The sequence below is a fragment of the Sphingobium sp. UBA5915 genome (assembly GCF_002431195.1).
In the GTDB taxonomy this organism is placed as follows: Bacteria; Pseudomonadota; Alphaproteobacteria; order Sphingomonadales; family Sphingomonadaceae; genus Sphingobium; species Sphingobium soli.
In genome coordinates, this window is record NZ_DJDV01000122.1 from 1 (window position 1) to 112,896 (window position 112,896).

Sequence of the window (112,896 nt, forward strand, 5' to 3'; positions counted from 1 at the left end):
AGGGCATCGACCTGGCCAGCGTCAAGGGCAGCGGCACCAACGGCCGTATCATCAAGGCGGACATCGACGCGGCCAAGCCGGGCGATACGCCTGCGCCCGCCGCATCGGCCGCTTCGTCCGCCACGGCTGCGCCGGCTACCGCGGCCGCCGCGCCGGCCGCTGCGCCCGCTGCGCAGGACTTCGGCATCCCGCATGAGGTCATCAAGCTCAGCGGCATGCGCAAGACGATCGCGCGCCGCCTGACCGAATCCAAGCAGCAGGTGCCGCACATCTACCTGACGGTGGACATCCAGCTCGACAAGCTGCTCAAGCTGCGCGCGGAGCTGAATGCGGGTCTGGAAAGCCGCAAGGTGAAACTGTCGGTCAACGACCTGCTGATCAAGGCCTTGGGCGTCGCGCTGATGCAGGTTCCAGAATGCAATGTGCAGTTTGCCGGCGACCAGATGCTGCAATTCAAGCGCGCCGACATCTCGGTTGCGGTGTCGATCCCCGGCGGCCTGATCACGCCCATCATCACGCAAGCGGACGGCAAGGGCGTCGCCGCCATTTCGACCGCGATGAAGGATTTGGCGGCACGCGCCAAGGACGGGAAGCTGAAGCCAGAGGAATATCAGGGCGGCACGGCTTCGCTGTCCAACATGGGCATGTTCGGCATCAAGCAGTTCGAAGCGGTCATCAACCCGCCGCAGGCCATGATCATGGCGATCGGCGCGGGTGAAAAGCGGCCCTATATCGTCGATGACGCCGTTCAGATCGCGACGGTGATGTCGGCCACAGGCAGCTTCGATCACCGCGCCATCGACGGCGCCGATGGCGCGCGCCTGATGCAGGTGTTCAAGGAACTGATCGAAAATCCGATGGGCCTGCTTGCCTGATGGGGCATCCCGACGAACAGCCGCCCGAGGCAAGTCCGGCTGTGCGGATCATCGCCATGCCCGCCGATACCAATCCCTATGGGGATATTTTCGGTGGTTGGCTGATGAGCCTGATGGACTCGGCCGCCGGGTCGGTCGCGGCGCGCCATAGTCATGGACGCGCCGTCACCATCGCGGTGGAAGGGATGACATTCCTGCGGCCGGTGGTCGTGGGTGATGAGGTTTCGGTCTTCGCAACCCTGAAATCCGTTGGGCGTACGTCCATGAAGATTGACGTGGAAGCATGGCGCCGAACCCGCCATGACGACCGCAGTTACCGCGTGACCCGCGCGACCTTCACCTTCGTGGCGATCGGCGAAGATCGCCAGCCCCGTTCCGTGCCGCCCCTTCCGGCAGAATAGAGAGAAGACATCATGGCTGAGAATTACGATCTCATCGTTCTGGGCTCCGGCCCCGGCGGCTATGTCGCCGCGATCCGCGCTGCACAGCTGGGCTTGAAAGTCGCGATCGTGGAGCGCGAAAATCTGGGCGGCATCTGCCTCAACTGGGGGTGCATCCCAACCAAGGCGTTGCTGCGGTCGGCGGAAATCTTCCACTATATGCAGCATGCCGGCGACTATGGTCTGGCGGCGGAAAAGATCAGCGCCGACATCGCGGCGGTCGTCAAGCGTTCGCGCGGGGTGGCCAAACAGCTTAATCAGGGCGTGACGCACCTGATGAAGAAGAACAAGATCGCCGTGCACATGGGCGATGGCAAGCTGACGGGTAAGGGCAAGCTTTCCGTAACCAAGGACGGCAAGACCGAGGAACTGACGGCCAAGAACATCATCCTGGCGACTGGCGCGCGCGCGCGCGACCTGCCGGGCACGCCGGCCGACGGCAAGCGGGTTTGGACCTACCGCCATGCGATGACCCCGCCCGAAATGCCGACCAAGCTGCTGGTCATCGGATCGGGCGCGATCGGCATCGAGTTTGCCAGCTTCTACAATGACATGGGCGCGGACGTCACCGTGGTCGAGATGATGGACCGCATCGTCCCGGTCGAGGATGCCGACGTTTCGGCATTCCTGGAAAAGGCGCTTAAAAAGCAGGGCATGACTATCATGACCGGCGCAGGCGTCAGTGACATAAAGGTGACGGACAAGGGCGTGTCGGCCAAGCTGAAGGACAAGGCGGGGAAGGAAAGCGCCGCCGAGTTCAGCCACATGATTGTCGCCATCGGCATCGTTCCCAACACCGCCGACATCGGCCTTAAGGAACTCGGCGTCGATGTGGACGATCGCGGTTTCCTCAAGACCGACGAGATGTGCCGCACCAATATCGAGGGGCTGTGGGCGATCGGCGATATCACCGCGCCGCCGTGGCTGGCGCACAAGGCGAGCCATGAGGGCGTGATTGCCGCCGAAGCCATTGCGGGCAAGCACCCCCATGCCATGGACGCGCGTAATATTCCTGGCTGCACCTATTGCCATCCGCAAATCGCCAGCGTCGGCCTGACCGAAGCCAAGGCGAAGGAAGCGGGTTATGAAGTGAAGGTCGGCATGTTCCCCTTCATCGGCAATGGCAAGGCGATCGCGCTGGGCGAAGCGGAAGGCTTCACCAAGACGGTGTTCGACGCCAAGACCGGCGAATTGCTGGGCGCCCACATGATCGGCGCGGAAGTGACCGAGATGATCCAGGGCTACACCATCGGCAAGACGCTGGAAACGACCGAGGCGGAACTGATGCACACGGTGTTCCCGCATCCGACCATTTCGGAATCGATGCATGAAAGCGTGCTCGCGGCCTATGGGCGCGCGCTTCATATCTGACCGGCGATCAGTGACAAAAGGCGCGGGAGCTTTGGCTCTCGCGCTTTTTTGCGTGTTGCTGATCGCGTTCGCGCAGCGTTTCGGATGGCTGGACGAAATCAATGTCGGGCTGATGACGCTGGCGGGCGAAGGGCGGGACACCGGGCCGGGCGGCACGGTGACGATGGTGATGCGGCTGGCGTCTGCCATCGGTGGCACGCTGGGGCGCATCACGCTGCTGGCGGTGGTGCTGGCGCCGCTCATCTGGGCTGGCCATCGGCGATCCGCGATGTGGCTGGCGGGCATGATGGCGGTCGGGACGCTGCTCAACCTGGCGTTGAAACAGGCCTTTGCCGCGCCGCGCCCGGACTTGCTGCCGCATCTCGATCTCGTCCACACATATAGCTTTCCAAGCGGCCATTCGGCGGGGAACATGATGTTTTTCGGCGCGCTGGCGATGCTCGCCGGGCGGCGTGGCGCCTATTGGGGCGCGGCGGTCGTAATCCTGCTGATCGGGGTCAGCCGCGTCTGGCTGGGGGTCCATTGGCCCAGCGACGTATTGGCTGGCTGGGTCGAGGGGCTGGGCTGGCTAGCCTTTTGCGCGATCTGGCTACCAGCGCGGGGAGGGAAGCAGCAGTGCGCGCGCGATGCTGCCGTGCGGAGGCATTCCGTCGCTGGTAACGAAGCCGTGGACCCGGAAACTGTCGAAGGCGCTGGTCGCGGCGATCAGCGATAAGGGGATCGCCGTCCAGATGAGCAGCCTTTGCGCGCCGATGACAGCGCGTGCCGGTGACAGCGCAATCAGCACCAGCGGCAGCACCGGCAGGAAGTAGCGCCCCTGCGTACCCTGGATATAATCCGCGCCGAGCGGCGTGCCAGTCAGATACATGGCGGTTTCTACGAGCAGCGCGACACCGAGGGCGACAGCAAGCCACCAGATACGCTGCCCCAGGCCAAAGCGCGCGGCCGAGCCCGTCGCCACCCCGGCAGCCAGCATCAGCGCCGCGAGCGGATAGGCGAGCAGGGGCAGGAGGATCGCGTTCCAGCCGAACCGCCCGACGATCTGAAGCGCATAGACCGGCGCGCGTTCAATGACGCTGGTGACGAGGATATGGACATAACCAAGTGGCGAGGCGAGGATCATGGCAAGCTGATCGCGCAGTGGCGCGGTCATCATCGTCTCGCCGGTTTTGCGTGACTGAATATGGTAAAGCGCCTGGCTGCCACCGGAATAGTGCATCCAGCCCAGGAAGGCGATCGCGCCCAGCGCCATCGCGCCGAGGATCAGCCACTGGCGGGGATCGCGTCGCGTCGGCCAGCGAAGGCCTGCGGCCATGAGCGGCAGATAGACGCCCTTGCACAGGGCCAGCAACGGTCCGGTGAGGAGCAGTCCGACCGGGCGAGCCGGCGCCGAGCCCATGAACCCGATCCGCAGGGCAAGCGCCAGGCCCACAAAGCCAAGGCCGTTGATGACGGCATCGGGAGAAAGCGAGCCCGTCTGGTAGGCGAAGGTCGGCAGCAAGGCGGTGACGAGCAGCGCATTACGGCCGAAAGGTAGCAGTTGCAGCGCGGCGATCAGCAGGGCGAGGCCGGTCAGCGCGTTGACGAGGCGTCCGACATAGAAGGTGCCAAGCGACGACAGACCCAGCCCCTTGCCCGCCGCCAGACCCACGGCGCCTGGCACATAGAGTGTGGGCGCATAGCTGGCGACATTGGGGAAATCGGCAAAGTCAGTTCCGGTGCGACCCGCGTCGGCGGCGGCGCTCCGTCGCAATTGATCCGCGTCGAACACCCGCACCGTGGCGGGCACGTCGGTGGGAAAGTCGATGCGATGGATGTCCAGCGCGGCACGTGGCAATGTCGTGCCGATCGCAGGACCACGCTGCTGCGTCAGCACATCCCCCTGCCTGACCGCCAACGCCTTCATATAATGTTGATTTTCGTCCGGCGCCTGGAAGGGGGGCGTCACGAGGCAGAAGAAGAGTGTGAGCAGGCACAGGAGGGCAAGCAACAGCTTTTCCGACCCGCTCCATGGCACGGCGAACAACATGTCCGCGCGTTCCAGGCCAGAAAATCGCTGTCGTTCGTTCCGCATCGGCAAAATTTAGCCGCGACGGCTTAATATTTCGCGACTGTCTCGCAATGTGGCCAGATTTTCAACGGCGCGTTACATAGGGCGGCGTCGTCATTCCGCTTCCGGCTCCAGCGCCACGGGGGGATGCAGACGCAGGCGCGTCACGCGCCGGCTGTCGCTGGCGATGATTTCCAGTTTCCAGCCGCTTTCGGGATGGTCCAAAATCTCGCCCATCTCGGGCACGCGGCCGGCGAGCACGAAGGCCAGACCGCCCAGCGTATCGACATCTTCCTCCACATCGCCAAGGCGGGCATCAATTTCTTCGGCGACATCATCGAGTTCAGCGCGGGCATCAGCTTCCCACAGGCCATCGTCCAGCGGCACCAGCATCGCTTCGGGCGCATCGTCATGCTCGTCCTCGACGTCGCCAACGATTTCCTCGACCAGATCCTCGAACGTCAGCAGCCCTTCGGTGCCGGAATATTCGTCAAGCACGATGGCAAGATGGGTCCGCTTGGCGCGCATTTCCGCAAGCAGGTCCAGTGCGCCCATGCTTTCAGGCACATAGAGCGGCTGACGGATCAGGGGTGCAAGCGTGTCGGGCGCCGGCGCTTTGCCGGCCAGGATGGCAAAGGCGTCGCGAATGTGGATCATGCCCACGATCGTGTCGAGATTTTCCCGGTATACAGGGATGCGGCTGTGGCCAGCTTCGGCAAAGAGCGCCGCGAGGTCTGCGAAGCTTGCCGTCTCCTCGATCGCCACGATGTCGGCGCGGGGCACGGCGACATCATCGACCGTATGTTCGGAAAAGTGCAGCAGGTTGCGCAGCATCTGCCGTTCGATGGCGGACAGGTCGCCCTTTACCGGCGGATGATCTTCTTCATCTTCCTCATCATATTCGTCGAGCGCCTCTTCCAGTTCCTTGCGCAGGCTGGTTTCTGCATTCTCGCCGAACAGCAGCGACTTGATGCCGCTCCATAAGCCGCCCTCGTTACTACTGTCCGCTTCCTTGGAAGCGTTGCCATCCTTGGGGCTGCCTTCAGCCATCGGTCGTTCTAGTCCCCTGTTCGAAGCGTTTCGCGATCGGCCTTAGCGACCTTGCAGGAAAAACGCCTCATCAAATATCGTTGCGGTCCCCATAGGGGTCAGCCAGGCCCAGCGACGCCAGCGCGGCGATTTCCAGCGCTTCCATCGCTTCGGCTTCTGCGTCGTCCATATGGTCATATCCCAGCAAATGAAAAGTGCCGTGGACGATAAGATGCGTGGCATGATCCAAGATGCTGATGCCCTTGTCGGCGGCTTCCTGGACGCAGACGCCTTCGGCCAGGACGATGTCGCCCAGCAGCACCTCGCCATCGTCGGTGTTGGCCGTCGCCTGAAGCAGATCGTCCTGCACCATCGGAAAGGACAGGACGTTGGTCGGCTTGTCCTTGTCGCGATAGGCGCGATTGAGGCCATGCACTTCCTCGTCGGAGGTCAGCTTCACCGCGATTTCATAATGTGTGGGTGCTGCTGCGAAGCCGGCATAGGGGCTGTGCGCGATCGCGGCGGTGACGGCGCGGTCGGCGAGGGATTGCCAGTCCGCGTCGGGCCAGCCGGTTTCGTGGAGGAGGGCGACGTCGATCATGAGTTATATGTCCGTTCGTCCTGAGTAGCCGCTGAGCTTGCCGAAGCGGCGTATCGAAGGATGTAGTGCGCGCCTGCCCTTCGATACACAGCTGTCGACACGCTCAGTCTCTCAATCCGGGCGACCGGTGTAGGGATCAGATCAAGCATCCGGCCCCTCATATGCCTGGACGATGCGGCCGACGACCGGGTGCCGCACCACGTCGCCGATGCCGAATGGCACCATGGCGATGCTTTCCACGCCATGCAGGCGGGCCACCGCGTCGGCGAGGCCAGAGATGCCGGGTTGCGGCAAGTCGACCTGCTTGGGATCGCCGCAGATGACCATGCGGCTGCCCTCGCCAAAGCGGGTCAGGAACATCTTCATCTGGGCGATGGTGGTGTTCTGCGCCTCGTCGAGCACGATGAACGCGTTGGCCAAGGTGCGCCCGCGCATGAAGGCGAGCGGCGCGATCTCGATCTCGCCGCTCGCGATGCGCCGTTCGACCTGTTCGGCCGGCAGCGTGTCATAGAGCGCGTCGTAGATGGGGCGCAGATAGGGATCGACCTTGTCCTTCATGTCGCCGGGCAGGAAGCCCAGCCGCTCGCCCGCTTCCACCGCCGGGCGGGAGAGGATGAGGCGATCCACGCTGCCGGTGATGAGCTGGCTGACTGCCTGCGCGACCGCGAGATAGGTCTTGCCGGTGCCTGCCGGGCCGAGGGCGAAGATGATGTCGTTGCGGGTCAGCGCCTCCATATAGGTGACCTGCGTCGCTGATCGTGGCACGATCGTCTTCTTGCGGGTGCGGATCATCACCTTGGGCGGTTCGGCGACGTCATGGCGGATGATGCCGTCGAGCGTCGGTTCGGCGGACATGGCGATCACCGCCTCCACTGCGCCGGAATCGATTTCCTGCCCGGCGACAATCCGGTTGTAGAGGCCGGTCATGACGTCGCGGGCGCGGGCGGCGGCTTCGGCCTCACCCTCGATCTGGAGCTTGTTGCCGCGCGCGGCGATATAGACACCCAGGCGGTTTTCGATGGCGACCAAATTCTGGTCATATTGCCCGAACAGCGCGCCCAGCAGATGCGGTTTATCGAAAGTGACTTCCAGACGGGCGCGCTCGGCGATGTCGGGGCGCGGACTGTGATGTGGCTTTTTCGACATAGGTCAACCTCTCCCTTGCACGGTCACACCCGCAAAGACGGGCATCCATCTTCCAAACCAAGCGTCTAGCGGAACGGCCCGGAGATGGGTCCCCGTCCTTGCGGGAACGACGGTGCGATGGATCAAGCGGCCTTCCTCCTCACGGTTTCGCCAGCCAAGCTATTGGGTCCGGCGCTGATGATATCGACGTTGACCAGATCGCCGATCGACAGCTCCGGCGCGGTCACGACGACCGACTGGAGCCAGGGCGATTTGCCAATGAGCTGGCCGGGGTGCCGACCCTTGCGCTCCAGCAGGATCTGCGTGGTCCGCCCTACGGTCGCGGCGTTGAATTCGGCCTGCTGGCGGTTGAGCGAGGCCTGAAGCCGCGAAAGCCGTTCGTCCATGACCGCTGCCGGTATCTGGTGATCCATGTCGGCGGCTGGCGTTCCGGGGCGGGGGCTATATTTGAAGCTGTAGCATTGGGCGTAGCGCACCTGTTCGACGATGCGCAGCGTATCTTCAAATTCGGCATCCGTTTCGCCGGGGAAGCCGACGATGAAGTCGCCGGAAATGGCGATGTCGGGGCGCGCCTGCCGCACCCGTTCGATGATGCGCAGATAGCTGTCGGCGCTGTGGCTGCGGTTCATCGCTTTTAGGATGCGGTCATTGCCCGCCTGCACCGGGAGATGCAGGAACGGCATGAGCTTGTCGATGTCGCCATGCGCCGCGATCAGGCCATCGCTCATGTCATTGGGATGGCTGGTCGTATAGCGGATGCGGCGCAGGTCAGGGATTTTCGCCAGTTCACGGACCAGTCCGTCCATGCCCTGCGCCCGGCCCTTGTCATCCTCCCCGGTCCAGGCGTTCACATTCTGGCCAAGAAGGGTGATTTCCCGCGCGCCGCCATCGACCAGCGCCTTGGCTTCATCGACGATCGCGCTCCAACTGCGGCTGATCTCGGCGCCGCGTGTGTAGGGGACCACGCAATAGGTGCAGAATTTGTCGCACCCTTCCATGATGGTAAGGAAGGCGGTGGGGCGCGCCTGCTTGGTGCGCGCCGGGAGCGCGCCGAATTTGGAGGCCGCCGGCATGTCGGTATCGACCGCCGCTTCGCCCCGACCGACCTTGTCGATCAGATCGGGCAGGCGATGATAGGCCTGTGGCCCCACCACGATGTCGACATTGCGCGCGCGGCGCTGGATCTCGCTGCCTTCGGCCTGTGCGACGCAGCCGGCGACGGCGATCATCGGACGGCTGCCATCGTCGCGGGTCAGGCGGCCGATGTCGGAATACACCTTGTCCACCGCCTTTTCACGAATGTGGCAGGTGTTGAGGATGACGAGGTCGGCGTCCGTGCCCTCGGCAGCGGGGGTCATGCCCTGCGTGCCCAGCATTTCGGCCATGCGCTCGCCATCATAGACGTTCATCTGGCAACCGAAGGATTTGACGTGAAATGTCGTGGGCGCGGTCGTCGCAGGATTTCGGGGGGCGTCGTTACGATTCATGCGGTCCAGCTATACAGGCGGCAAGGGGGGAGCGGAAGAGTGGTGATGCGCGGCGATGCTGGCGGCGATCCGGTCTCGCGCCAGCGCGGCGATCGCCTTGCGATCCGCGCATTTGGCCGGATCGAAGGGCGCGAGAAAGCGAATCGTCATCGGCAATCGGCCCTTGCGTCGCAGAATTCGCAGGACGTTGTCGACCGCGGGTTCGTCACCGATCCAGGCGATGTCCGAGGCGGCTGCACCATAGTCGATGTACACCGGCTGGATCATCACAGGGCGCGGCGGCGGTAGCAATACGGCCAACAGGGTGGGCTTGAACGGCAGGAGCGTGGTGCCGTCGCCGGTCGTGCCTTCGGGAAAGAGCGTGACCGGCTGATGCCCCATCAAGGCCGATCGGAGCGCGTCCATCTGCCCTGACAGGCCGCCGCGGCGTTCGCGCGAAACGAAGACCGTGTTGTTCTGCGCCGCCAGCCAGCCGACGACGGGCCATCGTGCTACGCCATCTTTCGACACGAAGGCCGTGCCGGTGGCCCCGCCCAGCGCAAGAATGTCGATCCAGCTGACATGGTTGGCGAGCAGGAAAATGTCGCCGCCGGCCGGTTGACCGTCGAGAGATATCCGCGCGCCGATCGCGCGCGCCGCGAGCCCCAGAAACCGGGAGGGCCAAGGCGAGCGCCGGCCGGCCAGGCGCCAGCCGAGATGAGGGATGAGGCATAGCAGCAGGGCACTGGCCAGCAGGAAAAGGCGGCCAGCGCAGCGCAGGGGCGCGATCCTGTCAGTTCTTGCGGTCGAGCGCGACGCCGTACAACTCCATACGGTGATCGACCAGCCGGAAACCCAGCTTTTCGGCGATCTGCTTTTGCAACTGTTCCAGTTCCGGGTCGACAAATTCGATGACATTGCCGGTTTCGACGTCGATCAAATGGTCATGATGCGATTCCGGCGCAGCTTCGTAGCGGGCGCGACCGTCGCCGAAATCATGGCGTTCCAGGATGCCGGCTTCTTCGAACAGGCGCACAGTGCGATACACGGTGGCGATGGAAATGCCCGGATCGATAGTGGCGGAGCGTTTGTGCAATTCCTCGACATCGGGATGATCGGACGCGTCACTGAGCACCTGGGCAATCACCCGGCGCTGCTCTGTGATGCGCAGCCCCTTTTCATGACATAGGGCTTCGACGTCAATTTTGCGGTTCATGCAGGCTCGCTTACTGGATTCAGGCGAAAAGTCGGGCATAGCCTAGCGCCTTTTACTCATGCGGGAAAGGGGCGCATCGGCCGATGCACCCCTTTCCGGGAAAGTCGCGCTGGCGCGGTGTGATTACTTGCCGCGGGTGCGGCGACGCTTGGTGCCAAGGCCGATCTTCTTTGCCAGATTGCGGCGCTGTTCGGCGTAGTTGGGCGCGACCATCGGATAGTCGGCGGGCAGGTTCCACTTGGCGCGGTAATCTTCCGGCGTCATCTGATAATGGGTCATCAGGTGACGCTTGAGCATCTTGAGCTTCTTCCCGTCTTCAAGGCAGACGATATAGTCGGGCTTGATCGACGCGCGGATGGACACGGCGGGTTCGGGGCGGACCTCGGGCGCTTCGACCGGCTGGTTGAGCGCGGACAGGGCGGCGTGAACATTCTGGATCAGCGACGACACATCCGAAACCGCAACGCTATTGTTGGAGACGTGCGCGGCAACGATGTCAGAGGTCAATGTGATAAGCAGTTCGTTCTGCGCGGATTCGGTTTCCATGGTCCTGTTTCCTGCCAATTTATACAGTGATGCGACCCGCCCGACGGAATGTTTTCAGGAGCGGTATTGCGTCGCCTAATCTTCACATGGGGTTTACGCAACCATCAATTGCTTCAAATGCCCATATCGATGCGAAAACTTAAGGCGTCATATAATTGACCATCACTGCCGCGATAATAACCCGGGCGGCGATGCACATATTCGAACCCAATTTTCTCATAGAGTTGAATGGCGTTATTCGTCGCGCGTACTTCAAGATTCATCGATGTGATGCCTCGCCGACGCGCCGTGCGTAAACTGTCCCGTAGCAATGTTTCCCCGATACCGCGCCCGCGCCAGAGCGGGGCGACCGCCAGCAACAGCAATTCGCATTCATCCAAAACGGACCGCACCAGGGCGAAGCCGAGCGGCGAGGCGTCGAGCCGCGCAACCGTAAGCCAAGTGCCAGGCATGATCATCACCCCCGCCAATTGCGGCAAGGTCCAGGCTTCGCCAAAAACGGGGTCGAAGGCCGCAGTCATCACGTCCATGGTGTCGGCCATCGCGTTGCGATCCGCGCCTTCGTGCAGGTCAAGGGAGAGGCCGGGCATCATGGCAGGGCGCGCTCCGCAATCGTCTTCGCGTCTGCGCCACGGCCATAAATGGGGGAGGGCGGCAGGCCTGGCAGCGCCGCGATCAGCGGCCATGCGCTGGCGTCGGGATAGAGGGTGACCGCTGTGCCGGCACCGCGTTCCGTGACCAGCGTCTCAGCGCCGGTGCCGTAGATAAAGGGCGTTTCAATCTGTCGCGCCAGGTCCGAAATTAGGGTCGAACGGATGGGGCCATGCTGGGTGCGGCCATCGGCATCGAAGCATTGCCAGAATAGTTCGCCGTGCCCGCCGGTGATGGTGACCACAATGGGGCCGCCCTGATGATCGCTGAGCGCCGCCTGCGCCGCAATGATCGAGGGCGCGCTGAAACCGTGAAGCGGAACGGCCCAGGCCAGAGCCAGGGCACGGGCGGCGGCGATACCAATCCGCACGCCGGTAAAGCTGCCCGGCCCTACATCGACGGCGATCGCATCGGCGCGTCCTCCGTCGGGCAAGGCAGCGATAGCCGGCAGAAGCGCCTCGGCATGGCCGCGACCGACAATCTCGTGAAATCGCCCGACAGGCGTACCGTCCTCCAGCAGCGCCACGGACAGGGCCTGTGTCGCAGTGTCGATCACCAGCAGGCGCAAGGAATACTCCCGTTCAGCATCCGCCAGATGCGGACTCGCCTAGCGGTTAGTCGATCCGGGGCGATTTGCCAAATGGCCTTGCGGCATCAGACCGCGCGCACTTCCGTCACTTCGGGAACATAATGTTTGAGCAGTTGCTCGATGCCGTTCTTGAGCGTCGCCGACGACGATGGGCAACCAGCGCAGGCGCCCTGCATCTTGAGGTAAACCGTGCCCTTGTCGAACCCGCGATAGATGATGTCGCCACCATCATTGGCGACGGCAGGGCGGACGCGGGTGTCGATCAGTTCGCGGATCTGATCCACGATCTCGGCATCTTCGGGGTTTTCGGCAAAGGCGTCGTCATCGGCCGGAACATGGATTTCGCCTGCCGATCCGGCCACGAACAAAGGCATGTTCGCGGAGAAATGTTCGAGCAGGATGGAGAGCACTTCGGGCTTCACGTCGCGCCAGTCAGACCCTTCGCCGATGGTCACGGAAATGAAGTCGCCGCCAAAGAAAACGCCGGTAACGTCTCCCAAGGTGAAGAGCGCACTGGCAAGCGGCGATGCCTCGGCCTCTTCAGGGGATGCGAAATCGCGGGTGCCAGCGCCCATGACCACGCGGCCGGGGATGAATTTGACGGTCGCCGGATTGGGCGTCGGTTCGGTCTCGATCAGCATGGTGCGCATGTGGCGATTTGCTGCGGCAAGATCAACCCGTTGGAACTTCGCCCGCGACCGTTGATTGAGTGTAGCAAATATGAAGGAGATGCGACGATGAGCACCGAGACCGAAATCCGCGAACGTTTCTGGAAGCAACTGTCGGAAAGCCCGTTTCTGATGGTCGGCCTGCAGGGTTCGCGGGACCATAATCTGCCGATGACCGCGCAGTTGGACCCGGAAGCCAATCATTCCTTCTGGTTCTATACGTCCAAGGACAATCGGCTGGCACCAGGCGGCCCGGCCATGGCGCAATATGCGTCGAAGGATCATGACCTGTTCGCATGCGTCGATGGCACGCTGACCCCGGAAACAGACCCGGCGGTGATCGCTCGTTACTGGTCCAAGCAGGTCGAGGCCTGGTATCCGCAGGGCCGGAATGATCCCAGTCTTCTGATGCTGCGGTTCGACCTTAACACCGCTGAGATCTGGGAAGCGGAAATGTCCCTGAAGGGCGTGTTCAAGATGATGTTCGGCGGCGACGTGCGTTCAGAGATGAAGGGCAAGCACGCCGAAGTCTCTCTTTGAACACCTGAACTTGTGGTAAGCGGCTGCCTGGTTGGTGGCCGCTTGCTTTTTGCGCGCGTTGCAGGCATATGCGCTGCGGCGCAGCAACCGGCTTTCACAGGCCCATAGCGATTGGCAGCGTGATCGTCCCCGACGCTTATCGAGCGGGAAGGGACCGGCCAATGACCAGCCTGCGCCAAGCTTGAGGCTTCCCTTTTCACGCGGGTCGTTTCGTAACCCGCCTCGCGCCCTCTCTGTGACAGTCACGGACGGTCGGCGCTGGCCGACATGTGAGACTATCATGGAATTTACCGATCTGGGCTTGTCAGAGCCGATTCTGAAGGCGCTTTCCGCCAAGAAATACACCGCGCCCACCCCCATCCAGCAAAAGGCGATCCCGGTGCTGCTGCAAGGCCACGACCTGTGCGGCATCGCACAGACCGGCACCGGAAAGACGGCGGCCTTCGCGCTGCCCAGCCTCGATTATTTCGCGCGCAACCCCAAGCCGACGCCGCTGCGCGGTTGCCGGATGCTGGTGCTGTCGCCGACCCGTGAACTTGCCGCGCAGATTGCGCAGAGCTTTCGCGACTATGGCCGGTTCCTCAAGCTGAGCGTCGAAACGGTGTTCGGCGGCGTGCCGATCAACCGGCAGATCAAGGCGCTGAGTCAGGGCGTGGATATCGTCGTGGCGACGCCGGGCCGCCTGCTCGACCTGATCGACCAGCGGTGCTTCACCATCAAGGACACGGAAATCTTTGTCCTCGATGAAGCGGACCAGATGATGGACATGGGCTTCATCCACCCGTTGAAACGCGTCGCCAAGCTGCTGCCGACCGATCGGCAGAACCTGTTTTTCTCGGCCACCATGCCCAAGGAGATCGAGGCGCTGGCCGGTCAGTTCTTGAACGATCCGGTCAAGGTCAGCGTCGCGCCGCAATCGACGACGGCAGAGCGCGTGCGTCAGCAGGCGACATTCGTCAATCAGGCGGAAAAGCAGGCGTTGCTGCACATCGTGCTCGAAACCGAAGACATTGATCGCGCGCTCATTTTTACGCGGACCAAGCATGGCGCAGACCGCGTGGTTCGCTTTTTGGAAGGGGCAGGCATCGACGCCTTCGCCATCCATGGCAATAAGAGCCAGGGCCAGCGCACCACCGCTCTGCAGGCGTTCCGCCAGGGCAAGGTCAAGCTGCTGGTGGCGACCGATATTGCCGCACGCGGCATCGACGTGTCGGGCGTCAGCCATGTCATCAATTTCGAAATCCCCAACGTGCCCGAACAATATGTTCACCGGATCGGCCGTACGGCGCGCGCGGGCGCGGAAGGCGTGGCGATCAGCTTTGTGGCCGATGATGAGCGGCCCTATCTCAAGGCGATCGAGCGGGCGACACGCGTGAAGCTGGACGTCGCACCGCTGCCGGAAAATTTCCTGGAAGCCGTCCGTAACCTGCCCAAGCCCGCGCCGCAGCGCAAAGGTCCAAGCCAGAGCCCATCGCAACAGGCCAAGCGCGCCGAAGGGCAGCGCCGCTATCAGGACCAGCAGAAGGCGCAGCGCGGCACCCCCGACAAGGCGCATCGTGGCGATGGCGACGGCACGGGGGCCAAGAAGCCTTTCCGTCGGCGCCGGCGTGGCGCGGTGGGCGCGCACAAGGGCGCGGTGCAGCGGACTGGCGCGCGCTAAACAGCAATGAAAGAAAGGGAGGCGGTGCTCAGTCGCCCCCCTTTCCTTATTTTGTCAGTGGTGGTTCAGGAAAAAGACGCTAGGCTTTATCGCCTATGCGTTTTTCCCCCCGCCGTTCGGCCGCTTCGCTCCTCATCCTGTCCCTGTTGCTGGCCGGCGCGCCGCAGACGCTGGCCCAGCCGCAGCAGACCGCAACACCGGTCGATCAGGGGGCGAGCAAGGCGCAGGTCCGCCCCTGGCTCTATGAAAATAGCGACGTGCCGATCGATGCTGCATGGCGGTTCGGCACGCTTTCCAACGGGCTGCGCTACGCGGTGCGGCGCAATGGCGTTCCGCCGGGACAGGTTTCGATCCGCCTGCGGATGGACGTCGGATCGCTCATGGAGCGCGCGGATGAGCAGGGATATGCTCATTATATGGAGCATCTCACCATGCGTGGGTCGCGCCATGTGCCGGATGGCGAATCCAAGCGTATCTGGCAACGTCTGGGCGTCACCTTCGGCAGCGACAGCAACGCCCAGACAACGCCCACCGGCACGACCTATGCGCTCGACCTGCCCCAGGCGACGCAGGCCAGCTTGACCGAAAGCATGAAGATATTGGCCGGGATGATGGCCGAACCCAATATCAACGCCGGTTCGGTCGATGCCGAACGGGCGGTCGTGCTGGCGGAAAAGCGAGAGAGCGACGGCCCACAAAGCCGCATCTCGGATGCCAATCGATTGCATTTCTTCGCCGGACAGCCACTCGCCGAACATGCGCCGATCGGCACGGTCGACACGCTGAAAGCCGCGACCGCGGCGAAGATGGAGGCGTTCCACCAGCGTTGGTATCGCCCTGAAAACACGGTGATCGCAATTTCCGGGGACATTGATCCGGCCATTGCCGAACAGTTGATCAAGGATAATTTCGGTAATTGGACTGCGCCTGGAAAGGGGGCGGCGATCCCTGATTTCGGCGCACCCGACCCGAAGGCGCCGGCGACGCGCGTCTTCGTGGAACCGGGCGTGCCGGTCAGCCTGACCATGGCGTGGCTGCGACCCTGGACCCCGCATGCCGACACGATCGTCTATAATCAGGACAAGCTGACCGACATGCTGGCGTTGCAGATCGTCAGCCGGCGGCTGGAACAGGCGGCGCGGAGCGGGGGGAGTTTCCTTCAGGCGAGCGTCGAGCAGCAGGACGTCAGCCGATCCGCCGACGGCACCTTCGTGTCGATCATACCCAGCAATGACGACTGGCAAAAGGCGCTGCGCGACGTGCGGGCCATCATTGAGGACGCAAAGGCAGCGCCGCCCAGCCAGGCGGAAATCGATCGCGAATATGCGCAGATGGATACCGCGCTCGCCATACAGGTCGAAAATGCGCCGACTGAAGCCGGGGCCAAGCAGGCGACCGACCTGGTGAGCGCGGTCGATATTCGTGAGACGACGGTCAGCCCGCAGGCCGCTGTCGAGATATTCCGCGCGGGCAAGCCCGCCATGACCCCGCAAAAGATTCTCGATTCAACGCAGCGGCTGTTTTCCGCCGGGGTGTTCCGGGCAATGCTGGTGACAAGCAAGGTGGAGCCGGGGCAGGACGAACGACTGGCGGCCGCGCTTGTCGCCCCGGTCAAGGCCGCGACCAATGCGCGGCTGTCGGACAAGCCGGTAACGATGGATGACCTGCCCAATCTCGGCGCGCCGGGCACGGTGGTCTCGCGCAGCCAGGTGGGCTTGCCCGGCATGGAGACGATCACTTTCTCCAATGGCGTCAAGCTGGTCCTGTTCGCCAATGACGCCGAACCGGAAAAGGTGCGGATCAATGTCCGTTTCGGTCATGGTCAGCAGGCCTTCTCGCCGGTGAAGCCCGTGCCGAGCTGGGCCGGCGGCTATGCGCTGATGGCAAGCGGCATTGGCAAGCTCGGCCAGCGCGAACTGGACGAGCTGATGATCGGCCGACGCATGGGGATGAATTTCGAAACTGACGACGACGCCTTCGAAATGCAGGCCGTGACGCGGCCGGCCGACTATAAGGATCAGTTGCGGCTGTTTGCTGCCAAGCTTGGGGAACCCGGTTGGGACCCCGCGCCGATCGCACGGGTCAAGACGGGGGCCATGGTTGCCTATGACGCTATGTCCCGTGCGCCCGATTCGGTGCTTGGACGCGATCTCAATTGGTTGCTGCATGACAAGGATGTGCGGTTCCGCACGCCGTCCCGCGCCGAAATCGAAGCGCTGACGCCCGAAGCGTTCCGCGCAACATGGGCGCCGATCCTTGCTTCGGGCCCGATCGAGGTTCAGCTGTTCGGTCATGTCGATGCCGAAGACGCCATCAAGGCGGTTGCCGCTACCTTCGGCGCCTTGCCATCGCGCGGCGATACGCCGATTCCGGCCGCTAACAAGGCGATGCGCTTTCCCGCCCATGTCGAAAAGCCGGTGGTCCTGCGCCATGAAGGCGACAAGGATCAGGCTGCCGCCGTCATGGCGTGGCCAACGGCGGGCGGCTTCGATTTGCAACAGCAGGGCCGCCAGCTGGAGATATTGACCCAGATTTTCAACGACCGCCTTTTCGACAAGCTACGGTCGACCGAGGGTGCGGCCTATTCGCCCAGCGTCCAGAATAACTGGCCATTTTCCTATGAAAGCGGCGGATATATCCTGGTCACGAGCCAGGTGCGGCCGGACCGTATCAGCTATTTCTACGACGCGGTGAAGGCGACGGCGGCCGATCTGGCGGCCAATCCCGTCAGCGCCGATGAACTCCAGCGCGCGGTCGCGCCGATGCAGCAATTGCTGATGCGCGCAAGCACCGGTAACGCTTTCTGGATGAACCAGATGGAAGGGGCGACGCATGATCCCCGTTATGTTCAGGCAATGCAGAATATGGGCAAGGATATGCTGAGCGTCACGCCAGCGCAGTTGCAGGCGCTGGCCGTCAAATATCTGGTGCCTGCCAAAAGCTGGTCGGTGATCGTGCTGCCCGAAGGCGTATCCGCCAAATAGACGGCGGTGAGGGGCTTTTCCGCTTGCTCCAGCCGGTGTTGGACGACTAGGCGACGGCTCCGGAAGCGAAGGGCAGGGCAATGAAGGGCGGACGGGGTTGAGCGTGCGGGTCATCCTGTCGGTAGAGGCGCTGGAACCGCGGCTTTCCGGCATCGGTCGATATAGCTGGGAACTGGCCCAGCGCTTGCCGTTGATCGAGGATGTCGAGAGCGTCCGCTTTTATCGCAACGGCCAGTGGATCACTGATCCCGGCCTGTTGCTGACGGATGGCCGGCAACCCTTGTGGGGCAACAAGCCGTTGCGATGGCTGCGCAAGCGCAACCAATGGGCCGTGCGCCTGAAACAGGCCGCAACCATGCGCAGTCATCTGTTCCACGGGCCCAATTATTTTCTGCCACCGGCCGGGGAGGGCGGGGTCATTACCGTGCATGACCTGTCGGTGTTCCGCTACGCCGAAACGCATCCGGCCGAGCGTCTGGCCCAGTTCGAACGTTACTTTCGCCTGTCGGTGGATCGTGCGGCGCATATCATCACCGATAGTGAGACGACGCGTCAGGAAGTGGCTGATTTCCTGGGGTTCGATCTGGCGCGGATCACGGCCGTCCCGTTGGCGGCGAGCCCGGTGTTTCAGCCGCGCGGCGCCGATGCGACCGCTGCTGCGCTGGCGCGCTACGATCTGACGCCGCAGGGTTATGCGCTGTGTGTTTCGACCGTCGAGCCGCGTAAGCGCATCACGCAATTGCTGCATGCCTGGCGAAACCTGCCAGCCGCCGTCCGTAGCCGCTGGCCACTGATGGTGACGGGCGGATCGGGCTGGCTGAGCGATGCCGTTCGCGACTTGATGGAAAAAGGGGCGCGCGAGGGGTGGGTGCGTTATCTGGGCTTCGTGCCGGAGGAAGATTTGCCGCTGCTCTATGCCGGCGCGTCGCTGTTCGTTTATCCATCCGTCTATGAAGGGTTCGGCCTTCCGCCAGTCGAGGCCATGGCCAGCGGCGTGCCAGTCGTCGTATCGAACGCGTCATGCCTGCCTGAAGTCACTGGCGGCGCGGCGATGCTGGTCGAGCCGGAGGATATTGCGGGATTTTCGCGGGCCTTGGAGCGGGCGCTTGAGGATGAAAGCTGGCGACGGCACGCTATCGCCAAGGGACTGGAGGTCGCCGGTCGCTATAGCTGGAACAGGTGCGCGCGGGAAACCGTAGAGGTTTACCGTCGTTTGCGTTGAGCGGCGTTAGTGTATCGCCTTCAATCCCGCGACGATCATCTGCGCCGCCCGACGCGCCGCACTTGCCGCTGGCAGCTTGGGACGCGACAGGGTGCGATGGCCAAGGCCAAACATGCATGCCAGCAACAACTCTTCAGCTGCATCGAGCGCTTCACCTGTCAGGTCGGGGTTTGCCACGCAGGCAAAGTCGCGCAGAACGACGCGAAATCCGACGCACAACTGTCCGATCATCTTGCCCACAGCCTCGTTACGAAACGCCTCAGCCATGATTTCGAACGAAAGCGCTTCTTCCTTTTCATCGGTACTATGGAGCAGCATGGCCTCGAACGCTTGTTCGGCAGAGAGTTCATGCGCATCCAGCCGGGATCGCAATATGGTCATCTGCGCAGTCCATGCGTCGGAGTCGATCCGCACCAGCGCTTCGATCACTTCTTCCTTGCCCTTGAACAGGCGATAGATTTGACCGACTGATACCTGAGCGGCGCTGGCCAATTGCGCCATGGACGTCTGATGAAACCCGTTGGCGGAAAAAAGCGTGCGCGCTGCCGTCAGAATCCGCGCCCTTCCGTCTGCTTCATGCTGCACTGCAACCATTTCTACCCCCAAATGGCTTTTTGAGCCTTGAACTTTCTGTGGCATGATCCTACCTGCGCAGCAAGCGGAATGAACGTTCATTCCGCACTCAGGTATCAAACAAAACGGATTCGGGCTATGCAAAAGGGGATTTTCACCGGGTTGCTGGCGTGTGCGTCGGCTTTGGCGTTGAGCGGTTGCGGTGAAAGCCAACCGCCCGCGCCCCCGCCGCCCGCGGTCGGCGTGACGACGGTAAGCACGCAATCTGTCCCCTTGGTCAATGAACTGCCGGGCCGTGTGGCGGCGCTGGAAACAGCCGAAGTTCGCCCGCAGGTCAATGGCGTCATCCGCCGCAGCCTTTTCTCGCAAGGCGGCTATGTACGCGCCGGCCAGGTTTTGTTCGAGATCGAAGATTCGCCCTATCGCGCGGCATTGGCACAGGCACAGGGTGCTTTGGCGCGCGCGCAGGCGGCCATCGGATCGACCAGTCTGCAAGCGCAACGCTATAAGGACTTGGTCGGCATCAATGCTGTCAGCCGGCAGGAATATGACAATGCGGTGGCCACCGCGCAGCAGGCGCGGGCCGATGTTGCGGCGCAGCGCGGCGCGGTGCAGGCGGCACAGGTCAACCTGGATTTTACGCGCATCCGCGCGCCCATCTCGGGCCGTATCGGGCGCTCGCTCTTTACCGCGGGTGCGCTGGTGCAGACCGGGCAGTCTGACCCGCTGGCCACGATCCAGCGGCTGGACACGGTCTATGTGGATGTGACCCAGTCTGCGGCCGAGATCATCGACCTGAAGCAAGCCATGAAGAAAGGTGGCGTGAGCGAGGCTGATGGCGCGCGCATCCAGCTGATCTTGCCGAACGGCAGCACATACCCGATAGAGGGCCGTCTCCAGTTTTCGGAAGTGACCGTGGACCCGGACACCGGAGCGGTCACGTTGCGGTCGACCTTTCCCAATCCCGATGGACTGCTGCTTCCTGGCATGTATGTCCGCGCCCGGCTGGTCGAAGGACGGCGCAATTCAGCGATCCTGGCGCCGCAGCAGGGCATCAGCCGCGATGCGCGCGGACGCGCTACGGCGATGGTCGTGGGCAAGGGCAACAAGGTCGAAATGCGTCAGGTAGAGGTCGATCGTGCGGTCGGAGACAAGTGGATCGTCACCAGTGGGCTTAAGCCCGGCGACAAGCTGATCGTGGAAGGCCTGGTCAATCTCAAGCCCGGAACGGTGGTTCGCCCTGGTGCGCCGCAGCAAATAACGGCGCAGCAGCAGGGCGCGAAGCCCGGTTCCGGCCAGGCGGCCGGCCAGCCGGCTCAGGGCGAGGCCAACTAAATCATGGCGCGTTATTTCATCGACAGGCCCATCTTTGCATGGGTCATCGCCATCGTCATCATGCTCGCGGGCCTGCTGGCGATCCGTTCCCTGCCGGTTGCGCAGTTCCCGGAGATCGCGCCACCTGCGGTCACGATCCAGACCAGCTACCCTGGGGCGAATGCCCAGACGCTGGAAAGCACGACCACGCAGATCATCGAGCAGCAGCTTAAGGGCATCGACAATCTGCGCTACTTCTCTTCCACCAGCGACGGGTCGGGCAATCTCAACATCACTCTGACGTTCGAACAGGGAACCGACCCTGACATTGCGCAGGTGCAGGTGCAGAATAAATTGTCGCAGGCGACCCCGTTGCTGCCGCAAGAGGTCCAGCAGCAAGGGTTGCGCGTCGGCAAGTCGACATCGAGCTTCCTTTTGATCGCCGCAGTCTACACGGACGATGGTATTCACGATCAGGAAGACGCGGCCGACTTCATCGCGTCCACCTTGCAGGATCCGCTCAGCCGCGTCACCGGCGTGGGCGATACGCAGCTGTTCGGCTCGCAATATGCGATGCGCATCTGGCTCGATCCCTACAAGATGGCCAATTTGCGCATCACCACAGGGGACGTGAAGTCCGCGATCCAGGCGCAAAATGCCCAGGTTTCGGCCGGCCAGATCGGCGGCGCGCCAGCGCCCCAGGGACAAGCGCTCAATGCGACTGTCACCGCCCAGTCGCGTTTGCGGACGGCGGAGGAATTCGAGAAAATTCGGCTTCGCAGCAACAGCGATGGATCGGTCGTCCTGTTGTCCGATGTCGCCCGCGTCGAGCTTGGGGCTGAGAATTACGGCTTTGGCGTCAAGTTCAACGGCCATCCCGCTTCCGGTTTTGGCATCAAGCTTGCGCCTGGCGCGAATGCGCTCGATACAGTGGAAGCGGTGAAAGACCGCGTCAACGAATTGTCCAAGAATTTTCCGACCTGGGTCAAATATGATTTTCCGGTCGACAATTCCAAATTCGTGACATTGTCGGTTGAGCAGGTGATCCACACGCTGTTCGAAGCAATTCTGCTCGTCTTCTTCGTCATGTTCATCTTTCTGCAGAACTGGCGCGCGACGCTTATCCCAACGATTGCTGTGCCGGTTGTCCTGCTTGGCGCATTAGCGGTGCTCTACGCGGCCGGCTTCACCATCAATACGCTGACGCTGTTCGGTATGGTGCTGGCCATCGGCCTGCTGGTCGATGACGCGATCGTCGTGGTCGAAAATGTCGAGCGTCTGATACAGGATGAAGGGCTGACGCCGAAGGAAGCCGCGCGGCGATCCATGGACGAAATCAGCGGCGCGCTGATCGGTATTGGCCTCGTCCTGTCCGCAGTGTTCCTGCCGATGGCCTTCTTCGGCGGCTCGACCGGCGTCATTTTCCGCCAGTTCTCCATTACCATCGTGTCATCGATGATCCTGTCGGTCCTGGTGGCGCTGATTCTGACGCCAGCTTTGTGCGCCACAATTTTGAAGCCCGCATCGCATGGCCATGATCAATGGTCGGGGCGTTTCGGGTCGATCTTTGGACGCTTTTTCGGTTGGTTCAATCGTACCTTTGACAAGGGCGTCACGCGTTATGGCCAGGGCGTCGAGAAGGTCGAGCGCCGCTGGGTGCGCACGATGCTGCTTTACCTGCTGATCGTCATCGGCATGGCGTTCATCTTTCTGCGGTTGCCATCAGGCTTCCTGCCGGAGGAGGATCAGGGCATCATCATCGCGCAATTGTCACTGCCGGCGGGATCCACGCTGGAAGAAACCGAACGGTCGCTGACGCGAATGCGGCGCCATTATCTGGTGGATGAGAAGAGTAATGTGGAGGCTGTCTTTACCATCGCGGGCTTCGGCTTTGTGGGGCAGGGGCAGAATGTGGGCATCGCCTTTGCCCGGATGAAGGATTGGGCGGATCGCAAGGGCGCGGAAAATGCCGTCCCTGCGATCGCGCAGCGCGCCAATATGGCGTTCCAGAAGATTTCCGCTGGCATGGCCATCGCCTTCGTGCCGCCGGCCGTCCAGGAACTGGGCAATGCGTCCGGTTTCGATTTCCAGCTGCTCGATCAGGGCAATCTGGGCCATGATAAGCTGCTGGCGGCTCGCAACCAGCTGCTTGGCATGGCAATGGGCGACGAGCGGCTGGCGCAGGTGCGTCCCAACGGCCTGGAGGATACGCCCCAGCTCAAGCTGAACGTCGATCAGGCGGCTGCCGGCGCGCTCGGGATCGCCCAGGCGGATGTCAATGACACGATCAGCACCAATCTTGGCGGCGCCTATGTCAATGATTTCATTGATCGTGATCGGGTGAAGCGCGTCTACGTCCAGGCTGACGCGCCCTATCGCACATCGGCCGATGCCATAGGCGCTTATCATGTCCGGGGTAGTTCCGGCCAAATGGCGCCCCTTTCCGCTTTCTCGACGACGGAATGGGTGCAGGGGCCGGCGCGACTGGAGCGCTTCAACGGTGTACCTTCGATGAACATCCAGGGTGGCGCCGCGCCCGGCGTGTCCAGCGGCACTGCCATGCAGGCGATGGAGGAACATGCCGCCAAGCTGCCCGCAGGGATCGGCTTCAGCTGGAACGGCATTTCTTATGAAGAACAGACATCGGGGGGGCAGGCGCCTTATGTCTATGCCCTGTCCATGCTGATCGTCTTCCTGTGCCTTGCTGCCCTGTATGAAAGCTGGTCGGTGCCGATCGCGGTCATGCTGGTGGTTCCGCTCGGCGTGCTGGGTGCGGTGATCGCGGCCACGCTCGCAGGCCTCAATAACGACATTTACCTACAGGTCGGCCTCATCACGACCATTGGCGTTTCGGCCAAGAACGCGATTTTGATCGTGGAGTTCGCGGAAGAAAAGATGCGTGAGGGCCTGTCGCCCGCGCGGGCAGCGCTGGAAGCGGGCAAGTTGCGCTTGCGGCCGATCCTGATGACCAGCTTCGCGTTCATCTTCGGCGTCTTGCCGTTGGCCTTGTCGACTGGCGCGGGCGCGGGTGGTCAAAATGCCATTGGCTGGGCTGTGGTAGGCGGCATGTTGTCGGCGACCGTGCTGGCCATCTTCTTCGTGCCGGTCTTCTTCACCGTGGTGAAACGTCTGTTCCGGGAACATCATGATAATCAAGCGGCGGACAATGCCGATGCGCCCACTTCGTCGCAGGAGGCCTGAGATCATGCGCAGCATCAAGGCGCTGAGCGCCGTCACCCTGTCGCTTGCCCTGGCGGCGTGCGACATGGCGCCGAAATATGTGCGGCCCGATCTACCGGTGCCGGTCGAAAGTCCGCAGGGACCTGCCTATGCTGAAACAGGCGAGGGCGCGGCGGCGATTCCGGCAGAGACGGCCTGGCGGGATTTCTTCACGGACCCCCGGATGGTCCGGGTGATCGAGACGGCTTTGACCAATAATCGCGACCTGCGCATTGCTGTCGCCAATGTAGCGCAGGCGCGCGCGCAATATCGCGTGCAAAGGGCCGACCTTTTTCCAAGCGTGAATGCGAGTGGCACGGCCACTTATTCCGAACAGCCGCTCGTTCAGTTCGGCCAAACTCAGCGGCTGAACAATGATGTCTATCAGGCGCAGGTCGGCATTTCGGCGTGGGAAATCGACCTCTTCGGCCGCGTGCGCAATCTCAGCAAGGCGGCGCTCGAGCAATTTTTCGCAACAGACGAAAATCGCAAGGCGGCGCAGACCAGTCTCGTGGCGGAAACCGCCAATGCGTGGCTGGTGATGGCGGCCGATCAGGAACGATTGCGCATCGCCCGGGAACTGGAGGGGGCGTTCGGCAAGACGCTGACCCTGACCAAGGCGCGGTTTGAGCGGGGGATCGCATCGGAGCTGGAAGTGCGCCAGGCGCAGACCAGCTACGATCAGGCGCGATCGGATATTGCCGAAGCGACGACGCTGGTCGCGCAGGATCAAAATGCGCTCAACCTGCTGGCCGGTACGACCGTGCCCGCCAGCGACCTTCCCGACAGCCTGACGCCGGAAGGGGCCACCCTTGAGAATTTGCCGGCGAACATCACATCCGATGTCTTGCTGCAACGGCCCGATATCGCGTCGGCCGAGCACCAGTTGCGCGCCGCGAACGCCAATATCGGCGCGGCGCGGGCGGCCTTCTTCCCTAATATCTCACTGACGGCGGCTTTCGGATCTATCAGCCAGGGCCTCTCCAACCTGTTCGGATCGGGATCGGATTTCTGGTCGGTGGCGCCTTCGGCCAACCTGCCGATTTTCGATTTCGGCCGTAATCAGGGCAATTTGCGTTATGCCCGGGCCACCTATGACGCGATGGTCGCAACATACGAAAAAAGCGTCCAGACCGGTTTTCGCGAAGTTGCCGATGCGTTAGCTCGCCGCGGGACGATGGAGCGCCAGCTGGAGGCCCAGACCTCGCTGCGGGATTCCGCGCGGGTCGCCTATACGCTTTCCGAAGCGCGCTTTCGCGCGGGCGTCGACAGCTTCCTAACGACGCTGGATTCGCAGCGTTCGCTCTATACCGCCGAACAGTCGCTGGTGGCGACGCGGTTGACGCGCGAGGCCAATATGGTCGAACTCTACCGGGCCATGGGTGGCGGTCTCAAATAGGCTTTGGCCGCAAAATGCGGGAAGCGGAACGATGGCGGCGTTGTCATGACCTCGCCACTTTTTCTGAAGGACCGTCGCGTGACTTTCGCCTGCATCCGTTTAGCCTCGCCCGTCGGCCTTCTGACCATCGTGGCGAGCGCCGGTCAATTGGTCGCAGTGCTCTGGCCGCAGGACCGACCCTCGCGCGTGCCCTTGCCTGCCCTTGGCGAGGCCAAGGATGATCCGTTGCTCAAGGAGGCATCGGCGCAACTGGCTGCCTATTTCGACGGCGAACTGAGGCGCTTCGACCTGCCGTGCGCGCTGGCTGGAACGCCGTTCCAGCGGGATGTCTGGCGCGCTCTAGACACCATTCCTTATGGTCAGACGCGCAGCTATGGCGCTATCGCGACCGACATCGGTCGGCCGACAGCGGTACGGGCGGTCGGGGCCGCCAATGGGCGCAATCCGCTGTCGATTATCACGCCTTGCCATCGTGTGGTGGGCAGGAACGGCGATTTGACCGGCTTTGCAGGCGGCCTGCATGCCAAACAGTGGCTGCTGGCCCATGAGGCGCGTGTCCTCGCTCGCTGAGCATCTTCTTTCCCGCGCGGCTTGTCGTTAGGGTGCCGCTCTGCGCATATCAGGGGCGACATGACGGAAGATCTGACGGATATAGTGGCGGACATCGTCGCCAGCATGCGGAGCGCGCCGGATCGGGGTCGCGTTGCCCACTATATTCCCGAGCTCGCCAAGGTTGAGGCCCGCCATTTCGGCATCGCTATCGCGACGGCCGACGGGCAGATGGTGACAGGCGGCGACGCCGACATGGGCTTTTCCATCCAGTCCATATCCAAGGTGTTCGCGCTGACCCTGGCGGTTGGCAAGGTTGGTGATCAGCTTTGGGACCGTGTGGGGCGTGAGCCATCTGGCACCGCCTTCAACTCGATCGTGCAGCTGGAGCATGAGCAGGGCATTCCGCGCAATCCCTTCATCAACGCCGGGGCGATCGTGGTTGCCGACGTCAATCTGGGCGGGCACCAGCCGCGCGTCGCCATTGGCGAGATGCTCCGCTTCCTGCGCTATCTTGCCGGGGATGACGATATCGCCATCAATGAAGCGGTTGCCGCATCCGAAACCGCCTCGGGCTTTCGCAACATGGCGCTCGCCAATTACATGCGGGCCTTCGACAATGTGCGCCATCCGGTCGAATTGGTGCTCGGCGCCTATTTCCATCAGTGCGCGATCGAGATGAGCTGCCGGCAATTGGCACTTGCTGGCCGCTATCTGATGCTCGACGGACGGCATCCCGATGGTGGCCGGGTTGTGTCGCCGCGCCGGGCGCGACGCATCAACGCCTTGATGCTGACCTGCGGCCATTATGATGCATCGGGCGACTTCGCCTTTCGCGTGGGGATGCCCGGCAAGTCTGGGGTAGGGGGCGGCATATTGGCTATCGTACCCGGCCGCGCGTCGATCGCGGTATGGTCGCCGGGATTGAACGCCAGCGGCAACAGCCAGCTGGGCACGCTGGCGCTGGAGGAACTATCCAGCCGCACCGGATGGTCGATTTTCAGCCCGCCCGTCGCCGGGTAACGTCAGTTTGTCTCGTCCGCACGCAGCCGCCGCAATTTGGGCGTCTTTTGCATCTGAGCCGCATCCTTGATGCCCATGCGCAAATCCTCGCGCGTTTGATGGATGGAGGCGATGACCGGCCCCATGGCAACGCCAAGATCCACGAGCGCGGTTTCCGCCAGTTGCAGAGAGCTTTCCAGCGTTTCGGGCACCGCATCGCTGGCCCCCGCGCGATAAAGCTGCGCGGCATGATCGGCATCGCGCGCGCGCGCGATGATGGGCAGGTCCGGCACCCAGCCGCGCACACGCTGCGTGACGCGGACCGACAACACCGGATCATCCATCGTGAGGATCAGCGCGCGCGCATGACCCAGGCGCAACCTGTCGAGCATTTCCACACGGGCGACGTCGCCAAATAATATGGGATAGCCCGCCCGGCGGGCTTCCGCCACGACGTCAGGGTCGGATTCCACGACGATGAAGCGCTGACTATGCGTGCGCAACAGGTCGCAGACCATGCGGCCGACCCGGCCAAAGCCGATGACCACCGCGGCGGCCTGCGTCTGGACGTCGTCGGTTTCCACGCGTTCTTCGCCAAGCGCCATTTCCAGGCGACGGGCGATATCATGGCCGAAGCGGGCCAGCAGCGGCGTGATGGTGAGGCCGATCGCGGTGACGATCTGCCAGAAAGCCGCGGTCGAAGGCAGGATCAGTTGCGCCGCGGCCGCAGCGGACAGCACGATCAAGGTCGTTTCCGACGGGCTGGACATCAGCACGCCGACCTCCAGCGCCGTCCCTTTGCGCGTGCCCGAAAAATAGAGCAGCGCCGCCGTGACCAGCGTCTTGCATAGAACCACGCCGAATACGGCCAGCATCAGGCTGGGCCAGTTGGCCAGGATGACGCGCAGGTCCAGGCTCATGCCCACGGTGATCAGAAAGACGCCGAGCGCCAGGCCCTTGAACGGGGCCGTGATGACCTCGACCTCGCCGTGATAGTCGGTTTCCGCGATCAGCAGGCCCGCGACCAGCGCGCCGACGATCGGCGACAGGCCGGCGATCGACGTCGCCATGCTGGAGATGATGACGACCAGCAGACTGGCGGCCAGAAAGACTTCGGGGCTTTTGGTGCGCGCCGCCTGACTGAAAATATGGGGCAGGGTGATGCGGCCGAGGATCAGCATGACCCCGACAGTCACGCCACCCCTGACCAATGTGCTGGCCAACGCGCTCCAGGCGCCGTCGGGGCTGCTGGCGACAGAGGGGGCGAGCGCACCCAGCATGAAGATGATCGGCACCAGCGCGAGATCTTCGAACAGCAGCATCGAAAAGGCGGCGCGGCCGACCGCACTTTGGGTGCCGACCATGGGCAGCACGACGGCGGTCGAGGACAGGGCGAGCGCAAGACCGAGGCCGATCGCCCCGGCGGTCGGTTGCCCCAGAAGATACAGCCCCGCCGCGATCAGCAGGCCGCTTCCGAATAATTCGGCCGCACCGACGCCGAAAACCTGCGCGCGCATCGACCAGAGCCGTTTGAAGCTCAATTCCAGCCCGATGGAAAAAAGCAGCAGAATGATGCCAAGTTCGGCAAATGGCTCGATGGCCTCCCCATCCGAAATGGTGATATGGTAAAGCCAGGGATAGCGCTCGACCAATGCCCCCAGGCCAGCCGGCCCGACCGCCAGCCCGACCAGGATGAAGCCGATGACCGGGCTGATCCGGAAGCGGGCAAAGCCGGGTATCACCAGCCCCGCTGCGCCAAGGATTACGAGAGAGTCACTGAAACTGTTGGGATCAATTGCGCCGGCCATGACCCATCATTGCCGCTGGGCATGCGAAAGACCAGCATGGAAGTAGAAAAAAGCTTCGAATGGCGTCGTTCAGGTTTGAAATCTCGGCGGCGAAGGCTGCGATAAGCCCGTTGCCGGAAGGGGCATGGCAGGGGCAGGCGCTCCAAGGATGCATCGGATCGCTAGTGCTGGGGGGCCATGGCCGATCGACGCGTCTGTTGCCGCCTGATGGCGAATGCCAAGGGCAGCATTGCACGCTGGTGCGGACGGCGGGACTTGAACCCGCATTCCCAGGGGGAGGCGGATTTTAAGTCCGCTGCGTCTACCGATTTCGCCACGTCCGCGTAAGCCATGGCCATAGCCGGCGCGGCGATCAGGTCAAGTCGCAGAAATCAGGCTTCGCTGCCGCTGTTCAAGCGTTCGCGCATTTCCTTGCCCGGCTTGAAATAGGGAACGCGCTTGGCGCAGACCGGCACTTGTTCGCCGGTGCGGGGATTGCGCCCTGTTCGGGCATCGCGAGCGCGGGTCGTGAATGCGCCGAAACCGCGCAGTTCAACCCGGCCGCCCGAGGCAAGCCGATCCACAATCTCACGAAAAAAGAGATCGACGATCCGTTCGACCTCCGGCACCGTCAGTCCCGGATTTTCTTCGGCCAGTTTCTGAATCAATTCCGAACGGATCATTGGTGTCCAGCTCCCCTCTGCTGTTCCCCCTGTCGTTTCATACTGCTTTTGTAAGGCGTTGACAATCGTCCGCCGCATTATCGTTGCGCTTGTGTCATAACGGGAAAGGCCCGCCGAACACGGGGTTCGACGGGCCTTTCGCCTTGCCATGTCGGAAGGGATCAGCCTTCGTTCTTGGCCTTGAGCGCTTCGCCCAGAATGTCGCCCAGCGAGGCGCCGCTGTCGGACGAGCCATACTGCGCAACCGCCTGCTTCTCTTCGGCGATCTGCATGGCCTTGACCGAGAAGGTCGGCTTCTTGGCGCGGTCGAAACCGGTCACCATCGCGTCGAACTTCTGGCCGACCTGGAAGCGTTCCGGACGCTGTTCGTCACGGTCGCGGCCAAGGTCGCTGCGCTTGATGAAGCCGGCGGCGCCGTCTTCACCGGCCTGGACTTCCAGGCCACCATCACGCACTTCCAGAACCGTCACGGTGACGATCGCGTTCTTGTTGAGGCCGGCAGCCGCAGCAGCGGTGCCGCCAGCGGCCGGGCCGCCACGCTCAAGCTGCTTCATGCCAAGGCTGATGCGCTCCTTCTCGACGTCGATGTCGAGAACGACTGCCTGAACCGTCTCGCCCTTGCGGTGCAGGGCCAGCGCATCTTCGCCCGAAATGCCCCAGGCGATGTCGGACATGTGGACCATGCCGTCGACGTCGCCGTCCAGGCCGATGAACAGGCCGAACTCGGTCGCATTCTTGACTTCGCCCTCGACCGTCGAACCAACGGGATGACGCTCGGCAAAGCTGTCCCAGGGGTTGGACTGCGCCTGCTTGAGGCCCAGGCTGATGCGGCGCTTTTCGGGATCGACTTCCAGAACGAGGACTTCGACTTCCTGGCTGGTGGACACGATCTTGCCGGGATGGACGTTCTTCTTCGTCCAAGACATTTCCGAAACGTGGACCAGGCCTTCGATGCCCGGCTCCAACTCGACGAACGCGCCATATTCGGTGATGTTCGTGACGCGGCCCGTCAGCTTCGCGCCGACCGGATATTTGGCGCTCGCGCCTTCCCACGGATCGCTTTCCAGCTGCTTCATGCCCAGCGAGATGCGCTGGGTGTCGCGGTTGATGCGAATGATCTGCACCTTCACCGTGTCGCCGATGTTGATCATCTCATTGGGATGATTGATGCGCTTGTAGCTCAGGTCGGTAACGTGCAGCAGGCCGTCGATGCCGCCCAGGTCGACGAACGCACCATAATCGGTGATGTTCTTGACGACGCCTTCGATGATCTGACCTTCGGCCAGTGTCTGGATGAGGCCGCTGCGCTGTTCGGCGCGGGTTTCTTCCAGAATGGCGCGGCGCGACACGACGATGTTGCCGCGGCGGCGATCCATCTTGAGGATCTGGAAGGGCTGCGGAATGTCCATCAGCGGCGTGACGTCGCGCACGGGGCGGATATCGACCTGGCTGCCGGGAAGGAACGCGACGGCGCCGTCGAGGTCGACGGTGAAGCCACCCTTGACGCGGCCGAAGATGACGCCTTCGACGCGGGCGCTTTCGGTGAATTCGGCTTCCAGCTTGTCCCAGGCGGCTTCGCGGCGGGCGCGGTCGCGCGACAGCATCGCTTCGCCATGGGCGTTTTCGACGCGGTCGACATAGACTTCGACTTCGTCGCCGACCTTGAGGTCAGCCTTCTGGCCGGGCATCGCGAATTCGCGCAGCGGCACGCGGCCTTCGGACTTCAGGCCAACGTCGATGACGGCCAGGTCGTTTTCGATGCCGGTAACGGTGCCCTTGACGACGCGGCCTTCGAAACCGCCATCTTCGCCACCGAGAGAATCATTGAGCAGCGCGGCGAAATCGTCGCGCGAGGGAAATGCCGTAGAGGCCATTAAGTCGTTCCTTCACTCGTCATTGCTGGCCAACCGGTTGTATCCGGTGGTCTTTGGCCAAACTACGCGCCAGGCCGAATACCCGTCGCGTATCCAATGGGTTGAGAGCCAAGGGACGCGCCGTCGAGAAAAGCGAAAAGGGCGCCCGGAAAATCCGCGCGCCTTATCGGGTCACTTGTGCGGAGCGACCTTCCAGCTGGGCGTCCACAAGCGCGATCGCCCGCTGGACGGCCGCGTCTATAGTCAATTCCGACGTGTCGAGCAAGTCCGCGCCATCGGCGACCCGCAGCGGAGCGTGGTCCCGGCTCATGTCGCGGGTGTCGCGCGCCTGAATGTCCGCGACCAGCGAATCCATGTCCGGGTGCCCGCCATGCGCCAGCGCATCCTTGTATCGGCGTTCCGCGCGCACATGCACGCTGGCGGTAACGAAAATCTTGGCGTCGGCATCGGGCGCGATCACCGTCCCGATGTCGCGTCCGTCCAGGATCGCACCGCCGGGCTGGGTCGCGAAATCGCGTTGCCGCTGAACCAGCGCATCCCGCACGATCTGATGCACGGATACGCGACTGGCGAGGCTGCCGACCGCTTCACTGCGCAGCGCCGGGTCAGCGAGCAATGCGTCACCGAAATTGCAGGCGGCCAGGGCATCTTCTTCCCGATCGGGATCGCCGCCGGCCTTTAGTACCGACAGGCCCACCGCACGGTAAAGCAGGCCCGTGTCCAGCACAGGCAACCGATAATGGCGGCCCAATGCCTTGGCGATCGTACCCTTGCCGGATGCTGCGGGACCATCGACGGCTATAATCATTGTCTTTTCCTGCGGAGCGCGTTGCCAAGCCCGAGCAGCGCGATTGCGGCCCAGACGATTTCCAGCGCCATCGACGCCATGTTGAAATGGACCGTCAGCGACCAGATGAGAAGCAGCGACCCGACGAGGTTGAGAAGGTTGAAAATGAGGAAGTTCAGCTGTCGGGCCATGTTGCTGTAGGCATAGGCGAAGACCATGAGTGCGCTGCCAGCAAGGCCAACCAGATTGGCGAGGTCAAGGTTCATGCGACAGCCCCTAATTCGCGCAACAGCGGGATAAAGGTCGGGAAGCTGGTGGCGACCGGGCGCATGTCGTCGATCGTGACCCCTTCACGCGACGCCAGGCCCGCGATGGCAAAGCTCATCGCGATGCGATGATCCAGCTTCGTCGCGATCGGGCCGCCGCCGGGCAGCAACTGGCCGCCCGTGCCTTCGATGATGAGGCCGTCCTCCATTTCCTCCACTCGCGCGCCGATCGCACGCAACCCCTCTGCCATGGTCGCGATCCGGTCGGACTCCTTGACCCTCAGTTCCTCCAGCCCGCGAAAGACGCTGCGCCCCTGCGCAAGGGCCGCTGCGACGAAGGCCACGGGATATTCGTCGATCATGCTGGGGGCACGGGCAGGATCGGGCTCAACGCCGGTCAGCACCGATGCCGTGACGACCAGGTCGCCAACCGGCTCCCCGCCGACATCGCGCGCGTTCACCACCTCGATGGACCCGCCCATTTCACGCAGCAGGTCGATCAGCCCGGCCCGCGTTGCGTTCAGGCCGACATTGGCGATCGTCACCTTTGATCCCGGCACGACCAGCGCTGCGACCATCGGGAAGGCGGCCGAGGACGGATCGCCCGGCACCATGATTTGCTGCGGCTTGAGTTCGGCCTCGCCGATCAGCGTGATGACACGGGCGCCATCGGCCTGCTGCTCCACGCGCAGATCCGCGCCGAATCCCTGGAGCATGCGTTCGCTATGGTCGCGCGTCGGGATCGGCTCGACGACACGCGTGATCCCGGGCGTGTTGAGACCGGCCAGGAGAATGGCCGACTTCACCTGCGCCGATGCGACGGGCAGCACATAGTCCATCGGCACCGCCGGGCATGCGCCCCTCATCGTGAGCGGCAGGCGGTCGCCAGGACTGGTCGTGAAGCTGGCGCCCATCTGGGCAAGCGGCTCCGTCACGCGTGCCATCGGCCGCTTGCTCAAGGATGCGTCGCCGATGAAGGTCGCGGTAAGATCATGGCTGGCCAGCAAGCCCATGAGCAGCCGCGTGGACGTGCCGCTATTGCCCATGTCGAGCGCGGTGTCCGGCTGCAACAGGCCGCCGACGCCCACGCCGTGGATATGCCATACGCCATCGTGATCGCGCTCTATCCGGGCGCCCATGGCGCGCATCGCCGCAGCGGTGGCAAGCACATCCTCGCCTTCCAGCAGGCCTTCGACGCGGCTTTCCCCGACCGCCAGAGCCGACAGCATCAGCGATCGATGCGATATGCTCTTGTCGCCCGGCACGGTGACGCTGCCCGAAAGAGGCGGCGTCGCGCGGAAGGTCATGGGCATGGGCTGGTCTTCGGTCTGGGTCACAACTGTCCCTTGTCATGGAACGGAAAAAATCTCCGCGGCTTTTGACAGCGGGGTTTGCCTATGGCAAGGCGCGCCTCGTTTCGCGGGCGACCAGACTGTCGCGCCGCGTGATTTCTGTTTGAGCATCGAAGAAGGAACAGGCCGGACATGGTGAAGGCTGAATGGGGCACGAAGCGGACCTGCCCAAAATGCGCGACTCGCTTCTACGATCTGGGCAAGGACGATCCGGTGGTGTGCATCAACTGCAACACCGCTTGGGAACCCGAGCCCGTGCTGAAATCGAAGCAGCCCTTGCCCTATGAGGAAGCGCCCAAGAAGGTGGTGGAAACCGCCGATGGCGAGCGGGAAACGGCTGATGACGATCTGGACCTGGATATCGACGTCGATGATGACGACGATTCCCCGGACAATGACGTCGATCTGGGCGGTGACGACGACCTGGGCGTCGAAGCTGGCAATGACGACGACAATGACGACAATTAACTGAAAATTCCGCTTGCCAATGGGGTCTGACGATCCTAGAGGCAGCGACCTCCGAAGCGCCGGCCCAAGCGGCGCTTCGGGTTGGTGACGGGGCCTTAGCTCAGCTGGGAGAGCGCCTGCATGGCATGCAGGAGGTCAGCGGTTCGATCCCGCTAGGCTCCACCAGTTTTGCCGATCAGGGAAATGTCCAGGGGCATTTGCCGGCAAAACTCCCGAAGCGTCAGCGCAGGGCGGACCTCAGTCCGGGGCTACACCATTATTTGGCCAACGGTTTTCCGGACATGGCCTGACCTGATTGGCGCGGCGTTGCTGCGCAGGATGGGGCCTTAGCTCAGCTGGGAGAGCGCCTGCATGGCATGCAGGAGGTCAGCGGTTCGATCCCGCTAGGCTCCACCAAAAATCAAATGGAGTCTGGATATCGTAATGCGCGTTGGATCTGTCGCGTCCTGACGTCGCGGCGCATGGTCGTTGCGGGCGCGCATTTGTCGCCATGGTGATCATGCTTGCGGAGCCGAACCACATGTTCGAGGGTTAAGCAGCCGCAACAAAAGAATGGCGTGGCAATGAAATTCTCTCTTTTCCTGGCTGCCGCCGGCGCGATGGCGGCAACCGGCTGTGCTTCGGACGCGCGCCCCAATGATCTGTGCGAGGTGCCGCCGCCTCGCCAGGCTGGTGGAGCGCTGCCGATCGGCCAGGCTTGGAGCGGCACGATCGTGCCCTTCGGATCAGCGGTGAGCAGCGACGGACGATTGGTGGCAGCCTATTACGATGCGGAGCGATATCTGACGCTCGCCACCTATGACCCGGAGGCGGAGCGTCTTTGCCGTAAGCGACTGGCGTCCCGTTTCGCAGGATGGGACGCGCATAACGCGTTGACAGTGGCGATCGACGACGCCGGCACAGTGCATATTGCCGGCAACATGCATGTCAGTCCGCTTGTGTATGCGCGAGGGCCGCTGGATGACCTGGACGCAGTCCGGTTGCAGCCAATGCTCGGACGCAATGAAGTCTCGGCCACCTATCCGCAGTTCATGCATGACGACGATGGCAACCTGCTGTTTCTCTATCGCGATGGCATGTCGGGAAACGGTAGCTGGCTGCTCAACGCATGGAATGGCGGTAAGTGGCAACGCATCGGCGAGCTATTCGCCGATCGCGACACCAAAGGCCCCGTCAACGCCTATCCTACCGCCTTTGTAAAGGACGGATCGGGACGGTTCCATGTTGCTGTGGTGTGGCGGCGGACGCCCGACGTCGCAACCAATTTCTCGCTGACCTATGCGTCGACGCGCGACTTTCGCCAATGGGATGTCGGGGGCCGGCGTGTCAACGGTCCGCTGTCGCCGGAAACCATGGAAATGGTCGATGCGCCCGGCGTGCAGCATGGGCTGGTCAACAATGCCTTGCTGCAGATCAGCCGGTCGGGGAAGCCGGTTTTGCTCTACACCAAGTTCGTCGATGGCCAAAAAAGCGGCGTTGTCGCGGCGAACAGAATGAACGGTGCCTGGCGCGAACAGACGATTGTGGTTGGCAAGACGGCGGTGCAGGTCTCCGGTGGCGGAAGCATGCCCGGCTTGCCGGTGTTCCGCTTTGGTGAAACGCGCGACAACGGCGATATGCATGTCAGCGCGGTCATCGCTGGTGACCAGACAGAATTGCTCCTCAATCCCGATACATTGAAAGCCAAGCCGTGGCGGTCGGATGTCGGCCCGAACGGCAATAGCGCTCCCGTGAAACCGGTGACTAAAGTCTCGCTTGAAATCCCGCAGGGCATGGACAACGCGACCATTCGCAAGGTTCAGGTTCGTCAGAACGGCATGGACGGCCCAATTGAAGGCGAATTGCGGTGGTTTGCACAGGGCGTCAATCAGGACAGGCCCCACGCCTGCACAAAACAGGCCCCTGTGGCCTGCAAGCCGCCTGCGTCGCCGCTCCTGTGGGTTCCTGCCGCCGAGTAGGTGGTGCGCGACGGTCACGCGATGGAAATGAAGCTGTCCATCACGCGCTTGCGGCCGGCGGTTTCGAAGTCGATCTCCAGCTTGTTGCCCTCAATCTCCGCGACGGTGCCATAGCCGAATTTCTGGTGAAAGACGCGCAGGCCGATGCTCATGTCGCTGCGGCCCTTATTGCCCAGCGAGACAGCGGAGGACCGCGCTTCCACGATGCGCACCGGCTCTGCGCTAAACTGGCCCGATGATTGCGCGCGCTGCCAGCCCGGTCCCCGGCCAGTGCCGCGGGCGACATTGGCGAAGGGGTCTTCCCGTTCCGACCAATTGGCGCGCCATAGCGACGCGCCGCCGCTCATGCTGCTTTCCTCCTCGACATGCTCGGGGGGAAGCTCCCCGACAAAGCGCGACGGGATCGAACTGGTCCATTGGCCATAGATGCGGCGGTTGGCGGCATGCAGGATGGTGCAGCGCCGCCGCGCGCGCGTGATCGCAACATAGGCCAGCCGGCGCTCTTCCTCCAGGCTGTTGAGGCCCCCTTCATCGAGCGCGCGCTGCGAAGGAAACAGGCCTTCCTCCCACCCCGCAAGGAACACATGCTCGAACTCCAGGCCCTTGGCGGCGTGAATGGTCATGATCGTGACCTTGCGCTCTTCCGCCTGCGCCTCATTGTCCATCACCAGACTGACATGCTCCAGGAAGGCGCCCAGCGTGTCATATTCCTCCATCGCGCGGGTCAATTCGGTGAGATTTTCGAGCCGCCCGGCGCTTTCGGTTGTGCGATCGGCCTGTAGCATCGCGGTATAGCCGCTCTCGTCCAATATCTGGCGCGCCAGTTCGGCATGAGGCAATTGCCCCGCGCGATCACGCCACCGCGCCAGATCGCCGATGAAGGCGCCCAGCGACCGGCGCGCCTGTGGCGTCAATTCGTCCGTGTCCAGGATCCGCGCGGCGGCGAGGGTAAGCGGAATCCCCTGCGCGCGGGCAAGGCGATGCAGTTTTTCGACAGCCTTGTCCCCCAGGCCACGTTTGGGCACATTGACGATCCGTTCGAAGGCCAGATCGTCGGCAGGTTGATTGACAAGACGCAGATAGGCGAGCGCATCGCGGATTTCGGCGCGCTCATAGAAGCGAAAGCCGCCGATGATGCGATAGGGGAGGCCGATCTGGATGAAGCGATCCTCAAACTCGCGCGTCTGATGCTGCGCGCGCACTAGGATCGCCACATCGTCCAGCGACCCGCCGCTCCGTTCGATCGCCTCGATATCCTCGCTGATGCGCCGCGCTTCTTCCGGCCCGTCCCAGACGCCGATGACCTTGACCTTTTCGCCCACATCAATGTCGGTCCACAACGTCTTGCCCAGGCGATTGCCATTTTCGGCGATTACGCCCGACGCTGCGCCTAATATGTGCGGGGTCGACCGGTAATTCTGTTCCAGCCGGATGATCGTTGCGCCGGGAAAATCCTTTTCGAACCGCAGGATATTGGCAACCTCTGCGCCGCGCCAGGAATAGATTGACTGATCGTCATCGCCCACGCAGCAGATATTCTTCCGCTCCTGCGCCAACAGCCGCAGCCACAGATACTGGCTCGAATTGGTGTCCTGATATTCGTCCACCATGATATAGCGGAATTTTTGCTGATACTGCTCCAGCACGTCGCGATGCGTCTTCAGGATCGTCAGAACATGCAGCAACAAGTCCCCGAAATCGCACGCGTTCACGTCACGCAGGCGCGCCTGATAGGCGGCATAGAGTTTCTGCCCCTTGCCATGGGCATAGCCCTCCGCCTCGCCCGCGCTGACTTCGTCGGGCGTCAGCCCCTTATTCTTCCACTGATCGATCAAGCCGCCTAATTGGCGGGCGGGCCACCGCTTTTCGTCAATGCCCTCCGCCTGGATCAATTGCTTCATCAACCGCAACTGGTCATCGGTGTCCAGGATGGTGAAATTGGATTGCAAGCCGACCAGTTCGGCATGACGCCGAAGCATCCGCGCGGCGATGGCGTGGAAAGTGCCGAGCCAGGGCATCCCTTCGACCGCGTCGCCGATCATCGCACCGACGCGCGCGCGCATTTCCCGCGCGGCCTTGTTGGTGAAGGTGACCGCCAGAATTTCCGACGGCCAGGCGCGACGCGTCGCGACCAGATGGGCCAGCCGCGCCGTCAGCGCCGCCGTCTTGCCGGTTCCCGCGCCGGCCAGCACCAGCACCGGCCCCTCGGTCGTCAGCACGGCCTCTCGCTGCGGCGTGTTGAGGCCCTTCAAATAAGAGGGATCGTTGGGTGAAGGTGCGGGAAGCGTCATGCAAAATCAACTAGGGTCGGGCAGGGATGGGGGCAAGGGCAGGGCCTTGCCCGTTCGCGCTTTCTATGAGAACAAAAAGCGAATCATGCAAGGGGATGACTGTCATGCTCACCGGCCAATGCCAATGCGGTGCCATTCGCTATACGGTGCAGGGCGATCCGGCGTATAGCGCGCTATGCCATTGCGGCGATTGCCGGGCGAGCGCCGGAGCGCCGATGGTCGGATGGGCGCTGTTTCCCGAGGACAAGCTTGTCATCAGTGGCGAGCCGGTCAGCTATCGCTCGTCCGAAAACGCGATCCGTCAATTTTGCGGGACCTGCGGCACCGGGCTTTTCTACCGCAATCCCGTTGTCTTTCCGGGCGGGATCGACCTTCAGACCGCGACGCTGGACGATCAGGACGCGATCCCTCCCCAGGCGCATATCCAATGGGCCGAAGCGGCGCCATGGGTAAAGGCGATACAGGATTTGCCCAGGTTCGATCGCTATCCCGAAGCCCCCTGAGCTTTAAGGCGGGCACTGGACCCGGATATTTTCGTCGCTATTCGGGAACGGCTTTTCCTTGCGCGGTGTTCTGTCTTTCGCACGAGCGGGCACCGGGGCACGATAAAAGGAAAGGATGTTCCCGATGAAAACGTTCCTGTTGGCAGGCGCCGCCCTGCTCGGCGTTTCGGCCATTTCCGGCACGGTCCTCGCGCAAGACGCCATGACACCGGGCAGCATGACACCGGGCAGTCAGCCGCCCGCCGACACCATGACCCCGCAGACCGACCCGGCCATGCCCACGCCGCCCGCAAATCCCTCGACGAATATGCCGACGCAACCCGACGGCTCGTCCATGCCCATGCCCGCTGACCCGAATGCAGGCCAGCCTACCGGCGCCGTGCCGGCTGATCCCGGTATGATGCCCGCCCCTGCCAATGCCCCCCGCGATCCCGCAGCGCCGATGGGTTCGGCGGAAAATCCCGTGACCATGGGCGGCAATATGACGCCGCCCCCGACCGAGGCGAAGGACTATCCCGTCTGTTCGCGCACGGTTCAGGACAGCTGCATCAATCGCGGCCAAGCCCGTGCTATGCGCAAGCCCGGCTGAGTCGGCCGGCTTAGCCAATGGCTCGGCCATATGAGGGCCGGTCCGGCATTTTGGACCGGCCTTTTCTGCGCGACGTGCCTTATTCCGGCCGCAAAAGCGTCAACCGCGCCTTGCCGACGTCGCGGCTGGCGTCGATAGCATAGCCTTTCACGACGACGTCTTCCCGGTGGCCGGTTTCGATCGAAATCCAGCTGGCCGGCCCGGTCCATCCCAATCGTCCGAGCTTATCCAGTGCGACCTGGCCCGCGCCCGTGTCATAGGGCGGGTCCATGAAGATGATGTCCAGCGGCGCAGGGGCTGGACCAAGCGTCAATACGCTCGACGGACGAATGTCGGGACGAACGCCAAAGCGATCACCATTGGCGCGGATTGCGTCGAGCGCCGCCTTGTCCTGCTCGACGAACAGGCATGTGGCCGCGCCGCGTGAGAGCGCTTCGAACCCCAAGGCGCCCGACCCTGCGAAAAAGTCCCCCACCGCCAGACCTTCGAAAGACCCGATCCGGCTTGTCAGCATGGAAAACAGCGTTTCGCGCGTGCGATCCGCCGTGGGCCGAGTCGCGTCGCCCTTGGGCGCGGTCAGCGGGCGACCGCGCCATTCGCCCGCGATGATCCTCATGCCGCGCCGCCCTTCAGGGTCTTGCGAAAAAGAATGAGGTCGTGCTGGCGCACTTCCTCCACCGTTCCGACCGCCAGTTCCCCAAGGGAAAAGGGGCCATAGGCCGTGCGGATCAATCGGTTCACCTTCAGCCCCAGATGTTCCAGCACGCGCCGGACCTCGCGATTCTTGCCTTCGGTCAGCGTCATTTCAATCCATTGGTTGCGCCCGGTCCGGCGCTCCAGATTAGCCTCGATCTGGCCGTAGCGAATGCCGTCGATTTCCAGCCCGTCGAACAGGTCCTCCAATTGTTGCTGGCTGACCTCTCCGAACGCCCGCGCACGGTAGGTGCGTGGCACGCCGGTCGCGGGCAATTCCATCTGCCGCTTGAAACCACCATCGGTCGTCAGCAGCAGCAGCCCTTCGGTGTTCATGTCCAAGCGCCCTATCGGCATGACACGCGGCAGTCCGTCGGGCAGGCGATCATAAATGGTCGGGCGACCGGCCGGATCCCGTTCGGTCGTCAAGCATCCGGTGGGCTTGTGGAACAAGAACAGCCGCGTGGGCGCAGGGGCGGCAATGGCGACGCCGTCGACCGTAACGCCATGCAGCGACGTCAGCAGCGTCGCGGGCGTATCGACCGGCGCGCCATCCAGGGCGATGCGCCCGTCTGCGATCATCCTTTCGATTTCCCTGCGTGACGCGACTCCGGCCCGCGCCAGCAGCTTGGCGATGCGCTGAGGTTCGTTCTTGCCGGAGGCTGCTGCGGCCGCGCGGGCGGGATGCGGATTGGCTTCCTGCGCGGCCCGGGGCGATCGGCGGACGGTGGACTTCCCCGTCGCGGAGCGCTGACGCGGGCCGTCAGGACGCTTAGGGCCACCGCCGCCTGCCCCCCTACGAAGCGATCCGGATTTTTTCGGCGGTTCCACGGTCAATTCCTTTTCCTTGTCACTGGCCGTTCCCATATCCGAACAAAGCCAGCATTGAGCTGAAATGTGCCGCTCCGGAGACTATGCGAAGGAGTTTGCGTCCCGTGGGGCAACCCGGTGCGGGCGCGCGGCGTTTCTCTTATCGCATGGCGGAATCAGGGCGGGCTTGGCAAATGTTTTTCGGTTTGTTGAAAGAGGAAGAAAAGCGGCCCTCACGGCGCAAGGCAATCAAATCCATCCTGGTGGTGGAAGATGAGCCGCTGGTAGCCTTTGACAATGAACATGCGCTGGAACAGGCGGGCTACCGGATCGCTGCCACTGTCGACGACCATGATCATGCCGTGCGCGTCATTGATGAAGGCGGCGTGGATTTGGTGGTGGCTGACGTCGCCCTCCAAGGCGAAAAAAGCGGAATCGACATCGCGCGTCACGCCGCGGAACGCGAGCTGCCGGTGCTGTTCGTCACTGGGCGCTGTCCGGGGGACGCCCGCGCGCTGGCCATCGGCTGTCTATCCAAACCCTATGCCCAGCGAGACCTGATCGCGGCGATCCAGGTGGTCGACGCGGTCCTGCGCGGCGCGCGCCGGCCCAAGTTGCCGCCGGGCCTCACCCTGTTCGAGCCGCGCGGCTGATCGCTGCAATCGCTGCTTGCCTGATGCGCCTCACGCCATATGGTGGCGCAAACGGACGCCAAGGGGATCGCGCGCATTTATGACCGAAATTTTGCAGGGCAGGCGCTCATGGGTGGATGCTGTGAAACCCTATGCGGAAAAAGCCCCGCTCGCCGCCTTTTTCCTGGGCGTTTCCTCCGGCTTTCCCTTCGCCATGATCGGTGCAACGCTCACGACGCGCCTGGCGCAGGACGGGATCGACAAGAAGGCGGTGACGGCCTTCACCCTGGCGTTCCTCGTCTATAATCTGAAATGGATCTGGGCGTGGGTCGTCGATGGCGTCCGCGTGCCGATCATCGGCCGTCTGGGCCAGCGCGTGTCCTGGCTGCTTATTGCTGGTGCGTTGTCGATCCTCGCGGTCGTCAACCTCGCTCTGGTAGACCCCACGACCAGCCTGCTCCAGACCGCTTATGCCGCAATCCTGGTCGGTGTCGCGGGTGCGACCTACGACATCGTCATCGATGCCTACCGCATCGAAATATTGGAGCCGCGCCAATTGGGCATCGGGTCGGGCATGTCGCAATATGGCTGGCGCATCGGGTCGGTCGCGGCCGGATCGCTTGCGCTCGTGCTGGCGGCGCGGATCGGCTGGCACGGCGCCTATCTTGCCTGCGCGGTCTTCGCGCTTCCTGCCATGCTGACAGGCTTGATCGTCGGTGAGCCCGCGCGGCATCGCGAGGCCGTCAGTCGCCGTGGGCTGGGGGAGGTCTGGCAATCCATCGCCGGCCCCCTTGCCGAATTTTTCCGCCGGCGCGGTGCGTTTCTGGTGCTGCTCTTCATCCTGTTGCACAAGATCGGCGATACGCTGGCCAACCTGACCTTCCGCCTGCTGTTTGACGACATGGGCTACAGCAATGACGAAATTGCCATTTATGACGTCGGCATGGGCTTCTGGGCCTATCTTGTCGGGATTTTCATTGGCGGCATTCTGTATGCGCGGCTCGGCATGAAGCGGTCGGTGCTGATCAGTCTCGTGCTGATGTGTGTGTCCAATTTCAGCTTTGCCGCGCTCGCGGCGCTCGGCAAAAGCAATTGGGGCATGGCCGGCGCGATCGGCTTTGAAAATTTCGCGAGTGGCATCGGTGGCGTGACGGTCGTCGCCTATTTCTCTGCCCTGTGCGACTTGCGCTTCACCGCCTCGCAATATGCGTTGATTTCCGCCGCGGCCAGCATCGTTGGCCGTTTCCTGACCGGCACGACGGCCGGCGCGTTGATCGAACGCTTTGGCTATGTCGATTTCTACCTTCTGACCACGGGCCTGGCCGTACCGGGGATCCTGCTATTCTGGCTGATGATGCGCGCCGGCCTGATCGACGCGAGCGTGGGAACGGCAGCGACGGCGGGGAAGGATCAGCCCGCCGCGTAAAGATCGAGCGGTCGGCCCAGGTCGCTGTGGGCCTGTGCCACCGCCTGCAGGCAGGTTAGCGCACCCAGGGCATGGTCGTTGCCCAAAAGCGCGCTCACCTGGTCATAGGCCTGATTCGGATCGCGCAGGGCCAGCCCCGTCGCTTCCATCATCCTTGCCTCATCAGGGGTCATCCGCGCGCAGCAGCAGGGTGCGACCATGATCCTGCGGCTCGATGCGCGGGCCAGTTCCAGCATCATCGCGCGCATCAGCACCAGCGGCCGGCGGTAGCTGCGTCCGAAAGCCCCCAGCATGGCGTTGGCTGCATGCGCGTCATTCACCCCGGCGCTGGCCATCCGGCGCATCACGAACAGGAATAGCCGGCTGCCATAGCCGCCCGGAATAGGACGGGGTAAGTCGACGGGGGAAGTCTCTCCATAAGCCATAGAATCGCGCCTTCTTGATTGGTCGAAGCCGCAGGATAGGCTATTGCGAAGCAGTCGCAAGTATATTCAGTCGGGTAATTGCCCGTTCAGTCGCAAAACCTGCCCGGCCAAATAGAGCGATCCGCCCATCAGCAGCTTGGCCGGCGGCTCGGCAAGGGACGCCATGGCCAGGATCGCGGCGTCCGGCCCTTCATGGGCGGTGCAGCCAATGCCCCATTGATTGGCAATGGCGGCGAAGCGATCGGCCGGGTGATGATCATGGCCGGGTACGGGCAATGCGTGGATATGTCCGACGATGCCGGCAAAGGGCGCGAGGAAGGCGTCAATATCCTTGTTGGACAGCATGCCGACCACGAGATGAAGCTTTCGCCCCTCCAGCCGTTCCGGCGTAAAATAGGCGGCGATGGCTTCGCCCGCTGCGGCATTATGGCCGCCGTCCAGCCATGTGTCGGTACTGGGCGGCAAGGGCGCCAGCAACGGTCCTCGCTCCAATCGCTGCAAGCGGGCGGGCCATTGCGCCCAGAGCGGCGCAGCCTTGAGCGCGGCGCAGGACAATGGCACAACGTGCTGATGGCGCAGCATGGCGATGGCAAGCGCCGCATTGTGAACCTGATGCGCGCCCGCCAGCCGGGGCAAGGGCGTATCGATCCGTCCATGCGCGTCGCGATAGTGGAGCCGGTCGCGATAGACGGCGGCATCCCACCCGTCGCCCTGACCGATCCACTGTGTCCCTGCTTGCGTCACCGCCGCCGTCATGATCGGCTCGAGCAGGTCTGGATAGCGCTGCGTTACCAGTGGCGCGCCCGCCTTTGCGATGCCGGCCTTTTCCGCGGCGATCAGCGCCAGCGTGTCGCCCAGAAAGGCCTGATGATCGATGCCAAGCTGCGCGATGCCGCAGACGACGGGATCAACGATGACATTGGTCGCATCGAGCCGTCCGCCAAGCCCCACTTCGATGATGCAGGCGTCGGCACGATGTTCGGCAAAGGCCAGGAAGGCAGCGGCCGTCGTCACCTCGAAAAAACTGGCGTTCACGCCCTCCGCAATGTCCAGTACGCGTTCCAGATAGCGCGCCAGCTTCGCGTCGTCGATCAATTGGCCGGCGATGCGGATGCGTTCATTGAAGCGCACCAGATGCGGCGAGGTAAAGACATGGACGCTCTTTCCATCCGCCTCCATCGCCGCACGCAGGAAGGCGCAGGTCGACCCCTTGCCATTGGTTCCGGCGACGTGAAACACAGGGGGCAGCGCGCGGTGTGGATCACCCAGCCGTTCCAGCAGGCGCGTGATCCGCTCCAGCCCCAATATGTCCGCGCCCGGCGATAGCGACCAGAGCCGATCCAGTTGCGCCTGTACGTCCGGATCATCCGAAACGGCATGGTCGGCCACGGCGCTATTCCCCCTTGGCGCGTAGCGGTCAGGCGGCTGCGCGGGGCCGCAGATAGCCGATCACCCGCGCCAGCGTATCGCGCAATTCGCTGCGATGGACGACCATGTCCAGCATGCCATGGTCGAGCAGATATTCGGCGCGCTGGAACCCTTCGGGCAGTTTTTCGCGGATCGTGCTCTCGATGACGCGCTGTCCGGCAAAGCCGATCAGCGCATTGGGTTCGGCGATCTGAATGTCGCCCAGCATGGCATAGCTCGCGGTGACGCCGCCGGTCGTCGGATCGGTCAGCACGACGATATAGGGCAATCCCTTGGCATGCAGCTTCTGGATGGCGACGGTCGCGCGGGGCATCTGCATCAGCGACAATATGCCTTCCTGCATCCGCGCGCCGCCTGCGGCGGTGAAGATGACATAGGGGCAATCATGCGCGATCGCGTCATTGACCCCCTGGATGAAGGCTGCGCCGACACCCATGCCCATGGACCCGCCCATGAAGGCGAAATTCTGCACCCCCATCACCAGCGGGACTTCGTCGATCGCGCCGCGCGCGTTGATCAGCGCGTCCTGATCGCCAGTGGCCTGGCGCGCGGCCTTGATCCGGTCGGGATAGCGCTTGCTGTCGCGAAATTTGAGCGGGTCTTCGCTGACATGGGGCGTGGGCAGCAGGATGAAGCCGGCGTCCAGTATCTGCGCGAACCGTTCATTCGGCCCGATCCGTCCATGATGGTCGCAACGCGGGCAGACCGACAGATTTTCTTCCCACTCCTTGATGAACACCATCTCGCCGCAGGACGGGCATTTGTGCCACAGCGTTTCGGCGGTGGTCTCCTTCTTGGTGAAGGGCAGGGCGTTGCGGACGCGGTTGATCCAGCTCATGCGGCAGTCTCTTGGGCTTGATGGGTGAGCGCGCCGCGCAGTGCGGCGACGAAGTCCTGAACGAAGGGGGCGGCGGCGTCGCCATGGCTACCGACAATATCGACGATCGCCGATCCGACGACGACGCCATCGGCGACGCGACCGATTGCGGCGGCCTGTTCGGGCGTGCGGACGCCAAAGCCGACAGCCACCGGCAGGTCGGTGGCGGCCTTGAGCCGGGCGACCGCCATCTCGATCGACGATTGCGCCGCCTGTTGCTTACCGGTGATGCCCGCGACCGCGACATGATAGAGGAAACCGCTCGCGCCATCGAGGACGGCGGGCAGGCGTTGCGCGTCGGTCGTCGGCGTCGCCAGACGCACCGGATGCACATTCGCCGCGCGCAGGGCTGGGCCGATTTCGGCATCCTCCTCGGGCGGCACGTCGACGCAGATGACGCCATCGACACCGGCCTCTTGGCACTGATCCGCGAACCAGTCCGCGCCGCGCACCAGCATAGGATTGGCATAGCCCATCAACACCAGTGGGGTGTCCGGATGCCGCGCGCGGAAATCCGCCGCCAGCGCGAACACGTCCCTGGTCTTCGTGCCAGAGCCGAGACTACGCAGATTGGCCAGTTCGATCGCGGGACCGTCGGCCATGGGATCGGTAAACGGCATCCCAAGCTCGATAATGTCCGCGCCGCCCGCGACTAGCGCGTCAAGGATGGCGGGCGTCGCCGCGACGTCCGGATCGCCAGCGGTTACGAAGGTGATGAGCGCAGCGCGCCCCTGCGCCTTGCAGGCGGCGAAGCGGGTGGAGAGGCGGTCAGTCACGGGCATGTCCCAACTTCCGTTCGCCCTGAGCTTGTCGAAGGGCTGATCTTCTTTTCGACCTTCTACTGAGAGAAGTGCCGGACTTCGACAGGCTTAGCCCGAACGGGTTGTGATATTGCCGACTGGCCCTCACATCTCAACTCCCAGTGCATCCGCCACCGTGAAGATGTCCTTGTCGCCACGGCCCGACAGGTTGACGACGATGATCTTGTCTGCGTCCAGCGTGGGTGCGACCTGCTCGGCCGCCGCGATGGCATGCGCGGATTCCAGCGCGGGAATGATGCCTTCGAGGCGCGAGAGCGACTGGAAGCTTTCCAGCGCTTCGTCATCCGTGATCGGCATATATTTGACGCGCCCGATCTCATGCAGCCAGCTATGTTCAGGGCCAATGCCGGGATAATCGAGGCCCGCCGAAATGCTGTGCGCCTCCGTGATCTGGCCATCCTCGTCCTGGAGCAGATAGGTGCGGTTGCCGTGCAAAATGCCCGATGCGCCACCCGCCAGGCTCGCGGCATGCTTGCCGGTCAGCCCTTCGCCCGCCGCCTCCACACCGATCATCGCGACTTCGGGATCGTCGAGGAAGGGGTGGAACATGCCAATGGCGTTGGACCCGCCGCCTACCGGCGCGATGAGCATGTCGGGCAGGCGGCCTTCGGCGTCCAGCATCTGCGCGCGGGTTTCCTTGCCGATCACCGACTGAAAATCGCGCACCAGTTCGGGATAGGGATGCGGCCCCGCCGCCGTGCCGATGATGTAGAATGTGTCATGCACATTCGACACCCAATGGCGCAGCGCGTCATTCATCGAATCCTTGAGCGTCGAGGAACCGGAATGGACCGGGATCACTTCCGCGCCGAGCAGTTTCATGCGGAAAACGTTGGGCTTTTGCCGCTCGACATCCTTGGCGCCCATGAAAATCTTGCATTCCAGGCCGAAGAGCGCCGCGACGGTCGCGGTGGCCACGCCATGCTGGCCAGCGCCCGTTTCCGCGATGACCTTCTTCTTGCCCATACGCCGGGCGAGCAGCGCCTGGCCGATGCAATTGTTGATCTTGTGCGCGCCGGTGTGGTTGAGCTCTTCGCGCTTCAGGTAGATTTTCGCGCCCTTGCCCGGTTCCGCTTTGGTGCGCAGCGCTTCGGTCAACCGACCGGCATAATAGAGCGGATTGGGGCGGCCGACATAGGTGCGGAGCAGTTCGGCCATCTCCGCGTCGAAGGCCGGGTCTGCCTTTGCCGCCTTATAGACTTTTTCCAGTTCCAGGATCAGCGGCATCAAGGTTTCGGCAACGTAACGACCACCAAAGGCGCCGAAATGGCCGTTGGCGTCGGGCTGGCTGCGCAGGCTGTTGGGCAGGGCAATGGTGTCAGTCATGAATCGGTCTTTCCAGAAGGACGACAATAAGGGCGTTCGCAGGTGCCAGTCCGGCACGCGATCAGCGCCATCGTCCTTCGATGCGCAGGGCAGGGGCAGTGAACGTCAACATGCGGATACCGCTTTGCAGAAGGCCATGATCTTGTCCACACTCTTGATGCCGGGCGCGTCCTCCACCCCCGATGAAATGTCGATCAGCGGCGCGCCGGTCTCACTGATGGCTTCGCAGACATTGGCGATGGACAGGCCGCCTGACAGGCCCCAGGGGGCGGGCACCGCTACCCCCCGCAACAGCCTCCAGTCAAAGCGCAGGCCCATGCCGCCGGGCAAGGCCGCGCCATCGGGCGTCTTGGCGTCGAACAGCAAGCGATCGACCGCGCCGGCATAGGCAGACGCGCCATCAATATCCGCACGAGACTTGACCGAAATCGCCTTCCACACCGGCAGGCCGAAACGCGCGCGGATGGCGGCGCTGCGTTCGGGGCTTTCCTTGCCGTGAAGCTGGAGGGCGCTGATTGCCTCTGTGCCCACGATGCGGGCCAATTCCGCGTCGTCTGCATCGACCACCACCGCCACGCGCCCGACATGCGCTGGCACCGACGCGGCCAATGCGCGCATGTGATCGGCTTCGACATGGCGTGGGCTTTTGGGAAAATGCACAAAGCCCAGATGGCTCGCCCCTGCGCGCACGGCGGCGCCAACCGTTTCCGGCGTCGACAGGCCGCAAATCTTGATCGCGAGTCGGGACATGGCCGCGCTTTAGCGGTGATCGGCCGCGAAGTCACATTGCGGGCGATGGCCGTCGACGGTCAGGTCCATGTCATGCAGCGCCAGCCACTGATCGGCATGCGTGATGCAGGCCGTGCCCAGATAGGCGTCCAGCGCGGCAATGATGGTCGCGTCGTCCATCTCCCCGGGATCGAGCGGTGCATGCCAGTGCAGGTCGAACCGGGGACCGCCGGTCCGCAGCAGGTAGAAGGGCAGGATGCGCGCGCCCACCTTGCGCGCCAGGCGCAACGCGATCGACAGATTGCCGGACGGCACCAGCGGCCGACCGAAGGTCGGGAACCACACCTGCCGCTCGCGGCGCTCGTCGGCGAGGATATAGAGCGTCGCGCGCTCCTTCTGCGTCAGATGCTTGAGCACGCCGCGCGCCGCCCCGTCGCCGCCAATCGCCTCCCCCATATAGCTGGAGCGCGCCTTCCTGAGCTGGGCGGCGATCCTGGGGTTTTCGGGATCTTCGTAGACACCAAGGCCTGGCCGGTCGGTCGACCATTTGATATGGGCGGCGAGCAGGTCCCAATTGCCCAGATGACAGGTAAGGGCAATCATCGGGCCGGGACCGTCGAGCACCTGTTTATAGCCGGGCGCATCGATAACCCGCACATGCGCGTCATTCACCAGTCGATCGATATTGGCCAGTTCCGCCATGGTGCGGCCTACATTGACCCAGCGCCGCGTCAAAAGCACCTCACGCTTCGCTTCAGACAGATCAGGCCGCAGGATCGCTAGATTGGCGCGCGCCCGCGCATCTCGCAGCTTCATGGTGCGCCGTGCGACATGCGCCGACAGCCACCCGCCAAGCCACGACGCCAAGCGCACGGGCAAATGACGCATCAGTGCAAAGAGAAAGGGGTTGGAGAGCATGGGCCGAGCGTCATACAGCAGCGGTCGAAACGGTAAAGGGTGCGGCGGCAAGGATGATATGGCTCTGGGCAGTTCTTCAGGCGCTCACCCTCATCGGGGTCGCCAGCTATTGGCGCAACCTGCCGATCGAACGAAAGGAAGAAACGCCTGATGGCGTGGTCGTCATCCTCAGCCTGCGCGACGATTGGGACGGCGCTCCTGACCTGATTGCCCGACTACAGGCCCAGCATGCCCGGTTCCGCCTGATCCTAGCGACATCCGGCTATTGTCCCGCCGCGCGCGACCTTGCAAGCCGCGAAGGCGCATGGGTGCAGCTGGTTTCCGCCGGCGTTGCGCAGGATGAAGGGCAGAAGGTGCACAAGCTCCGCGCGGCTCTGGGGGCATTGGGACCGGATGATCGCTATCTCGTCTTCCTCGACGCGGATATTGCCCCACCGGCGCGGCTCATCGGGCGGCTGCTGTTTCCGCTCGCGCGCGGCAAGGCGGATATCGCGACCGGCTACCGCATGCTGCTTCCTGGCCGGGGCTGGATGCCCACGCTGGTCAGCGCGGTGGAAATGCAGCTTGCGGCATTGCCGCGCTCCGCCACCGCCACCATGCCCTGGGGCGGCGCGATGGCGATGACGCGCGGCGTGGCTGACCGGCTGGACCTGGACGCCGTGCTTGCCGGGCGGCTGTCCGATGACATGGCGATCGGCCTGGCCGGTTGGCGCGCAAAGCTGCGGATGCGGCCGGTGCGCGATCTGTTGATTGCCAGCCCGATTGACGGCCGCGCCGCCGACCTGCTGGCGTTTGGGGTGCGCCAATATCGGCACGTCCGCACCAACAGCCTGCGCATGTGGGGCGTTGCCACCGGCGTGGTCGCGGCGCAATCGGCTGCCTGGCTGTGGGCTTTGGGATGGGGAGGCTGGGCCGCGATCGCGATCGGCTATGGCGCGGCCTGGGGTAGGGCGCTGGTCCGGCGGAAGATACTGGTCAGCGTGCTCGAACCCGCCCATAGCCGGCAGGCGCAGCGCTCGCTCTATTGGGATATCGCCCTGCCATTTGCCGTCGCCTGGTCGCATCTGGCGGTGCAGCTGGCCGCCGCCTGCTCAGACAATATACGCTGGGGCGGATGGCTTTATCGCGTGAAGCAAGGCCGGGTCACGAGCATGTCCCGCATACCCGGCTGATATTCCGTCTTAACGTCAACGGATAAGAGCCTAAAACCCGGCCGGAAACTGGTGCAGGCCATCATCACCGATCCGCAGCACGACCTTGCCCGCGACTGCGCTCATCGGCAACTCGCCATATAGGTGTGGGAACAATGCGCCGCCGCGTGACACTTCCCATTTGACCGCGTCGCCCAAGGGCGCAAGGTCGATCATCAGCATGACGAGCCGATCCTGACCGGCAAAATGCTTCGCCACCGTCTCTGCCGCCTGCTCGCGCGTCGACATATGGATATAGCCATCAGCCAGATCGACCGGCGCGCCCTTGAACAGGCCGTCGGCCTTGAACTGGTCAAACTGTTCGGCGGTCAGTACCTTATAGGCGAACAGCTCGTTCATGCCTCGCTGCTGTCGGTTTCACCGTCCAGATCGGCCTCCGCCTCGCTTTCCTCAATCTTCGCGGCGCTGACGACATGCTCATTGTCCGCCACGTTGAACAGACGCACGCCCGCCGAATTGCGGCCGATGACGCGCAGCGAATCGAGGCCCATGCGGATCAGCTTCGCCTGATCCGTCACCAGCATCAGCTGGTCCGCACGGGTTGCGGGGAAGCTGGCGACCACCGGTCCGTTGCGGCCGATATTGTCGATATTGGTGATGCCCTGGCCGCCGCGCCCGGTCCGGCGATATTCATAGGCCGACGACAATTTGCCGTAGCCGTTCGCACAGACGGTGAGAATGAATTGCTCATTCTCCTGCATTCGGGCGAACATCGCCTGATCCTGCATCTCGCCGTCCTTCTCCGGCTTCCAGGGGGCGAAGCGCAAATATTCCTCGCGCTGTTCGCCGTCCGCGCCCGAACGATGGAGCACCGACAGCGAAATGACCGCGTCGCCGTCCGCCAGCTTCATGCCGCGCACGCCGGTGGAGTTGCGGCTCTGGAACTCGCGAACATCCTCTGCCTGGAATCGAATCGCCTTGCCCTGACGGGTGGCGAGCAGCACGTCGTCGCTTTCATCCAGCAAGGCGACGCCGATCAGGCGGTCGTCCTCATCCTCGCCCTCGAACTTCATCGCGATCTTGCCGTTGGACGGCACATTGGCGAAGGCGTCCATGCTGTTGCGACGGACCGATCCCATGGCAGTCGCGAACATGACGTGCAGCTTGCCCCATTCCTCCTCGTCCTCCGGCAGCGGCAGAACGGTGGAAATGGTTTCGCCCGGCCCCAGCGGCAGCAGGTTGACCATCGGCCGTCCGCGCGTCGCCGGCCCGCCTTCGGGAAGGCGCCAGACCTTGAGACGATAGACCTTGCCGGCGGTCGAGAAGAACAGCACCGGCGTATGGGTCGATGTGACGAACAATTCGGTAATGGCGTCCTCATCCTTGGTCGCCATGCCGCTGCGGCCCTTGCCGCCCCGCGCCTGCGCCCGGAAGGTGTCGAGCGGGGTGCGCTTGATATAGCCCTGCATGGTCACGGTGACGACCATGTCCTCCCGCTCGATCAGGTCCTCGTCCTCGATCCCGTCGGCCGCAGCGGTGATTTCCGACAGGCGCGGTGTCGCGAACTCGCGCTCGATCGCTTCCAGCTCCTCGCGCATCACCGCATAGAGCTTCACGCGGTCGGCGAGGATAGCGAGATATTCGGTGATGGCTTCGGCCAGTTCGGCCAGTTCCTTGCCGATCTCATCGCGGCCCAGCGCGGTCAGCCGATGCAGGCGCAGGTCCAGGATCGCGCGCACCTGAATGTCGCTCAGCCTGTAGCTGTCGCCATCGATGTCGTTTTCAATCGCTTCGACCAGGCGGAGATAGGGCGCGATCTCGCCGATCGGCCATTCCTTCGCCAGCAATGTCTCGCGCGCCTCGGCCGGGCTGGCCGATCCGCGTATAATCTTCACCACCTCGTCCAGATTGGTCACCGCGACGACCAGGCCAAGCAGGATATGCGCGCGATCGCGCGCCTTGTTCAGCTCATATTTGGTGCGGCGGGTGATGACCTCTTCGCGGAACTTGATGAAGGCTTCTATGATATCGCGAAGGCCCAGGATTTCCGGGCGACCGCCCCGGATGGCGAGCATGTTCGCGGGGAAGCTCGATTGCGCCGGCGTGTTGCGCCACAGCTGGTTCAGCACGACCTCCGGCGTCGCGTCGCGCTTCAGATCCATCACGATGCGAACGCCCTCGCGGTTCGATTCGTCACGAATGTCGCTGATGCCCTCGATCCGCTTGTCCTTGGCGGCCTCGGCGATCTTCTCGACCAGGCCGGACTTGCCGACCTGGTAGGGGATCGATGTTAGCACGATGGATCGGCGGTCGCCGCGCCCTTCCTCAACATCATGGCGCGCGCGCATGATGATGGAACCGCGACCGGTGTTGTAGGCGCTGCGCGCGCCGGACTGACCCAGGATCAGCGGCGCGGTCGGAAAATCGGGACCGGGGACGATCTGAATCAGTTCGTCCGTACTGATGCCGGGATTGTCGATATAGGCAAGGCAGGCGCGCAGCACTTCGCCCAGATTGTGCGGCGGAATGTTGGTCGCCATGCCGACCGCGATGCCGCCCGCGCCATTGACCAGCAGATTGGGGAAGCGCGCCGGCAGCACCTGCGGCTCGTTTTCCGACGCGTCATAATTGGGCTGGAAATCGACCGTGTCCTTGTCCAGATCGTCCAGCAGCGCGGTCGCGACCTTGGCAAGCCGCGCTTCGGTGTAGCGCATCGCGGCTGGCGGATCAGGGTCCATCGACCCGAAATTGCCCTGACCGTCGATCAGCGGGACGCGCATCGACCAGTCCTGCGTCATGCGCGCCAACGCGTCGTAGATCGAACTGTCGCCATGCGGGTGATATTTACCCATCACTTCACCGACGAGGCGGGCGGATTTGCGATAGGGGCGATTGTAGAGGAAGCCCGATTCCTGGGCCGAGAAGAGAATGCGGCGATGCACCGGCTTCAACCCGTCGCGCACGTCCGGCAAGGCGCGGGCGACGATAACGGACATGGCGTAGTCAAGATAACTGGCCTTCATCTCATCCACGATGGAGATGGGGCTGATGTCCGAAGGGTCGGCGAGGACGGTCTCGTCGGTCAATGCGATTCTCTTTTTGGATGGTGCGTTGCGATGGGCAAGCACTAGCCCAGCGAAACAAATCTGTCACCCCTCGCGCGCGTGCGCTTGTCGCGCGTCCCTGGCGTGCGGCCCGGAACGAAAGGTCCGCATAGAGGTTGCAAATCACTGCGATTTAGGGTTGTTCAAAGCCCGTTCACGCGCCGGCCCCTAACCGGCTACCAAACCCTGGAAGGTCGCCTGAATGCAGGCGTAGAGGAGATGAGGATCATGCGTTTTGTAACCCCGGTGGCGCTCGCGCTGACCTTGGCGATGGCTGGCGGCGCGGTTTCCGCCCCCGCTTTCGCCGCGAAAAAGGAAGAGAAGAAAGCCGGACCAAAGCTGAACGTCACGCCCGATGTGCTCAAGGCGTTGCAGGTTGCGCAGAAGGCGTCTGAGGCCAAGGATTTGGCCGCCACAAAGACGGCGCTCGCCGAAGCGGACAGCAAGGCGACGTCGAATGACGACAAATATCAGATCGGCGCCATCAAACTGAACGCTGGCATCGGCAATAATGACGAAGCGCTCAAGATGGAGGGCCTCAACCAGATGCTCGACAGCGGTCTGACGCCGCCGGAGCAGGCTGGCCAGTTCAATGCTGTTGCCGCCGATGCCGCGCTGGCGCAGAAAAATTACGACGTCGCGATCCAGCGCGGCGAGGCGGCTCTTGCGGCCGGTTACAAGCCCGAAGCCGTGCAGCCGACCATTGCTCAGGCCTATTTCGGCAAGGCCGGCACGACCAACACGTCGGCCGAGCCTGCGCGCGGTTTCACGCAGAAGGGCTTGGCTGCGCTCAAGGCGGCTGCCGAGGCGTCCAAGGCATCGGGTCAGCAGGTTCCCGCGCAATGGTATCAGATCGGCGTCAGCCGCTCTGAAGCGGCCAAGCTGCCCGAGGTGACGGAGTGGGCCACTATGGCCTATCAGGCGGATCCGAGCGGACAGAATCTGCGCACGCTGGTTCGCCTGTTCCAGCGCGCCAATCCCAACATCACCAATCGCGAAAATCTGGACGTTCTGCGCCTGCTGGGGGCGTCGGACGGACTGGTCGTCGCGCAGGACTTCACCGAATATGCCGAAATGGCGTCGAAGACCGGCATTTATGGCGAGGTCAAGTCGGTGATCGACAAGGGGCGGTCGAAGGGCGTGCTGAACGCAAGCCAGGGCGGAGACCTTTATCAGACCGCGGTTCCGAAGATTTCGAGCGATAAAAGCACTTTGGGCGCTGCCGAAGCGGATGCCCAGAAAGCGGCCAATGGCAAGATCGCGGCCGCGACCGGTGATGCCTATCTGGGCTATGGCGACTATGCCAAGGCCGCTACGATGTTCGAGCTGGCCAAACAAAAGGGCAGCGTCGACGCGGACGAGGTGAACACGCGTCTGGGCATCGCCAAGACGCTGGGTGGCGACATGGCAGGCGCAAAGGCCGCGTTCGAAGCGGTGCAAAGCGGCGCGCGCAAGCAGATCGCCGCTCTGTGGCTGGCCTATCTTGGCACGAAGGGCGCCTGACGGCGCAGGGCCGCCGGGGCCGATCATGGCCCCGGCGGCGCTTCTTGTGTTCGGGCGGAGCAGATAGAGCGTCGGCATCGCACCGACGGCAATGACGGGATTGGCGGGGGCTTTTGTGGGTAGTTTGAACGGATTGCGTGGCGGCCTGTTGATGGCAGTCGCCCTTGGCGCGCTGGTGGCGACGCCTGTATCGGCAAAGAAGAAGAAGATCGTCGTGGCCGGGCCGCCGATCACCATGTCCGATGGCTTTCGCGCCAGCGCGGCGTCCGCGGAAACCGCGTTGAAGGCGCGCGATACTGCGACGGCCGCCGCCCGCATTGGCGCCTTGTCGCCGACATCCGAGTTCGAAACCTATGTCGCTGCCGCCATGCGCTACCAACTTGCGGTGCAGCGCCGCGACGTGCAGGCACAGCGGATCGCGCTCACCGATCTTTTCAAGAGCCCTGAACTGCCCAAGGCGGAAGCGCCGCGGCTGCGCTATGTTGCGGGCTATCTGTCGTTCCTGGTCGGCAATTATGACGATGCGACCGCGCAACTCGATTACGCCAAGACGCTGGGCTATGACGGCATCGACGCGACCATGCTGCGCGCAGATATCGCGCTGCGCCGGAACAAGCCGAAGGAAGCGCGACCCCTGTTGCGCGAAGCGCTTGCCCGTCAGCGCGCTTCTGGCGAAGAGGTGCCGCTGGCATGGATCGACCGCGCGATCTCGCTCGCCTATCAGGCGCAGGACTTCAACGAGGTGGGCGCGCTATATCGTGAACGCCTGGCCCGCACGGCAACGCCGCAGGACTGGCGCTCGGCCCTGACCAATTATCTGTCCGCCGCCGGACTGGAGGCGCAGGCGCAACTGGATCTTTACCGGCTACAGGCCGCCAATGGCGCGATGGCCAGCGAGCGGGATTATCAGGCCTATGCGCAGCTAGCGGAGAAGAATGGCTTTTATGCCGAGGCGAAGGCCATTATCGAAGCGGGACGCAAGGCTGGCAAACTAACCACGAAACAAGCGGCCACGAGCCAGTTGCTCAAATCGGTCACGCCCAAGGCGACCAAGGAGATTGCCGCCCTGCCAGCGATGGCGAAGAAGGCGGCCAGCGCTTCGACCGGCAAGGATGCGCTTGCCCTGGGCGACAATTATATGTCGCTCGCGCAATTCCCGCAGGCGGTTGAGCAGTATCGGCTGGCGCTGTCCAAGGGCAGTGTGGACGCGGGCCGCGTCAACGCGCGGCTGGGCATCGCATTGGCGCGTTCGGGCGATTATGCCGGCGCGCAGGCGGCGCTTGCCCAGGCGAGCGACAGTGACTGGGCCAATGTGGCCGGCTTCTGGTCGACCTGGATCGACCAGCAGAACCAGAAGGCCAGCGCCGCCTGACGGCATTGGCGCGCCGCTGTCGGTTCAGACCGGCAGTGGCACGCCCGGCTGGTTTTTCGACGTCCGGATCGTCAGTGATGTCTTGACGCTGACGACATTGGGCGCCGGCGTCAATTTCGACGTCAGGAACTGCTGGAAGCTTTGGAGGTCCCTGGCGACAACCTTCAGGATGAAGTCAATCTCGCCATTCAGCATGTGGCATTCGCGCACTTCTGGCAGGTCGTCGACATGCTCCTGAAACGCTTTCAGGTCCGCTTCCGCCTGGCTCTTGAGGCTTACCATGGCGAACACGGTGATGGTGTAGCCCAGCATGGCAGGGTCCACGACGGCATGATAGGAAGTGATGGCGCCCGACTCCTCCAGCGCGCGCACACGACGCAGGCAGGGTGGCGCGGTCAGTCCGACCTTGCGCGCCAGTTCCACGTTTGTCATCCGCCCGTCATTCTGCAATTCGCCGAGGATTTGCAAGTCGATGTCGTCGATATTGGGGCCGGCCATTATCCTGATTATTTCCTATCCTGTGTGATGGCCTCATCATAATAATATTTCAGGGCATTGCAATTGTCCCACTATGCGACGGGTCGTTTCTGTCGCATGCCGTGCCCCTTCCCCTGGAGCGAACATCGGCCTATCGATGGGGTGGCAACGCGCGATCGCGTGGTTTGATGGGGAATATGGTGCGGTTCAACGATCTCTTGCAAACGGTACTGGCAGCGGAAAGCCGCTCTGGACTGAGCGCGGTGACGTTGTGGCGGCAGTGCGTCGATCTTCTGGCGCAGCATGATCGTCCGGACAGGAACGGCATGGCGGACGAGGAGCGGGACCTGCTGCTCGACCGGCTTTCGACCCTGCGGCCCCAGTTGAGCGAAGCGCAACGAATCGCAACGGTCGTGGAATTGGGGCGGCGTCTGCGGTCACCGGCGCTCATCTGTTTCTTCGCCAATGACCGGCCATCGGTCGCAGCCGCAGCCATCGCGCGTGCCCAGCTGCCCGACCTGGCGTGGGCGGAAATCCTGCAGCATCTGACGCCGACGGCCCGTGGCGTGCTTCGTGGTCGACGCGATATCGGTCCCTATACGCGCAAGGCGTTGGAAGCGTTCGGCTCGGCCGATCTGGTGTTGACCGCCGCGCCTCGAGCTGCGGATCAGGATCAGGATGACGATGCGCTGCTTCTGACGGAAGAAGCGGAGCCCGATCCGGACATGGCACGCGCGAATGACCTGAGCGTCGCGTCCCCCAAAATCGGTGTATCCGGCCGCGATGAGGACCAAATTCGGAACCTCGTTGACCGGATCGCGGAATTTACGAGCAATCGCCGCCCGGTCGGTGAGGCACGGGCCGATGATGTGGCGCGCAATGACGCGCCTCGGTCCTTCGCATTCGAGACGGATGCCTCCGGGGCCATCCTCTGGATCGACCAGGGGCCACGGGCGGCTTTGATCGGTCTCACGCTGGGCGAAGCCGCCCTGGAGGGCGGGAGCGGTCCGGACGGGCATGTGGCCGGCGCCTTCGCCCGACGGAGCGGCTTTCAAAATGGTCGCTTCACGATCGTGGATGGAGTCATGACCGGCGAATGGCGTATGTCCGCCGTTCCGTTCTTCGACGCAAAATCCGGCCGGTTTCAAGGGTTTCGCGGGGAAGCGCGGCGTCCCTATCTGCACGAAGTCGCGGCCCGGACGACGCCTGCTCCCATGGAGATCACAGGTTTGTCGGCCGATTCGCTGCGGCAATTGGTGCATGAACTGCGCACGCCCTTGAATGCGATCCTGGGCTTTGCCGAGATCATCGAGCAGGAATTATTCGGCGCGGTCGGCATGCAATATCGCGAGATGGCGGGCAATATCGCGGTAGACGCGCGGCATTTGCTGGTTGCATTCGAGGATCTGGATCTGGCCGCGCGCGTTTCGCGCGGCGATGGCAATGGCGCGCCGAAACTGATCGATCCCGACCGGCTGGTGACGCAGGTGATCGACCGTTTCAGGGAGCAAGGCGGCCTGGAGCTGCCGACGATCGACATCGCAATCGCGTCCGATCTGCCGCAGATTCTGGTCGATCCGGTTCAGGGTGAGCGCATGGTGCAACATCTTTTGCGAACGATGGTGTCCGTCGCGCCGCGGGATGAAGCGGTGACGGGGGCCTGCTGGCTGCGTCCGGATGCCGGTCATGGCTGTGTCGTGCTGGCGGTCGACCGCCCATCGACGCTAATCGGGCTTGAAGAAGGGCAATTGCTGGATCCTGGCTACAGCGCTGACGGCAATTGGGTCGATGGTCCACTGCTAGGCCTTGGATTTTCACTGCGATTGATCCGCAGCCTTGCGAGCGCCTGTGGCGGATCGCTGGAAATAGAGGCGCGCCGGATGATATTGAGCATTCCGGTTGCGGGCGTGGCGAGCGGAGCAGTCGATATCCGCTGACCGTGGCTGTCATCGCAACCCTATGGCAACCATTGGACGCTAGGGGATGTGCATGATCGCTTCTTCGCATGACGGCAACCTGCTGCTGCCTCCACTGGACCGGGATCGGATACGGCTTGAACCGGGCTTTGGCACGCGATTCATGCTTTTCGTGGACACAGAGGAGGAATTTGATTGGGACGGCCCATTCCGCCGCACGGGTCATAGCGTCACCGCGCTTGAGGGATTGGCGCGGGGGCAGGCCTATTTTCAATCCGCCGGGGTAAAGCCGATTTACGTCACCGACTATCCCATCGTGGAATCGGAAAAGGCCGTGGCGTTGCTTGGGCAATGGCGGGCGGATGGATCGGCCGACCTTGGCGCGCATCTGCATCCCTGGGTCAATCCGCCGCATTTGGAAGAGGTGAACGCCGCAAACTCCTATGTCGGCTTTCTTCCAGAGGCGATTGAACGCGCCAAGCTGGACGCTTTGTGCAACCAGATGGAGGCGCGCTTTGGCGCTCGTCCGATCTGCTATCGGGCAGGCCGGTACGGCGTAGGGCCGCACAGCGCGCGGCTCCTGGAGGAAGCGGGATTCAGGCTCGACACATCGGTGCGGAGCCGGTTTGACTACAGCGAACAGCATGGACCTGATTTTCAGGGGTTGCCCCAATGTCCCTATTGGGCGGCACCCGGCCGCTCGCTGATCGAGCTTCCCTTGTCGACGGCTTTTGTCGGGCTGGCGCGTGGCGGGGGTGAGGCGTTGTACCGCGCGGCACATAGGGTCAGGCCGCTGGCCGGCGTTTTGTCGCGCGCCCGCCTGATCAGCCGCGTGCCATTGACGCCGGAAGGCGTTCCGGTGCGTGATGCGATCGCGGCCATCGACGCGCTGATCGAAGAGGGGGTGCAACTGCTCAATTTCAGCTTCCACTCGCCCACCTTGGCGCCCGGCCATACGCCTTATGTGCGCAGCGAGGCGGATCTCACGGATTTCTACAAATGGTGGGATGCGGTGCTGGCCCACATGGCGCGCCGCGGCGTCAGTCCCGCCAGCCTCGATGAATTGCTCGCAGCCGTTCCACCCCGTGCCGAGGCTTGCAAAGCGGCGTGATGCTGCCTATCCGACGCCTAAGGTGGGGCCTGTAGCTCAATGGTTAGAGCTGGCCGCTCATAACGGCTAGGTTGCGGGTTCGAGTCCTGCCGGGCCCACCACAATCATCCCCCGGCACAATTCCATCGGATCAATGATGGCGGGCACTGGATCGGAGTGGCTTGCCCTGATCCGTCAAAACACAGCTTGGCTGTCGCGTCGGGCTGCCCGCTGGCCGGTTGCGCATCGCATCGACGGTGTGAACTTCGCCGCTGTGTTTTCGTTGTGCCCCTGCACGGACATTGCTGTGCCCCTTTCTAATCACCCCATCCGGAGCCAAGCATGAAGAGCATCAACCCCGCCACCGGAGAAGAGATCGCCACGCATGAGGAGATGACGCAGGCACAAATTGACGCCGCGCTCGACCGGGCAGAGGCGACCTTCGCGATCTGGCGCGATACGCCGATCGAGGATCGGACCGCCTTGCTCACCGCGCTGGCCGACGCCTATCACGACAATCGGGACAGGCTGGCCCGCATGGCGACACTGGAAATGGGCAAGACGCTGAAATCCGCGCTGGCGGAGGTCGACAAATGCGTCGCGGCCTTCCGTCATTACGCGAAGGAAGGCCGCGCAATGCTGGAGGGCGGCAGCATTACGCTCTCGTCGGGCGGCAAGGCCGATCTGGTCTGGCTGCCGATTGGCGCGGTGCTGGCGGTCATGCCGTGGAATTTTCCCTATTGGCAGGTGGTCCGTTTTCTCGCGCCCTGCATATTGGCGGGCAATGTCGGGCTTCTCAAACATGCGAGCAATGTGCAGGGCGTGGCCGCGCTGATGCAGGAGATGATGGGCGCTGCGGGCGCACCTAACGGACTATTCCAGAACTTGCCTATTCGTTCGGACGCCGTGGCTGCCATCATCGCCGATGACCGGGTCGCCGCTGTCACCCTGACCGGCAGCGAGGGCGCAGGCCGCGCGGTGGCTGAGCAGGCGGGCCGGGCGTTGAAAAAAGTGGTGCTGGAACTGGGCGGCTCCGACCCGTTCATCGTCATGCCGTCGGCTGACATCGACGCGGCGGTCGACCAGGCCGTGACCGCGCGCATTCAAAATACGGGTCAATCCTGCATCTGTGGCAAGCGGATGATTGTCCATGCCGACATATACGACGCCTTTCTAGAGCGCTATTCCGCCGCGATGGCGGCGGTGAAGGCGGGCGATCCGTTCGCAGAGGACAGTGACATGGGGCCGCTGTCCAGCGCGGAGCAGCTGCAGAGCGTGCTGGACCAGATCGAAACGATGAAGGCGGCCGGCGCGACCCTGATCGGCGGTGAAGCCGCAACCGGGCCGGGCGCCTATATGCAGGCGGGCATTCTGACCGACGTGCCGGTTGATCCGACGTTGATGGGCGAGGAGATTTTCGGGCCGATCGCCATGCTGTTCAAGGCGTCGGACATCGACGACGCGCTCGCCATCGCTAACGCCATCCCCTTCGGCCTGGGATCATCGGTCTGGACCAGTGATCCGGCCGAGGAGGCGCGGTTCGTTCGCGACGTGCAGGCCGGTATGACGGCGGTGAACCAGATGCTGGCCTCCGCGCCTGAAGCGCCCTTCGGCGGCGTCAAGCGCTCGGGCCATGGCCGCGAGCTTGGGCCGTTCGGGCTGCACGAGTTCATGAATCTTAAGAGCGTCTATCGCAAATAGGGTTAGTTCCCCATTGTTGAGGGGCGCGGCATCGCGGGGTAGAGACGGATACCATGCCCCAACTCTCCACCTTTGCCATCGTTTGCGCCGTGCGCGCCCATGGCGAACATGGAGCGATCGCGCGGCTGCTGACCCCCGATCATGGGCTGACGGCGGGTTATGTTCGGGGCGGGCGGTCGCGCGCGATGCGGCCGGTACTGCTGCCGGGGAATGTGGTGAAGGCGGACTTTCGCGCGCGGACGGAGGATCAACTCGCCGGGCTGGCGGTCGAGCTGGCACATAGCCGGGCGCCGCTGCTGGCCGAGCCGCTGCCCGCGGCCGCGATCGATTGGAGCTGCGCATTGACGGCCACGGCCTTGCCTGAAGCCACGCCCTATCCGGCGCTATATCAGGCGCTTGCTGGCCTGCTCGACGCGGTGGAGGCGGCCCCCGCAGCCCGCGGCTGGGCGGTGGCGCTAGTGCGCTATGAACTGCTGATGCTGACGGAACTGGGCTTCGGGCTAGACCTCAGCCGCTGCGCGGCGCTCGGCGACGTCAATGACCTGGCCTTTGTCAGCCCGCGCAGCGCAGCGGCGGTCAGCCGGGCCGGGGCGCTGGGATATGAGCAACGCCTGCTGCCATTACCGCCCTTTCTGGTCGGCGGCGGCGCGGGAGATTGGGCTGACATCATGGACGGGCTGCGCCTCACCGGTTTCTTTCTGGAGCGGTCCGTCATGACCGAACGCCGCACAGATGTGCTGGCGGCGCGGGAAAGACTGGTCGAGCGCCTCAAAAGGGCGGTTGCGTGAAACCTCCTGTCTCCATAAGGCGCTGCCACGCAAGATAAGGAGTGTAGGACATGTTGATCGCCCTGTTCCCCGGAGACGGCATCGGACCCGAGATCGTCGCAGAGGCAAAGCGCGTGCTCGACGCGCTCGCGATCGACGGACTGACCTATGCGGATGGGCTGGTGGGCGGCGCGGCCTACAAGGCGATGGGCCATCCGCTGCCGCGCGAAACGCTGGACATCGCGCGAAGCGCCGATGCGATCCTGTTCGGCGCGGTCGGCGATCCGGACTGTGACGCGCTGGAACGCCACCTGCGCCCTGAACAGGCGATCCTTGGCCTGCGCAAGGAACTGGGTCTTTTTTCCAATTTGCGCCCAGCCAAGGTCTTTCCCGAACTGGCGCACGAAAGCGCGCTGAAGCCTGAAGTGGCGGGATCGATCGACCTGCTGATCGTGCGGGAAACCAATGGCGACGTTTATTTCGGGGAAAAGGGTTTCCGCACGACGGCGGAGGGGCATCGCGAAGGCTATGACATCATGTCCTACAATGAGGCCGAGGTGCGGCGCATTGCCCATGCCGGTTTCCAGGCGGCGCGTGCCCGTCACGGCAAGCTGTGTTCGGTGGACAAGGCCAATGTGCTGGAAACCAGCCAGTTGTGGCGCGACGTGGTGATCGAGGTCGCGAGCGACTATCCCGACGTGGCGCTCAGCCACATGTATGTCGACAATGCCGCGATGCAATTGGTCCGCAACCCCGGTCAGTTCGACGTGATCGTCACCGGCAACCTGTTCGGTGACATATTGTCGGATCAGGCGAGCATGTGCGTTGGATCGATCGGGATGCTGGCGTCGGCAACGCTGAACGGCAGCGGACAGGGGCTGTATGAACCGATCCACGGCTCCGCTCCCGACATCGCTGGTAGCGGCAAGGCTAACCCCCTGGCGACGATCCTGTCCGCCGCAATGATGCTGCGTTATTCGCTCGGTCTGTCCGAGCAGGCGGACCGTGTTGAGGCTGCGGTCGCGCAGGCGCTGCGCAATGGGGCAAGGTCGGCGGATCTGGGCGGCGCAATGACAACCGTGGAGATGGGTGACGCGGTGCTGGCCGCTCTGTGATAGCTCGGCTCACCGCAAATATGGGGTGTTCGCTTAACTTTGTCGCTGCCAGTCCGATTTAAGGAGAAAATGGGGTCGCAGATAATGATGATGGATTTGCGGCGCGACCATGACGGTCTGCGCCGGATAATGCACGATTTCGCGCTGATGATGCATAGCGGGCAGCTGAAAGATATGCCCGACGTCGCACGACGGCGCATCGCCTTTTCCCAAGGCTTTCGCGAACATATGGCGCGGGAAGACGCAATGGTGCAGACATTGCGCAAACGCCCCCTGCTGCCTGAGGCTAGTCAGGCGTTGCGCGAACATGGCCGCGCCATCGTCGCCCTGTTTCTACGCTACAGCGATCATATCAAGATATGGACGCCCGCTCAGATCGAGGCGGACTGGGCAGGCTATCGGGCAGCGGTGCTGGAACTGCAAGAAGGTCTACGCGACCGGATGGCATGGGAAGAACGGCACCTCCACCCGCTCCTGATGCCGAAAGATCGAATCGCTGCCTGACGGGGCCAATCAGGGCATATCGGTCCTGTCCTTCGGGACGGCGACTGCATAGAGAGATAGAATGACTGATCTCTCGCTCCCATCGCTTCGCGCCGCCGCCGACATGGTTCATGCACAGGTGCCGCCAACGCCGCAATATGCCTGGCCATTGCTGGCGGCGCGGACGGGGTGCGACGTGTGGATCAAGCATGAGAATCACACGCCAACGGGCGCATTCAAGGTTCGCGGTGCCATTCCCTATATCCACTGGCTGCGGCGCACGCATCCCGATGTCACTGGCGTCATCACCGCAACGCGGGGCAATCATGGACAGGCGCAGGTTCGCGCGGCGCGTGCGGCGGGGCTGTCCATCACGATTGTCGTGCCCCACGGTAATGCGCTCGAAAAAAATGCGGCCATGCGCGGACTGGGCGCAACGCTGATCGAGCATGGCCATGACTTCGACAGCGCCAAGGCGGAGGCGCTGCGGCTGTCGGAGGAACAGGGGCTTTACATGGTGCCGGCCTATCATGGCGAACTGGTGCGCGGGGTTGCGAGTTACGGGCTGGAGCTGTTCGACGCGGTGCCCGACATCGACACCGTTTATGTGCCCGTGGGCTGCGGATCGGGCTTATGCGGCACGATCGCAGCGCGGGACGCGCTGGGGCTGAAAACGAAAGTGGTCGGCGTCGTGTCGGCCCATGTCGACGCCGCTAAGCGATCGTTCGAGGCCGGGAAGCTGTTGGCCAGTGCCACCGCCCACACCTTCGCCGATGGCGTTGCCGTCTGCACGCCGGTACAGGAAGCGCTTGATTATTTTGGACCGCGCGCCGACCGGTTCGTTGCCGTCAGCGACGACGAGGTCGCCGATGCGATCCGTATTTACTGGGAAGATACGCATAATCTGGCCGAAGGGGCTGGCGCGGTGGCGCTCGCAGCGCTGATCCAGGAAAAGGACCGAATGCGCGGCAAGACGGTTGCGGTAATCCTGTCGGGCGGTAATGGCGACCGGAGCCAGATGGCCGAGATATTGGGCGGCGCGACGCCGTGCGTTCAGCAGGATATGCGAAGGGCAATATGAAGCGGAAGAGCGGACAGAATCCGGAAATTACCAAGAACTGGAAGCCGGCGACGCTGGCGGTTCGAGGTGGGACCGCGCGCAGCGAATATGGCGAAACGTCCGAAGCGCTCTTCCTGACGAGCGGCTATTGCTATGACCGGGCAGAGGACGCTGCCGCGCGCTTCGCCGGTGAACAAGTGGGCATGACTTACAGCCGGCTCCAGAACCCGACGGTGGAGATGCTGGAACAGCGCATCGCCCTGCTGGAAGGGGCAGAAGCCTGTCGCGCCACCGCCACGGGCATGGCCGCGATGACGGCCGCGCTGCTGTGCCAGCTGTCGGCGGGCGATCATGTCGTAGCGGCCAAGGCGGCGTTCGGCTCCTGCCGCTGGCTGGTCGACACGCTGCTGCCCAAATTCGGCATTGCGACAACGACCATCGACGGGCGCGATACCGCCGCGTGGGAGGCTGCGGCGAAGCCCAACACCAAGGTCTTCTTTTTCGAGACACCCGCCAATCCGACCATGGACGTGGTGGACATCGCGGCGGTGTGCGCCATCGCGAAGGCGCGGGGGATTACGACCGTCGTCGACAATGCCTTTGCATCGCCTGCGTTGCAGCGACCGATGGAATTTGGTGCCGATGTGGTCGCCTATAGCGCGACCAAGATGATGGACGGGCAGGGTCGCGTGCTGGCTGGCGCAATCTGCGGCACGCGCGACTGGATCGATTCCGTTCTGCTGCCCTTCCACCGCAATACCGGGCCGACGCTGAGCGCGTTTAACGCCTGGGTGGTGCTCAAGGGACTGGAAACGCTGGACCTACGGATTCGGCGGCAAAGCGATAATGCGCTCAAGGTCGCCCGCTTCCTGGAGGGCCGGCTGCCGAAGGTCAATTATCCGGGGCTGGAAAGCCATCCCCAGCATGTCCTGGCGATGCAGCAAATGGACGCGGCAGGCCCGATCTTCTCGCTCTATGTCGGGGGTGGCCGGGCCGAGGCCCATGGATTGCTGAACGCGCTGGAATTGGTCGATATAAGCAACAATATCGGCGATTCCCGGTCGTTGATGACGCATCCGGCGTCGACCACTCATTATGGCATGGCCGAGGAGGCACGGCTGGAAGTCGGCATTACCGAAGATATGCTGCGCCTGAATGTCGGCCTGGAAGACGCCGATGATGTCATCGCCGACTTCGATCAGGCGCTGCGAGCGATAGGTCGTTGACCTTCCGGGGGGCAGGGCGCATCTGTCGGCCATGACGACCAGCTTTGCGCTCTTCCCCTTCCACGCGACGACGCGCGATATCGGCGTGCACGTGGCCGTCACCTATCTGCCCGAACAGTCGGAACCGGACAGGGGGCGCTGGTTCTGGGCCTATCATATCCGGATCGAGAATAGGGGCGATCAGCCGGCGCAGTTGCTGACCCGCCATTGGATCATCACCGACGGACGCGGCAATCAGCAGCGCGTCGACGGCGATGGCGTGGTCGGGGAACAGCCGGTGGTGCAGCCAGGAAAAAGCTATGATTATGTTTCGGGCTGCCCACTCGCGACTCCGACCGGGTCGATGAAGGGCAGCTATCGCATGATCGGGCTGGACGGCGAGATATTTGAGGTGAAGATTCCGCATTTCGCGCTGATCGCGCCGGCGATTGCCGAATGAAGCGAACGCATCTGCCGCTGAATGGCCTGCGCGTTCTGGACGCTGCCGCACGTCATCTGTCCTTCACCCGCGCCGCCGACGAACTGGCGGTGACGCCGGCCGCCGTTGGTCAGCAGATCCGTGCACTGGAGGATATGCTGGGCGTCGTGCTGTTCCGGCGCACGCCAAAGGGGCTGGAACTGACGCCGGAAACCGAAGGCGGACTGGATGCTTTGCGGGCCGGCTTCCTGCAATTTGAAGAAGCTGTGCGGGCGATGCAGGCTGGGCAATCCAGCAGCGCGCTCACCATTGCAGCGCCGCGCGACATCACCGCCAAATGGCTGCAACCACGCCTTGCCGCCTATGCCGCGAGCCAGCCCGACCTGACATTTCAACTCATCGCTGCGGACGATGCGCTAGATTTCACTGAGGCAAATCTGGATATTGCGCTGCGGCTGGCGGATGGTCCCGCCGAGCATGAGGGAGTGAAGATCGGTGATCCCGCTTATGTGACAGTGGAGGCGGCGACCGGTGGTCCCGATCTGCGGATCGACTGGCCGGGCTGTCCAACGGACGATCGGCCGGCGATCATTCGCGTTGCCGATGGCGGTTTGGCGATCGAAGCGGCTGCAAACGGGTTCGGACGCGCACGGGTGCCGCAGCTGCTGGCGCAGGCGGACCTCGATGCCGGGCGGGTGCGTCAGGTGGGCGATCCATCGCCCACCCTACTCGCCTATTGGTTGATCGCGCCGCTGCCGCAATGGCGGCAGAAAAAGGTCAAGGCGCTGGTCGAGGCGCTGACCGCCTGACCGGATTCATCAGTGTCGGAAGAACAGGGTCACGGACGCGACGTGATTGACGCGCGTGTCGCCACCGCGCTCGTTGATGACTTGGTTGAGATAGCCCACTTCCAGCGTTGAAGCACCGGGCAGGCCAACCTCTGCCCCAATGAAGCTGCGCAATTGGTCAAAACCTCCGCGCACGCCCCAGTCGGTATCGTTCAGCGCGATGAAGCCCTCCGCATAGACCAGCGCGTTGAGTGCATCGCTGCCCGGCTTGAGCGGCTTTTCATAGCGGAGCATTTCCCGCAGTCGCCAGCCCATGTCATCGCCATCGGAGCGCCATCGCTGCTCGAGGCGTGTGCGGGAGGACAATTTGCCTGCCCACGGCTTGCCGAGCGTCCAGTTGATCTGTTGAAAGCTGCGCTCTTCATTCACGTCCTTGCCGCTTTCGACCGGCACCACAATATGGGCAAAGCCCTGATAGAGCGTTACGGAGGGTGAGAATTTCCAGCCCATCGCGCCGCGGAACAGCGCCTGATCGATCCGCGATATGCCATCGCCGACGCGCGGCTGTATTTCGGCGAAATAGACGAGGTCGTCCTTGATCGAGCCGATGCTGGTGAGGTTCAGCCAGAATTGTTCATCCTGACTGGTCTCGGCGTGAGCGGGCGCGCCGAGACAGAAGGCGAGCGCGGACAGGGAGAGGATCAAACGGCGCATGATGGTCCGGGACCTGGGCGGTAACAAGGTAGCAGCCTTTAGCCCCCCGATGTTTCCCGGCCATGTCTGCGCCGTGACTTACTGTCCCCAAGCGATCAGGTGATGACGCTGGGACTGTCCATGCCGGTAAAGCCGCTGATGTCGGCGACCTCCTGTGCCGCAGCGATCAGGGGCGCGAGCGCAACAGCCGTTTCCATGCCTAAATCACCATCCGCGGCAACATAGCGTTCGATATAGACGCGCAGCGTGGCGCCCTCCGTGCCGGTGCCCGACAGTCGGAAGACAATGCGCGAGCCATCCTCAAACAGGATGCGGATGCCTTGATTTTGGCTGATCGATCCGTCGGTCGGATCGGTATAGGCAAAATCGTCGGCGCTGCTGATCGTGCCGCCACTGTTGCTGGTGCCCGAAAGGGTAATCAGCTTGTCGCGCAGCGCCGCCATCAAGGCGTCGGCCCTGTCCTTGGCGATCGCTTCATAATCGTGCCGGGCATAATAGTTGCGGCCATAGGTCGCCCAGTGATCCGCCATGATGGCAGCGACGCTCTGTTTGCGCGCGGCGAGGATGTTGAGCCACAGCAGGACCGCCCAGATGCCGTCCTTTTCCCGGACATGATCGGATCCGGTGCCCGCACTTTCCTCGCCGCAGATCGTCGCCATCCCGGCATCGAGCAGATTGCCGAAGAATTTCCAGCCTGTGGGCGTTTCGTAGAGCGCGATGCCGAGCTTTTCCGCCACGCGATCCGCCGCGCCGCTGGTGGGCATGGATCGGGCGATGCCCTTCAGCCCGTTCGCATAGCCGGGCGCAAAATGGGCATTGGCGGCGAGGACGGCGAGGGAGTCGGAGGGCGTGACATAGCAATGGCGCCCGATGATGAGGTTGCGGTCGCCATCTCCGTCCGAGGCCGCGCCAAAGTCGGGCGCGTCCGCCGCCATAAGCCTGTCATAGAGCCCTTTGGCATGCACCAGGTTGGGATCGGGATGGTGATGACCAAAGTCGGGCAATGGGGTGCCGTTCATCACGGTGCCGGCCGGCGCACCGAGGCGACGCTCGAAAATCTCGGTCGCATAGGGTCCGGTCACCGCGCTCATGGAGTCGAACGCCATGGAAAAGCCTCCGGCGATCAGCGCCTGGATAGCCCCGAAGTCGAACAGGCTTTCCATGAGGTCGGCATAGGCGGCGACGGGATCGACGACCTCAACCACCATTTCGCCGAGTTGCCGGACACCGAGCCTGTCGATGTCGACGTCGGCTCCATCAATGATTTTATATCGGTCGATGACTAGCGATCGCGCGGCGATGGCGTCTGTCACCTTTTCAGGCGCGGGGCCGCCATTGCCGATATTATATTTGATGCCGAAATCCTCGTCCGGACCGCCAGGATTGTGGCTGGCCGACAGGATGAGGCCACCAAAGGCGCCCGCCGACCGGATCAGGTGCGAGGCGGCAGGCGTGGAAAGGATACCCTCCCGGCCGACGAGCACGCGGCCAAAGCCGTTGGCTGCCGCCATCTTGAGCACGGTCTGGATGACTTCGCGGTTGAGATAGCGTCCATCCCCCCCCAAAACCAGCGTCTTGCCCTCGAAACCGTCCAGGCTGTCAAACACCGACTGCACGAAGTTTTCCGCATAATGCGGCTGCGCAAAGACGCGCACTTTCTTGCGCAGGCCCGAAGTGCCCGGCTTCTGGTCGGTGAAGGGGGTTGTGGTAACGGTCTGGATCACGCCGGCATCCCTTGCATCATTGAATATGTCCTTTTCGCGCGACCAACTGCGTCCTGCAATGGCGCATGTTCAGCCTTTTTGTGCAAACCAGATGACGTGGCGCGGTCCCTTGCCATTATCCCGGGCGCGGACAACCATTTCCTCGACGTGGAAGCCAGCGGTGCGCAGGCGTCGCGTGAACGCGTCGTCGGACCCGGCCGACCAGATGGCGAGGATGCCGCCGGGCCGAAGCGCCGCGCGGGACGCCCGTAACCCCTTGCCGTCATAGAGCCGGTCATTGGCGGCGGCGGTGAGGCCGTCGGGACCATTGTCGACGTCGAGCAGGATCGCGTCATAGCTGCCCTGCGCATCCGCGATCACGTTCACGACATCGTCGATCATGAGATGTACGCGCGGATCGTCCAGGCATCCTGCCGCAAGGTCCGCCATCGGGCCCCGCGCCCATTCGATGATTTCGGGAACCAGTTCGGCCACGGTGATGCGTGCGTCGGCCGACAAAGCGCCCAGCGCGGCGCGCAGGGTGAATCCCATGCCATAGCCGCCGATCAAGAGATGCGGGGCTTTCCGATCGCGCAATCGTTCGATCGTCATCAATGCCAGCTGCTTTTCCGAACCGCTCATGCGGCTGCTCATCAACTCGTTTCGGTCGAGCACGATCATATGATCGCCACCGCGTCGATAGAGTTTGAGCTCCTGTCCCCCAGGAACTGTGGCAGAGCCCAGATATTCACGCGGCGTCATTACGATGTCCTAGCATTCCAAGATCAAGACGTGCGCATGGCAGCTTGGCTTCCGTCGCGCAAATGCTACAGGCGATCGCGTGCACTGGCCGGTGGTTGGCCGACCAGCGCCGGCGATGCTATCCGCCGTCTCCTCTCGTTTCCGACTCTCCACAGGCAGCCTTTTTCTTCATGCGCTATTTTCTCGACACCGAATTCAACGGCTTTGGCGGCACGCTGATCAGCGTGGCCCTGGTGCCGGAACATGGCGATCAGGAATGTTATGTATCTCTGCCGTTGCCAGAGGTGATCGAGCCATGGGTCGCGGGGCACGTCATTCCCTATTTGCGCCACGTGCCACCGGGCATCGACCATGAACTGGATCGGGTCGAGGCGGCCGACCTTGTCGCCACTTACCTGGCCGGCGACTCCGATCCGGTGATTATCGCGGACTGGCCGGAGGATCTGGCGCATTTCTGCGCGTTGTTGGTGACGGGGCCGGGGCGGATGGCCGGGGTCGATTTCGGCCTGAAGCTGGAATTGATCAACGCCGCGGGCTTCAGCGCAGCGGCGAACAGCCGCGTCCCGCACAATGCGCTGCATGATGCGCGGGCGCTGCGTGACTTTTACATGCTTGACCGGGCCGGCTGAGACCGCCCGACCCGGCTGCGTTCCAGCCACCAGAGCAGCGCGCTGACCAACAACCAGGCGATGCCAAAGGGCCACGCCGTGCCGGGGGCATTGCGGGTCGCTTCGCTGGCGATTGCCGGGGCATTCGGGAGCAGCAGGGTTGCGTCTCTGTCGCGCGCGCTGCGCATGGCCGGCAGCGCGTCGGCGGGCTGAACGTAAAAGGGTGCGTTTCCATCCTTGGTGATGAGCCGATGCCACCCCGCTTTGACCGGCCAGAAAGCGGCGCACGCCCCGACAGGTTGCAGGGCAACAGCGGAACCGTCAGGCTGCTGCACCGATGCGCGAAGCCCTGTTCCGCAGAGCGACAGGCGTTCGCCCGCCCAACTGATCGCAGGGGGCGAGGCGGGGCTTGGCGCGGGTCGTATGACAGCGCGGGCCAGCGCTCTCCACCAATCGTCATACAGCGTCGCCCGCCCGGTCAGGACCAGCGCATAGCTGTCGAGCCCGGTGAAAAGCGCCACTCGTCCCAGGCCCTGCGCTCGCCATGCGGCAATGGGCGCGTCACCCCCATCTTGCAGAAGGGCTGCTGATGTCATGCCCAGGGGGGAAAGCGCGAGCCGGCTGACGTCTGGAATGAAATCGGCCGGCAGACGCATATCTTCCGGCGCCGTTTCGGTCGCGATGCCAAGGCGTGTACGGGCGATCGAAGCGGGAGCGGGTTTGGGCAAAACAAGCGGCGAAATACTGTTGGTGCCGGTCAGAGCGAAGCCCAGGTTTCGCCACTGCGATCGGGTTGTGGCATCCAGCGGGCCGGTCGGACGCAAGATCATGCCCAGGCCGTTGCGCACCGCCGTCATGAGCGCGGCGCGCCGTCCGCCCAGGGCGATCCAGCTGCGATCGTCGATCACCACGAGGTCGAACCGCGCGAGCGTGGCAGGATTGAGCGAGATCGGGGCGTCGCCTAACGAAATGCCTCCGCCTGCACTGATCTGACTTGTAACTTCGAACCCGGCGTCAGTCGCCCAGCGGCGCAGATATTTGATTTCCGGTCCCGGAGCGGCGGCGAGGAGCAGGAGCCGCAAGGGTTTTGGATCGCGCACGGTCAGGGGAACCAAAGCCTGCGCGAGAGTGCGGCCATTGGTTCGGACCCGCAAGGTGAAGAGGCTGTTTCCGGCCGCCCTGGCCGTGCCCGTCAGGCGGACATGCCCCTGCCGGTCGGGCGAGGTGACATCCGTCACGCGCCCGGCCGTATCGAGCAACTCGACGACCATGTTACTCGATGGCGTGACCATGCCGCCTACCCCGAAGCTTTCCCCCGGCGCAGCAACGGGTGGGGGTGTCACAGACACTATCCCGGCGGGCGGGGGGTGCGGATTGAAATCGACGTCGAGCCCGGACGCAGCGTCCATATCGCGCGGGGTGAACCCCGACCCCAGCACCGTGATGCGCCGGACCTGCGGATGCCGGCGCAAGGCGGTGGCCAGATCGGGAACATGCTCGGCGCCCTGCATGTCGCCGGCTTCGGGGAGCGCCAGGGTGGGCGCACCGGCGGGTTCGGCGAGTTGCGGCGCACCGGCCGTCGCGACGCGGATTACGTCGCCGCCAACCGGAACGGGCGGAGGATACAGGGTGAGGAAGAGCAACGCTGCGCAAACGGATTGCAGGAGAAGCAGCGCGATCAGGCGGGGCCGATGCGGCTGCGGCGACGCGCGATGCCACAGGATCAGGCGGACGGCCGCAAGCAACACGGTCAGGACTAAGATTGCCGCAGTAATATGTTCAATCGTCATGATCCGCCGCCCTGAAGAGCTTGCAAATAGCGTGCGCCCATGGCGTCGGGCCGCTGTCTCGGCATGGGCTGGCCTATCGGCCGTTCCATGGCGGTCCAGAGGAGGCCTTGCAGGCGAGCGCGGCAGGCTGCGCAACGTGGTTGCTGCCGGACGGCGTCGATCGCGGCGGTCAGCGCGAGCGGATCGGGGAGCCGCCCCGCGTTGGCGCGGACCCAGTTGCCGAGCGCCGTCGGGTCGGGAACCGCGTCGCCTTCCAGCGCGCGCCATGCCGCTGCGGCAGGTCCATCGCTGCGTTTGATTCCCACGAGTTGAAGCGTACGGTTGCCAATGCCTTCCCGGTCGCCGGTCATCCGCCGCGTCGGATCGATAGGCGGGAGTTCCGGCCCGACGCGCGACAGGAAGATGCGGGTCGCCTGTTGCACCTCCTTGATGAAGCGTAGGGCACGATTGGCATAGGGCAGCGCGAGGTCTGGCCGACCCTGTTTGAGTTCCCGCTCCGATCCCCACATTTCGTCGACTGCTTTTTTCAGGATCGCCCGCGTTTCCGGATCGAGGCTGGAGGCAGGCGATTCATCATGGGCATGGCCAAATTCCGCCAGCACATCTTCAGGCGCTCCGAAACCTGGGCTGTGCCTGACAGGCGGCCCGTGATCGTGGCCATCGCCGTCGAAATGATGTTCGGCGTCGGCAGTGGGCAGCTCGGGCTCACCTTCTTCCTCTCCGCCGAGGAACTGGCTGTAGCGGCCCCTTAGTATCTGTTGGTCGTTGCCGATCGTGCCGGATTTGGCGAGATAACGGTCGGACGACAGGGCGCGCTTTTGTTTGAGCAGGGCTTCGGCGTCGATGATGATCTGACGCTGGCTGCGAAAATAGGCCGGGAGAGTGGTGTTGACCATGCCTTCCAGGCCACCGCTTTCGGGCGCGCGCGCCGAAGGCCAGCGCAAGATGAGGCTAGGGCCGCGCACTTCTTGCGGTGAAGGGGTGCGATTGTCACGGACGATCAGTTGGACCACCATGTCCCCACCGGCGGAAAAGCCGAAAGAAGAAAAATTCAAAACAGGGGCGAACCGCCGGTCCTGTGCCGCGCCGGTACCGCTGACAGGAATTTCACGTTCCGAAAAGGTCACATTCTCGCCTTCGCCGATCGCGAGCGTGATCCGCAAGCGCGCGGACGATGCGACGCCATAATCATCAGTTGCAGCAAAGGCGGGGGTCCAACTATGCTGGCCAGCTTTTACCACAGTCAGCGCAGGGGTGAGCGCCTTCACCTGCGGCGGGTTGTCGGGCTGCGCATCGATGCGGTGGAGCGGCGGGGTGGGCCCCCGATCAGCTGCGGGATCAACCCGATAAAGAAATGAGCGGTCAAGCGTCAGGCCCGCGACCCAGTTGTCGCCATCGCGGCGAAGCGTCAGAGGCTTGCCATCTACCAACAACAGGCGCGGGCCTTGCGCTACCGGATCGAACCGCAACGTCCATTCAAGGCGCGAGCCTAGCGGCGCCTGCACGTCGAGTTTGGCGGAATCGCGCTTGGGCAGCTCCGTATAGGCTGGGGGCAATATGCGCAGGTTCTGTGCGACGAGACGCGGGAGACCGGGCGCGGTAGCGATGCCTTCCTGGCTGGGGGCGAGACGTGGTGGGCCTTCACCTGGCCTCGGCCAAAGCAGCGCGCCGGCGACGATGACGGCTGCGACGCAAAAAAGACCGAGCAGCCATTGCTTCGACCAGCGGGGGACAAGGTCGTGCGGCGAGGCCTGATCGAGCCGGTCGGCTATACGCGTGCGTTGTAGCGCCTGAAGCGGTGTGATCGTTGTTGGTGGGGAGAAAAGCAGGGCGCTGCTATCCTCCAGTTCCGGGCGACTCGCGTCCAGGCGGTGGATGAGCCATGCGCGGTCCAGGCGCGTGGCGCGCCTGCGGGCGAGGACCAGCGCGAGCGCGCCACCAGCCAGAAACAAGGCGGCTGCGGCAGCGAGACCTGAGATGCGCCAGGCGATAGCCGTCAGCGCGGCCAGGACGGGGAGGGCGAGGCCAAGCGTGTCGAGGAAGGATCGACGCCGCGCCGGGGCGACCCAGTGGGAAAAAAACCTTTCAGCGCTCATGGCGCTATGCTCCGACTGCGTCGGGACGCAAGCCAGCGTTCGACGCCAAACAGCAGCGCAATAATCAAGGCGAGCCATGGCGCGAGCGGTTGTGGCGGCAAGTCATAGGCACGCGCCCCCGTCATTGGAGCATAATCGCGAGCAGCAACACGATCGGGTGGGGGGGATGCAGGGTAGAGTGCTGTACGGAGGTGTAGGGGGAAATCCGCGTCGAGCAACAGCGGCATGGCATCGGGGCGGAGCGGGCGGGTCAGGCGAAGCACGTACCCTTGGTCAAGGCGTGCCGCTTCGCCCAGCGGCAAGCCGTCCTCGTCGCGCCAGACCGTAACGAAGCGAGTGCTTTCGGACAATTGGGCGTCGGATGGCAGCAGCAAAGTGCCGCCTTGAGATACCCAGTCTCGCACAGCCTGCGATACGCTGCCGGCTGCCAGCCAAGCCAGGCTCTGCCGGTGATCGGGCAGCGGGTCGGTCAGGTCGGCGCTGGGGGGAGCATCCTTTTGCTTCTCAAGCTGCCATGCGTCGGCGACCGCGCGCAGATAGCGCGCGCCGTCCCTATGCGCTTCGTCATGACGGACGGAGAGTGATCGCCCAGGCGGTTTGGAGGATGAGCGCTGTGGCATGGCGCCTGGCTGGATTTCCCACTTCACCGAACGCGACAGCCGGATGCGGTCGGCGTCGGCACCCGTGATGATCCGTGGCGTCACGATCGTCAGGGCTGCGCTCTGTGGCAGATCGGCGTCCAACTGTCTGATCAGACTGGCGACGGGAATGCGACCGTGCGGTTCGGGAGCGTCGATGTTCGGGAAACCGGGAGCAAGCCAGTGAAGCCGGGCGGCGGGATAGGCCGCTGGGTCGACTTGCGCGCCGGGAAGAACCGCAACATAAGGTCGGTCATCGGCAGCGCCCCAAAGCACCGGCCGGGCCAGAAGAAGTGCAAGCAACGCGAGGAGCAGCAAGCGCACCAGCAAAAGGGGCCATTCGTCGAATCGCAAGCGGGAGCGCGGCCGTGGCTTCTGGCGCAGCCAGCGTAGGGCAGCGAAATCCGTGGGCAGTTGTTCGCTGCGACGGGCGATATGAATGACCAGCGGGACGATCAGCGCAGCCAGCGCCGCTAGAGCGGCGGGAAACAGAAGCCCAAAACCCATCGCGCTCAATCCACCGTGCCAAGCGCCGCAAACAGGCGACGCAGGGGCAGATCGACAGCCTCATCCAGCACATGCGCCACGTGGCGTATACCGGTGGCGTCCAAACGGGCGTGCAGCGCGTCCCGCGCAGCGCCAAAGCGGGCAAGGAACTCTGTGCGCAGCGCGGCGCCGTCTGCGAGCAGTTCCTCGCCGGTCTCCGGGTCGCGGAATCGAAAGCCTCCCGTGAAGGGAAAGTCCCTTTCGGCGACCGTCAGCATCTCGATCACCAGCGTTTCGCGCCCTGCCGATGCCAGCTTCTCCACCAAGGCCACGGCTCCGTTGTCGAAACAGTCGCTAAGCATAATCACGAGATCATGCGTGCCGATCCTTTCCCACAAGGGGCCTAACTGATCGTTGGAAGCGAAGGTCCGGGCTGCGGCTATGTCCAGCAACTCCAGCATCATTCGGTCGCGCTGGCGTAATCCCGTCGCGGGAGGGACCAAGCGCAGCCCTGAATCACCCAGCGCGATGAGGCCGAACCGATCGCCCTGCTGCATCGCGAGTTCGCCGATGGCCGCAGCGATCGCCTTGGAGGCATCCAGGCGGCTGTAATCGGGTCGCGCGGCATCGCTCTGACCCATCGATGCGCTGGCGTCGATCAGGATCCAGATCGCGACCGGACTTTCGCGTTCCGCTTCGCGCACGAAGAATTTGTCGGAGCGAGCGTAGAGCTTCCAGTCGATCTGTCGCAATTCGTCGCCCGGTTCATAAGCGCGATATTGCGCGAATTCCAGGCCCGCGCCCCGGCTATGGCTTTGATGCAGGCCGATGCCGTGCGACCCCACGGCCCGACGCGTGACGAGGCGCAGGCCGCGAAGGCGGCTGCGCACGTCTGGGGGGAGGAAGTCGGCCATGGCTGCGCGGATCAGGCCAGAGGCACCGCACGAACGAGCGCGGCAACCACGTCGTCAGCGCTGCGTCCCTCTGCTTCCGCCGCGAAGGAGAGCAGAAGCCGATGCCGCATGACCGGCGCGGCGAGCGCGGCGATATCCTCGCGCGTAGCGGCGAGCCGCCCTTGCAGCAAAGCCCGCGCCTTGGCGCAGAGGATCAATGCCTGTCCGGCGCGCGGGCCTGCGCCCCATTTCACATATCTGCGGATTTCTTCCGGCGCGGTATCGGCGGGACGGCTGGCGCGAACGAGGCGGGTGACCCAAGCCAAAAGATCGTCGCTCAAATGCACATCGCGGACCAGCTTCTGAAGGGCGAGTACTTCCTCGCCCTGCATGACCGTCGGCACCATGCCGCCGCCTGCGCCGGTGGTTTGGGCAAGAATGGCGCGTTCTTCCTCCTCGGTCGGATAATTCACGCGGACATGGAGAAGAAAGCGGTCAAGCTGCGCTTCGGGGAGGGGGTAGGTGCCGGCTTGCTCGAGCGGATTCTGGGTCGCAAGCACAAAGAAAGGGCGGGGAAGCTGATGCGTGACGCCGGCATAGCTGACAGTCTTTTCCTGCATCGCCTCCAGCAACGCCGCCTGGGTTTTGGGCGGCGTGCGGTTGAGTTCGTCGGCGAGCAGCAAATTGGTGAAGATCGGCCCCTGCTGAAAACGAAAGCTGCGATGGCCGGTGCCATGATCCTCTTCCAGCAATTCGGTGCCAAGGATATCGCTTGGCATCAGGTCGGGCGTGAATTGAACCCGGCGGAAATCGAGTTTGAGCGCTTCGCCCAAGGATCGGACGAGAAGCGTCTTGCCCAGACCCGGCACGCCTTCGAGCAGGCAATGTCCGCCAGCCAGAAGACCGATCAGCAGTTGCTCCACGACATCGGCCTGTCCGACGATGGCCTGGCCAATGGCGGCACGCAAGTCGGCCAGGCGCGCGAGGCGAGCCTGGATATCGGCTTCGGTAAGGTCGGTCATGATAGTGATGGCCCTTGTTTGACAGTGTCATCCCCGCGAAAGCAGGGTTCCATCTCCGAAAGGTGCGGAAATGGAGAGCGCAGAAGGTAAGTACCCGCTTCCGCGGGAATGACGTGCGATTGGAAAGTCACACCGACAGCGCGTACATCACGATGTTGACGGCGAATTTCGTATTGTCCTCGGCCAGGAAGCGTTTGTTGCGCCAGTCATAGTCCCATTCGCAGCCATAATCCTTGTTGCTGTAAAGAACGCCCAAGCGGCCATTCACCTCTATGCCCTTGAGATACTCATGGACGAGGTCGTCGCCCCAGCCATTGAGTTCGAGCGCGGTATTGGGCGGGCCGTCGAATTTGAAGAAGCTGCGATAGATGCCGTGGCTGTCCGGCAGTTCGACAAGGGCCCTGGGGCCGAAAATCTTGGCCATCTGGGCTTCGAACGAGCGGGCGAACAGCCCGTCAATGTCGTGATTGCAATCGTCGACCATGACAAAGCCGCCGCTGCGCACATAGCGTTCGAAATTCCGTCGCTCTGCCGGCGAAAATTCCACCAGCTTGTGACCGGCCATGTAACAGAAGGGCGCGGTCAGCATCCTGGGATCAGACAGCGCGATCACATGCTCCTTGGGGTCGACGCGCAGGGTGGTGTAGTCGATGAGCGAAGTGATGATGTTGGACGGCGCGCGCTGATCAACATCCCAGTCGCCCGAATCATAGCGGAGGCGGGTGAACCAGAAATCATAGCCACCCGTTGCCGCGGCCAGCGGCCTGGCCAGCATAGCGCTGGACAGGCCGCCCGCCATCAACCGGAGAAAGTCGGCGCGCGTCATCCTCCGGCCGACCCCCTTACACCGCGTCCGAAAGCGAGGTGAAGGTGAAGTCGCGTAGCTTCATCGGCGGAATAACCATGGTGGTATCCGATTCGTCGCTCTTCACCCTGACCGGTTTGCCGAATTCCTCGACATTGTTGAGCATGATCACCGGGCTTTCATTGAAGCGGAAATTTTTCACCGGATATTTGATCTGCCCATTTTCGATGTAGAAGGTGCCATCGCGGGTCAGGCCGGTGAGCAGAACGGTCTGCGGATCGACCATGCGGATATACCAGGTGCGCGATACCAGGATGCCGCGTTCGGTCGTGCGAATGAGGTCGGCGGTCGACTTGGTGCCGCCTTCCATGATGATGTTGCCGAACCCGGCCTGTTCGGGCCTGCCCTGCTTTTGCGCCCAATAGCGGCTATAGTTCATGTTCATGAGCTTGCCGTTCTGGATGATGGGCATTTTCTTGCGCGGCAGGCCTTCGTCATCCCAGGGGTAGACTGCTGCGCCCGGATAGGCCGGATCGGTGAACATCGTCACCTGCGGGCCGTAGACCTGCTCGCCCAGTTTGTTGCCGCCGCCCTTTTTCGACAGGAAGCTGCGCCCTTCATCCGCCGACCGCGCGTCGAAGAAATACATCATGAAGGCGACGAGGCCAGCCGCAGCCGCAGGCTCCAGGATGACGGTATATTTGCCCGGTTCCAGCGCCTGCGCACCGGCAGAGGCGCTGGCCTTGCGCATGGCGACGCGGATGTCCTCGCCCGCGTTGAACTGGGCGACGTCCTGGACATTATGGCCGACCCAGCCAGATCCGCGACCATCCGGCGTGCGCACCGTGCAGGTATAGTCGCTGCTGGTCGACGTCTGATAGCCGTAATTGCCCTTGCTGTTCATGAAGGCGACGAAGCCGGCCTGATCTTCCAGATAGCCCGCAGCCACCAGATTTTCCGCGCGGCACGGCCCGATCGAATCGCTGGCGACCTTTGCGCGATACGCCGGGTCGATGGCGGCGGTCGGCGCGCTGAAGGTGTTGGTCTTGAGATATGTCTGCTGCGGCACCGCGGGCATGAATTCAGGGTTTTCCGGTGCCAGTCGCGCCAGTTCCTCGGCGCGCCGCACCACCCGCTGGAGCGAGGCGTCGTCAAACTGGTTGATCGTGGCGGTACCCACGCGCTTGCCGAACGCGACCTGAACCGCCAACTGGATATCATCGGTCACACCGGCGGTCGATACGTCGTTGCGGGCGAAGCGGACATTGCCGCGCGTCGCGCCATTTAATTGCGCGGTGCATTCGTCGGCCTGCGAAAAGCCGACAACCTTGGTCAGGATCGCCTTAGCCTGCGCTTCGGGAAAGATGCTCATCTGTTTATCTCCTAAAGCGTATCAGCCGAGCGAACGCGCGGTGTTGATGACGTTGATGCCATTGAAGCGCGCGGTCGAAGAGCCGTGCGATACGGCGGACACCTGCGCGGGCTGGCCCTTGCCATCGAAGAAGGAGCCGCCGAGGCGATAATCGCTGGCGTCACAGACGCCCGCGCAGGCGTTCCAGAATTCGGGCGTGCGGATCTGATAGGCGACATCCTCGATCTGCTGGCCGATCTTGCCATTCTTGATCTCGTAGAAGAGTTGGCCGCCGAACTGCGCATTATAACGCTGTTGGTCGATCGAGAAGCTGCCGTCGCCGATGATATAGACGCCGTCTTCGACGTCGGCGATCATGTCGGTAACGCTCATTTTCTGCTTGCCGGGTTCCAGGCTGACATTGGCCATGCGCTGGAACTGCACATTGGACCAGCTGTCAGCATAGCAACAGCCGTCCGATTCCGTCTTGCCCTCGATATGCGCCTGATCGCGGATCGCCTGATAGCCGACCAGCTTGCCGTCGCGGATCAGGTCCCACTTCTTGGTCTTCACGCCTTCATCATCATAGGCGACGGCGCCAAGGCTGCCAGGCTGGGTCTTGTCGGCGACGATGTTCACCTTGTCGCTGCCATATTGGAAATGGCTTTGCATCTTGTCCATCGTGGCAAAGCTGGTGCCGGCATAATTGGCTTCATATCCCAGCACGCGATCGAGTTCGAGCGGATGGCCGACCGATTCATGGATGGTGAGCCAGGTGTGCGACGGGTCAAGCACCAGGTCATATTTGCCCGGCTTGACCGAAGGTGCGGCAATCTTCGCCTTGGCCTGCTTGGCCGCGGCGATCGCGTCTTCCTTCATGTCATAGGACTGGCCGTAGACGGTCACGCCGTTGGGCAGCACGGTCTTGCCCGATGCAGCGCCGTCCAGATATTCAAAGCCCAGGCCCATGGGGGCGGAAAGGCCTTCGCGGGTGCGGAACTTGCCGCTTGCCTGATCGACGGCGGTGACTTCCATCGGCGCCCAGATGCGGTGCACGTCCTGGTCAATATAGCTGCCGTCGGTGCTGGCGAAATATTTCTGTTCGTTGACGAGGAACAGCGTGGAGCGTATGAAACTGGCCCCAGCATCCAGTGCGGCGGCGTTGACGCCCATCAACAGATTGACCTTGTCCTTGATCGGCACGGTCATGCTGTTCTTGACGATCGGCGTGCGCCAGCTGACTTCGCCCACGCCCTTGACGGGCGCGAGTTGCACCGGCGCGCTCTGGCCCGGCGCATTGGCCTTGGCGATAGCGACGGCTTCGCGCGCGGCCTTCGCTACGGCTTCTGCCGTCATGTCGTTGGTGGCGGCAAAACCCCATGCGCCGTCAGCAATGACGCGGACGCCGACGCCGGTCGATTCGGTGTTGACGATGTTTTCCACATTACGTTCGCGCGTGATGACGAACTGGCGCAGATAGCGACCGATGCGCACGTCAGTGTAGGTCGCGCCGGCGCTTTTGGCCGCATTCATCGCGGCGTCCGCCAATTGCTTCTTCACCGCCACGTCTATGGCGCTGTCCAGCGCTTCTGCGGCGATGACCCGCCCAAAAGCGGCCGGCAGCACGAGGCCGCCCACGCCCATGGCCCCGAAGGCCAGAAAATCGCGTCTATGCAAGATGTGTCTCCCACCTGCCCATGCCCGCATGATGCGGGTCGGATTATGCCGAATATCTGGCCACTGGCCGTATTGGCTTGATAAGACGGCATCATTGCCGCCGGGACGGGCGGGGTCAAACATCTTTTACGATCGGACAACTTTGGTTCCGCCGCTTTCGACACATGTCATCTGTCGAAAATAGTTATGCTGGATGAAGGCGCGCCCAACAGCGAATAGCGGACACGGCAAGAAGCCGGTCCGCTGTGATTTCCGCGTCATTTGCCGAAAAGAAATGTGGTCGGGGAAAGAGGATTTGAACCTCCGGCCCCTGCCTCCCGAAGACAGTGCTCTACCAGGCTGAGCTATTCCCCGACCGATGCCGAAGCCGCTTTCGAAAGCGGCCCCGTAAGGCAGGAGTGCGCCTATAGAGACGGCTTTGCGGGCTGGCAAGCGGGCAGGCGCGCTTTTTTTATGCGTTTTAGAGGAGACCGGCGGCGCGAAAGCTGAACCACTGATCCCCGGCGGCGATAAGGTGATCCGCCACCCGCAGGTCAAGTGGTCTGACGCTGCGGATAATCGCGCGGGTCAGGGTGATGTCGTCAGGTCCTGGCGACGCGGCCTGATGCGGCGGGCGGCGCTGTATGAGGGCAATCCAGTGGTGGCCGTCGACTACCAGGTCGGGCAGGACCGCCGTCCAGTGATGGCGGACGGGCAGAATGCGCCGGGGGCGCCACCCATTATCCAGGATCGTCACGGCAAAAGCGCTGGGGCCAGACATGCCGCGACTGTGGGGTCGGCGGGAGGTGCATGGCCAGACCCAAGCCGATCCGCTTCGGGAGTATCGCGCCCCAACAATATCCGTTTCGGACCCGGCATTGGCTGAGCGTTCCCGCTGATATAGAGCGAGCCCAACAAGACTCAATTTCACAGGATGTCGTTTTGACCGAGGCACATGGTGCGCCAGCGCCCCATTATGAGCAGCAATATCTCGACCTCATGCGGCATATCTGGCTGCATGGTGATGAGCGGATCGATCGGACTGGCGTTGGCACGCGATCGATATTGGGGGCGACGCTGCGCTTTTCGCTGGCAGGGGATGCAGTGCCGCTGCTGACTACCAAGCGGGTCTACTGGAAGGTCGCCGCGCGTGAGATGCTCTGGTTTCTGACCGGCGACACTAATATTCGCGAACTGGTGCGGCAGGGCGTGCATATCTGGACCGACTGGCCGCTCGACGCCTATCGCCGGGCGACTGGTGAGGCGATCGACCGCGACTCGTTCGAGGCGCGCATCATCGAGGATGCCGATTTTGCCCGGCGATGGGGCGATCTGGGGCCGGTTTATGGTGCGCAATGGGTGAATTGGCCGATCTATGAACCGGCAGGCGACGGGCTGTATCGCAAAGCCGAGATGGGACGAAACCAGATAGCGGAACTGGTCAATGCAATCCGCTCCACCCCCGGATCGCGCCGATTGCTGTTTACCGGATGGAATGTCGCGGAGGTGCCGCAGATGGCGCTTCCTCCCTGTCATATGACCTATCAGTTCCAGGTCGCGGACGGAAAGCTCAATGGCCTGCTTTTTCAGCGTAGCTGCGACCTGGGACTTGGATTCGCCTTCAACATTTTCGGGCTGACGATGATCACTCGGATGCTGGCGGAGCAGTGCGATCTGGAGCCGGGCGAAGTCATTTGGCAGGGCGGGGACGTGCATCTCTATCTCAACCACGCACCGCTGGTGGAGGAGCAGTTATCGCGTATTCCGCAAGGCGCGCCGACATTACGGATCAATCGGCAGCCTTCATCCATTTTCGATTACAGGATCGAAGATTTCGAGGTGCTGGATTACAGCCCGCAAGCCCATATCGCTGCGCCGGTCGCCGTGTGAAAACCGACATCGACAGCGACAGGTAAAGAGTAATTTGGGTCAGCAAGGCTTGCCTTCCGGTGCATTGAAATATAATATCCGCCTAAAGCAATATTATTGCAATGCACCATAGGAGCCAGGATGAGCGATCCCATTGGATCAGTGGAAGGACAGGCCGGGCGCAACCTGCCTCCGCTAAAGTTGCACGTTCCCGAACCGCCGGCGCGGCCTGGTGAGGCGGCGGACTTCACCCATTTCGATATCCCTGCTGCTGGCGCGCAGCCGCGACCCGATGAGGCTGCTCAGCCGGCCGACATGCGCGATATGGCCTATGGGCTGGTTCGTGTGCTGGATGACGATGGACAGGCCGTCGGCCCCTGGGACCCGCGCCTGCCCGCCGAAACATTGCTCAAGATGCTGCGCTATATGGCGTTGACCCGCGCATTCGACGCCCGGATGTTTCGCGCCCAGCGACAAGGCAAGACCAGTTTTTACATGAAGTCGACGGGCGAGGAAGCCGTGTCGATCGGCGCAGCGATGGCATTATCGCGCGACGACATGTGCTTCCCCAGCTATCGTCAGCAAGGTATCCTGATTGCACGCGACTGGTCCCTCGTCGACATGATGAACCAGATTTATTCCAACAAGGGCGACCGTATGAAGGGTCGCCAGTTGCCCATCATGTATTCCGCTCGCGAGGCGGGATTCTTCTCGATCTCCGGCAATTTAACGACTCAATATCCCCAGGCCGTCGGCTGGGCGATGGCGAGCGCTGCGAAGGGGGATACGCGGATCGCGGCGACCTGGTGCGGCGAGGGATCGACGGCCGAGGGCGATTTCCATTCGGCCTGCACCTTCGCCAGCGTCTATCGCGCGCCCGTCATCATGAATGTCGTGAATAATCAGTGGGCGATCAGCAGCTTTTCAGGATTTGCCGGAGCGGAGGCGACGACCTTCGCCGCGCGCGCCGTGGGCTATGGCATTGCGGGGCTTCGCGTCGACGGCAATGACGTACTGGCCGTCTATGCCGCAACGCGCTGGGCGGCCGATCGCGCCCGCGCCAATGCAGGTCCGACGCTGATCGAGCATTTCACCTATCGCGTGGAGGGGCATAGCACATCCGATGACCCATCCGCCTATCGCTCCGCCGAGGAAAGCAGCCAATGGCCGCTGGGCGATCCGGTTGCGCGGCTGAAGCAGCATTGCATTGCGCTCGGCATCTGGGACGAGGATCGCCATGCCGCGATGGACAAAGAACTGGCCGAACATGTCCGCGACGCTGCGCGCGAGGCGGAGAAGAACGGCATATTGGGCCATGGCTTGCACCATCCTATGGAGAGCATGTTCGAGGATGTGTTCGAAAAGATGCCCTGGCATCTGGAGGAACAGAAGCAGCAGATGCTCGACGAATGGAAGGCGGCCGGCCTGTGAGCAAAGCGAACGAAACTGACGCTGCGAGCAAAGCGAACGAAACTGACGCTGTGAGCAAAGCGAACGAAGCCGGTGTTGTGAGTGAGGTCATGGCACAGGGCGCGGCGCGGTCTGACGCGCGGCAGATGAACATGATCCAGGCGATCAACAGCGCGTTGGACGTGATGATGGACCGGGACCCGGACGTCGTCGTCATGGGTGAGGATGTCGGCTATTTCGGTGGCGTGTTCCGCGCCACGGCGGGGCTTCAGCAAAAATATGGCAAGAACCGGGTGTTCGACACACCTATCACCGAATGCGGGATTATCGGCGTTGCGGTGGGGATGGGCGCCTATGGACTGCGCCCGGTGCCGGAAATCCAGTTCGCCGACTATATCTACCCCGCGCTCGACCAGCTAGTGAGCGAGGCGGCGAGGCTGCGTTACCGCTCGGCGGGCGAATTCATATCGCCGATGACCGTGCGATCGCCCTTTGGCGGCGGCATCTTTGGTGGCCAGACGCACAGCCAGTCGCCCGAGGGTATCTTCACGCATGTATCGGGCGTCAAGACGGTGATCCCGTCCACGCCCTATGACGCCAAGGGACTTCTGATCGCGGCGATCGAGGATAATGATCCAACGATCTTTTTCGAGCCCAAGCGCATCTATAATGGCCCGTTCGATGGCCATTATGACACGCCGGCGAAAAGCTGGGCCGGGCACGCCGAGGCGCAAGTGCCACAAGGCTATTATCGCATCCCGCTGGGCAAGGCGCGCACAGCGCGGGCGGGCGAGGCGCTGACGATCCTATGCTATGGCACGATGGTGCATGTCGTCGAGAACACTGTCGCGGCGGTGGGCATAGACGCGGAGATCATTGATCTGCGCACGTTGGTGCCGCTGGATATCGAGGCGATCGAGATGTCAGTGCGCAAGACCGGCCGCTGCCTGATCGTGCACGAGGCGACGCGCACCAGCGGGTTCGGGGCGGAACTGCTCGCCCAGGTTCAGGAACGCTGCTTTTACCATCTCGAAGCGCCGATCGAGCGCGTTACCGGTTTTGACACGCCCTATCCGCACAGTCTGGAATGGGCCTATTTCCCTGGACCCGTGCGCATTCGCGAGGCCATCACCAAGATCATGAAGGATTGAGCGCATGGCTCTCTTTACATTCAAGCTGCCGGATATCGGCGAAGGCATTTCCGAGGCCGAGATCGTCGGCTGGCACGTCAAGGTGGGCGACCGGGTCGAGGAGGATCAGCCGATCGCCGACATGATGACCGACAAGGCAACGGTCGAAATGGAAAGCCCGGTCACTGGCACGGTCGTACGACTGGCCGGCGAGCCAGGCGATCAGGTGCCGATCGGGTCGATGCTTGTCGAAATCGAGGTAGAGGGCGAAGTCGCTGCTGCGCCGCCGCCGAGCGAAGAGACGATCGAAGCGGAAACGCCGGGCGAAGCCATGGTGGAGGGGGCCGCTGCGCCATCAGCGCAACCCGCGCCGACCCCTGAACCCGACTCTGCGCCGACATCTGCGCCCGCGCAACAGCCAGTCGCGGCCGCTGTAAAGGACCAGCCGATTCTCGCTTCGCCCGCGGTCCGAGCCAGGGCGAAGGAGTTGGGTATCGACTTGGGCCAAGTGAAGCCCAGCGGTGATCATATCCGCCATGCCGACCTGGACGCCTATTTGCTCTATGGGGCCGGGCAGGGTTACGCGCCCGCCGGACGCTCGGCACGGCGTGCGGACGAAGAGGTCAAGGTGATCGGCATGCGCCGCCGGATCGCGGAGAATATGGCCGCGTCAAAGCGTCACATTCCGCATTTCACCTATGTCGAGGAAATCGACGTGACTGCGTTGGAGGAGTTGCGCGAACAGCTTAACGCTGGTCGCGGCGAACGGCCGAAATTGACGATGCTGCCGTTGCTGATCGTTGCGATCTGCAAGGCGATCCCGGATTTTCCGATGCTCAATGCCCGCTATGACGATGAGGCGGGCGTGGTGACGCGCCATGGCGCGGTGCATCTGGGCATGGCGACGCAGACCGATGCCGGACTGATGGTGCCGGTGATCCGCGACGCACAGGATCGCAACGTCTGGCAACTGGCATCCGAAATCCGCCGGCTGGCGGACGCGGCGCGCAGCGGCAAGGCCAAGTCTGAAGAACTGAGTGGATCGACGCTGACGCTGACGTCGCTCGGGCCGCTCGGCGGAGTGGCGACTACGCCGGTCATCAACCGGCCCGAAGTCGCGATCATCGGGCCCAATCGCATAGTTGAACGCCCGGTGTTCCGGGGCAAGGAGGTCGTCGCGGCAAAGCTGATGAATCTGTCAATCAGCTGCGACCATCGCGTGGTCGATGGCTGGGACGCGGCGAGCTTCGTGCAGGCGGTGCGCAAATTGCTGGAAGCGCCGGCGTTCCTGTTCGTCGATTGATCAACGGGAGGGCGTTTATTTCGTCATCACGACGACCGCGCCCTCTCGCACGTCCGGTTTGAAGATCATGCGGGCGGCACGGGCGAGCATCTTCCAGCGGCGCTTGCTGAACCATCGGCCCGAATAGTCGCGCGGCTGGTAGAAGGTGCTGTAGAGGAGGGACGGCATCGGCAGGACGCGAAAGCCTGTGAAGCCTGCATCCCGGCCACGCGCCATGATGAGATGGGGTGGCATGTCGCGTTCGTTGACGCCGAACCGCGCCATCGCCGCAATCGATTCCACCGACTGGCTGTGGCCTTCGCCGGGTTCGTGGGTGATGAGAATGCCGCCCGGCTTCAGCGCGCGCCAGGCCGCATGAATGGCGAGCGCCTCGTCCTCCGCATGATGCAGCGAGTCGAAAAAAATCGCCGCGTCATATTGCGCGCCCAGCTCCATGTGCTCGAAATCCCCACACAGGAAGTCCGTGCGCGATCCGACATCATTGATCCGCGCATTATCCCGCGCCACGGCGATCATGTCGGGGGCGATGTCCTGCCCTGTCACCTGATAGCCTAGGCGCGCATAGAAGATGCTGGTCCAGCCGCCACCGCAGCCCAGATCCAGGATACGGGCGGGAGGCGGTGGCAAAAGGCGCATGATGAAGCCGATGGCGGCCAGATGAATGCCGCACTCCGGATCGGAAAAAGGCTTGTTGAGCGAATGGTTGACGCCCTGGGCGCCTAGATTGGCGAGGTAGGCGCGCTCGGCGTCTTTGGGCATCATGGGGTCTCCGGTCGGCGCATCGCCCTAGGATAGCTGGCGATCGGCCTCAAGCCCCGGCGTTTTATCGCAGGGTGAGCCGATAACTGAGCCGGCCGGTTTGGCCGGGTGCCGCCTGCGCCAGTGGCCAGCGTATATGCGTGACATCGGCCGGGACGGCGCGGCGCACGCCGCCCAGAGGGGTTGGCAACCACAAGTCTTCAAGCCGTCCCCAATGCGCACCGCCATCGACCGAAATCTGCATCACCGGATCATCGAGGTCGGGTTCCGATCCATTCGGGACGGGGCGCGTGATGGCGACGTTGCGCAGCGGCGCTGGTCCGTCATTGCGCCAGTCGAGAATGACGATCAACTGGTCGCCGCGCATCGGCCTGTCGGCAGTGGCGATTATGCGGCGTGGGCGGCCATTGATGTCCGTGGCAACCCGCTCGACGAAGGTTTGGCTTGTCAGCCGCAGGGGCGGTTGCGCCGAAGCGGGAATAGCGAAGGCGGCCACACCGGGGATCACCATCGCAACGATAAGCCGCAACGATATGATGTTCATGCCCCGTCCCCCATTGCCGGCGCCATCCAAAATAGCGTGCAGATGCAAAAAATTGGTTAAGTGACTGTTTTCCTTTCGCGCGCTCTTGGCTTTGCAAATTGACGCGAGGGAACGGGCAGCGCACATCCATTGTGTGGACGGCAAGAAAGAATCGGGCGTGACGGCGGCGGAACAACAGGAAATCAACCGGCGGCGCGATCGGTTGCTGGCTTCGATCGCGCTGTCGACAGGGCTGGGCTTGATCCTCGCGCTGCCTTTCGCGTTACGCGCGGGGGCGGAATTTTTCCTGCCGCTGACGGCCGCCCTGGTCATAGCGATCGCCCTAGTGCCATTGCTGGAATGGATGGAGCGGCGCGGCCTGCCATCGGGCGTAGCGGCATTGCTGTCGGTGATCGGCTTTCTGCTGGTGGCCAATACCGCGCTGGTTCTGATCGTCGTGCCCGCCACGGATTGGTTCAGCGCGCTGCCGCAGCGCCTGCCGCAGATCCAGGCGAATTTGGCGCCGGTGATCGACCTTTATTCCAATCTCCAGCGCTTCGTCGATGAAACCCTCCAGATGCTGGCGACAGGCCCGGTCGCAGCGGCGCAGACGGCGGTTGTGGACGCGCCGCGATCACTGTTGCAATTCGCCGCGACGTCAGCGCCAGCGGCGATCATTCAGATGGTCTTCGCCTTGCTGATCATCTATTTTTTCCTGGCTGGGTGGACCCGGCTGCGGCGGCGGACGATCAACAGCCGGGGCAGCTTCGACGGGGCAATGGCGGTGGCCCGCGTGATCCAGAATGTGGTCGATGCGACATCGGCCTATGTCATCACGATCGCCACCATCAATCTGTGCCTGGGCCTGGCGGTCGCGGTGGCACTGTGGCTCATCGGCATGCCTTCGCCGTTGATGTGGGGTGGGATCATCGCCCTGTTGAACTTCGTACCCTATTTCGGGCCGATGCTCGCGGCCGCGCTGCTGGCGCTGGGCGGATTGATGGTGTTCGACGATGTGTGGTTCGCGCTGCTTCCGGCAGCGCTGCAGATCGCGTTTCACCTGGTCGAGGCCAATGTCGTCACGCCGATGCTGCTCGGGCGGCGATTGACCATGAACCCTTTGCTGATCCTGGTGTCGCTCACTTTTTGGGGATGGGTATGGGGAACGCCCGGCGCGTTGCTGGGGGTGCCATTGCTGATTATCTTGCAAACCGTTGTGGCGGCCGCCGGAACGCCCGATATAGCCGGTTTCCTGTTCGAGCAGGGGACGCTGACGGTGCCGCGCATGAAAGAAAATGCGGATAAAGAGGAAACAGATGTTACGGACGGTTGACAGTATCTTCTGTCCCGCATAGACGGCCGCCCACACCGAACGCGGGTGTAGCTCAGTTGGTTAGAGCGCCGGCCTGTCACGCCGGAGGTCGCGGGTTCGAGCCCCGTCACTCGCGCCACTTTTCCGGACGGGAAAAGCGGAAAAAGGTTTTCAGATATGCATCGTCTGGCGACCATAGGGTCGTGATAGGATGCCGCCCTGCGCGGGTGTAGCTCAGTTGGTTAGAGCGCCGGCCTGTCACGCCGGAGGTCGCGGGTTCGAGCCCCGTCACTCGCGCCATTTCCTGCCATGAGGCAGAATATCAATATTTCTGCCAAATCCCGGTTTCCATCCACCGCATCAATTGCTTGAGCGGCAGAAGCCAGATCCACACGACGCCCAGCACGACATAGACCGGCACCTGAGCCCACACGGGCAGGCTGCCGATCCAGCCGGACAGGCTGCCCACGAGCACGGCCCATAATAAAATGAGCGCAACGATCGCCAGCATGCCGACGGGCTTGCGCCAACTGGGCTGATGATGATGACGCGGGTTGATGGTCATGCGTTCGTCCCCTCAATCACTTCGACTTCGGTCAGGACCATATCGAGCGGAAGATCCCAGGGGTCTGCCGGCACGGCGTCCAGTTCCTGCGCTGACCAGGCAACACCGATGCGCAGGGCCTCGGGGAAGCGGGCAAGGGCGCGGTCATAATAGCCGCCGCCCTGACCCAGCCGGTTCATGCTGCGGTCGAAGGCGACCAGCGGCGTGACGATGACATCAGGGCTGACGACGCCGCATGTCGGGTCTGGATGGTGGGTGCGATAGAGCCCGGGAACCAGGACATCATCCGCGTTCCACGCGATAAACTCCATGCTGCCGAGCCGGTCGATCACGCGCGGGAGGGCAATGGCCTTGCCCATGGCCTTAAGCTGCGGCGCGAGCCGTTGTGCCGGGGCTTCATCGTCAAGGCCCATGTAAAGCGCCACGATATGGGCATCGGCAATATGCCGGGCGAGCGGCGAAGGCACGACCTTGAACGCAAGCCGATGCGCCAGCGGATCGAGCGCGGCCACGAAATCGCGCCGACGCTGGCGGGCCGTTGCGCGCAGGCTGACCTTGTCGGCGGCGGGGCTCTGGTCGCTCATCATCGGCTTTCGTTCGGGCTGGGGAGGGTGACGGGACCGCCTCGGTCGTTTGCTGGAAAATCCTCTGACGCCTCAACGTCAGGTGGGGACCATGTAGATCGGGCCGGAACCCGCCCAGGGACAGCCCCCTTGGATGTGATTATCGCCTCAGGGATGTTCGCTAAAGCTCGTGCCGCGCAGTGCCCGTCGCTATGCAATCTAAGCGGCCGCAGCGGCCGCGGCAAGTGCCTCTCGCAGCTTTTCGATCCGACTCGCTAACTGCTCTACGGTGCGAGCCGCCTGTTCGTCATCAGCCTCCAGACTGAGCTTTTCCTGACGGCCCGCTTCCACCTTGCGCAGGTCAGTGAGTTCGTCGGCAAGAAACAGGGCAGCGAACAGCAAGGTGCGCACTTCGGTCAGGCCGGGTGTCGAACGCTGCGCCAGGCGTGCCTTGTCCTCGATCATGCTTGCAAGTCGGGCAAGATGGGGTTCGTCGCCGTCGCGGCAGCCTATGTCATAATGGCGCCCGGCGATCTGCAATGTCGTTTCAGCCATCGGTGCGCCCCTTGAGTTCGTCGATCAAGGCGTCGAGCGAGCGGAGTGCGGCATGCGCCGCGGGCACATCAATCTTCGGACCGGGGGAGGCGGCGGCCGACATATAATGGGCCACATCCTGTTCGAGCCGGCTGACAGTACGCTCCAGCGTACCGATTGCCTGCATCATCCGCTCACTTGCCATGGACTCGTCATAGCCAAAGCGCAGGCTTCGCAAAAGCCCGACGACATACGGACCAGCGCGGCTTTGCCCCCGGCCATGCCCCGGCCATGGTTGACGCATGGGGCTTGACGCGACAAAGGAAGCCGCAACTCGACTCGCCGCCTTTGCGCGTGCCATGTTTCAGCGCGCCAGCCCAGGAAAGACGCCCGCTTGCCATGACCGTTTCCGAAAAGTCGCTCGCCAACGCCATTCGCGCGCTGTCCATGGACGCCGTGCAGGCCGCCAATAGCGGGCACCCCGGAATGCCCATGGGCATGGCGGATGTTGCGACGGTCCTGTTCAGCGATCATCTGAAATTTGATCCGGGCAAGCCCGACTGGGCCGACCGTGACCGCTTCGTTCTGTCGGCCGGCCATGGCTCCATGCTGATCTACAGCCTGTTGCATCTGACAGGCTATGCCCGCCCGACCATCGAAGACATTGCCAGTTTCCGCCAGTTGCACAGCCCGTGCGCCGGACACCCCGAAAATTTCGAACTGGCTGGCGTCGAAGCCACCACCGGCCCACTGGGTTCGGGCCTTGCGACCGCCGTCGGCATGGCAATTGCTGAACGTCATTTGAACGCCCAGTTCGGCGACGATCTGGTTGACCATCGCACTTGGGTGATCGCGGGTGATGGCTGCCTGATGGAAGGCATTAATCATGAGGCCATCGGGCTGGCCGGGCACCTCAACCTGGGTCGCCTGATCGTCCTGTGGGACGACAACAAGATCACCATTGACGGCGCGGTCGACCTGTCGAGCAGCGAGGATGTGCTGGCGCGCTATGCCGCCACCGGTTGGCATGTCGTGTCTTGCGACGGCCATGACGTTGCTGACGTGCGCCGTGCACTAGTGGAAGCGGTCGCCGATCCGCGCCCGTCGATCGTCGCCTGCGCGACCAAGATCGGCTATGGCGCGCCTAACAAGGCGGGCACATCCGGCGTGCACGGATCCGCGCTGGGCGCGGATGAGGTCGCCGCCGCGCGCGCGTTCCTCGGTTGGGACGCCGAACCCTTCGTCATTCCCGACGATATCGCCGCCGCCTGGAAGGCGATCGGCGCGAAGGGGCGCGATGTGCGCAGCGCTTGGGAGCAACGGCTGGCAGGCCATGCGCAAGGCGACGAATTTTCGCGTCGCATGGCAGGAGAATTGCCGGCCGACTTCTCGCTGGACTCCTATATCGATAGCCTGATCGCCAATCCCCAAAAGGTCGCAACGCGCAAGGCGAGCGAATTGGCGCTGGGCGCGATCAATGAGTTGCTGCCCGAAACGCTGGGTGGTTCGGCCGACCTTACGGGATCGAACAACACCAAAACGAAAACGACCGGGCCGTTGACGCGGGACGATTATGCCGGGCGCTATGTCTATTATGGCATTCGCGAATTCGGCATGGCCTGCGCGATGAACGGTATGGCGCTGCATGGCGGCGTCATTCCTTATGGCGGGACGTTCCTGGTCTTTTCCGACTATATGCGCGCGGGCATTCGCCTGGCGGCGCTTCAGCAGCAACGGGTGATCCATGTGCTCACGCATGATTCGATCGGCCTTGGCGAGGATGGCCCGACCCACCAGCCGATCGAGCATGTCATGTCGCTGCGGATGATCCCGAACCTGGACGTCTATCGCCCGGCGGACATTGTAGAAACGGCGGAATGCTGGGAATTAGCGCTCAAGGACGCGACCGGCCCTTCGGTGCTGGCGCTGACCCGGCAGAACCTGCCGCAGCTTCGCACCGACAAAAGCGAGAACCTGTCCGCCAAGGGCGGCTATCGCCTTGTCGCGGCGACGGCCGAACGCAAGGTCGTGCTGATCGCTACAGGTTCTGAAGTCGAAATCGCTGTCGCCACGGCCAAGGCGCTGGAGGAGCGGGGCATCGGCGCGGACGTCATCTCCATGCCCAGTTGGGCGCATTTCGAGGCGCAGCCGCAGGCCTATAAGGACGATCTGCTGCCGCAGCATGTGCTGCGCGCGTCGATCGAAGCGGGAACGACCTTTGGCTGGGAACGCTATACCGGCATTGCGGGTCTGCGCTTTGGCATCGACAGCTTTGGTGCGTCAGCGCCTGCGCCCGCGCTTTACGACCATTTCGGCCTGACCGCCGCGAAGATCGCGCCGCAGATTGAAGCGGCGCTCAATTCCTAACCGACAACAACACACCAGGAGGCTAGTGCAGTGGCAACGAAGGTAGCAATTAACGGTTTTGGACGTATCGGCCGCCTGGTGGCGCGCGCCATCTTGTCGCGCACGGACCACGACCTGGAACTGGTCAGCATCAACGATCTGGGCGATGCCAACGCCAATGCCCTGTTGTTCAAGCGCGATTCCGTGCATGGCAACTGGGCCGGGGAGGTGAGCGTCGACGGCGATTTTCTGGTCATCGACGGCAAGAAGATCAAGGTGACGGCCGAGCGTGACCCCGCCAACCTGCCTCACACCGAACTGGGTGTGGAGATCGCGCTGGAATGCACCGGAATCTTCACATCCAAGGACAAGGCGAGCGCCCATCTGACCGCCGGCGCCAAGCGCGTGGTCATCTCCGCACCCGGCACCAATGTCGACAAGACGATCGTGTTCGGCGTCAACCATGACCAGCTGTCGGCTGATGACATCGTGATCTCCAACGCGAGCTGCACGACCAATTGCCTGGCACCGCTCGCGAAGGTCTTGAACGATGCCATCGGTATCGAAAAAGGCTTCATGACCACGATCCACAGCTACACCAACGATCAGAACACGCTGGACCAGATCCACAAGGACATGCGTCGCGCCCGCGCCGCCGCTCTGTCGATGATCCCGACCACAACGGGTGCGGCCCGCGCCGTCGGCGAAGTTCTGCCCGAACTCAAGGGCAAGCTGGACGGATCGTCGGTGCGCGTGCCGACCCCCAACGTGTCGGTCGTGGACCTTAAGTTCATCGCCAAGAAGGCGACGACCAAGGAAGAGGTCAATGGCCTGCTCAAGGCCGCGTCTGAATCCGGCCCGCTCAAGGGCGTGCTTGGCTATTCCGACGAGCCTCTGGTGTCGATCGATTATAATGGCGACGCGCGCAGCTCGACCGTCGACAGCCTCGAAACGGCCGTCATCGACGGATCGCTGGTCCGGGTGCTCAGCTGGTATGATAATGAATGGGGTTTTTCGAACCGCATGATCGACACTACCGGTGTCATGGCGAAGTTCCTGTAAGCATCCCTATCGACCCCGCCGGAGCAAATCGGCGGGGTTTTTCTTCGAGCGATATCCCAATAAGATTTTAGGAGCGATCATGGCCAAGCCGTTCAAGACACTCGACGACATGGGAGACATCACCGGCAAGGTGGTGCTGGTGCGCGAGGATCTGAACGTGCCGATGCAGGATGGGTCGGTGACGGATGATACCCGCCTGCGCGCGGCTATGCCCACGGTGCTGGAATTGGCGGATCGCGGCGCGAAGGTATTGATCCTGGCGCATTTCGGCCGTCCCAAGGGGCAGAAAAACCCGGAATTTTCATTGAGCAAGATCACCCGGCCACTAACGCAGGTGTTAGGACGCGAGGTTCAGTTCATTCCCGATTGCCAGGGCGAAGCTGCCGTGGACGGTATCAAGGTGATGCGCAACGGGGATATCGCCATCCTGGAAAATACCCGTTTTCATGCCGGCGAAGAGAAGAATGACCCGGCGCTGGTCGATGCGATCGCCGCGATCGGCGACCTCTATGTCAACGATGCCTTCTCCGCAGCGCACCGCGCCCATGCGTCGACGGAAGGTCTGGCACACAAGCTGCCGGCTTTTGCCGGGCGGTCGATGGAGAAGGAACTGGATGCATTGCAGGCCGCGCTGGGCGAGCCGGTAAAGCCGGTCGCTGCGGTGGTCGGCGGCGCCAAGGTTTCCACCAAGCTGGACGTGCTCAACAATCTGGTCGCCAAGGTAGACCATCTGATCATCGGTGGCGGCATGGCCAACACGTTCCTGTATGCCCGCGGCGTCGATATCGGCAAGTCGTTGTGCGAGAAGGAGTTGAGCGACACCGTCGATATGATTTTCGATCGGGCCGAGGCGGCCGGATGCACGATCCATCTGCCTTATGACGTTGTCGTCGCCAAGGAATTCGCCGCCCACCCGGCGTCATTACGGACCTGCAACGTGCATGAGGTCGCCGAGGATGAGATGATCCTCGACGTCGGCCCTGCGGCGGTCGAGGCGCTGGGCGATGCGCTGAAAAATTGCCGTACGCTGGTATGGAACGGGCCTTTGGGCGCCTTTGAGATCGCCCCCTTCGACGCTGCGACGGTGGCGCTGGCCAAGACTGCCGCTGCGCTGACGAAGGAAGGTCAGTTAACATCCGTAGCAGGTGGCGGTGACACCGTTGCAGCGCTCAACCATGCCGGGGTGGCGGCTGATTTCAGTTTCGTGTCAACGGCGGGCGGCGCTTTCCTTGAATGGATGGAAGGCAAGGACTTGCCTGGCGTCAAGGCGCTGATGGGCTGATATTGAGAAGGCGTCAGCGCGGAGCGCTGGCGCCCCGGTCGAACAGCAGAAAACCAAGGGTAGCGATGCCACCGATGGCGGCGCCTGCCAGGGCGCTGGCCGACCAGCCGCCTGCTTCATAGGTTGCCGACCCAATGACCGAACCAAGCGCGCCGACAACGAACATGACAGTCATATAGGCGGCATTGATCCGTCCGCGCGCTTCGGGATCAATGGAAAAGATCAGCTTCTGCCCAGTGATCTGGCTCAACTGGACGGCCGCGTCGATGAGCACCGCCATGATTGTGAAGCCGATGAGACTGCCAGCCGCGACGGTCCAGTCCGCCAGCAGAAAGCCAACGGACAGGCCGGCGAGGCCGACGAGCGATGTGGGGCGGGTTAGGCGGCGGTCCGCGAGCCAGCCGGCAACAGGCGCCACCAGCGCACCGCCTGCGCCGGCCAGTGCAAAGGCACCTATACCAGCATGGCCGAGGTGAAATTCCCGGATCAATGCCAGTGGCGCTGCGGTCCAGAAAAGATTGAAGGCGGCAAACATCATCGACTGGTAAAAGGCGCGCATCCGCACCACGCGATGCTGCCGCAGTTGGCTGAAGGTCGATGCTAGCGCCTGGCTATAGCGCATAGCGCCCCGTGGGTGTCTTTGCGGGCACAGGAGCAACAAGGCGACGCCGATCAAAGCCATTGCGATCGCGGACAGGATGAAGATCGACCGCCAGCCAAAAGATCCGGCGAGAAAATTGGCTACCGGGCGAGCCAGCATGATGCCAAAGAGCAGGCCGCTCATCACCGTGCCGACGACGCGGCCCTGCCGTTCGGGCGCAGCCAGATGCGAGGCGAGCGGGACCAGAACCTGCGCGCCGGTCGCGCCCACGCCGGTCAAGATCGACGCCACAAGGAAGCTGGTCGGTCCTTGCGAGGCTGCGACAGCGAGGCAGGCGATGACGGTGACAATGATTGAGCCAAGTACGATACGGCGGTTTTCGAAAAGGTCGGCGACAGGGACGATCAGGAAAAGGCCGAGGCCATATCCCAATTGAGTAAGCGTCGTGATCAACCCCGCCATAGCTGCGGACATGCCGATTTCCGGTCCGATGACGTCGATCAGCGTCTGGGCATAATAGAGATTGGCGACGATGACACCGCAAGCCAGCGCCATCAGGAGAATGGAGGGTCTGCCGAGGTTGGGATGGGCCAGAGCGGGAACGGTCGTCATCAAAGTCTAATAAGTTCTGAAGTGAAACTGTTCAAGGCTGGCCCACTTCGAAATTGTGCGATGCAGCAATTTATGATGCTGGCCTTTCACGCAGCAGCGGCATCAGAACACGATTAAGATCATCGAGGTCTAAGGCGCCCGATTGGGCGTACCGAAGTACACCGGCGCGATCGATCACGAAACTGGTGGGGACCCCGGTCAGCGGTCCATAAGGTCCCTTGATCCGCCGGGCGGAAGGGATGTTCATGGCCGCGAACAGTTTCTTCAAGCGGGCCAATGGAACGGACCCTTCCGTCGTAATCGCGAAGACATTGAGGCCATGGGGTCGCTGAATGGCATAATAGGTGTCGAGCGTTGGCAATTCCTTGCGGCAGGGAACACACCATGTCGCCCAGAAATTGAGGACCACGACCTGCCCCTTAAGGTCGGAAAGCGACACCTTACGGCCATCGAGGAGCGTGAGTTCAAAATCGGGGGCGGTCATTCCGACGACTGGCCTGGTTTCGGCATGGGCCGATATTGTCAGACACATCAGCGCCACTATGGTCGCGACGACGGCGCGCAGATTATGCATGAATGACGGTCCCCTTCGTGCCCCAATTCCGCGTTAGCAGGGGGCGACCGGGCAGCAAAGAGCGAAAGCGGCGAACATTCTTGCGGTGCGGCATGGCGCTCGCTAACAGCCCAACAGGCAGGACGGAGCATTCGTCCGTGCGGCCCGCGCGCCTTAAGCAGCGGATCGCCCGATTTCGCGCTACCGGAGGGGTGGCGCCATGAGAGAAGGTATGTGCAGATGCTGGATCAGGATATGAAGCAGAAGATCGCCGACGGGAACGGTTTCATCGCAGCGCTCGATCAGAGCGGCGGTTCAACGCCCAAGGCGCTCAAGGGCTATGGGATCGAGGAGGGCGCCTGGTCGAATGATGAGGAGATGTTCGGCCTGATCCATGAAATGCGCAGCCGCATCATCACCGCGCCGGCCTTCAGTGGAGAGAAGGTGCTGGGCGCAATCCTGTTCGAGCGCACCATGGACGGCACAGTCGACGGCAAGCCGACGCCTGCGGCGCTGATCGAGCGCGGCGTGGTTCCCTTCATCAAGATCGACAAGGGCCTGGAAGACGAGGCCAATGGCGTCCAGATGATGAAGCCGATGCCAGAGCTGGATGCGTTGCTCGCGCGCGCCAAGGGACTGGGCGTATTCGGCACCAAGGAGCGTTCAGTCATCAACCTCGCCAACCGCGAGGGCATCGCCGCTGTGGTCGCGCAGCAATTCGATATCGGCCGCCAGGTGCTGGCCGGCGGCCTGATGCCGATCATCGAGCCGGAAGTGAACATCAAATCGCCCGAGCGTGCCGAGGCCGATAAGATCCTGCTGGAGGAAATCCTCAAGAATCTGGATGCCTTGCCGGATGGCGAGCAGGTCATGCTCAAATTGTCGTTGCCTGCGAAGGCTGGTCTGTTCGATCCGCTGGTCGATCACCCCAAGGTTTTGCGCGTCGTTGCCCTGTCCGGCGGCTTCAGCCGCACTGAGGCATGTGCTGAACTGGCGAAGAACCGCGGCATCATCGCAAGCTTCAGCCGTGCGCTGCTGAACGACCTGCGTCATCAGATGAGCGACGCGGAATTCGACGCGGCGCTGGGAGAGGCGATCGACGAAATCCACACCGCGTCAACTGCCAAGCAACCGGTCGCGGCATAAGCCGATGAAGGGCGGCGCCGGGGAGGGTATGGACCCCGCCGGCGCCGCCTTTTTCTATCATCGTGCCGTCGCGCCGATGCTCTGGGTCCTGTTGAGCCTCATGCTGATCGAAACCATGGTGGTGCACCTGCTGGTCGCGTTGTGGAATGCGTGGGCGGCACTCATTCTGTCCATCATGAGTTTGGCCCTCGTCGGCTGGTTCATATTGTTTCTCCGTTCGCTTAAGCGTCATCCGGTGTGTGTCGATGCGCGCGGCCTGACCTGGCCCATAGGATCCATGCGGAGCCTGACGATTCCGTGGCGGCAGGTGGTCGGCGTGCGCGCAGAATGGACACTTGCAGAGCTTCGGGCAGCGGGATTGTTCAATGGGGGGCTGATCGCCCATCCCAATATCGTGGTGGAACTTGATCCGCCGGTTCAAACCAGACGACGATCGATCCGCTTTCTGGCGCATCGGCTGGACGAACCGTCCGATTTCGTCGCTGCATTTTCAGCCTGGAACGTGGCGGCGTCGAGCAGCTTCTCGCCCCAGCTGGACATGAAGGACTGATGTCAGGAGGCCGAAAGCCGGCCATTTGAGACCCGTCAACGCGCGACCTCCAGCATCGGCAGGACCTTTTCCAGGGGCAGCGCCTGCGCGGTCCCGCGATGGCCTTCAACCATATGCGCTTTGAACAGGGCGTTCAGGACGGCTTCCTCGGTCGCTTCGATCGCCGCCTGAAAAATCGGTGATATGCGGTCGTTGGGCAGGTCTTGAACGCTGGCGGCGTCCGTGCGCCTATCGGCGGTTCGCCGCACGGCCTGTGCGGTGGAAAAGGCCAGCGCATAGTCCCCTGACCCGTTGGAGAAGCTGGACCCGGTTCGGGCGATTCCGGCAAAGGCGCGCTCGGCGACCCGGCGCAAATTGCGATCGGACAACGGCGCATCGGTGGCGATGATGATGACGACGGAGCCATCGGCTTTCCTGTCTTCCACCTGTTGCCGATAGTCGTAGCGGCCGAGTTTGACCCCCACTGGAACGCCGGTAATCGTGAGGACACCGCCATAATTGGCCTGAACGAGCACGCCGATGGTCCATCCTCCGAGCGAGGCCGGCAATAAGCGGGAGGCGGTACCGATCCCGGCCTTGAACCCGAAGGCGACGGTGCCCGCGCCAGCACCCACCACGCCTTCCTCCACCTGGCCATCGGCTGCGCTCTCGATGGCACGACGCGCATCGGCAACGGTGACATGGCGGGCGCGAATGTCGTTGAGCAGGCCGTCATTGGTTTCGCCAACCACGGCATTGACGGAGCGGACTTCTTCATTGCCTGGCTGCGCCAGGGTCCATTCGACGGCAGCGGCGCCGGCCTCGGCGACATTTAACGTGTTGGTCAGGAGGATCGGTGTTTCCACTTCACCCAGTTCCACAACCTGTGTCGACCCCATGAACTTGCCGAACGCATTATAGGCGACAAAGCCGGCTGGCACCTTGTCCTGAAAGAGGTTGCCGCCATGCGGGAGAATTGCGGTAACGCCGGTATTCACGTCGCGACTGCGCGGCAATGTCACCTGGCCCACCTTTACGCCTTTGACATCGGTGATGGCGTTGAGCGGGCCGGGTTGCAGAATGCCGACGATGACGCCTGCCTCTCTGGCGCGTGGCCGCATCTCCGCTTGGGCGTGAATCGGTGCGGAAGACAGAAGCAGCAAAAGTGGCAGGGCGCAGCGCATTGAAAAAATCCCCCAAGAAATCCAGCTATGCTATCAGCGGGGCAAGGATCGATCCATAGCCGCCCTTGGCGCGGGCGGCGGAGCAGCTATAAGGCCGCCATGACCGATTTTACCGATGAGGAACTGGCGCTCGACCCGCAGTTCGCCGCCCAGTTCGAGCAAGGCTTTCGCCCAGCTTGCCAGCTTTATCTTATTTCTCCGCCGGCCATCGACGCGGCCTTTGTCGATCGGCTCGCTGCCGCTTTAGACGGGGGTAGGGTCGCCGCCTTCCAATTGCGGTTGAAAGGCATGGATGAGGTTGAGATCGCGCGCGCGGCCGAGCCTTTGCAAAAGCTGTGCGCGGAACGCGACGTCGCCTTCATCATCAACGACAGCGTGGCGCTGGCGCAACGTCTGGGGGCCGATGGCGTGCATTTGGGGCAGGGCGACGGTGACCCCAAAGACGCGCGCAAGCTGCTTGGCCCTAAGGTGCAGATTGGGGTGACCTGCCATGACAGCCGGCACCTGGCCATGGAGGCCGGGGAGGCGGGCGCGGATTATGTCGCCTTTGGCGCCTTTTACCCGACCATGACGAAGGACACGATGCATCGCCCGGAGCCTTCGATCCTGGGATGGTGGACGACATTGTTCGAACTGCCGTGCGTGGCGATCGGCGGGATCACCGCGGACAATGCGGCGCCCCTGGTTGCGGCGGGCGCGGATTTCCTGGCGGTGAGCGGCGCGGTGTGGAACCATCCGGCCGGACCGCGCGCTGGGGTCGCGGCGTTCGCGGACGTCCTGGCGAGCAACCCGCCGCCGCCGCGCGCCTGACGCAAGGAGGCATCATGACCCGGACCGGCATCGTCACGGGCGGCGCGCAAGGCATCGGCAAGGGAATCGTTCAGCATCTGATCGCCGAAGGATGGCGCGTTGCGGCGATCGACAAGGATGGCGAAGCGGTACGCGATCTTGCGGCCGAGATGCCCAATGATCGCCTGCTGTCGCTCGAGGCGGACGTCAGCAATGAGACGGCCGTCGCCAAGGCCTTTAAGGCGATCGGCGACTGGTTGAAGGGTGATACGCCGGCCGGCATCGACTTGCTCGTATCCAACGCCGGGCTGGCCGATCCGGTGAGCGGCCCGATCGAGGATCTGACGCTCAAGAACTGGCATTTGTGGCAGGACAGCCATGTGACGGGCGCGTTCCTGATGACGCGCGCAGCCATACCGCTATTACGCCGACGCAAAGGGAGCATCGTGCTGATGGCATCTACGCGAGCGATCCAGTCGGAACCCCATTGCGAGGCTTATGCGGCGGCCAAGGGCGCGTTGCTGGCGCTCAATCATGCGCTCGCCATCAGCCTGGGACCGGATATTCGCTCCAACGCCATTCTGCCTGGTTGGATCGAGACGGATCCGTGGGCGAAGGCGTCTAAGCGCGCTGCGGCAGAGCATCGCGATATCGACCGGGAGCAGCATCCAGTCGGGCGGGTCGGCGAGCCGGGCGATATTGCAGCGACTGTCGCATTTCTGGCTTCCCCGAGCGCTGCGTTCATCACCGGTCAGCAGATCGCAGTAGATGGCGGCATGACGCGCAAGATGATCTATGCGCACTAGCCACGCGCATCCCTTTTACCGGTAAGACGTTGTTGCTCCACCGGAATGGAGAACATGTCTTGAGAAATCCCGTCTTGCTCGCCGCGTTTTTGTGCAGCGCCTGCAACGTGACCGTCACGGACGCCAATGAAAGCCGGCCGGCCCAGGAGGCAGGCCAGTCGGGCAATGATGCCGCTACTCAGGCGGCCATCAAAAATGCGGCCTATGATTTTGAGATCGTTCAGGAGCAGAATCCCAAACAGCCCAACCGTATCCTGATGGCGCAGGTCGCGCTGGATCGCTGGGGATTTTCGCCCGGCGTGCTCGATGGCAAGGATGGCATGAGCTACAAGGCAGCGTTGCGCGGCTTTCAGGAAGCGCACGACCTGCCGGTGACCGGCCTGTTCGACCAACCCACATCCAATATGCTGCTTGAGGGCGAAGCGCGGCCCACCACCTATCTCGTCAAGATCCCCGAAGATTTTGCGCGTGGGCCGTTTTTTAACATTCCAAGAGGGTTGAACGAGCAGGCCAGCCTGCCGGCACTGACCTATCGCAATCTGATGGAAAAGCTGGCGGAGCGTTTCCATACGACGCCCGACGCGCTGGTGGCGCTCAATTCGCCGACGACGCAGGTCGGCGCCGGTGCGACCATCCGCGTGCCCGCGATCGACAATCAGCCGGTTGCGCAGATCGAGGGTGATGAGCGTGGATGGGGGGAAACTTTGGCAAGCCTGGGTGTCGCCAAGGAGCAGCCGCAAGCCGACCATATCGTCGTAGACAAGTCAGAAGGGCTGCTGAAAGCCTATGATGCCGACAACCGCATGATCGCACAGTTCCCGGTGACCACCGGATCGCAGCATGACCCTTTGCCCATCGGCGAATGGACGATCAAGGGCGTAAGCCGCAATCCGGACTTTCATTATAATCCCGACTTGTTCTGGGACGCGTCGTCCAAGGACGAAAAAGCGGTATTGAAGCCGGGGCCCAATGGGCCGGTCGGCGTCGTGTGGATTGACCTGTCCAAGGATCATTATGGCATTCACGGCACGCCTGAACCGCAGACGATCGGGCGAACCGAGAGCCATGGCTGCATCCGCCTCACCAATTGGGATGCCGCGCGCCTGGCGCAGATGGTGAAGACGGGCGTCAAGGCGAAGTTCCAGGCGTGAACCGTCGGGCGTGGGGCGGTGGGGCTGCTGCGCTCCTGCTCTGTGTTGCGTTCGCGCATTTCTGCGTGCGCATCGTCCCCGCCGAAGCGCCATCACCTTTGCCGTCTCCCCCCGTGCCCCGTTCTTCGCAAACAGCCGCGCGCGGCAAGCTGGTCATTCCGGTCGAGGGAGTGCCGCCATCTGCTTTGGCGGATACATTCACACAGACGCGCGCGGGCGGCGCACGTCCTCACGACGCCATCGATATCATGGCGGCGCGCGGACGGCCGGTTGTCGCTGCCGCCGATGGACGCGTGGAAAAGCTGTTCTGGAGCGGGGAGGGTGGACGCACTCTCTACCAGCGCTCGACCGACGGCAAACGCATATATTATTATGCCCATCTCGACAGCTATGCGCCCGGACTGGGTGAGGGGCAGGCGCTTCAGCGCGGTCAGCCGATCGGCACGGTCGGCAGTACCGGCAATGCTGACGAGTCTGCGCCGCACCTCCATTTCGCCATCCACCTGGTACGGCCGGACGAGCCCTGGTATGGCGGGCAGCCGATCAATCCCTATCCGCTGCTCGTCGGAAGTTGAATATGTTTGATCCGGGCGACATGGCCAGTTGGCGAGCGCCTCTTGCCCTGCCGCCGATCAGCAGGTAAAGGCCCGCGCAGCCTCGCATGAGGCCGGCTCTTTACCCATCCAGACATATAGGCAGGCTCTTCCCATGAAGATCAGCGGCGTCGAGATTCGTCCCGGCAACAACATCGAATATGACGGCAGCCTGTGGCGCGCCGTGAAGATCCAGCACACCCAGCCTGGCAAGGGCGGGGCCTATATGCAGGTGGAACTCAAGAACCTGATCGACGGACGCAAGAATAATGTGCGCTTCCGGTCTGCCGAGACGGTCGAGCGCATCCGGCTCGATACCAAGGATTTCCAGTATCTTTATGCGGAAGGCGACATGCTCGTCTTCATGGACACCGAAACCTATGAGCAGATCAACCTGCCGCAGGATCTGGTCGGTGATGCTTCGGCCTTCCTTCAGGACGGCATGATGGTCATGCTGGAAATGTATGACGAACGGCCGATCAGCGTGCAACTGCCCGAAACGGTTGAAGCGACCGTGGTGGAAGCGGATGCGGTGGTGAAGGGCCAGACGGCGTCGGCCAGCTACAAGCCTGCAATCCTCGACAATGGCGTGCGCGTCATGGTGCCGCCGCATATCGTCACGGGTACCCGCATCGTGGTCGATGTCTATGAACGCGAATATGTGAAGCGGGCCGAGTAATGGGCATGGGGCGCGGCATGATGCTGGCGGGCGCGCTGGCGGCGGGTCTGGTTCCAGCCGCGCTTCACGCGCAGGCTGGGCCGTCCAAGGCGCAGCTTGCCAATGCGGCGTTCGTGCTACGCGTCATGAGCAGCGCGCTCCAGTCCGATGAGGTCGAACAGCCGGTGAAGAACAAGCTGTTCGAATGCCTCTACAGCAATTCGGTGTCGCAGATCAGCGGCGCGGTGGACAAGGTGGTTGCCGCCAATCCCGGCAAGGTCGATCGCAAGGACGCGTCGCAGATGCTGGCGGTGATCGCCGGCGCCTGCGGCTATCGCCCCGCCGCCGCGCCCCAGGCTGCCCCGAAAAAATAACTCAGCGAGCCGCCGGTACGGGCGGCGGAGAAAGAATATGGTATCGCATTCCGGCCTTCTCACCGTCATGGAGCGCGCCGCGCGCAAGGCAGGCTCGAAATTGCGTCGCGACTTCGGCGAGGTCGAGCATTTGCAGGTCAGCCGCAAGGGACCGGCCGATTTCGTGTCCAAGGCCGATGAGCAGGCGGAACGCACATTGGTCGAGGAATTGCAGAAGGCCCGGCCGGACTGGGGCTTCCTGCTGGAAGAAGGCGGTGAAATCGCCGGCGATCCGACCAAGCCCCGCTGGATCATCGACCCGCTCGACGGCACGACTAACTTCCTGCACGGCATCCCCCATTTTGCCATCTCGATCGCTGTCGAAGAACCGCTCTATGGCGGCAACAAGCGCGAAGTGACGACCGGGCTGATCTACCAGCCCGTCACAGATGAAAGCTATTGGGCGGAAAAGAGCCGCGGTGCCTGGCGTCACGACCAGCGGCTGCGCGTGTCGGCGCGACGCGACATGGCCGATTGCGTCATCGCAACCGGCATTCCGTTCATGGGGCATGGCGACATGGCCCAATGGTCGCGCATCTTCGGCGCAGTCGCGCCCTCGGTGGCGGGGCTTCGCCGCTTTGGTGCGGCGTCGCTTGACCTCGCCCATGTCGCATCGGGCCGCTATGACGGCTTTTGGGAGAGCGGCCTGCGGCCCTGGGACGTGGCGGCGGGCATGTTGCTGGTCCGCGAAGCGGGCGGCTTCGTCAGTGATTTTCGTGGCGGCGACCAGATGATGGACCGCCGGGAAGTGATCGCGGGCAATGACGCGATCCATTCCAAATTGCATAAATTGGTTGCTGGCGCGTTGCGATGACCGACAAGGGCCAAGCGCTTCAATGACTTGGCCTTTTTGCGATTCATTCTCATGCCCTTGGCCCCTTGCTTCGCATATGCAGCGGGCCTAAAGCGCGCCCACAACCTTTTCGCCCAGGGGACTCCGTTGGTCGATCTTGCCCAATATCTGCCGATCCTGATTTTTCTCGGGATTGCCTTGCTGCTTTCCGGCACCTTCGTTTTTCTGCCGATGCTGGTCGGCCGCCTCACTGGCGCGCACCAGCCAGACCCGGCAAAGCTCAGCGAATATGAATGCGGCTTCCCCGCGTTCGAAGAGCCGCGCAGCCAGTTTGACGTACGTTTCTATCTGGTCGCCATCCTCTTCATCATCTTCGATCTTGAAGCGGCGTTCCTGTTTCCCTGGGCCGTAAGCCTGGAGCAGATCGGCTGGGCCGGCTGGGCGACAATGATGATCTTCATAGCGGAGCTGGTGCTCGGCCTCGTCTATGCGTGGAAGAAGGGAGCACTCGATTGGGAGTAGAACTTGAGCGGCCCATCCCCGGCACCATGCCGCCGGTGGGCACCCAACCCGACCAGGACTTCTTCAACGCGCTGAATGGCGAAGTCAGCGACAAGGGCTTTCTTGTCACTTCCACCGAGGAGCTGTTCCAGTGGGCCCGCACTGGTTCGCTGTGGTGGATGACCTTTGGCCTGGCCTGCTGCGCGGTCGAGATGATCCACGTCAATATGCCGCGCTATGACATGGAGCGCTTTGGGGCTGCTCCGCGCGCGTCGCCGCGCCAGTCGGACGTGATGATCGTTGCGGGCACGCTCTGCAACAAGATGGCGCCGGCCCTGCGCAAGGTCTATGACCAGATGTCCAACCCGAAATATGTCATTTCGATGGGCAGCTGCGCCAATGGCGGCGGTTATTATCATTACAGCTATTCTGTGGTGCGCGGCTGCGATCGCATCGTGCCGGTCGACATCTATGTCCCCGGCTGCCCGCCGACTGCCGAGGCGCTTCTATATGGTGTGATGCAGTTGCAGCGGAAGATCCGCCGCATCGGGACGATCGAGCGTTAATATGGCCCATTCTGCACCCCGGATCGCGACCATCGACGGCATCGCGGATGAAATCGCCGCCCTGCTGGGTTCGATGCTGGTCGAAACCGTCGATCATGCCGATGAACTGAGCTTCACTGTCGTGCGCGAGGAATTGGCGAACGCCATGGTCACGCTGCGCGACATGGGGCATTATCAGCAGCTGATGGAGATTGCCGGGGTCGATTATCCCGACCGAGCCGAGCGCTTCGAGGTCTGCTATCATTTGCTGAGCGTGACACGGAACCATCGTATCCGCGTGAAGGTGAGCACCGACGAAAATATGCCGGTGCCGACCGTCACACACATCTGGCCGGTCGCCGGCTGGCTGGAACGCGAAGTGTTCGACATGTACGGCGTGGTGTTCGAAGGCAATACGGACCTGCGCCGCATCCTGACCGATTATGGGTTCAGGGGCCATCCGCAGCGCAAGGATTTTCCGCTGACCGGCTATGTCGAGTTGCGCTATTCCGAAGAAGACAAGCGGGTCGTGTACGAACCGGTGCGTCTGGCCCAGGATTTCCGCAGCTTCGACTTCATGAGCCCGTGGGAAGGTGCGCAATATGTGCTGCCGGGGGACGAAAAAGCCGGTCAGGCGCCAGGCGCGCCCACGCCTGCTGCCGCGCCATCGCCGCCGCCTGCCACGCCAAAGGGGGAAGCGAAGGGTGACACGCCCAAGACGACCGAGAGCAAGAGCGATACGGGGGCTGGCGAGCCGGCCAACGCCAAAGCGGCGGCCAAGTCAAAGGATGCACCGGTAAAGCCGGAGGAGCATACCGACGAAGGCGAAGGCGCTGCCAAGCCGGAGGACAAGGCGTAATGGCCGATTATCTGGACGAACTGGACCATCGCACCGACGCGGCCGATCCGGCCTATGGTGATACCGAAATCCAGAATTACACGATCAACTTCGGTCCACAGCATCCCGCTGCGCACGGCGTTCTGCGCCTCGTCATGGAGCTGGAAGGCGAAATCGTCGAGCGTTGCGATCCGCATGTCGGCTTGCTGCACCGCGGCACCGAGAAGCTGATCGAATATAAGACCTATTTGCAGGCGCTGCCCTATTTCGACCGGCTCGACTATTGCTCGCCGCTCGGCATGGAGCATAGCTATGTGCTGGCGGTCGAAAAGCTGCTGAACCTGGAAGTGCCGCTGCGCGCGCAATATCTGCGCGTATTCTTCGCGGAGCTGACGCGGATCTGCAATCATATGCTGAACCTCGGTAGCCACGTGATGGACGTGGGCGCGATGACGCCCAACCTGTGGCTGTTCGAAATCCGCGAGGATTGCCTGAACTTCTTCGAGCGTGCGTCGGGCGCGCGCATGCACTCGGCCTATTTCCGGCCGGGCGGCGTGCATCAGGATGTGCCGCTCAAGCTGCTGACCGACATTGCCGACTGGCTGGACACGCGATTGCCGCGCCTGTTCGAGGATGCGATGAGCCTGGTGGTCGACAACCGCATCTTCAAGCAGCGCAATGTCGACATCGCCGTCGTCTCGAAGGAAGACGCGCTGAAATGGGGCTTTTCCGGCCCGATGATCCGCGGGTCGGGTATCCCGTGGGATATCCGCAAGGCGCAGCCTTATGACGTCTATGACCGGATGGACTTCGACGTTCCGGTCGGCACCAATTTCGACTGCTATGACCGTTTCATGGTGCGCGTCGAGGAAGTCCGCCAGTCCGCGCGGATCATGAAGCAGTGCCTCAACGAGATGCCCGAAGGGCCGGTGGCGAGCTTCGACCGCAAGGTGGTGCCACCCAAGCGCGGCGAGATGAAGCGCTCGATGGAAGCGCTGATCCACCATTTCAAGCTCTATACCGAAGGCTTCCACGTCCCGGCGGGCGAAGTCTATGTCGCGACGGAAAGCCCCAAAGGCGAATTCGGCGTTTATCTGGTCGCGGACGGCAGCAACAAGCCCTATCGCTGCAAGATCCGCCCGACCGCCTTCTCGCATCTGCAGGCGATGGACTTCATGATGAAGGGCCACATGCTCGCCGACACTACCGCTGTACTAGGCGCGATGGATATCGTGTTCGGAGAATGTGACCGCTAATGGCTGACGCACCCCATATCCCCGATGAAGCCGAAACCCGCGCGCGCTGGGGCGCGTTTGCGTGGACGGCAGAGAATGCCGCGCAGGCCGAGAAGGTCATCGCCCGCTATCCCGCCGGCCGCCAGCAGTCCGCCGTGATGCCGCTGCTCGATCTTGCCCAGCGGCAGGTCGGTGCGGAAACGCAGACGCAGGGCTGGCTGCCCGTGCCGGTGATGGAATATATCGCCCGCCAGCTCGATATGCCCTATATGCGCGTCTATGAGGTCGCGACCTTCTACACCATGTACAATCTGGCGCCCGTGGGCCGCTATCATGTGCAGGTGTGCGGCACGACGCCCTGCATGCTGCGCGGTTCGGACGACGTGTTTTCGGCCTGCAAGAACAAGGGTTTGGTAAAGGGATCGACCACGCCCGACGGCCTGTTCACTCTGACCGAGGTCGAGTGCCTTGGCGCGTGCGCCAATGCTCCGATGGTGCAGATCAACGATGATAATTTCGAAGATCTGACCTATGACAGCATGAGCGCGATCCTGGACGATCTGGCCGCCGGCAAGCAGCCCAAGATCGGTCCGCAGATCGACCGCCAGACCAGCTGTCCCGAAGGCGGTCCGACCAGCCTGCCGGAAATGGTCGACGACAATCATGATTATCGCGGCCAGTGGGGGACCACCGCCGCATGAGTGCGCTCGTCTCCATCATCCTGGCGGTCATCGTCTTCATCATCGCGCTCAAGATATTGGGCGCGGTGCTGGGCCTCGTCCTTGGACTGGCGGTGGCCGTGCTCGCCTATTTCGTTGCTGAAAAACTGATCGGAAAGGGCCGATAATGGCCGAAGACACCGCGCCCCCCGCGCCGCCGCCGTTTGTCGGTCCGCTGGCCGACAAGGATCGCATCTTCACCAACGTCTATGGCTTCCAGGATTGGGGCATCGACGCGGCGATGAAGCGCGGCGACTGGGACAATACCAAGGCCCTGCTGGAGATCGGCCAGGACGAAATCATCAACCGCATCAAGGCATCGGGTCTGCGCGGACGCGGCGGTGCGGGCTTCCCGACCGGCATGAAGTGGAGTTTCATGCCCAAGGAAAGCAAGGACGGCCGTCCGAGCTTCCTGGTCATCAACGCCGATGAATCCGAACCGGGTTCATGCAAAGACCGCGAGATCATCCGGCATGATCCGCACAAGCTGATCGAAGGCGCGCTGATCGCCGGTTTCGCGATGCGGGCACGCGCGGCCTATATTTATATTCGCGGCGAGTTTATCTACGAAGCGAAGGTTCTCTTTGCCGCCGTAGAGCAAGCCTATGCCAAGGGGTTCCTAGGCAAGAATGCCTGCGGATCGGGCTATGATTTCGACGTGTTCGTCCATCGCGGCGCTGGCGCCTATATCTGCGGTGAGGAAACTGCGCAGATCGAAAGCCTTGAGGGCAAGAAAGGCCAGCCGCGCCTGAAGCCACCGTTTCCGGCGGGCGCGGGCCTTTATGGTTGCCCGACCACGGTCAACAATGTGGAGTCGATCGCGGTCGGCCCAACGATTTTGCGTCGCTCGCCGGAATGGTTTGCCTCGATCGGACGTCCCAATAATCTGGGCACCAAGCTGTTCCAGATCAGCGGGCATGTGAACAAGCCCTGCGTGGTCGAGGAGGCCATGGGCATCCCGTTCCGCGAGCTGATCGACCGCCATTGCGGCGGCATTCGCGGCGGCTGGGACAATCTGCTGGCGGTGATCCCTGGCGGATCGTCGGTGCCGCTGGTGCCGGCCAAGGAGATTATGGACGCGCCAATGGACTTTGATGGCCTGAAAGGGCTTGGTTCGGGTCTTGGCACTGCGGCAGTTATCGTCATGGACAAATCGACCGACATTGTCCGCGCCATCAGCCGCCTGTCCTATTTCTACAAGCACGAGAGCTGCGGCCAGTGCACGCCGTGCCGCGAAGGCACCGGCTGGATGTGGCGCGTTATGGAGCGGCTGCGCACCGGCGACGCCGACCAGAGCGAAATCGACATGCTGTTCCAGGTGACCAAGCAGGTCGAAGGCCACACCATCTGCGCGCTGGGCGACGCGGCCGCCTGGCCGATCCAGGGCCTGATCCGGCACTTCCGCCCGGAAATCGAGCGTCGGATCGCCGAGCGCGGCGCTCCGGTCATGGAGGCTGCCGAGTGATCGATCAGCCTGTCACCGGCTATAAGACGATACGGGTGTTCGGATGGGGCTTTGCGCTCATCTGGGCGGCCTTCTTCGTCACGCTGGTGTTTGCGCTGGCCGATGCGCCATCTCTCTATGGTGAGCCGATCGTCATTGCGACGCTGGTGGGCATGGCCATGGCGATATACGGGGCATATCTTGCCGGCCTGGCGAAGCGCGTCGGTGTTTACCTGTATATAGCCGGTGCCGGCATTCAGGTCATCAAGGGCTTTTTCCTGTCCCAGACATGGGGTTTTACATGGGGCTATGCCCTGTTTCTTGTCATGTTCGTCGCGGTCGTCGTGCCGAACTGGAATCTATTCCGGGGTCGTCCCAATGCCTAAAGTCAAAGTAGACGGCGTAGAACTCGAAGTGCCGGCAGGCGCCACTGTCCTGCAGGCGTGCGAGTTGGCGGGGAAGGAAATTCCGCGCTTCTGCTATCATGAACGCCTGTCCATCGCCGGCAATTGCCGCATGTGCCTGGTCGAGGTGAAGCCCGGACCGCCCAAGCCCCAGGCTTCGTGCGCGCTGCCTGCTGCCGACAATCAGGAAATCTTCACCCAGACCGAAATGGTGAAGAAGGCGCGCGAGGGGGTGATGGAGTTTCTGCTCATCAACCATCCGCTCGATTGCCCGAT

General features: G+C 63.0%; 110 protein-coding genes, 7 tRNA genes and 1 pseudogene. 64 read left to right on the plus strand and 54 right to left on the minus strand.

Annotation, left to right across the window (positions count from 1 at the left end):
• The 4 genes and pseudogenes from B2V90_RS21505 to B2V90_RS23065 form a co-directional block, all read left to right on the plus strand.
• On the plus strand, positions 1–875 hold an 875-nt coding region (locus tag B2V90_RS21505; protein ID WP_293923088.1), incomplete at its 5' end, for a 2-oxo acid dehydrogenase subunit E2.
• Positions 875–1,276 (plus strand): acyl-CoA thioesterase, encoded by a 402-nt coding sequence (locus B2V90_RS21510; RefSeq protein ID WP_009821884.1) that lies wholly within the window; start codon positions 875–877, stop codon positions 1,274–1,276. The genes B2V90_RS21505 and B2V90_RS21510, both read left to right, overlap by 1 nt.
• 12 nt (positions 1,277–1,288) lie before the next feature.
• Positions 1,289–2,686 (plus strand): dihydrolipoyl dehydrogenase, encoded by a 1,398-nt coding sequence (gene lpdA, locus B2V90_RS21515; RefSeq protein ID WP_228222374.1) that lies wholly within the window; start codon positions 1,289–1,291, stop codon positions 2,684–2,686.
• Positions 2,687–2,972: 286 nt separating this feature from the next.
• Positions 2,973–3,227, plus strand: a pseudogene (locus tag B2V90_RS23065) (phosphatase PAP2 family protein); the annotation flags it as partial.
• A 48-nt stretch (positions 3,228–3,275) separates the two neighbouring features.
• Here the strand turns inward: B2V90_RS23065 and B2V90_RS21525 are convergent.
• The 11 genes from B2V90_RS21525 to B2V90_RS21575 all read right to left on the minus strand — a co-directional run bounded on the left by B2V90_RS21525 (position 3,276) and on the right by B2V90_RS21575 (position 12,621).
• A complete protein-coding gene (locus tag B2V90_RS21525; RefSeq protein ID WP_293923090.1) occupies positions 3,276–4,715 on the minus strand; it encodes a DUF2142 domain-containing protein in 1,440 nt (479 codons plus the stop codon).
• A 135-nt stretch (positions 4,716–4,850) separates the two neighbouring features.
• Entirely contained in the window at positions 4,851–5,786 is a 936-nt protein-coding gene (locus tag B2V90_RS21530) for a hemolysin family protein (RefSeq protein ID WP_228222376.1), read from the minus strand.
• A 70-nt stretch (positions 5,787–5,856) separates the two neighbouring features.
• Positions 5,857–6,366 carry an rRNA maturation RNase YbeY gene (gene ybeY, locus B2V90_RS21535; protein WP_228222377.1) on the minus strand — a complete coding sequence of 170 codons (510 nt, stop codon included), beginning with the start codon at positions 6,364–6,366 and terminating at the stop codon, positions 5,857–5,859.
• Between the two features lie 141 nt (positions 6,367–6,507).
• Positions 6,508–7,512, minus strand: a complete 1,005-nt coding sequence (locus B2V90_RS21540) for a PhoH family protein (protein WP_009821877.1) — start codon at positions 7,510–7,512, stop codon at positions 6,508–6,510.
• A 122-nt stretch (positions 7,513–7,634) separates the two neighbouring features.
• Positions 7,635–8,999 (minus strand): tRNA (N6-isopentenyl adenosine(37)-C2)-methylthiotransferase MiaB, encoded by a 1,365-nt coding sequence (miaB, locus tag B2V90_RS21545; RefSeq protein WP_228222378.1) that lies wholly within the window; start codon positions 8,997–8,999, stop codon positions 7,635–7,637.
• Positions 9,000–9,008: 9 nt separating this feature from the next.
• Positions 9,009–9,767 (minus strand): lysophospholipid acyltransferase family protein, encoded by a 759-nt coding sequence (locus B2V90_RS21550; protein ID WP_228222449.1) that lies wholly within the window; start codon positions 9,765–9,767, stop codon positions 9,009–9,011.
• Positions 9,768–9,771: 4 nt separating this feature from the next.
• A complete protein-coding gene (locus B2V90_RS21555) occupies positions 9,772–10,194 on the minus strand; it encodes a Fur family transcriptional regulator (RefSeq protein WP_009821873.1) in 423 nt (140 codons plus the stop codon).
• A gap of 123 nt (positions 10,195–10,317) precedes the next feature.
• Positions 10,318–10,740 (minus strand): MucR family transcriptional regulator, encoded by a 423-nt coding sequence (locus tag B2V90_RS21560; protein ID WP_009821872.1) that lies wholly within the window; start codon positions 10,738–10,740, stop codon positions 10,318–10,320.
• A gap of 113 nt (positions 10,741–10,853) precedes the next feature.
• Positions 10,854–11,333 carry a GNAT family N-acetyltransferase gene (locus B2V90_RS21565; protein WP_009821871.1) on the minus strand — a complete coding sequence of 160 codons (480 nt, stop codon included), beginning with the start codon at positions 11,331–11,333 and terminating at the stop codon, positions 10,854–10,856.
• Positions 11,330–11,959, minus strand: coding sequence for a tRNA (adenosine(37)-N6)-threonylcarbamoyltransferase complex dimerization subunit type 1 TsaB (tsaB, locus tag B2V90_RS21570; protein WP_228222379.1), 630 nt, complete (start codon positions 11,957–11,959; stop codon positions 11,330–11,332). Before tsaB ends, B2V90_RS21565 begins: the two co-directional genes overlap by 4 nt.
• 86 nt (positions 11,960–12,045) lie before the next feature.
• Positions 12,046–12,621, minus strand: a complete 576-nt coding sequence (locus B2V90_RS21575; protein WP_037542746.1) for a NifU family protein — start codon at positions 12,619–12,621, stop codon at positions 12,046–12,048.
• 96 nt (positions 12,622–12,717) lie between these two features.
• On the opposite strand from B2V90_RS21575, the gene B2V90_RS21580 reads away from it, so the two are divergent.
• The 4 genes from B2V90_RS21580 (at position 12,718) to B2V90_RS21595 (ending at position 19,054) form a co-directional block, all read left to right on the plus strand.
• The gene (locus B2V90_RS21580) at positions 12,718–13,188 is read left to right on the plus strand and encodes a pyridoxamine 5'-phosphate oxidase family protein (protein ID WP_228222380.1); all 471 of its coding nucleotides are present in this window, start codon (positions 12,718–12,720) and stop codon (positions 13,186–13,188) included.
• Between the two features lie 280 nt (positions 13,189–13,468).
• Positions 13,469–14,848: a DEAD/DEAH box helicase gene (locus B2V90_RS21585; RefSeq protein ID WP_228222381.1), complete on the plus strand. Its 1,380-nt coding sequence runs from the start codon at positions 13,469–13,471 to the stop codon at positions 14,846–14,848.
• A gap of 95 nt (positions 14,849–14,943) precedes the next feature.
• Positions 14,944–17,832, plus strand: a complete 2,889-nt coding sequence (locus B2V90_RS21590) for a M16 family metallopeptidase (protein ID WP_228222382.1) — start codon at positions 14,944–14,946, stop codon at positions 17,830–17,832.
• Positions 17,833–17,935: 103 nt separating this feature from the next.
• Positions 17,936–19,054 (plus strand): glycosyltransferase family 4 protein, encoded by a 1,119-nt coding sequence (locus B2V90_RS21595; protein WP_228222450.1) that lies wholly within the window; start codon positions 17,936–17,938, stop codon positions 19,052–19,054.
• A gap of 6 nt (positions 19,055–19,060) precedes the next feature.
• Here B2V90_RS21595 and B2V90_RS21600 read toward each other — a convergent pair whose 3' ends face one another.
• Entirely contained in the window at positions 19,061–19,648 is a 588-nt protein-coding gene (locus B2V90_RS21600) for a TetR/AcrR family transcriptional regulator (RefSeq protein WP_228222451.1), read from the minus strand.
• A gap of 117 nt (positions 19,649–19,765) precedes the next feature.
• Here B2V90_RS21600 and B2V90_RS21605 point away from each other — a divergent pair, with 117 nt between their 5' ends.
• The 5 genes from B2V90_RS21605 (at position 19,766) to B2V90_RS21625 (ending at position 27,131) form a co-directional block, all read left to right on the plus strand.
• On the plus strand, positions 19,766–20,962 hold the full coding sequence (locus B2V90_RS21605; RefSeq protein WP_228222383.1) for an efflux RND transporter periplasmic adaptor subunit: 1,197 nt from the start codon (positions 19,766–19,768) through the stop codon (positions 20,960–20,962).
• 3 nt (positions 20,963–20,965) lie between these two features.
• Entirely contained in the window at positions 20,966–24,142 is a 3,177-nt protein-coding gene (locus B2V90_RS21610) for an efflux RND transporter permease subunit (RefSeq protein WP_228222384.1), read from the plus strand.
• Positions 24,143–24,146: 4 nt separating this feature from the next.
• Positions 24,147–25,559, plus strand: coding sequence for an efflux transporter outer membrane subunit (locus tag B2V90_RS21615; RefSeq protein ID WP_228222385.1), 1,413 nt, complete (start codon positions 24,147–24,149; stop codon positions 25,557–25,559).
• A gap of 78 nt (positions 25,560–25,637) precedes the next feature.
• Positions 25,638–26,129, plus strand: a complete 492-nt coding sequence (locus B2V90_RS21620) for a methylated-DNA--[protein]-cysteine S-methyltransferase (protein ID WP_414711636.1) — start codon at positions 25,638–25,640, stop codon at positions 26,127–26,129.
• A gap of 60 nt (positions 26,130–26,189) precedes the next feature.
• Positions 26,190–27,131, plus strand: coding sequence for a glutaminase (locus B2V90_RS21625; protein WP_009821859.1), 942 nt, complete (start codon positions 26,190–26,192; stop codon positions 27,129–27,131).
• A 2-nt stretch (positions 27,132–27,133) separates the two neighbouring features.
• On the opposite strand, the gene B2V90_RS21630 is transcribed toward B2V90_RS21625, so the two are convergent.
• The 7 genes from B2V90_RS21630 to aroA form a co-directional block, all read right to left on the minus strand.
• Positions 27,134–28,918 (minus strand): cation:proton antiporter, encoded by a 1,785-nt coding sequence (locus B2V90_RS21630; RefSeq protein WP_009821858.1) that lies wholly within the window; start codon positions 28,916–28,918, stop codon positions 27,134–27,136.
• 237 nt (positions 28,919–29,155) lie between these two features.
• A tRNA-Leu gene (locus B2V90_RS21635) sits at positions 29,156–29,241 on the minus strand.
• Between the two features lie 48 nt (positions 29,242–29,289).
• Positions 29,290–29,580 carry an integration host factor subunit beta gene (locus tag B2V90_RS21640; protein ID WP_009821856.1) on the minus strand — a complete coding sequence of 97 codons (291 nt, stop codon included), beginning with the start codon at positions 29,578–29,580 and terminating at the stop codon, positions 29,290–29,292.
• 161 nt (positions 29,581–29,741) lie between these two features.
• The gene (gene rpsA / locus B2V90_RS21645; protein WP_009821855.1) at positions 29,742–31,454 is read right to left on the minus strand and encodes a 30S ribosomal protein S1; all 1,713 of its coding nucleotides are present in this window, start codon (positions 31,452–31,454) and stop codon (positions 29,742–29,744) included.
• A gap of 163 nt (positions 31,455–31,617) precedes the next feature.
• Positions 31,618–32,262 (minus strand): (d)CMP kinase, encoded by a 645-nt coding sequence (cmk, locus tag B2V90_RS21650; RefSeq protein ID WP_228222387.1) that lies wholly within the window; start codon positions 32,260–32,262, stop codon positions 31,618–31,620.
• Positions 32,259–32,507 carry a CBU_0592 family membrane protein gene (locus tag B2V90_RS21655; protein ID WP_228222388.1) on the minus strand — a complete coding sequence of 83 codons (249 nt, stop codon included), beginning with the start codon at positions 32,505–32,507 and terminating at the stop codon, positions 32,259–32,261. Before B2V90_RS21655 ends, cmk begins: the two co-directional genes overlap by 4 nt.
• Entirely contained in the window at positions 32,504–33,814 is a 1,311-nt protein-coding gene (gene aroA / locus B2V90_RS21660) for a 3-phosphoshikimate 1-carboxyvinyltransferase (RefSeq protein WP_228222452.1), read from the minus strand. The genes B2V90_RS21655 and aroA overlap by 4 nt, the downstream gene beginning before the upstream one ends.
• 177 nt (positions 33,815–33,991) lie before the next feature.
• Here aroA and B2V90_RS21665 point away from each other — a divergent pair, with 177 nt between their 5' ends.
• The 4 genes from B2V90_RS21665 to B2V90_RS21680 all read left to right on the plus strand — a co-directional run bounded on the left by B2V90_RS21665 (position 33,992) and on the right by B2V90_RS21680 (position 36,285).
• Complete coding sequence (locus B2V90_RS21665; RefSeq protein WP_009821851.1) at positions 33,992–34,327, plus strand: TIGR02300 family protein; 336 nt, start codon at positions 33,992–33,994, stop codon at positions 34,325–34,327.
• Between the two features lie 89 nt (positions 34,328–34,416).
• Positions 34,417–34,492: transfer RNA gene (locus B2V90_RS21670), tRNA-Ala, on the plus strand.
• A gap of 155 nt (positions 34,493–34,647) precedes the next feature.
• Positions 34,648–34,723, plus strand: a tRNA-Ala gene (locus B2V90_RS21675).
• Positions 34,724–34,890: 167 nt separating this feature from the next.
• The gene (locus B2V90_RS21680) at positions 34,891–36,285 is read left to right on the plus strand and encodes a BNR repeat-containing protein (RefSeq protein ID WP_228222389.1); all 1,395 of its coding nucleotides are present in this window, start codon (positions 34,891–34,893) and stop codon (positions 36,283–36,285) included.
• Positions 36,286–36,299: 14 nt separating this feature from the next.
• Here the strand turns inward: B2V90_RS21680 and B2V90_RS21685 are convergent, their stop codons facing one another.
• Entirely contained in the window at positions 36,300–38,576 is a 2,277-nt protein-coding gene (locus tag B2V90_RS21685) for an ATP-dependent helicase (RefSeq protein WP_228222390.1), read from the minus strand.
• A 104-nt stretch (positions 38,577–38,680) separates the two neighbouring features.
• Between B2V90_RS21685 and B2V90_RS21690 the strand changes: the two genes are divergently transcribed.
• Both B2V90_RS21690 and B2V90_RS21695 read left to right on the plus strand, forming a co-directional pair.
• Entirely contained in the window at positions 38,681–39,079 is a 399-nt protein-coding gene (locus B2V90_RS21690; RefSeq protein WP_228222453.1) for a GFA family protein, read from the plus strand.
• A 124-nt stretch (positions 39,080–39,203) separates the two neighbouring features.
• Entirely contained in the window at positions 39,204–39,668 is a 465-nt protein-coding gene (locus B2V90_RS21695) for a hypothetical protein (protein ID WP_037542280.1), read from the plus strand.
• Between the two features lie 79 nt (positions 39,669–39,747).
• On the opposite strand, the gene rsmD is transcribed toward B2V90_RS21695, so the two are convergent.
• Both rsmD and B2V90_RS21705 read right to left on the minus strand, forming a co-directional pair.
• On the minus strand, positions 39,748–40,284 hold the full coding sequence (gene rsmD / locus B2V90_RS21700; RefSeq protein WP_228222391.1) for a 16S rRNA (guanine(966)-N(2))-methyltransferase RsmD: 537 nt from the start codon (positions 40,282–40,284) through the stop codon (positions 39,748–39,750).
• On the minus strand, positions 40,281–41,192 hold the full coding sequence (locus B2V90_RS21705) for a pseudouridine synthase (RefSeq protein WP_228222454.1): 912 nt from the start codon (positions 41,190–41,192) through the stop codon (positions 40,281–40,283). The genes rsmD and B2V90_RS21705 overlap by 4 nt, the downstream gene beginning before the upstream one ends.
• A 173-nt stretch (positions 41,193–41,365) precedes the next feature.
• Between B2V90_RS21705 and B2V90_RS21710 the strand changes: the two genes are divergently transcribed.
• Together B2V90_RS21710 and B2V90_RS21715 are read left to right on the plus strand one after the other, a co-directional pair.
• Entirely contained in the window at positions 41,366–41,824 is a 459-nt protein-coding gene (locus tag B2V90_RS21710; RefSeq protein WP_228222392.1) for a response regulator, read from the plus strand.
• A 79-nt stretch (positions 41,825–41,903) separates the two neighbouring features.
• Positions 41,904–43,229 (plus strand): AmpG family muropeptide MFS transporter, encoded by a 1,326-nt coding sequence (locus B2V90_RS21715; protein WP_228222393.1) that lies wholly within the window; start codon positions 41,904–41,906, stop codon positions 43,227–43,229.
• Here the strand turns inward: B2V90_RS21715 and B2V90_RS21720 are convergent.
• The 7 genes from B2V90_RS21720 to B2V90_RS21750 form a co-directional block, all read right to left on the minus strand.
• Positions 43,214–43,654: a DUF6628 family protein gene (locus B2V90_RS21720; protein WP_228222394.1), complete on the minus strand. Its 441-nt coding sequence runs from the start codon at positions 43,652–43,654 to the stop codon at positions 43,214–43,216. The genes B2V90_RS21715 and B2V90_RS21720 overlap by 16 nt on opposite strands.
• A 66-nt stretch (positions 43,655–43,720) precedes the next feature.
• The gene (locus B2V90_RS21725) at positions 43,721–45,043 is read right to left on the minus strand and encodes a bifunctional folylpolyglutamate synthase/dihydrofolate synthase (protein ID WP_228222395.1); all 1,323 of its coding nucleotides are present in this window, start codon (positions 45,041–45,043) and stop codon (positions 43,721–43,723) included.
• Between the two features lie 28 nt (positions 45,044–45,071).
• The gene (gene accD / locus B2V90_RS21730) at positions 45,072–45,920 is read right to left on the minus strand and encodes an acetyl-CoA carboxylase, carboxyltransferase subunit beta (RefSeq protein WP_228222396.1); all 849 of its coding nucleotides are present in this window, start codon (positions 45,918–45,920) and stop codon (positions 45,072–45,074) included.
• Entirely contained in the window at positions 45,917–46,741 is an 825-nt protein-coding gene (trpA, locus tag B2V90_RS21735) for a tryptophan synthase subunit alpha (protein ID WP_228222397.1), read from the minus strand. Before trpA ends, accD begins: the two co-directional genes overlap by 4 nt.
• A gap of 123 nt (positions 46,742–46,864) precedes the next feature.
• Complete coding sequence (trpB, locus tag B2V90_RS21740; protein ID WP_228222398.1) at positions 46,865–48,106, minus strand: tryptophan synthase subunit beta; 1,242 nt, start codon at positions 48,104–48,106, stop codon at positions 46,865–46,867.
• Between the two features lie 105 nt (positions 48,107–48,211).
• Entirely contained in the window at positions 48,212–48,856 is a 645-nt protein-coding gene (locus B2V90_RS21745; RefSeq protein ID WP_228222399.1) for a phosphoribosylanthranilate isomerase, read from the minus strand.
• Positions 48,857–48,865: 9 nt separating this feature from the next.
• Positions 48,866–49,753: a lysophospholipid acyltransferase family protein gene (locus tag B2V90_RS21750; RefSeq protein ID WP_228222400.1), complete on the minus strand. Its 888-nt coding sequence runs from the start codon at positions 49,751–49,753 to the stop codon at positions 48,866–48,868.
• A gap of 53 nt (positions 49,754–49,806) precedes the next feature.
• Between B2V90_RS21750 and B2V90_RS21755 the strand changes: the two genes are divergently transcribed.
• Entirely contained in the window at positions 49,807–50,925 is a 1,119-nt protein-coding gene (locus B2V90_RS21755; RefSeq protein ID WP_228222401.1) for a glycosyltransferase, read from the plus strand.
• Between the two features lie 30 nt (positions 50,926–50,955).
• Here the strand turns inward: B2V90_RS21755 and B2V90_RS21760 are convergent, their stop codons facing one another.
• Together B2V90_RS21760 and gyrA are read right to left on the minus strand one after the other, a co-directional pair.
• The gene (locus B2V90_RS21760; RefSeq protein ID WP_228222402.1) at positions 50,956–51,303 is read right to left on the minus strand and encodes a DUF952 domain-containing protein; all 348 of its coding nucleotides are present in this window, start codon (positions 51,301–51,303) and stop codon (positions 50,956–50,958) included.
• The gene (gene gyrA / locus B2V90_RS21765) at positions 51,300–53,990 is read right to left on the minus strand and encodes a DNA gyrase subunit A (RefSeq protein WP_228222403.1); all 2,691 of its coding nucleotides are present in this window, start codon (positions 53,988–53,990) and stop codon (positions 51,300–51,302) included. Before gyrA ends, B2V90_RS21760 begins: the two co-directional genes overlap by 4 nt.
• 246 nt (positions 53,991–54,236) lie before the next feature.
• Between gyrA and B2V90_RS21770 the strand changes: the two genes are divergently transcribed.
• Positions 54,237–55,511, plus strand: coding sequence for a hypothetical protein (locus B2V90_RS21770; protein ID WP_228222404.1), 1,275 nt, complete (start codon positions 54,237–54,239; stop codon positions 55,509–55,511).
• A gap of 151 nt (positions 55,512–55,662) precedes the next feature.
• Positions 55,663–56,883 (plus strand): hypothetical protein, encoded by a 1,221-nt coding sequence (locus B2V90_RS21775; RefSeq protein WP_228222405.1) that lies wholly within the window; start codon positions 55,663–55,665, stop codon positions 56,881–56,883.
• A gap of 24 nt (positions 56,884–56,907) precedes the next feature.
• On the opposite strand, the gene B2V90_RS21780 is transcribed toward B2V90_RS21775, so the two are convergent.
• Entirely contained in the window at positions 56,908–57,381 is a 474-nt protein-coding gene (locus B2V90_RS21780) for an Lrp/AsnC family transcriptional regulator (protein WP_009821827.1), read from the minus strand.
• A 176-nt stretch (positions 57,382–57,557) separates the two neighbouring features.
• Between B2V90_RS21780 and B2V90_RS21785 the strand changes: the two genes are divergently transcribed.
• The 11 genes from B2V90_RS21785 (at position 57,558) to B2V90_RS21835 (ending at position 67,945) form a co-directional block, all read left to right on the plus strand.
• Positions 57,558–59,297, plus strand: a complete 1,740-nt coding sequence (locus tag B2V90_RS21785; protein ID WP_228222455.1) for a sensor histidine kinase — start codon at positions 57,558–57,560, stop codon at positions 59,295–59,297.
• Positions 59,298–59,349: 52 nt separating this feature from the next.
• Positions 59,350–60,387, plus strand: coding sequence for a polysaccharide deacetylase family protein (locus B2V90_RS21790; protein ID WP_228222406.1), 1,038 nt, complete (start codon positions 59,350–59,352; stop codon positions 60,385–60,387).
• A 25-nt stretch (positions 60,388–60,412) separates the two neighbouring features.
• Positions 60,413–60,488, plus strand: a tRNA-Ile gene (locus B2V90_RS21795).
• A gap of 220 nt (positions 60,489–60,708) precedes the next feature.
• Positions 60,709–62,067 (plus strand): NAD-dependent succinate-semialdehyde dehydrogenase, encoded by a 1,359-nt coding sequence (locus tag B2V90_RS21800; protein ID WP_228222407.1) that lies wholly within the window; start codon positions 60,709–60,711, stop codon positions 62,065–62,067.
• A 53-nt stretch (positions 62,068–62,120) separates the two neighbouring features.
• Complete coding sequence (gene recO / locus B2V90_RS21805; RefSeq protein ID WP_228222408.1) at positions 62,121–62,855, plus strand: DNA repair protein RecO; 735 nt, start codon at positions 62,121–62,123, stop codon at positions 62,853–62,855.
• A 50-nt stretch (positions 62,856–62,905) separates the two neighbouring features.
• Positions 62,906–63,949 (plus strand): 3-isopropylmalate dehydrogenase, encoded by a 1,044-nt coding sequence (leuB, locus tag B2V90_RS21810; RefSeq protein ID WP_228222409.1) that lies wholly within the window; start codon positions 62,906–62,908, stop codon positions 63,947–63,949.
• Between the two features lie 69 nt (positions 63,950–64,018).
• Complete coding sequence (locus tag B2V90_RS21815) at positions 64,019–64,453, plus strand: hypothetical protein (protein ID WP_228222410.1); 435 nt, start codon at positions 64,019–64,021, stop codon at positions 64,451–64,453.
• A 61-nt stretch (positions 64,454–64,514) separates the two neighbouring features.
• Complete coding sequence (locus B2V90_RS21820; RefSeq protein ID WP_228222411.1) at positions 64,515–65,513, plus strand: threonine dehydratase; 999 nt, start codon at positions 64,515–64,517, stop codon at positions 65,511–65,513.
• Positions 65,510–66,718: a trans-sulfuration enzyme family protein gene (locus B2V90_RS21825; RefSeq protein ID WP_228222412.1), complete on the plus strand. Its 1,209-nt coding sequence runs from the start codon at positions 65,510–65,512 to the stop codon at positions 66,716–66,718. Before B2V90_RS21820 ends, B2V90_RS21825 begins: the two co-directional genes overlap by 4 nt.
• A gap of 31 nt (positions 66,719–66,749) precedes the next feature.
• The gene (apaG, locus tag B2V90_RS21830; protein WP_009821773.1) at positions 66,750–67,157 is read left to right on the plus strand and encodes a Co2+/Mg2+ efflux protein ApaG; all 408 of its coding nucleotides are present in this window, start codon (positions 66,750–66,752) and stop codon (positions 67,155–67,157) included.
• Positions 67,154–67,945, plus strand: a complete 792-nt coding sequence (locus tag B2V90_RS21835) for a LysR family transcriptional regulator (protein ID WP_228222413.1) — start codon at positions 67,154–67,156, stop codon at positions 67,943–67,945. The genes apaG and B2V90_RS21835 overlap by 4 nt, the downstream gene beginning before the upstream one ends.
• 9 nt (positions 67,946–67,954) lie before the next feature.
• On the opposite strand, the gene B2V90_RS21840 is transcribed toward B2V90_RS21835, so the two are convergent.
• The 3 genes from B2V90_RS21840 to B2V90_RS21850 all read right to left on the minus strand — a co-directional run bounded on the left by B2V90_RS21840 (position 67,955) and on the right by B2V90_RS21850 (position 71,103).
• On the minus strand, positions 67,955–68,638 hold the full coding sequence (locus B2V90_RS21840) for a DUF2490 domain-containing protein (RefSeq protein ID WP_293923108.1): 684 nt from the start codon (positions 68,636–68,638) through the stop codon (positions 67,955–67,957).
• A 95-nt stretch (positions 68,639–68,733) separates the two neighbouring features.
• On the minus strand, positions 68,734–70,362 hold the full coding sequence (locus tag B2V90_RS21845) for an alpha-D-glucose phosphate-specific phosphoglucomutase (protein WP_228222415.1): 1,629 nt from the start codon (positions 70,360–70,362) through the stop codon (positions 68,734–68,736).
• 69 nt (positions 70,363–70,431) lie between these two features.
• A complete protein-coding gene (locus B2V90_RS21850) occupies positions 70,432–71,103 on the minus strand; it encodes a spermidine synthase (RefSeq protein ID WP_228222416.1) in 672 nt (223 codons plus the stop codon).
• 170 nt (positions 71,104–71,273) lie between these two features.
• Here B2V90_RS21850 and B2V90_RS21855 point away from each other — a divergent pair, with 170 nt between their 5' ends.
• Positions 71,274–71,732 carry a hypothetical protein gene (locus tag B2V90_RS21855; protein ID WP_009821768.1) on the plus strand — a complete coding sequence of 153 codons (459 nt, stop codon included), beginning with the start codon at positions 71,274–71,276 and terminating at the stop codon, positions 71,730–71,732.
• Here the strand turns inward: B2V90_RS21855 and B2V90_RS21860 are convergent.
• From B2V90_RS21860 to B2V90_RS21905, 10 genes are all read right to left on the minus strand, one after another.
• A complete protein-coding gene (locus B2V90_RS21860) occupies positions 71,708–73,501 on the minus strand; it encodes a carboxypeptidase regulatory-like domain-containing protein (protein ID WP_228222417.1) in 1,794 nt (597 codons plus the stop codon). The two genes, B2V90_RS21855 and B2V90_RS21860, sit on opposite strands and share 25 nt — an antisense overlap.
• Positions 73,498–75,597, minus strand: coding sequence for a DUF4175 family protein (locus B2V90_RS21865; protein WP_293923110.1), 2,100 nt, complete (start codon positions 75,595–75,597; stop codon positions 73,498–73,500). The genes B2V90_RS21860 and B2V90_RS21865 overlap by 4 nt, the downstream gene beginning before the upstream one ends.
• Entirely contained in the window at positions 75,594–76,742 is a 1,149-nt protein-coding gene (locus tag B2V90_RS21870) for a BatA domain-containing protein (protein WP_228222419.1), read from the minus strand. The genes B2V90_RS21865 and B2V90_RS21870 overlap by 4 nt, the downstream gene beginning before the upstream one ends.
• Before the next feature lie 5 nt (positions 76,743–76,747).
• Complete coding sequence (locus tag B2V90_RS21875; protein ID WP_228222420.1) at positions 76,748–77,635, minus strand: DUF58 domain-containing protein; 888 nt, start codon at positions 77,633–77,635, stop codon at positions 76,748–76,750.
• Between the two features lie 11 nt (positions 77,636–77,646).
• The gene (locus tag B2V90_RS21880; protein ID WP_228222421.1) at positions 77,647–78,636 is read right to left on the minus strand and encodes an AAA family ATPase; all 990 of its coding nucleotides are present in this window, start codon (positions 78,634–78,636) and stop codon (positions 77,647–77,649) included.
• Between the two features lie 127 nt (positions 78,637–78,763).
• The gene (locus B2V90_RS21885; protein ID WP_228222422.1) at positions 78,764–79,462 is read right to left on the minus strand and encodes a DUF4159 domain-containing protein; all 699 of its coding nucleotides are present in this window, start codon (positions 79,460–79,462) and stop codon (positions 78,764–78,766) included.
• A 16-nt stretch (positions 79,463–79,478) separates the two neighbouring features.
• On the minus strand, positions 79,479–80,813 hold the full coding sequence (locus B2V90_RS21890) for a TldD/PmbA family protein (protein ID WP_228222423.1): 1,335 nt from the start codon (positions 80,811–80,813) through the stop codon (positions 79,479–79,481).
• A 21-nt stretch (positions 80,814–80,834) separates the two neighbouring features.
• Positions 80,835–82,469 (minus strand): TldD/PmbA family protein, encoded by a 1,635-nt coding sequence (locus tag B2V90_RS21895; protein WP_293923112.1) that lies wholly within the window; start codon positions 82,467–82,469, stop codon positions 80,835–80,837.
• A 277-nt stretch (positions 82,470–82,746) separates the two neighbouring features.
• Positions 82,747–82,823: transfer RNA gene (locus B2V90_RS21900), tRNA-Pro, on the minus strand.
• 106 nt (positions 82,824–82,929) lie between these two features.
• Positions 82,930–83,229, minus strand: a complete 300-nt coding sequence (locus tag B2V90_RS21905; protein ID WP_228222569.1) for a JAB domain-containing protein — start codon at positions 83,227–83,229, stop codon at positions 82,930–82,932.
• Between the two features lie 161 nt (positions 83,230–83,390).
• Here B2V90_RS21905 and thyA point away from each other — a divergent pair, with 161 nt between their 5' ends.
• From thyA to B2V90_RS21925, 4 genes are all read left to right on the plus strand, one after another.
• Entirely contained in the window at positions 83,391–84,338 is a 948-nt protein-coding gene (gene thyA / locus B2V90_RS21910; RefSeq protein ID WP_228222570.1) for a thymidylate synthase, read from the plus strand.
• A gap of 120 nt (positions 84,339–84,458) precedes the next feature.
• Positions 84,459–85,748, plus strand: a complete 1,290-nt coding sequence (locus tag B2V90_RS21915) for a 3-methyl-2-oxobutanoate dehydrogenase (2-methylpropanoyl-transferring) subunit alpha (RefSeq protein WP_228222571.1) — start codon at positions 84,459–84,461, stop codon at positions 85,746–85,748.
• 125 nt (positions 85,749–85,873) lie between these two features.
• Positions 85,874–86,878 (plus strand): alpha-ketoacid dehydrogenase subunit beta, encoded by a 1,005-nt coding sequence (locus B2V90_RS21920; protein ID WP_228222613.1) that lies wholly within the window; start codon positions 85,874–85,876, stop codon positions 86,876–86,878.
• 4 nt (positions 86,879–86,882) lie between these two features.
• Complete coding sequence (locus B2V90_RS21925) at positions 86,883–88,160, plus strand: dihydrolipoamide acetyltransferase family protein (RefSeq protein WP_228222572.1); 1,278 nt, start codon at positions 86,883–86,885, stop codon at positions 88,158–88,160.
• 15 nt (positions 88,161–88,175) lie between these two features.
• On the opposite strand, the gene B2V90_RS21930 is transcribed toward B2V90_RS21925, so the two are convergent.
• Entirely contained in the window at positions 88,176–88,922 is a 747-nt protein-coding gene (locus tag B2V90_RS21930; protein ID WP_228222573.1) for a class I SAM-dependent methyltransferase, read from the minus strand.
• Positions 88,923–88,983: 61 nt separating this feature from the next.
• The gene (locus B2V90_RS21935) at positions 88,984–89,463 is read right to left on the minus strand and encodes a hypothetical protein (protein ID WP_228222574.1); all 480 of its coding nucleotides are present in this window, start codon (positions 89,461–89,463) and stop codon (positions 88,984–88,986) included.
• A gap of 157 nt (positions 89,464–89,620) precedes the next feature.
• On the opposite strand from B2V90_RS21935, the gene B2V90_RS21940 reads away from it, so the two are divergent.
• The 3 genes from B2V90_RS21940 (at position 89,621) to B2V90_RS21950 (ending at position 91,054) form a co-directional block, all read left to right on the plus strand.
• The gene (locus B2V90_RS21940; protein ID WP_037542715.1) at positions 89,621–90,775 is read left to right on the plus strand and encodes an AI-2E family transporter; all 1,155 of its coding nucleotides are present in this window, start codon (positions 89,621–89,623) and stop codon (positions 90,773–90,775) included.
• Positions 90,776–90,816: 41 nt separating this feature from the next.
• A tRNA-Asp gene (locus tag B2V90_RS21945) sits at positions 90,817–90,893 on the plus strand.
• 84 nt (positions 90,894–90,977) lie between these two features.
• A tRNA-Asp gene (locus B2V90_RS21950) sits at positions 90,978–91,054 on the plus strand.
• 22 nt (positions 91,055–91,076) lie between these two features.
• On the opposite strand, the gene B2V90_RS21955 is transcribed toward B2V90_RS21950, so the two are convergent.
• The 4 genes from B2V90_RS21955 to B2V90_RS21970 form a co-directional block, all read right to left on the minus strand.
• Positions 91,077–91,319, minus strand: coding sequence for a DUF2842 domain-containing protein (locus B2V90_RS21955; protein WP_228222575.1), 243 nt, complete (start codon positions 91,317–91,319; stop codon positions 91,077–91,079).
• Positions 91,316–91,903, minus strand: coding sequence for a 5-formyltetrahydrofolate cyclo-ligase (locus tag B2V90_RS21960; RefSeq protein ID WP_228222614.1), 588 nt, complete (start codon positions 91,901–91,903; stop codon positions 91,316–91,318). Before B2V90_RS21960 ends, B2V90_RS21955 begins: the two co-directional genes overlap by 4 nt.
• A gap of 198 nt (positions 91,904–92,101) precedes the next feature.
• Positions 92,102–92,437: a cell division protein ZapA gene (locus B2V90_RS21965; protein WP_228222576.1), complete on the minus strand. Its 336-nt coding sequence runs from the start codon at positions 92,435–92,437 to the stop codon at positions 92,102–92,104.
• Entirely contained in the window at positions 92,430–92,621 is a 192-nt protein-coding gene (locus tag B2V90_RS21970; RefSeq protein WP_228222577.1) for a hypothetical protein, read from the minus strand. Before B2V90_RS21970 ends, B2V90_RS21965 begins: the two co-directional genes overlap by 8 nt.
• 194 nt (positions 92,622–92,815) lie before the next feature.
• Here B2V90_RS21970 and tkt point away from each other — a divergent pair, with 194 nt between their 5' ends.
• The 3 genes from tkt (at position 92,816) to B2V90_RS21985 (ending at position 97,106) form a co-directional block, all read left to right on the plus strand.
• Positions 92,816–94,783 carry a transketolase gene (tkt, locus tag B2V90_RS21975; protein ID WP_293923117.1) on the plus strand — a complete coding sequence of 656 codons (1,968 nt, stop codon included), beginning with the start codon at positions 92,816–92,818 and terminating at the stop codon, positions 94,781–94,783.
• A 30-nt stretch (positions 94,784–94,813) separates the two neighbouring features.
• A complete protein-coding gene (gap, locus tag B2V90_RS21980; protein ID WP_228222579.1) occupies positions 94,814–95,824 on the plus strand; it encodes a type I glyceraldehyde-3-phosphate dehydrogenase in 1,011 nt (336 codons plus the stop codon).
• Between the two features lie 79 nt (positions 95,825–95,903).
• The gene (locus B2V90_RS21985; protein ID WP_228222580.1) at positions 95,904–97,106 is read left to right on the plus strand and encodes a phosphoglycerate kinase; all 1,203 of its coding nucleotides are present in this window, start codon (positions 95,904–95,906) and stop codon (positions 97,104–97,106) included.
• Positions 97,107–97,119: 13 nt separating this feature from the next.
• On the opposite strand, the gene B2V90_RS21990 is transcribed toward B2V90_RS21985, so the two are convergent.
• Positions 97,120–98,319: an MFS transporter gene (locus B2V90_RS21990; protein ID WP_228222581.1), complete on the minus strand. Its 1,200-nt coding sequence runs from the start codon at positions 98,317–98,319 to the stop codon at positions 97,120–97,122.
• Positions 98,320–98,389: 70 nt separating this feature from the next.
• Positions 98,390–98,893 carry a TlpA family protein disulfide reductase gene (locus B2V90_RS21995; protein WP_228222582.1) on the minus strand — a complete coding sequence of 168 codons (504 nt, stop codon included), beginning with the start codon at positions 98,891–98,893 and terminating at the stop codon, positions 98,390–98,392.
• A gap of 219 nt (positions 98,894–99,112) precedes the next feature.
• Here B2V90_RS21995 and B2V90_RS22000 point away from each other — a divergent pair, with 219 nt between their 5' ends.
• Together B2V90_RS22000 and B2V90_RS22005 are read left to right on the plus strand one after the other, a co-directional pair.
• The gene (locus B2V90_RS22000) at positions 99,113–100,018 is read left to right on the plus strand and encodes a fructose bisphosphate aldolase (protein WP_228222583.1); all 906 of its coding nucleotides are present in this window, start codon (positions 99,113–99,115) and stop codon (positions 100,016–100,018) included.
• Positions 100,019–100,022: 4 nt separating this feature from the next.
• Positions 100,023–100,568, plus strand: coding sequence for a hypothetical protein (locus B2V90_RS22005; RefSeq protein WP_293923121.1), 546 nt, complete (start codon positions 100,023–100,025; stop codon positions 100,566–100,568).
• Positions 100,569–100,603: 35 nt separating this feature from the next.
• Here B2V90_RS22005 and B2V90_RS22010 read toward each other — a convergent pair whose 3' ends face one another.
• Positions 100,604–101,731 carry a P1 family peptidase gene (locus tag B2V90_RS22010; RefSeq protein WP_228222585.1) on the minus strand — a complete coding sequence of 376 codons (1,128 nt, stop codon included), beginning with the start codon at positions 101,729–101,731 and terminating at the stop codon, positions 100,604–100,606.
• 99 nt (positions 101,732–101,830) lie between these two features.
• On the opposite strand from B2V90_RS22010, the gene thiE reads away from it, so the two are divergent.
• The 16 genes from thiE to B2V90_RS22090 all read left to right on the plus strand — a co-directional run.
• Positions 101,831–102,541 (plus strand): thiamine phosphate synthase, encoded by a 711-nt coding sequence (gene thiE, locus B2V90_RS22015; RefSeq protein ID WP_228222586.1) that lies wholly within the window; start codon positions 101,831–101,833, stop codon positions 102,539–102,541.
• A 14-nt stretch (positions 102,542–102,555) separates the two neighbouring features.
• Positions 102,556–103,326, plus strand: coding sequence for an SDR family NAD(P)-dependent oxidoreductase (locus B2V90_RS22020; RefSeq protein ID WP_228222587.1), 771 nt, complete (start codon positions 102,556–102,558; stop codon positions 103,324–103,326).
• Positions 103,327–103,385: 59 nt separating this feature from the next.
• Positions 103,386–104,477, plus strand: coding sequence for a L,D-transpeptidase family protein (locus B2V90_RS22025; protein ID WP_228222588.1), 1,092 nt, complete (start codon positions 103,386–103,388; stop codon positions 104,475–104,477).
• On the plus strand, positions 104,474–105,052 hold the full coding sequence (locus B2V90_RS22030; protein ID WP_228222589.1) for a M23 family metallopeptidase: 579 nt from the start codon (positions 104,474–104,476) through the stop codon (positions 105,050–105,052). Before B2V90_RS22025 ends, B2V90_RS22030 begins: the two co-directional genes overlap by 4 nt.
• 133 nt (positions 105,053–105,185) lie before the next feature.
• The gene (gene efp / locus B2V90_RS22035; protein WP_009821735.1) at positions 105,186–105,749 is read left to right on the plus strand and encodes an elongation factor P; all 564 of its coding nucleotides are present in this window, start codon (positions 105,186–105,188) and stop codon (positions 105,747–105,749) included.
• Positions 105,750–105,766: 17 nt separating this feature from the next.
• Complete coding sequence (locus tag B2V90_RS22040; RefSeq protein ID WP_228222590.1) at positions 105,767–106,102, plus strand: hypothetical protein; 336 nt, start codon at positions 105,767–105,769, stop codon at positions 106,100–106,102.
• A gap of 37 nt (positions 106,103–106,139) precedes the next feature.
• Positions 106,140–106,955: an inositol monophosphatase family protein gene (locus tag B2V90_RS22045; protein ID WP_009821733.1), complete on the plus strand. Its 816-nt coding sequence runs from the start codon at positions 106,140–106,142 to the stop codon at positions 106,953–106,955.
• A 126-nt stretch (positions 106,956–107,081) separates the two neighbouring features.
• Entirely contained in the window at positions 107,082–107,456 is a 375-nt protein-coding gene (locus B2V90_RS22050) for an NADH-quinone oxidoreductase subunit A (protein WP_009821732.1), read from the plus strand.
• Positions 107,447–108,001, plus strand: a complete 555-nt coding sequence (locus tag B2V90_RS22055) for a NuoB/complex I 20 kDa subunit family protein (RefSeq protein WP_031297956.1) — start codon at positions 107,447–107,449, stop codon at positions 107,999–108,001. The genes B2V90_RS22050 and B2V90_RS22055 overlap by 10 nt, the downstream gene beginning before the upstream one ends.
• A 1-nt stretch (position 108,002) precedes the next feature.
• A complete protein-coding gene (locus B2V90_RS22060) occupies positions 108,003–108,839 on the plus strand; it encodes an NADH-quinone oxidoreductase subunit C (RefSeq protein WP_228222591.1) in 837 nt (278 codons plus the stop codon).
• Positions 108,839–110,074: an NADH-quinone oxidoreductase subunit D gene (locus B2V90_RS22065; protein ID WP_228222592.1), complete on the plus strand. Its 1,236-nt coding sequence runs from the start codon at positions 108,839–108,841 to the stop codon at positions 110,072–110,074. Before B2V90_RS22060 ends, B2V90_RS22065 begins: the two co-directional genes overlap by 1 nt.
• A complete protein-coding gene (nuoE, locus tag B2V90_RS22070) occupies positions 110,074–110,754 on the plus strand; it encodes an NADH-quinone oxidoreductase subunit NuoE (protein ID WP_228222593.1) in 681 nt (226 codons plus the stop codon). The genes B2V90_RS22065 and nuoE overlap by 1 nt, the downstream gene beginning before the upstream one ends.
• Entirely contained in the window at positions 110,751–110,900 is a 150-nt protein-coding gene (locus tag B2V90_RS22075) for a hypothetical protein (RefSeq protein WP_228222594.1), read from the plus strand. The genes nuoE and B2V90_RS22075 overlap by 4 nt, the downstream gene beginning before the upstream one ends.
• On the plus strand, positions 110,900–112,237 hold the full coding sequence (gene nuoF, locus B2V90_RS22080; RefSeq protein WP_228222595.1) for an NADH-quinone oxidoreductase subunit NuoF: 1,338 nt from the start codon (positions 110,900–110,902) through the stop codon (positions 112,235–112,237). The genes B2V90_RS22075 and nuoF overlap by 1 nt, the downstream gene beginning before the upstream one ends.
• Positions 112,234–112,602 (plus strand): hypothetical protein, encoded by a 369-nt coding sequence (locus B2V90_RS22085; protein ID WP_228222596.1) that lies wholly within the window; start codon positions 112,234–112,236, stop codon positions 112,600–112,602. The genes nuoF and B2V90_RS22085 overlap by 4 nt, the downstream gene beginning before the upstream one ends.
• Positions 112,595–112,896 (plus strand): 2Fe-2S iron-sulfur cluster-binding protein (locus tag B2V90_RS22090; protein WP_293923127.1); only part of this gene is annotated, 302 nt, incomplete at its 3' end. The genes B2V90_RS22085 and B2V90_RS22090, both read left to right, overlap by 8 nt.

Coding starts and splice junctions, on each gene's coding strand:
- B2V90_RS21510 (WP_009821884.1), top strand. CDS start 875: ATGGGGCATCCCGACGAACAGCCGCCCGAGGCAAGTCCGGCTGTGCGG.
- lpdA (WP_228222374.1), top strand. CDS start 1,289: ATGGCTGAGAATTACGATCTCATCGTTCTGGGCTCCGGCCCCGGCGGC.
- B2V90_RS21525 (WP_293923090.1), bottom strand. CDS start 4,715: ATGTTGTTCGCCGTGCCATGGAGCGGGTCGGAAAAGCTGTTGCTTGCC.
- B2V90_RS21530 (WP_228222376.1), bottom strand. CDS start 5,786: ATGGCTGAAGGCAGCCCCAAGGATGGCAACGCTTCCAAGGAAGCGGAC.
- ybeY (WP_228222377.1), bottom strand. CDS start 6,366: ATGATCGACGTCGCCCTCCTCCACGAAACCGGCTGGCCCGACGCGGAC.
- B2V90_RS21540 (WP_009821877.1), bottom strand. CDS start 7,512: ATGTCGAAAAAGCCACATCACAGTCCGCGCCCCGACATCGCCGAGCGC.
- miaB (WP_228222378.1), bottom strand. CDS start 8,999: ATGAATCGTAACGACGCCCCCCGAAATCCTGCGACGACCGCGCCCACG.
- B2V90_RS21555 (WP_009821873.1), bottom strand. CDS start 10,194: ATGAACCGCAAAATTGACGTCGAAGCCCTATGTCATGAAAAGGGGCTG.
- B2V90_RS21560 (WP_009821872.1), bottom strand. CDS start 10,740: ATGGAAACCGAATCCGCGCAGAACGAACTGCTTATCACATTGACCTCT.
- B2V90_RS21565 (WP_009821871.1), bottom strand. CDS start 11,333: ATGATGCCCGGCCTCTCCCTTGACCTGCACGAAGGCGCGGATCGCAAC.
- B2V90_RS21575 (WP_037542746.1), bottom strand. CDS start 12,621: ATGCTGATCGAGACCGAACCGACGCCCAATCCGGCGACCGTCAAATTC.
- B2V90_RS21580 (WP_228222380.1), top strand. CDS start 12,718: ATGAGCACCGAGACCGAAATCCGCGAACGTTTCTGGAAGCAACTGTCG.
- B2V90_RS21585 (WP_228222381.1), top strand. CDS start 13,469: ATGGAATTTACCGATCTGGGCTTGTCAGAGCCGATTCTGAAGGCGCTT.
- B2V90_RS21590 (WP_228222382.1), top strand. CDS start 14,944: ATGCGTTTTTCCCCCCGCCGTTCGGCCGCTTCGCTCCTCATCCTGTCC.
- B2V90_RS21600 (WP_228222451.1), bottom strand. CDS start 19,648: ATGGTTGCAGTGCAGCATGAAGCAGACGGAAGGGCGCGGATTCTGACG.
- B2V90_RS21605 (WP_228222383.1), top strand. CDS start 19,766: ATGCAAAAGGGGATTTTCACCGGGTTGCTGGCGTGTGCGTCGGCTTTG.
- B2V90_RS21610 (WP_228222384.1), top strand. CDS start 20,966: ATGGCGCGTTATTTCATCGACAGGCCCATCTTTGCATGGGTCATCGCC.
- B2V90_RS21615 (WP_228222385.1), top strand. CDS start 24,147: ATGCGCAGCATCAAGGCGCTGAGCGCCGTCACCCTGTCGCTTGCCCTG.
- B2V90_RS21625 (WP_009821859.1), top strand. CDS start 26,190: ATGACGGAAGATCTGACGGATATAGTGGCGGACATCGTCGCCAGCATG.
- B2V90_RS21630 (WP_009821858.1), bottom strand. CDS start 28,918: ATGGCCGGCGCAATTGATCCCAACAGTTTCAGTGACTCTCTCGTAATC.
- B2V90_RS21640 (WP_009821856.1), bottom strand. CDS start 29,580: ATGATCCGTTCGGAATTGATTCAGAAACTGGCCGAAGAAAATCCGGGA.
- rpsA (WP_009821855.1), bottom strand. CDS start 31,454: ATGGCCTCTACGGCATTTCCCTCGCGCGACGATTTCGCCGCGCTGCTC.
- cmk (WP_228222387.1), bottom strand. CDS start 32,262: ATGATTATAGCCGTCGATGGTCCCGCAGCATCCGGCAAGGGTACGATC.
- B2V90_RS21655 (WP_228222388.1), bottom strand. CDS start 32,507: ATGAACCTTGACCTCGCCAATCTGGTTGGCCTTGCTGGCAGCGCACTC.
- aroA (WP_228222452.1), bottom strand. CDS start 33,814: ATGACCTTCCGCGCGACGCCGCCTCTTTCGGGCAGCGTCACCGTGCCG.
- B2V90_RS21665 (WP_009821851.1), top strand. CDS start 33,992: ATGGTGAAGGCTGAATGGGGCACGAAGCGGACCTGCCCAAAATGCGCG.
- B2V90_RS21680 (WP_228222389.1), top strand. CDS start 34,891: ATGAAATTCTCTCTTTTCCTGGCTGCCGCCGGCGCGATGGCGGCAACC.
- B2V90_RS21685 (WP_228222390.1), bottom strand. CDS start 38,576: ATGACGCTTCCCGCACCTTCACCCAACGATCCCTCTTATTTGAAGGGC.
- B2V90_RS21690 (WP_228222453.1), top strand. CDS start 38,681: ATGCTCACCGGCCAATGCCAATGCGGTGCCATTCGCTATACGGTGCAG.
- B2V90_RS21695 (WP_037542280.1), top strand. CDS start 39,204: ATGAAAACGTTCCTGTTGGCAGGCGCCGCCCTGCTCGGCGTTTCGGCC.
- rsmD (WP_228222391.1), bottom strand. CDS start 40,284: ATGAGGATCATCGCGGGCGAATGGCGCGGTCGCCCGCTGACCGCGCCC.
- B2V90_RS21710 (WP_228222392.1), top strand. CDS start 41,366: ATGTTTTTCGGTTTGTTGAAAGAGGAAGAAAAGCGGCCCTCACGGCGC.
- B2V90_RS21715 (WP_228222393.1), top strand. CDS start 41,904: ATGACCGAAATTTTGCAGGGCAGGCGCTCATGGGTGGATGCTGTGAAA.
- B2V90_RS21720 (WP_228222394.1), bottom strand. CDS start 43,654: ATGGCTTATGGAGAGACTTCCCCCGTCGACTTACCCCGTCCTATTCCG.
- accD (WP_228222396.1), bottom strand. CDS start 45,920: ATGAGCTGGATCAACCGCGTCCGCAACGCCCTGCCCTTCACCAAGAAG.
- trpA (WP_228222397.1), bottom strand. CDS start 46,741: ATGCCCGTGACTGACCGCCTCTCCACCCGCTTCGCCGCCTGCAAGGCG.
- trpB (WP_228222398.1), bottom strand. CDS start 48,106: ATGACTGACACCATTGCCCTGCCCAACAGCCTGCGCAGCCAGCCCGAC.
- B2V90_RS21745 (WP_228222399.1), bottom strand. CDS start 48,856: ATGTCCCGACTCGCGATCAAGATTTGCGGCCTGTCGACGCCGGAAACG.
- B2V90_RS21750 (WP_228222400.1), bottom strand. CDS start 49,753: ATGCTCTCCAACCCCTTTCTCTTTGCACTGATGCGTCATTTGCCCGTG.
- B2V90_RS21755 (WP_228222401.1), top strand. CDS start 49,807: ATGATATGGCTCTGGGCAGTTCTTCAGGCGCTCACCCTCATCGGGGTC.
- B2V90_RS21760 (WP_228222402.1), bottom strand. CDS start 51,303: ATGAACGAGCTGTTCGCCTATAAGGTACTGACCGCCGAACAGTTTGAC.
- B2V90_RS21770 (WP_228222404.1), top strand. CDS start 54,237: ATGCGTTTTGTAACCCCGGTGGCGCTCGCGCTGACCTTGGCGATGGCT.
- B2V90_RS21775 (WP_228222405.1), top strand. CDS start 55,663: ATGGCAGTCGCCCTTGGCGCGCTGGTGGCGACGCCTGTATCGGCAAAG.
- B2V90_RS21780 (WP_009821827.1), bottom strand. CDS start 57,381: ATGGCCGGCCCCAATATCGACGACATCGACTTGCAAATCCTCGGCGAA.
- B2V90_RS21785 (WP_228222455.1), top strand. CDS start 57,558: ATGGTGCGGTTCAACGATCTCTTGCAAACGGTACTGGCAGCGGAAAGC.
- B2V90_RS21790 (WP_228222406.1), top strand. CDS start 59,350: ATGATCGCTTCTTCGCATGACGGCAACCTGCTGCTGCCTCCACTGGAC.
- B2V90_RS21800 (WP_228222407.1), top strand. CDS start 60,709: ATGAAGAGCATCAACCCCGCCACCGGAGAAGAGATCGCCACGCATGAG.
- recO (WP_228222408.1), top strand. CDS start 62,121: ATGCCCCAACTCTCCACCTTTGCCATCGTTTGCGCCGTGCGCGCCCAT.
- leuB (WP_228222409.1), top strand. CDS start 62,906: ATGTTGATCGCCCTGTTCCCCGGAGACGGCATCGGACCCGAGATCGTC.
- B2V90_RS21815 (WP_228222410.1), top strand. CDS start 64,019: ATGGGGTCGCAGATAATGATGATGGATTTGCGGCGCGACCATGACGGT.
- B2V90_RS21820 (WP_228222411.1), top strand. CDS start 64,515: ATGACTGATCTCTCGCTCCCATCGCTTCGCGCCGCCGCCGACATGGTT.
- B2V90_RS21825 (WP_228222412.1), top strand. CDS start 65,510: ATGAAGCGGAAGAGCGGACAGAATCCGGAAATTACCAAGAACTGGAAG.
- apaG (WP_009821773.1), top strand. CDS start 66,750: ATGACGACCAGCTTTGCGCTCTTCCCCTTCCACGCGACGACGCGCGAT.
- B2V90_RS21835 (WP_228222413.1), top strand. CDS start 67,154: ATGAAGCGAACGCATCTGCCGCTGAATGGCCTGCGCGTTCTGGACGCT.
- B2V90_RS21840 (WP_293923108.1), bottom strand. CDS start 68,638: ATGCGCCGTTTGATCCTCTCCCTGTCCGCGCTCGCCTTCTGTCTCGGC.
- B2V90_RS21850 (WP_228222416.1), bottom strand. CDS start 71,103: ATGACGCCGCGTGAATATCTGGGCTCTGCCACAGTTCCTGGGGGACAG.
- B2V90_RS21855 (WP_009821768.1), top strand. CDS start 71,274: ATGCGCTATTTTCTCGACACCGAATTCAACGGCTTTGGCGGCACGCTG.
- B2V90_RS21860 (WP_228222417.1), bottom strand. CDS start 73,501: ATGACGATTGAACATATTACTGCGGCAATCTTAGTCCTGACCGTGTTG.
- B2V90_RS21865 (WP_293923110.1), bottom strand. CDS start 75,597: ATGAGCGCTGAAAGGTTTTTTTCCCACTGGGTCGCCCCGGCGCGGCGT.
- B2V90_RS21870 (WP_228222419.1), bottom strand. CDS start 76,742: ATGGGTTTTGGGCTTCTGTTTCCCGCCGCTCTAGCGGCGCTGGCTGCG.
- B2V90_RS21875 (WP_228222420.1), bottom strand. CDS start 77,635: ATGGCCGACTTCCTCCCCCCAGACGTGCGCAGCCGCCTTCGCGGCCTG.
- B2V90_RS21880 (WP_228222421.1), bottom strand. CDS start 78,636: ATGACCGACCTTACCGAAGCCGATATCCAGGCTCGCCTCGCGCGCCTG.
- B2V90_RS21885 (WP_228222422.1), bottom strand. CDS start 79,462: ATGACGCGCGCCGACTTTCTCCGGTTGATGGCGGGCGGCCTGTCCAGC.
- B2V90_RS21890 (WP_228222423.1), bottom strand. CDS start 80,813: ATGAGCATCTTTCCCGAAGCGCAGGCTAAGGCGATCCTGACCAAGGTT.
- B2V90_RS21905 (WP_228222569.1), bottom strand. CDS start 83,229: ATGTCTGGCCCCAGCGCTTTTGCCGTGACGATCCTGGATAATGGGTGG.
- B2V90_RS21915 (WP_228222571.1), top strand. CDS start 84,459: ATGAGCGATCCCATTGGATCAGTGGAAGGACAGGCCGGGCGCAACCTG.
- B2V90_RS21920 (WP_228222613.1), top strand. CDS start 85,874: ATGAACATGATCCAGGCGATCAACAGCGCGTTGGACGTGATGATGGAC.
- B2V90_RS21925 (WP_228222572.1), top strand. CDS start 86,883: ATGGCTCTCTTTACATTCAAGCTGCCGGATATCGGCGAAGGCATTTCC.
- B2V90_RS21930 (WP_228222573.1), bottom strand. CDS start 88,922: ATGATGCCCAAAGACGCCGAGCGCGCCTACCTCGCCAATCTAGGCGCC.
- B2V90_RS21935 (WP_228222574.1), bottom strand. CDS start 89,463: ATGAACATCATATCGTTGCGGCTTATCGTTGCGATGGTGATCCCCGGT.
- B2V90_RS21955 (WP_228222575.1), bottom strand. CDS start 91,319: ATGACCATCAACCCGCGTCATCATCATCAGCCCAGTTGGCGCAAGCCC.
- B2V90_RS21960 (WP_228222614.1), bottom strand. CDS start 91,903: ATGAGCGACCAGAGCCCCGCCGCCGACAAGGTCAGCCTGCGCGCAACG.
- B2V90_RS21965 (WP_228222576.1), bottom strand. CDS start 92,437: ATGGCTGAAACGACATTGCAGATCGCCGGGCGCCATTATGACATAGGC.
- B2V90_RS21970 (WP_228222577.1), bottom strand. CDS start 92,621: ATGGCAAGTGAGCGGATGATGCAGGCAATCGGTACGCTGGAGCGTACT.
- tkt (WP_293923117.1), top strand. CDS start 92,816: ATGACCGTTTCCGAAAAGTCGCTCGCCAACGCCATTCGCGCGCTGTCC.
- B2V90_RS21985 (WP_228222580.1), top strand. CDS start 95,904: ATGGCCAAGCCGTTCAAGACACTCGACGACATGGGAGACATCACCGGC.
- B2V90_RS21990 (WP_228222581.1), bottom strand. CDS start 98,319: ATGACGACCGTTCCCGCTCTGGCCCATCCCAACCTCGGCAGACCCTCC.
- B2V90_RS21995 (WP_228222582.1), bottom strand. CDS start 98,893: ATGCATAATCTGCGCGCCGTCGTCGCGACCATAGTGGCGCTGATGTGT.
- B2V90_RS22000 (WP_228222583.1), top strand. CDS start 99,113: ATGCTGGATCAGGATATGAAGCAGAAGATCGCCGACGGGAACGGTTTC.
- B2V90_RS22005 (WP_293923121.1), top strand. CDS start 100,023: ATGAAGGGCGGCGCCGGGGAGGGTATGGACCCCGCCGGCGCCGCCTTT.
- B2V90_RS22010 (WP_228222585.1), bottom strand. CDS start 101,731: ATGCGCTGCGCCCTGCCACTTTTGCTGCTTCTGTCTTCCGCACCGATT.
- thiE (WP_228222586.1), top strand. CDS start 101,831: ATGACCGATTTTACCGATGAGGAACTGGCGCTCGACCCGCAGTTCGCC.
- B2V90_RS22020 (WP_228222587.1), top strand. CDS start 102,556: ATGACCCGGACCGGCATCGTCACGGGCGGCGCGCAAGGCATCGGCAAG.
- efp (WP_009821735.1), top strand. CDS start 105,186: ATGAAGATCAGCGGCGTCGAGATTCGTCCCGGCAACAACATCGAATAT.
- B2V90_RS22040 (WP_228222590.1), top strand. CDS start 105,767: ATGATGCTGGCGGGCGCGCTGGCGGCGGGTCTGGTTCCAGCCGCGCTT.
- B2V90_RS22045 (WP_009821733.1), top strand. CDS start 106,140: ATGGTATCGCATTCCGGCCTTCTCACCGTCATGGAGCGCGCCGCGCGC.
- B2V90_RS22060 (WP_228222591.1), top strand. CDS start 108,003: ATGGCCCATTCTGCACCCCGGATCGCGACCATCGACGGCATCGCGGAT.
- B2V90_RS22065 (WP_228222592.1), top strand. CDS start 108,839: ATGGCCGATTATCTGGACGAACTGGACCATCGCACCGACGCGGCCGAT.
- nuoE (WP_228222593.1), top strand. CDS start 110,074: ATGGCTGACGCACCCCATATCCCCGATGAAGCCGAAACCCGCGCGCGC.
- B2V90_RS22075 (WP_228222594.1), top strand. CDS start 110,751: ATGAGTGCGCTCGTCTCCATCATCCTGGCGGTCATCGTCTTCATCATC.
- nuoF (WP_228222595.1), top strand. CDS start 110,900: ATGGCCGAAGACACCGCGCCCCCCGCGCCGCCGCCGTTTGTCGGTCCG.